The 114,006-nt window shown below is 61.2% G+C and carries 109 protein-coding genes, 1 tRNA gene and 1 pseudogene (1 of these 111 only partly in view); 74 read left to right on the top strand and 37 right to left on the bottom strand.

The window, feature by feature from the left end:
- The 8 genes in view from Q0603_RS08870 to Q0603_RS08835 are tightly spaced (at most 29 nt apart) and all read right to left on the bottom strand, a layout consistent with a single transcriptional unit that may run on beyond the window.
- Positions 1-353, bottom strand: partial view of an ABC transporter ATP-binding protein gene (locus Q0603_RS08870; protein WP_298724736.1) — the 5' portion only. It extends 1,537 nt beyond the left edge of the window; 353 of the gene's 1,890 nt are visible here — the first part of the coding sequence; it begins with the start codon at positions 351-353; its stop codon lies off the left edge, out of view.
- Positions 350-862, bottom strand: coding sequence for a hypothetical protein (locus Q0603_RS08865; RefSeq protein WP_298724734.1), 513 nt, complete (start codon positions 860-862; stop codon positions 350-352). The genes Q0603_RS08870 and Q0603_RS08865 overlap by 4 nt, the downstream gene beginning before the upstream one ends.
- Positions 859-1,683, bottom strand: a complete 825-nt coding sequence (locus tag Q0603_RS08860) for a polysaccharide deacetylase family protein (protein WP_298724731.1) — start codon at positions 1,681-1,683, stop codon at positions 859-861. The genes Q0603_RS08865 and Q0603_RS08860 overlap by 4 nt, the downstream gene beginning before the upstream one ends.
- Positions 1,680-2,837, bottom strand: coding sequence for a glycosyltransferase (locus tag Q0603_RS08855; RefSeq protein ID WP_298724730.1), 1,158 nt, complete (start codon positions 2,835-2,837; stop codon positions 1,680-1,682). Before Q0603_RS08855 ends, Q0603_RS08860 begins: the two co-directional genes overlap by 4 nt.
- 4 nt (positions 2,838-2,841) lie before the next feature.
- Positions 2,842-3,423, bottom strand: a complete 582-nt coding sequence (locus tag Q0603_RS08850; RefSeq protein WP_298724728.1) for a histidine phosphatase family protein — start codon at positions 3,421-3,423, stop codon at positions 2,842-2,844.
- Positions 3,420-4,559 carry a glycosyltransferase family 4 protein gene (locus tag Q0603_RS08845; RefSeq protein ID WP_298724726.1) on the bottom strand — a complete coding sequence of 380 codons (1,140 nt, stop codon included), beginning with the start codon at positions 4,557-4,559 and terminating at the stop codon, positions 3,420-3,422. The genes Q0603_RS08850 and Q0603_RS08845 overlap by 4 nt, the downstream gene beginning before the upstream one ends.
- A 4-nt stretch (positions 4,560-4,563) precedes the next feature.
- On the bottom strand, positions 4,564-5,802 hold the full coding sequence (locus tag Q0603_RS08840) for a glycosyltransferase family 4 protein (RefSeq protein ID WP_298724723.1): 1,239 nt from the start codon (positions 5,800-5,802) through the stop codon (positions 4,564-4,566).
- A 29-nt stretch (positions 5,803-5,831) separates the two neighbouring features.
- Entirely contained in the window at positions 5,832-7,055 is a 1,224-nt protein-coding gene (locus tag Q0603_RS08835) for a glycosyltransferase (protein ID WP_298724721.1), read from the bottom strand.
- 95 nt (positions 7,056-7,150) lie between these two features.
- Here Q0603_RS08835 and Q0603_RS08830 point away from each other — a divergent pair, with 95 nt between their 5' ends.
- Genes Q0603_RS08830 through Q0603_RS08810 form a run of 5 tightly spaced genes read left to right on the top strand, consistent with a single transcriptional unit; the run spans position 7,151 to position 13,372 of the window.
- Positions 7,151-9,868: an ABC transporter ATP-binding protein gene (locus tag Q0603_RS08830; protein ID WP_298724720.1), complete on the top strand. Its 2,718-nt coding sequence runs from the start codon at positions 7,151-7,153 to the stop codon at positions 9,866-9,868.
- Positions 9,869-9,894: 26 nt separating this feature from the next.
- Positions 9,895-10,350: a cyclic nucleotide-binding domain-containing protein gene (locus Q0603_RS08825; RefSeq protein WP_298724718.1), complete on the top strand. Its 456-nt coding sequence runs from the start codon at positions 9,895-9,897 to the stop codon at positions 10,348-10,350.
- 7 nt (positions 10,351-10,357) lie between these two features.
- Positions 10,358-10,843, top strand: coding sequence for a class I SAM-dependent methyltransferase (locus Q0603_RS08820; RefSeq protein ID WP_298724716.1), 486 nt, complete (start codon positions 10,358-10,360; stop codon positions 10,841-10,843).
- A complete protein-coding gene (locus tag Q0603_RS08815) occupies positions 10,840-11,853 on the top strand; it encodes a P1 family peptidase (protein ID WP_298724714.1) in 1,014 nt (337 codons plus the stop codon). Before Q0603_RS08820 ends, Q0603_RS08815 begins: the two co-directional genes overlap by 4 nt.
- Positions 11,854-11,869: 16 nt before the next feature.
- The gene (locus Q0603_RS08810; RefSeq protein WP_298724712.1) at positions 11,870-13,372 is read left to right on the top strand and encodes an ABC transporter substrate-binding protein; all 1,503 of its coding nucleotides are present in this window, start codon (positions 11,870-11,872) and stop codon (positions 13,370-13,372) included.
- Positions 13,373-13,451: 79 nt separating this feature from the next.
- On the opposite strand, the gene Q0603_RS08805 is transcribed toward Q0603_RS08810, so the two are convergent.
- Positions 13,452-14,642, bottom strand: a complete 1,191-nt coding sequence (locus Q0603_RS08805; RefSeq protein WP_298724711.1) for a hypothetical protein — start codon at positions 14,640-14,642, stop codon at positions 13,452-13,454.
- Positions 14,643-14,901: 259 nt separating this feature from the next.
- Here Q0603_RS08805 and Q0603_RS08800 point away from each other — a divergent pair.
- Positions 14,902-14,978 (top strand) — tRNA-Arg (locus tag Q0603_RS08800).
- A gap of 166 nt (positions 14,979-15,144) precedes the next feature.
- Here Q0603_RS08800 and Q0603_RS08795 read toward each other — a convergent pair.
- From Q0603_RS08795 to coxB, 3 genes are read right to left on the bottom strand one after another with little or no spacing between them, the layout of a single operon-like run.
- On the bottom strand, positions 15,145-15,558 hold the full coding sequence (locus Q0603_RS08795) for a hypothetical protein (RefSeq protein ID WP_298724709.1): 414 nt from the start codon (positions 15,556-15,558) through the stop codon (positions 15,145-15,147).
- Complete coding sequence (ctaD, locus tag Q0603_RS08790) at positions 15,555-18,056, bottom strand: cytochrome c oxidase subunit I (RefSeq protein ID WP_298724707.1); 2,502 nt, start codon at positions 18,054-18,056, stop codon at positions 15,555-15,557. Before ctaD ends, Q0603_RS08795 begins: the two co-directional genes overlap by 4 nt.
- Complete coding sequence (gene coxB, locus Q0603_RS08785) at positions 18,056-18,721, bottom strand: cytochrome c oxidase subunit II (protein ID WP_298724705.1); 666 nt, start codon at positions 18,719-18,721, stop codon at positions 18,056-18,058. The genes ctaD and coxB overlap by 1 nt, the downstream gene beginning before the upstream one ends.
- Positions 18,722-18,784: 63 nt before the next feature.
- Here coxB and Q0603_RS08780 point away from each other — a divergent pair, with 63 nt between their 5' ends.
- Positions 18,785-19,267 (top strand): DUF2231 domain-containing protein, encoded by a 483-nt coding sequence (locus Q0603_RS08780; RefSeq protein WP_298724703.1) that lies wholly within the window; start codon positions 18,785-18,787, stop codon positions 19,265-19,267.
- Here Q0603_RS08780 and Q0603_RS08775 read toward each other — a convergent pair.
- The gene (locus tag Q0603_RS08775; RefSeq protein WP_298724701.1) at positions 19,231-19,728 is read right to left on the bottom strand and encodes a CopD family protein; all 498 of its coding nucleotides are present in this window, start codon (positions 19,726-19,728) and stop codon (positions 19,231-19,233) included. The genes Q0603_RS08780 and Q0603_RS08775 overlap by 37 nt on opposite strands.
- A complete protein-coding gene (locus Q0603_RS08770; RefSeq protein WP_298724699.1) occupies positions 19,725-20,513 on the bottom strand; it encodes a cytochrome c oxidase assembly protein in 789 nt (262 codons plus the stop codon). Before Q0603_RS08770 ends, Q0603_RS08775 begins: the two co-directional genes overlap by 4 nt.
- A gap of 270 nt (positions 20,514-20,783) precedes the next feature.
- Here Q0603_RS08770 and Q0603_RS08765 point away from each other — a divergent pair, with 270 nt between their 5' ends.
- The 23 genes from Q0603_RS08765 to Q0603_RS08655 all read left to right on the top strand — a co-directional run bounded on the left by Q0603_RS08765 (position 20,784) and on the right by Q0603_RS08655 (position 44,946).
- Positions 20,784-20,996: a hypothetical protein gene (locus Q0603_RS08765; protein WP_298724697.1), complete on the top strand. Its 213-nt coding sequence runs from the start codon at positions 20,784-20,786 to the stop codon at positions 20,994-20,996.
- 7 nt (positions 20,997-21,003) lie between these two features.
- Positions 21,004-23,949: a formate dehydrogenase subunit alpha gene (locus tag Q0603_RS08760; protein WP_298724695.1), complete on the top strand. Its 2,946-nt coding sequence runs from the start codon at positions 21,004-21,006 to the stop codon at positions 23,947-23,949.
- Between the two features lie 10 nt (positions 23,950-23,959).
- Positions 23,960-24,556: a formate dehydrogenase FDH3 subunit beta gene (fdh3B, locus tag Q0603_RS08755; RefSeq protein ID WP_298724693.1), complete on the top strand. Its 597-nt coding sequence runs from the start codon at positions 23,960-23,962 to the stop codon at positions 24,554-24,556.
- A 59-nt stretch (positions 24,557-24,615) separates the two neighbouring features.
- Positions 24,616-25,581: a formate dehydrogenase subunit gamma gene (locus tag Q0603_RS08750; protein ID WP_298724691.1), complete on the top strand. Its 966-nt coding sequence runs from the start codon at positions 24,616-24,618 to the stop codon at positions 25,579-25,581.
- A complete protein-coding gene (locus tag Q0603_RS08745; RefSeq protein ID WP_298724689.1) occupies positions 25,578-25,766 on the top strand; it encodes a hypothetical protein in 189 nt (62 codons plus the stop codon). Before Q0603_RS08750 ends, Q0603_RS08745 begins: the two co-directional genes overlap by 4 nt.
- Before the next feature lie 5 nt (positions 25,767-25,771).
- The gene (locus Q0603_RS08740) at positions 25,772-26,257 is read left to right on the top strand and encodes a DUF3305 domain-containing protein (RefSeq protein ID WP_298724687.1); all 486 of its coding nucleotides are present in this window, start codon (positions 25,772-25,774) and stop codon (positions 26,255-26,257) included.
- On the top strand, positions 26,254-26,625 hold the full coding sequence (locus tag Q0603_RS08735; protein WP_298724684.1) for a DUF3306 domain-containing protein: 372 nt from the start codon (positions 26,254-26,256) through the stop codon (positions 26,623-26,625). The genes Q0603_RS08740 and Q0603_RS08735 overlap by 4 nt, the downstream gene beginning before the upstream one ends.
- Positions 26,618-27,133: a hypothetical protein gene (locus tag Q0603_RS08730; RefSeq protein WP_298724682.1), complete on the top strand. Its 516-nt coding sequence runs from the start codon at positions 26,618-26,620 to the stop codon at positions 27,131-27,133. The genes Q0603_RS08735 and Q0603_RS08730 overlap by 8 nt, the downstream gene beginning before the upstream one ends.
- A 448-nt stretch (positions 27,134-27,581) precedes the next feature.
- Positions 27,582-28,604: a thiamine pyrophosphate-dependent dehydrogenase E1 component subunit alpha gene (locus Q0603_RS08725; protein ID WP_298724681.1), complete on the top strand. Its 1,023-nt coding sequence runs from the start codon at positions 27,582-27,584 to the stop codon at positions 28,602-28,604.
- Positions 28,595-29,554, top strand: a complete 960-nt coding sequence (locus Q0603_RS08720) for a transketolase C-terminal domain-containing protein (RefSeq protein WP_298724679.1) — start codon at positions 28,595-28,597, stop codon at positions 29,552-29,554. Before Q0603_RS08725 ends, Q0603_RS08720 begins: the two co-directional genes overlap by 10 nt.
- 110 nt (positions 29,555-29,664) lie before the next feature.
- Positions 29,665-30,714 carry a DctP family TRAP transporter solute-binding subunit gene (locus Q0603_RS08715; RefSeq protein ID WP_298724677.1) on the top strand — a complete coding sequence of 350 codons (1,050 nt, stop codon included), beginning with the start codon at positions 29,665-29,667 and terminating at the stop codon, positions 30,712-30,714.
- Positions 30,715-30,789: 75 nt separating this feature from the next.
- The gene (locus Q0603_RS08710) at positions 30,790-31,290 is read left to right on the top strand and encodes a TRAP transporter small permease (protein ID WP_298724676.1); all 501 of its coding nucleotides are present in this window, start codon (positions 30,790-30,792) and stop codon (positions 31,288-31,290) included.
- Positions 31,287-32,570 (top strand): TRAP transporter large permease, encoded by a 1,284-nt coding sequence (locus Q0603_RS08705; RefSeq protein ID WP_298724674.1) that lies wholly within the window; start codon positions 31,287-31,289, stop codon positions 32,568-32,570. The genes Q0603_RS08710 and Q0603_RS08705 overlap by 4 nt, the downstream gene beginning before the upstream one ends.
- Before the next feature lie 382 nt (positions 32,571-32,952).
- Entirely contained in the window at positions 32,953-34,098 is a 1,146-nt protein-coding gene (locus Q0603_RS08700) for an acyl-CoA dehydrogenase family protein (RefSeq protein ID WP_298724671.1), read from the top strand.
- An 8-nt stretch (positions 34,099-34,106) separates the two neighbouring features.
- Entirely contained in the window at positions 34,107-35,837 is a 1,731-nt protein-coding gene (locus Q0603_RS08695; RefSeq protein WP_366132468.1) for a thiamine pyrophosphate-binding protein, read from the top strand.
- A gap of 11 nt (positions 35,838-35,848) precedes the next feature.
- Complete coding sequence (lhgO, locus tag Q0603_RS08690; RefSeq protein WP_298724669.1) at positions 35,849-37,102, top strand: L-2-hydroxyglutarate oxidase; 1,254 nt, start codon at positions 35,849-35,851, stop codon at positions 37,100-37,102.
- Between the two features lie 70 nt (positions 37,103-37,172).
- Positions 37,173-38,174 carry a TAXI family TRAP transporter solute-binding subunit gene (locus Q0603_RS08685; RefSeq protein WP_298724667.1) on the top strand — a complete coding sequence of 334 codons (1,002 nt, stop codon included), beginning with the start codon at positions 37,173-37,175 and terminating at the stop codon, positions 38,172-38,174.
- A gap of 1 nt (position 38,175) precedes the next feature.
- Positions 38,176-40,104 carry a TRAP transporter permease gene (locus Q0603_RS08680; protein ID WP_298724664.1) on the top strand — a complete coding sequence of 643 codons (1,929 nt, stop codon included), beginning with the start codon at positions 38,176-38,178 and terminating at the stop codon, positions 40,102-40,104.
- On the top strand, positions 40,101-41,747 hold the full coding sequence (locus Q0603_RS08675; protein ID WP_298724662.1) for an FAD-binding protein: 1,647 nt from the start codon (positions 40,101-40,103) through the stop codon (positions 41,745-41,747). The genes Q0603_RS08680 and Q0603_RS08675 overlap by 4 nt, the downstream gene beginning before the upstream one ends.
- A 25-nt stretch (positions 41,748-41,772) precedes the next feature.
- A complete protein-coding gene (locus Q0603_RS08670; RefSeq protein ID WP_298724660.1) occupies positions 41,773-42,936 on the top strand; it encodes a CoA transferase in 1,164 nt (387 codons plus the stop codon).
- A 13-nt stretch (positions 42,937-42,949) separates the two neighbouring features.
- On the top strand, positions 42,950-43,366 hold the full coding sequence (locus tag Q0603_RS08665) for a MaoC family dehydratase (RefSeq protein WP_298724658.1): 417 nt from the start codon (positions 42,950-42,952) through the stop codon (positions 43,364-43,366).
- 1 nt (position 43,367) lies between these two features.
- Positions 43,368-44,156: an enoyl-CoA hydratase/isomerase family protein gene (locus tag Q0603_RS08660; RefSeq protein ID WP_298724656.1), complete on the top strand. Its 789-nt coding sequence runs from the start codon at positions 43,368-43,370 to the stop codon at positions 44,154-44,156.
- A gap of 85 nt (positions 44,157-44,241) precedes the next feature.
- Positions 44,242-44,946 (top strand): GntR family transcriptional regulator, encoded by a 705-nt coding sequence (locus Q0603_RS08655; RefSeq protein ID WP_298724654.1) that lies wholly within the window; start codon positions 44,242-44,244, stop codon positions 44,944-44,946.
- Positions 44,947-45,041: 95 nt separating this feature from the next.
- Here Q0603_RS08655 and Q0603_RS08650 read toward each other — a convergent pair whose 3' ends face one another.
- Entirely contained in the window at positions 45,042-48,341 is a 3,300-nt protein-coding gene (locus tag Q0603_RS08650) for an adenylate/guanylate cyclase domain-containing protein (protein WP_298724652.1), read from the bottom strand.
- Between the two features lie 56 nt (positions 48,342-48,397).
- The gene (locus Q0603_RS08645) at positions 48,398-48,934 is read right to left on the bottom strand and encodes a hypothetical protein (protein ID WP_298724650.1); all 537 of its coding nucleotides are present in this window, start codon (positions 48,932-48,934) and stop codon (positions 48,398-48,400) included.
- A gap of 576 nt (positions 48,935-49,510) precedes the next feature.
- On the opposite strand from Q0603_RS08645, the gene dinB reads away from it, so the two are divergent.
- Positions 49,511-50,629, top strand: coding sequence for a DNA polymerase IV (gene dinB / locus Q0603_RS08640; protein ID WP_298725157.1), 1,119 nt, complete (start codon positions 49,511-49,513; stop codon positions 50,627-50,629).
- A gap of 69 nt (positions 50,630-50,698) precedes the next feature.
- Here the strand turns inward: dinB and Q0603_RS08635 are convergent, their stop codons facing one another.
- The 5 genes from Q0603_RS08635 to Q0603_RS08615 form a co-directional block, all read right to left on the bottom strand.
- Positions 50,699-52,666 carry a nucleoside hydrolase-like domain-containing protein gene (locus Q0603_RS08635; RefSeq protein WP_298724646.1) on the bottom strand — a complete coding sequence of 656 codons (1,968 nt, stop codon included), beginning with the start codon at positions 52,664-52,666 and terminating at the stop codon, positions 50,699-50,701.
- A gap of 52 nt (positions 52,667-52,718) precedes the next feature.
- The gene (locus Q0603_RS08630) at positions 52,719-54,041 is read right to left on the bottom strand and encodes an HlyD family type I secretion periplasmic adaptor subunit (protein WP_298724645.1); all 1,323 of its coding nucleotides are present in this window, start codon (positions 54,039-54,041) and stop codon (positions 52,719-52,721) included.
- Positions 54,042-54,060: 19 nt separating this feature from the next.
- Positions 54,061-55,719, bottom strand: coding sequence for a type I secretion system permease/ATPase (locus Q0603_RS08625; protein WP_298724643.1), 1,659 nt, complete (start codon positions 55,717-55,719; stop codon positions 54,061-54,063).
- Between the two features lie 361 nt (positions 55,720-56,080).
- A complete protein-coding gene (locus Q0603_RS08620) occupies positions 56,081-56,827 on the bottom strand; it encodes a cyclic nucleotide-binding domain-containing protein (RefSeq protein WP_298724641.1) in 747 nt (248 codons plus the stop codon).
- A gap of 48 nt (positions 56,828-56,875) precedes the next feature.
- Positions 56,876-57,331 carry a hemerythrin domain-containing protein gene (locus Q0603_RS08615; protein ID WP_298724639.1) on the bottom strand — a complete coding sequence of 152 codons (456 nt, stop codon included), beginning with the start codon at positions 57,329-57,331 and terminating at the stop codon, positions 56,876-56,878.
- Positions 57,332-57,538: 207 nt separating this feature from the next.
- On the opposite strand from Q0603_RS08615, the gene Q0603_RS08610 reads away from it, so the two are divergent.
- The gene (locus Q0603_RS08610) at positions 57,539-58,303 is read left to right on the top strand and encodes a sulfite exporter TauE/SafE family protein (protein ID WP_298724637.1); all 765 of its coding nucleotides are present in this window, start codon (positions 57,539-57,541) and stop codon (positions 58,301-58,303) included.
- Here the strand turns inward: Q0603_RS08610 and Q0603_RS08605 are convergent.
- Complete coding sequence (locus tag Q0603_RS08605) at positions 58,300-59,070, bottom strand: DUF2189 domain-containing protein (RefSeq protein WP_298724635.1); 771 nt, start codon at positions 59,068-59,070, stop codon at positions 58,300-58,302. The genes Q0603_RS08610 and Q0603_RS08605 overlap by 4 nt on opposite strands.
- 182 nt (positions 59,071-59,252) lie before the next feature.
- On the opposite strand from Q0603_RS08605, the gene ccoN reads away from it, so the two are divergent.
- From ccoN to Q0603_RS08550, 11 genes are all read left to right on the top strand, one after another.
- Positions 59,253-60,728 carry a cytochrome-c oxidase, cbb3-type subunit I gene (ccoN, locus tag Q0603_RS08600; RefSeq protein ID WP_298724633.1) on the top strand — a complete coding sequence of 492 codons (1,476 nt, stop codon included), beginning with the start codon at positions 59,253-59,255 and terminating at the stop codon, positions 60,726-60,728.
- A 10-nt stretch (positions 60,729-60,738) separates the two neighbouring features.
- Positions 60,739-61,464, top strand: coding sequence for a cytochrome-c oxidase, cbb3-type subunit II (gene ccoO / locus Q0603_RS08595; RefSeq protein WP_298724631.1), 726 nt, complete (start codon positions 60,739-60,741; stop codon positions 61,462-61,464).
- Positions 61,465-61,479: 15 nt separating this feature from the next.
- Entirely contained in the window at positions 61,480-61,662 is a 183-nt protein-coding gene (locus tag Q0603_RS08590; protein ID WP_298724628.1) for a cbb3-type cytochrome c oxidase subunit 3, read from the top strand.
- Positions 61,663-61,665: 3 nt separating this feature from the next.
- Positions 61,666-62,526, top strand: coding sequence for a cytochrome-c oxidase, cbb3-type subunit III (gene ccoP, locus Q0603_RS08585; protein WP_298724626.1), 861 nt, complete (start codon positions 61,666-61,668; stop codon positions 62,524-62,526).
- 29 nt (positions 62,527-62,555) lie between these two features.
- Positions 62,556-64,040, top strand: a complete 1,485-nt coding sequence (gene ccoG, locus Q0603_RS08580; protein WP_366132466.1) for a cytochrome c oxidase accessory protein CcoG — start codon at positions 62,556-62,558, stop codon at positions 64,038-64,040.
- A 9-nt stretch (positions 64,041-64,049) separates the two neighbouring features.
- Positions 64,050-64,547 carry a FixH family protein gene (locus tag Q0603_RS08575; RefSeq protein WP_298724624.1) on the top strand — a complete coding sequence of 166 codons (498 nt, stop codon included), beginning with the start codon at positions 64,050-64,052 and terminating at the stop codon, positions 64,545-64,547.
- Positions 64,544-66,937, top strand: coding sequence for a heavy metal translocating P-type ATPase metal-binding domain-containing protein (locus Q0603_RS08570; protein WP_298724622.1), 2,394 nt, complete (start codon positions 64,544-64,546; stop codon positions 66,935-66,937). Before Q0603_RS08575 ends, Q0603_RS08570 begins: the two co-directional genes overlap by 4 nt.
- Entirely contained in the window at positions 66,934-67,110 is a 177-nt protein-coding gene (gene ccoS, locus Q0603_RS08565; protein WP_298724619.1) for a cbb3-type cytochrome oxidase assembly protein CcoS, read from the top strand. The genes Q0603_RS08570 and ccoS overlap by 4 nt, the downstream gene beginning before the upstream one ends.
- The gene (locus tag Q0603_RS08560; protein ID WP_298724617.1) at positions 67,107-67,301 is read left to right on the top strand and encodes a hypothetical protein; all 195 of its coding nucleotides are present in this window, start codon (positions 67,107-67,109) and stop codon (positions 67,299-67,301) included. The genes ccoS and Q0603_RS08560 overlap by 4 nt, the downstream gene beginning before the upstream one ends.
- 200 nt (positions 67,302-67,501) lie before the next feature.
- Complete coding sequence (locus tag Q0603_RS08555; protein ID WP_298724615.1) at positions 67,502-68,083, top strand: HPF/RaiA family ribosome-associated protein; 582 nt, start codon at positions 67,502-67,504, stop codon at positions 68,081-68,083.
- A 292-nt stretch (positions 68,084-68,375) separates the two neighbouring features.
- Positions 68,376-69,071, top strand: a complete 696-nt coding sequence (locus Q0603_RS08550) for a phosphoribosyltransferase (protein WP_298724613.1) — start codon at positions 68,376-68,378, stop codon at positions 69,069-69,071.
- A gap of 321 nt (positions 69,072-69,392) precedes the next feature.
- On the opposite strand, the gene Q0603_RS08545 is transcribed toward Q0603_RS08550, so the two are convergent.
- Complete coding sequence (locus Q0603_RS08545) at positions 69,393-70,709, bottom strand: phospholipase D-like domain-containing protein (protein ID WP_298724611.1); 1,317 nt, start codon at positions 70,707-70,709, stop codon at positions 69,393-69,395.
- A 265-nt stretch (positions 70,710-70,974) separates the two neighbouring features.
- Here Q0603_RS08545 and Q0603_RS08540 point away from each other — a divergent pair, with 265 nt between their 5' ends.
- Together Q0603_RS08540 and Q0603_RS08535 are read left to right on the top strand one after the other, a co-directional pair.
- Positions 70,975-71,949, top strand: a complete 975-nt coding sequence (locus Q0603_RS08540; protein ID WP_298724609.1) for a YbhN family protein — start codon at positions 70,975-70,977, stop codon at positions 71,947-71,949.
- Positions 71,950-71,955: 6 nt separating this feature from the next.
- Positions 71,956-72,714, top strand: coding sequence for an endonuclease/exonuclease/phosphatase family protein (locus Q0603_RS08535; RefSeq protein ID WP_298724607.1), 759 nt, complete (start codon positions 71,956-71,958; stop codon positions 72,712-72,714).
- A 3-nt stretch (positions 72,715-72,717) separates the two neighbouring features.
- Here the strand turns inward: Q0603_RS08535 and Q0603_RS08530 are convergent, their stop codons facing one another.
- Positions 72,718-72,972, bottom strand: a complete 255-nt coding sequence (locus Q0603_RS08530) for a hypothetical protein (protein WP_298724605.1) — start codon at positions 72,970-72,972, stop codon at positions 72,718-72,720.
- Between the two features lie 248 nt (positions 72,973-73,220).
- Between Q0603_RS08530 and Q0603_RS08525 the strand changes: the two genes are divergently transcribed.
- The gene (locus tag Q0603_RS08525) at positions 73,221-73,772 is read left to right on the top strand and encodes a PRC-barrel domain-containing protein (protein ID WP_298724603.1); all 552 of its coding nucleotides are present in this window, start codon (positions 73,221-73,223) and stop codon (positions 73,770-73,772) included.
- A gap of 72 nt (positions 73,773-73,844) precedes the next feature.
- On the opposite strand, the gene Q0603_RS08520 is transcribed toward Q0603_RS08525, so the two are convergent.
- From Q0603_RS08520 to Q0603_RS08510, 3 genes are all read right to left on the bottom strand, one after another.
- On the bottom strand, positions 73,845-74,312 hold the full coding sequence (locus tag Q0603_RS08520; RefSeq protein WP_298724601.1) for a hypothetical protein: 468 nt from the start codon (positions 74,310-74,312) through the stop codon (positions 73,845-73,847).
- Positions 74,313-74,389: 77 nt separating this feature from the next.
- Positions 74,390-74,725 (bottom strand): rod-binding protein, encoded by a 336-nt coding sequence (locus Q0603_RS08515; protein ID WP_298724599.1) that lies wholly within the window; start codon positions 74,723-74,725, stop codon positions 74,390-74,392.
- Positions 74,726-74,736: 11 nt separating this feature from the next.
- A complete protein-coding gene (locus Q0603_RS08510) occupies positions 74,737-76,008 on the bottom strand; it encodes a flagellar basal body P-ring protein FlgI (RefSeq protein ID WP_298725152.1) in 1,272 nt (423 codons plus the stop codon).
- 249 nt (positions 76,009-76,257) lie between these two features.
- Here Q0603_RS08510 and Q0603_RS08505 point away from each other — a divergent pair, with 249 nt between their 5' ends.
- Positions 76,258-76,689: a flagellar assembly protein FliX gene (locus Q0603_RS08505; protein WP_298724597.1), complete on the top strand. Its 432-nt coding sequence runs from the start codon at positions 76,258-76,260 to the stop codon at positions 76,687-76,689.
- Between the two features lie 144 nt (positions 76,690-76,833).
- Positions 76,834-77,253: an RNA polymerase-binding protein DksA gene (gene dksA / locus Q0603_RS08500; RefSeq protein ID WP_298724595.1), complete on the top strand. Its 420-nt coding sequence runs from the start codon at positions 76,834-76,836 to the stop codon at positions 77,251-77,253.
- Positions 77,254-77,408: 155 nt separating this feature from the next.
- Here dksA and flgH read toward each other — a convergent pair whose 3' ends face one another.
- From flgH to flgF, 4 genes are read right to left on the bottom strand one after another with little or no spacing between them, the layout of a single operon-like run.
- On the bottom strand, positions 77,409-78,164 hold the full coding sequence (gene flgH / locus Q0603_RS08495; RefSeq protein ID WP_298724593.1) for a flagellar basal body L-ring protein FlgH: 756 nt from the start codon (positions 78,162-78,164) through the stop codon (positions 77,409-77,411).
- 29 nt (positions 78,165-78,193) lie between these two features.
- A complete protein-coding gene (gene flgA, locus Q0603_RS08490) occupies positions 78,194-78,955 on the bottom strand; it encodes a flagellar basal body P-ring formation chaperone FlgA (protein ID WP_298724592.1) in 762 nt (253 codons plus the stop codon).
- Positions 78,956-78,983: 28 nt separating this feature from the next.
- Positions 78,984-79,769, bottom strand: coding sequence for a flagellar basal-body rod protein FlgG (flgG, locus tag Q0603_RS08485; protein WP_298724590.1), 786 nt, complete (start codon positions 79,767-79,769; stop codon positions 78,984-78,986).
- A gap of 31 nt (positions 79,770-79,800) precedes the next feature.
- Positions 79,801-80,523, bottom strand: a complete 723-nt coding sequence (flgF, locus tag Q0603_RS08480) for a flagellar basal-body rod protein FlgF (protein WP_298724588.1) — start codon at positions 80,521-80,523, stop codon at positions 79,801-79,803.
- A gap of 233 nt (positions 80,524-80,756) precedes the next feature.
- Between flgF and Q0603_RS08475 the strand changes: the two genes are divergently transcribed.
- The 7 genes from Q0603_RS08475 (at position 80,757) to Q0603_RS08445 (ending at position 89,328) form a co-directional block, all read left to right on the top strand.
- Positions 80,757-81,260 (top strand): flagellar basal body-associated FliL family protein, encoded by a 504-nt coding sequence (locus Q0603_RS08475; protein ID WP_298724586.1) that lies wholly within the window; start codon positions 80,757-80,759, stop codon positions 81,258-81,260.
- Positions 81,261-81,283: 23 nt separating this feature from the next.
- Positions 81,284-82,315 (top strand): flagellar motor switch protein FliM, encoded by a 1,032-nt coding sequence (fliM, locus tag Q0603_RS08470; RefSeq protein ID WP_298724584.1) that lies wholly within the window; start codon positions 81,284-81,286, stop codon positions 82,313-82,315.
- Positions 82,315-82,821: a DUF6468 domain-containing protein gene (locus tag Q0603_RS08465; protein WP_298724581.1), complete on the top strand. Its 507-nt coding sequence runs from the start codon at positions 82,315-82,317 to the stop codon at positions 82,819-82,821. The genes fliM and Q0603_RS08465 overlap by 1 nt, the downstream gene beginning before the upstream one ends.
- The gene (locus Q0603_RS08460) at positions 82,818-83,867 is read left to right on the top strand and encodes a hypothetical protein (RefSeq protein ID WP_298724579.1); all 1,050 of its coding nucleotides are present in this window, start codon (positions 82,818-82,820) and stop codon (positions 83,865-83,867) included. The genes Q0603_RS08465 and Q0603_RS08460 overlap by 4 nt, the downstream gene beginning before the upstream one ends.
- Before the next feature lie 136 nt (positions 83,868-84,003).
- On the top strand, positions 84,004-85,422 hold the full coding sequence (locus tag Q0603_RS08455; RefSeq protein ID WP_298724577.1) for a DUF1217 domain-containing protein: 1,419 nt from the start codon (positions 84,004-84,006) through the stop codon (positions 85,420-85,422).
- Positions 85,423-85,462: 40 nt separating this feature from the next.
- Positions 85,463-85,873 carry a response regulator gene (locus Q0603_RS08450; protein ID WP_298724575.1) on the top strand — a complete coding sequence of 137 codons (411 nt, stop codon included), beginning with the start codon at positions 85,463-85,465 and terminating at the stop codon, positions 85,871-85,873.
- Between the two features lie 113 nt (positions 85,874-85,986).
- Positions 85,987-89,328 carry a hypothetical protein gene (locus Q0603_RS08445; RefSeq protein WP_298724573.1) on the top strand — a complete coding sequence of 1,114 codons (3,342 nt, stop codon included), beginning with the start codon at positions 85,987-85,989 and terminating at the stop codon, positions 89,326-89,328.
- Between the two features lie 6 nt (positions 89,329-89,334).
- Here Q0603_RS08445 and fliP read toward each other — a convergent pair whose 3' ends face one another.
- From fliP to Q0603_RS08430, 3 genes are read right to left on the bottom strand one after another with little or no spacing between them, the layout of a single operon-like run.
- A complete protein-coding gene (fliP, locus tag Q0603_RS08440; protein WP_298724571.1) occupies positions 89,335-90,078 on the bottom strand; it encodes a flagellar type III secretion system pore protein FliP in 744 nt (247 codons plus the stop codon).
- Position 90,079: 1 nt separating this feature from the next.
- A complete protein-coding gene (locus tag Q0603_RS08435) occupies positions 90,080-90,421 on the bottom strand; it encodes a flagellar biosynthetic protein FliO (protein WP_298724569.1) in 342 nt (113 codons plus the stop codon).
- A gap of 48 nt (positions 90,422-90,469) precedes the next feature.
- Entirely contained in the window at positions 90,470-90,781 is a 312-nt protein-coding gene (locus tag Q0603_RS08430; protein ID WP_298724567.1) for an EscU/YscU/HrcU family type III secretion system export apparatus switch protein, read from the bottom strand.
- A 155-nt stretch (positions 90,782-90,936) separates the two neighbouring features.
- Here Q0603_RS08430 and flgB point away from each other — a divergent pair, with 155 nt between their 5' ends.
- From flgB to alaS, 9 genes are all read left to right on the top strand, one after another.
- Positions 90,937-91,359: a flagellar basal body rod protein FlgB gene (flgB, locus tag Q0603_RS08425; RefSeq protein ID WP_298724565.1), complete on the top strand. Its 423-nt coding sequence runs from the start codon at positions 90,937-90,939 to the stop codon at positions 91,357-91,359.
- Between the two features lie 28 nt (positions 91,360-91,387).
- On the top strand, positions 91,388-91,798 hold the full coding sequence (gene flgC / locus Q0603_RS08420; protein WP_298724563.1) for a flagellar basal body rod protein FlgC: 411 nt from the start codon (positions 91,388-91,390) through the stop codon (positions 91,796-91,798).
- Positions 91,799-91,815: 17 nt separating this feature from the next.
- Positions 91,816-92,112 carry a flagellar hook-basal body complex protein FliE gene (gene fliE, locus Q0603_RS08415; protein WP_298724561.1) on the top strand — a complete coding sequence of 99 codons (297 nt, stop codon included), beginning with the start codon at positions 91,816-91,818 and terminating at the stop codon, positions 92,110-92,112.
- A gap of 49 nt (positions 92,113-92,161) precedes the next feature.
- Positions 92,162-92,428 (top strand): flagellar biosynthesis protein FliQ, encoded by a 267-nt coding sequence (gene fliQ, locus Q0603_RS08410; RefSeq protein ID WP_298724559.1) that lies wholly within the window; start codon positions 92,162-92,164, stop codon positions 92,426-92,428.
- A gap of 12 nt (positions 92,429-92,440) precedes the next feature.
- Positions 92,441-93,205 (top strand): flagellar biosynthetic protein FliR, encoded by a 765-nt coding sequence (locus tag Q0603_RS08405; RefSeq protein WP_298724557.1) that lies wholly within the window; start codon positions 92,441-92,443, stop codon positions 93,203-93,205.
- Positions 93,206-93,213: 8 nt separating this feature from the next.
- Positions 93,214-94,317, top strand: a complete 1,104-nt coding sequence (gene flhB, locus Q0603_RS08400) for a flagellar biosynthesis protein FlhB (RefSeq protein WP_298724555.1) — start codon at positions 93,214-93,216, stop codon at positions 94,315-94,317.
- 4 nt (positions 94,318-94,321) lie between these two features.
- Positions 94,322-96,613 (top strand): ATP-binding protein, encoded by a 2,292-nt coding sequence (locus Q0603_RS08395; RefSeq protein WP_298724553.1) that lies wholly within the window; start codon positions 94,322-94,324, stop codon positions 96,611-96,613.
- A gap of 302 nt (positions 96,614-96,915) precedes the next feature.
- Entirely contained in the window at positions 96,916-97,989 is a 1,074-nt protein-coding gene (gene recA / locus Q0603_RS08390) for a recombinase RecA (RefSeq protein WP_298724551.1), read from the top strand.
- Positions 97,990-98,369: 380 nt separating this feature from the next.
- Positions 98,370-101,027, top strand: a complete 2,658-nt coding sequence (gene alaS, locus Q0603_RS08385; RefSeq protein ID WP_298724549.1) for an alanine--tRNA ligase — start codon at positions 98,370-98,372, stop codon at positions 101,025-101,027.
- A gap of 116 nt (positions 101,028-101,143) precedes the next feature.
- Here alaS and Q0603_RS08380 read toward each other — a convergent pair whose 3' ends face one another.
- Positions 101,144-102,355: an NADP-dependent isocitrate dehydrogenase gene (locus Q0603_RS08380; protein ID WP_298724547.1), complete on the bottom strand. Its 1,212-nt coding sequence runs from the start codon at positions 102,353-102,355 to the stop codon at positions 101,144-101,146.
- A gap of 128 nt (positions 102,356-102,483) precedes the next feature.
- Complete coding sequence (locus Q0603_RS08375) at positions 102,484-103,068, bottom strand: TIGR00730 family Rossman fold protein (protein ID WP_298724545.1); 585 nt, start codon at positions 103,066-103,068, stop codon at positions 102,484-102,486.
- Between the two features lie 226 nt (positions 103,069-103,294).
- Between Q0603_RS08375 and Q0603_RS08370 the strand changes: the two genes are divergently transcribed.
- Positions 103,295-103,744 (top strand): cytochrome c, encoded by a 450-nt coding sequence (locus Q0603_RS08370; protein ID WP_298724543.1) that lies wholly within the window; start codon positions 103,295-103,297, stop codon positions 103,742-103,744.
- A gap of 66 nt (positions 103,745-103,810) precedes the next feature.
- On the opposite strand, the gene Q0603_RS08365 is transcribed toward Q0603_RS08370, so the two are convergent.
- On the bottom strand, positions 103,811-104,794 hold the full coding sequence (locus Q0603_RS08365; RefSeq protein ID WP_298724541.1) for a cytochrome c: 984 nt from the start codon (positions 104,792-104,794) through the stop codon (positions 103,811-103,813).
- 109 nt (positions 104,795-104,903) lie between these two features.
- Between Q0603_RS08365 and Q0603_RS08360 the strand changes: the two genes are divergently transcribed.
- The 9 genes and pseudogenes from Q0603_RS08360 to Q0603_RS08320 form a co-directional block, all read left to right on the top strand.
- Positions 104,904-105,950, top strand: coding sequence for a LysM peptidoglycan-binding domain-containing protein (locus tag Q0603_RS08360; protein ID WP_298724539.1), 1,047 nt, complete (start codon positions 104,904-104,906; stop codon positions 105,948-105,950).
- 99 nt (positions 105,951-106,049) lie between these two features.
- Positions 106,050-107,078, top strand: a complete 1,029-nt coding sequence (locus Q0603_RS08355) for a Ppx/GppA phosphatase family protein (protein ID WP_298724537.1) — start codon at positions 106,050-106,052, stop codon at positions 107,076-107,078.
- 2 nt (positions 107,079-107,080) lie between these two features.
- Positions 107,081-107,761, top strand: a complete 681-nt coding sequence (locus Q0603_RS08350; protein ID WP_298724535.1) for an RlmE family RNA methyltransferase — start codon at positions 107,081-107,083, stop codon at positions 107,759-107,761.
- 89 nt (positions 107,762-107,850) lie between these two features.
- On the top strand, positions 107,851-108,570 hold the full coding sequence (locus Q0603_RS08345; RefSeq protein WP_298724533.1) for a transglutaminase family protein: 720 nt from the start codon (positions 107,851-107,853) through the stop codon (positions 108,568-108,570).
- A gap of 11 nt (positions 108,571-108,581) precedes the next feature.
- The gene (gene guaB / locus Q0603_RS08340) at positions 108,582-110,045 is read left to right on the top strand and encodes an IMP dehydrogenase (RefSeq protein WP_298724531.1); all 1,464 of its coding nucleotides are present in this window, start codon (positions 108,582-108,584) and stop codon (positions 110,043-110,045) included.
- A 6-nt stretch (positions 110,046-110,051) separates the two neighbouring features.
- Positions 110,052-111,332 carry an RsmB/NOP family class I SAM-dependent RNA methyltransferase gene (locus Q0603_RS08335; RefSeq protein ID WP_298724530.1) on the top strand — a complete coding sequence of 427 codons (1,281 nt, stop codon included), beginning with the start codon at positions 110,052-110,054 and terminating at the stop codon, positions 111,330-111,332.
- A gap of 71 nt (positions 111,333-111,403) precedes the next feature.
- Positions 111,404-111,892, top strand: coding sequence for a tetratricopeptide repeat protein (locus tag Q0603_RS08330; protein ID WP_298724527.1), 489 nt, complete (start codon positions 111,404-111,406; stop codon positions 111,890-111,892).
- A 64-nt stretch (positions 111,893-111,956) separates the two neighbouring features.
- Positions 111,957-113,516 carry a glutamine-hydrolyzing GMP synthase gene (gene guaA / locus Q0603_RS08325; RefSeq protein WP_298724525.1) on the top strand — a complete coding sequence of 520 codons (1,560 nt, stop codon included), beginning with the start codon at positions 111,957-111,959 and terminating at the stop codon, positions 113,514-113,516.
- 419 nt (positions 113,517-113,935) lie between these two features.
- Positions 113,936-114,006 (top strand): annotated as a pseudogene (locus Q0603_RS08320) (DUF4102 domain-containing protein); the annotation flags it as partial.

The following is a 114,006-nucleotide window of genomic DNA, read 5'->3' as shown; positions in this document are numbered from 1 at the left end:
GTGTGAAGAGGACTGAGTGAGGTCATCGGCTCCTGGAAGATGATCGATATCCGCCCGCCTTGCAGTTGCCGCATCTTCTCGCTCTGAGGCGCAAGACTGGCGATATTGATCGGCTGATCTGGAGCCATAGGATCACGGAACAGTATCTCGCCGCTGGCGATTCTGGCGATCCGCGGCAGGATGCCCATGATGCTCTGGCTGATGACGGATTTGCCTGAGCCAGACTCGCCGACCAGGGCAACGGTTCCGCCATAGGGAACGCGGAAGCTGACGCCGTTGACGGCTTTCACCAGTCCTTCGGGCAGGTCGAAATGTACATGCAGATCATTGATTTCCAGGAGATTGCCTATCATGGCATCCCCCTGCCAGCACCATCCATGACATCGATACGGGTGGCATTGGCGCGCGTGACATCGCTGAGCGGGATGCCATAACGGTCCGCCGCTGAAAGAGCTTCCCGAGCCAGCAGCGGGAAGCCGATCAAGTCGCTGTCGACACGCAAGCGTCCCCCGTGACCCTCAATCGTCAATTGCAGCCAACCCTCGCTCCGGTCGCGGCGGGTGGAGTAATACCGCAATGTCACCCCACTGGCCTCCGCCCATGGAATCACTCGCCGGCGCTGACCGAAATGCCACCGGCCATAAGATGCAACACCTGAGCTGTCGAGTTGGACCTCGATCTGCTGGCGCCACAAGGTTACCACGCCAAGGCAGGCAAAAAGCAGGCTTAGGCCGACGAGCAGGACAAAAATGACAGATTGAGGAGCGGCAAACAACAGTAGCCCCAGGCATATAAGCAGCCCAAGGCCGGATCTGAGGTAGTCAGGCCAGAGGCGGGAAAAGGGGTAGTACATGCGGCTCATGACGTCGCCATGACAGCGGCCTTTGGTCGCCCGATTTCGAGGGCAGTGTCGAAATCCAGCCATTCGGCGGCCGGATGAGCGGCAATGCGGGTCAGGAACTCGGTAACGAAATCCCACCCCGCCTCATCGTGGCGGAGATGGTGCGTGAGCAGGCCTAGAGGTTGTAGCGGCGCCTGGTGCAGACGCATCTGTTCAAGGAATTGTCGCGTCCGGATAAGGGCTTGGCGGCAGGCTGCGAGGGTGTCGCCGGTCCGCCAGCCAACCGGATCGATATGGGTATTCAGCTGAGGCAAGCCGGGGGCCGCCCAATACTGCTGGCGGAGCTGAAAAGTCGACACGGCGGCGTAGCCGCACCTGGCCAGGTGTTCGAAAAGATCGGCGCCCAAGCGATTCCAAGGTGGCACCAGCAGCGGGCGGCGCTTTGTCTCGGGGAAGAGCCGGGCCATCGCTTTTTGCCCTTCTTCCAGGTCACTCAGGCGGATTTCAAGCGGCCGGGAGGCAGGGAATTCGCTTTTCTTCTCATCAGAGGTGGCGTGATTTAGATGCTGAAAACCATGCTGCGCCGCAATAACTCCCCCGGTCTTTTCCAGCCGGATGGCCAAGGCGGGTTCGGCCAATGCCGGCACGACGGCAACAACAAGGGGAATTCGGGTGCCCGTCTGAAGTGCCAGCAGACGTTCCAGTGCTTCGTTCACCTTCGCCGCGTCATCGTCGCGCCACCAGAAACATGCCCTTTGCCGGGCGTTTCGCCAGCGGTCCAGTTCGGCTTCAAGCGCCGCCCAGATCGGTTCGAGAGAAGGGGCGATTAAGGGATGGCTCATCGGCGTTCCGCAAGGAAGCTGCGGACCAGCCGTACGGTTTCATCGGCGCCATCGAGGCGGATCCGCGCGGCCGGGCTGGGTGTTCTGTCGAGGGCACGGTCGACGGCCGCTGCCAGCGTCTCAGGAGACAAGTCGGTCTCGCGCACCATTTCCAGCAAGCCACGTTCGGCCAGCAAAGAGGCGCGAAGCGATTGCTCGGTTTCTTCGCCGCCGGCGAAGGGGATCACCACGGCACGGGCTCCGCTGGCCAAGGTTTCCATTACTGTATTATAGCCTGCTTTGCTGATGGACAGCAGGCAGTGGCGTAGCATGCCGGGGAAGTCGGGTCGCGCCGGCTCGATGATGACACCCTGGCCGGCCATCTTGCGAAGTTCTTCTATAGCCGCGGGGCTTTCGTGCCGGCTGACGAGCAGGCGCCAGGTCTTGTCTTTCGCGCGCGACATCTGACGGGCCGCCAGGGCCATGCGGAAAAGCGGCATGCCGACAGCGCCGCCGCCGGCTGAAACCAGAACCTCATCCCGGCCGGTTTCCGTCTGTGGGATCGCATGCTGCTCAACGATATAGCCGGTGTAATGCAGTTGATTGGCTATGCGGTCGGCCAGCGGGAAAGTTTTCTCGAACGGCACGAGCTCAGGATCGCCGTGGATAAGGGCTGCATCGTAATATTGCTGCAGCCAGCTGATCGTATCGAGATCGCGCTCCGGCTTTGTCCGGTCAACGAGGATGTCTCGCACCGAACAGAAGACCAGCGGTCGCGGTTGGCGCTTTCGGATACGCGCCAGCAGCGGCAGCAATTCAAACCGCATCGGTCGGCGTCCGAAGGGAAACAATTCGGTCAGCAAGGCGTCCGGCCTCGCATCGTCAAAAATCGCATTGAGCCGCTCCTGGCGCATCGCACGCCAGGCGTCGGTAACCTGAACGCCGTGTTCATCGAGCAGGACGCGGAAGCTGGCGTCCTGGGCACGTGCCGGCGGCAGCTGAACAAAGCGAACGCCGTCCAGGCCATGGAGCGTCGGGTCCGGCATGCCGCCGGAGACGAGAGTGGTTTCGCAACCGCCTCTCGCCATCGCGCGGGCGATGGCAGCCACGCGATGCAGGTGGCCGACACCAAGCAGGTGCTGGACGTAGATCATCACGCGCGGCGTAAGTGTCATGGCTTCACTCCAGGGGGATATTGAGGGCCACGGGAGAAGGGTGACCGTTGCTGCTGATTTCGAAATCCTGCAGGCAGGTCCATTTCAGTTTGACGGGGGGCTTGCCCAGCATGGGCCAATCATAGGCGAGCGCCAGAATGGCACGGATGACGCCCTTATGGGTCACTGCGCCGGCATCGATTCCTGCCGCGGCGATGTCCCGCAGCCAGTTTTGGACACGCTGTTGCACCTGGCGGGGGCTTTCGCCGCCAGGCGGCAGAAGATCAAGGCCGCGGGCTTCGTTTGCCGTGAACGCCTCGCCGTAGCGGTCGCGCAGTTCAGCAAGCGTATGGCCCTCATAGACACCCCAGTTCATTTCGATCACGGCAGGCGCCATTGTGGCATCCAGGCCTAGCAATTGGGCCGTTTCCCGGGCGCGCAGCAAAGGGCTGACATACCAGCGGCGGTGCCGGTAAGCGTCCGGCACGCGACAGCCGGAAAGAGTTGCGCGTCCTGCTTCGGACAGCGGAAGATCCCTGCGGCCTTGCAGCCGTCCTTCCGCATTCCACTCGGTTGGGCCATGGCGAAGCAGGGCGATCCGGGTCATGCCGCTAACACCAATCGATCCAGAATGGAGGCAAGCCGTTCCTGCGCTGCTTTCATCGACAGGTTCCCGGTGACGTGATCCCGCGCACGGCGCGCCATGGCTTCGCGCCTGGGGGTATCTTTTAGCAATGATAGCAGCGCTTGAGCCATGACCTGCGGATCATCGCTAGCAGTAAGCACCCCCGTCTCATCGTGGCGTACGATGTCAGGCACACCTCGTGTCGCGACGGACAGGACGGGTACACCGGCCGCCTGGGCTTCAAGCAGCGCCATGCCGTAGGCCTCGTTCACCGCAGGCCAAACGTAAATGTCGCTGGCGGCATAAACGGCATTCAGGCTCTCACTGCCGAGCTGGCCGAGGAAAGTCGTACAGTTTTGAATACCCGAGAAGGCTGCCTCGACGGTGCCACGTTCCGGACCGTTGCCGACAATGAGCATCTGCCACGGCGCGGTCCGCGCCAGCTTCAAGACCTCGGCCAGCCTCCGATAGGAAGCCAGCTTGTCACCATCGCGCATCATGCCGACCGCCAGAAGCCAAGGGCGATCTTGAGGCAAATTCCATTTCGCGGCCAAAGCCTGACGATGCGCCTGTCGTTGCGCTGCGGCCAGCGCGAGTGGCCCCGAATCAAGGAAGGGCGGAAATGTATGGACTTTGGTTTCGCCGACGAAATTCACCAGACAGGCTCGATCCAGTGTCGTGATTGCTAGAATGGCGTCAGCCGCCTGGATCGCCCCGGCGGCTTGTGCGTAACCAGCCGCCCAAGGACCGCTCTTGTGCTTGGGCGCAATCGAAGCCTCGGAAATCAGGTATGGAATGCCGAAACGCGCTTTGAGCGTGGGAGCGAGATAATCGGCTGCCTTATGATAGACGTGGTAGGTGAACAGCAAATCCGGCCGTTCTGCCGGGTTAGCCGTCCAGGTGTTACTCAAGCGAGCGATTTCAGCGCGGGCCGCCGCTGCCGTGGCATCCTCGGTGGCGGGATCTCCAGTCTTGTTGTAGCTGCGAAGCTCTGAAATGACGCTGACTTCATGCCCCAACCCCGCCATTGCGGCCATGAATAGCCGGGCCATCCGGCGATCTCCCGATGGTGCCGGATGGCTGGGTGGCTTGAGGGGGGCATAGAAGCCGATTTTCATGATCTCATGCAGGCAAGCCGAAACGGCGTGCCAGCTCGGTGATGCCACTGGTCATCTCGAAATGCTTGCGGACACGCGCCGCCCCGGCAAGGCCGATCCGCTGCCGTAATGCGGGGTCCAGGATCAAATGGCTGAGGGCGACGGCCAAAGCCTGCGGGTCTTCCGGAGGCACTAGCAGGCCCGACTCGGAATCCGTGATCAGTTCCGGAATGGCCGAAATTGTGCTGGCGACACAGGGCAGGCCCTGGCTCTGTGCTTCCAGCAGCACATTGGGCAGGCCATCCATGTCACCCTCCTTATCGCGGCGGCAGGCGATGGCGAAGGCATCGGCAGCGCGGTAGGCGGCGATGACAGCATCCTGGGCTTGCGGCCCCGCCCATTCTACCCGGTCCTGAAGTCCGAGGCGCTCAGCCTGCTGTTGCAGCTTAGGCAGCAGCGGCCCGCCGCCAATATGGGTGAGCCGCCAATGCAGGTCTTTGGGCAGCAGAGCCAGCGCCTCAAGCAGCGTATCGAAGCCCTTCTTCTCTACGGCGCGGCCAACGGTCAACAACCGCACCGGATCGGCGGCGTCGCGGCCGTCACGCGCTGGTCGCCAATGGGGCGGCTCGGGGAAGCGGGTGAAATCCACCCCGTGATAGACGAGGGCCACCTTGCTGGGATCGCCCAGCGCCGTCAGATGCGCGACATTATGGGCGGTGCAGGTCACGATCCACTGGCAATCGGCCAGCTTCTCCCGCTTTTCCCATTCTGGCGTGATCCAGATGTCGCGGGCATGCGCCGAGGCACTCCACGGCAGCCCTAGAATGCGGGCGGCGTAGCGCGTCACCGATCCAGGCGTGTGAATGAAATGAGCGTGCAGGTGGCGGATGCGTTCTGGCAGTTCGGCCGCCAGCACCAAGGCCTGTCCAAACCGGCGAATGCGGTTGGGGGTCAAATCACGCTTCAGATCGCGCCACCATAAGGCTCGCGCAGTTTTGTAGCCGGGCAAACGGCGAACGCGCCACCAGCTTTTCAAAACTCTGATCGGTTCCTGATAGAGATATTCCGGCAGATAAAGGACGGAAGCGCGGATGCGCTCATGCAGCGCATGGCGCTTGTGATCGGTCGGATGGCGGAGCGACACGATCAGGATGTCTAACCCGCGTTGTTCCAGCGCGGCGATCTCCTGGGCAATGAACGTTTCCGAAAGGCGTGGGTAACCCTTCAGAACAAAGGCAACAGGAACCTGTGTCTCGCGTGACATACTACTTTGACAGAAGAGGGGGAGGCGAATCAGCCCCGCAGTTCGACCACATTGGTCGCGGGCGTCTTGGCAGGACGCAGCCACGGCTGCACCAGCCGGTCGACGTTGTCGAGGCCTTCCAGAAGTCCGGGGATCACCACCTCCGAAGGCAGGGGCTGGCGCGGCAGGTTGCGAATGGCTGCTGCCATCACGGTCGGATCGTATTCTCCATTGTCTTCCAGCATCCGCACCAAGCCCAATTCCTGGGCGCGATGGGCACGGATATATTGCTCCATGCGAGGCCGCTTGCGCGGCACGATCACGGCCCGTTTATCGAGCGTGAGAATTTCGCAGAAGGTGTTGTAGCCGCCCATCGCGATCACGCCGACCGCGTTCTGGACTAGGTGCTCCATATGGGCGTCGAAAGTGATTGCCTCAACCCGCGGCAGCCGGGCGACCCGCGCGAGAAACTCGGCGCGGCGTTCCCGCTGCATGAACGGCCCGAGCACGAGAAGGGCCGGGTAGGGCAGGATTTCACTGCTCTCGTAGGCCCGGAGCACCCATTCGATGAGCCCCTCGCCATCGCCACCGCCGCCGGGGGTGACCAGCAGAAAGGGGCGCTGTGTGATCTCAGGCAATTGATGCTCCGGCGGGGGTTCCGTCGAGAAGCGCGGCAGATACCCGGTATAGACCACCTTCCGGCGCACCCGTTCCGGCAGGGCAATACCCTCCAGCGGGTCGCAGAATTGCGGCAGGCCATAAACCCAGATCTGGTCGAACAGAGCTTTCAGCGCCGGCATGACGTTCTTGCGTTCCCACTCCGGGGCCAGCAGGCTCGGCTCGTCCATCACGTCGCGCAGGCCGAGCACGATTCGCGCGCCTCGGGCCTTCAGCATCTTCATGGTCTCCAGGGCTTCGCCGCGCAGACCAAGAGGCTCCTTGTCCACCAGGAAAATATCGGGATCGAAAACCCGCGCGGTATGCTGGATGATTTCCGCCCGGATTTTCAGCGTCTCCTCAATGTCCATCGGCAGGTTGAGGGACGTATATTGCCCATCCCGGAGCTTGATGACGCCTGGAATGCGCACGAAATCAACGCGGCTGCGGAAGTCGAAGCTGCCTATGATCGGCGACCCTGAGAGGATCAGCACTGACATGTCTTTATGGCGCTCGACCAAGGCGTGGGCGAGCGTTCGGCATCGGCGCAGATGGCCAAGGCCGAATGTGTCGTGGCTGTAAATCAGCACACGGGTGCCGTCGCTGCGCGATACCATACGGAGACCCCCCTTGGGAGCTTTCGCGGGACTATGGCACAGCCGTTGGCCTCAGGCCAAGAGCCGATACTAAGAATGATTCCTAGATTGTTCCGGTGGAGAGGGAAGATTGGCTCCCATCGTGGGCTGAGTTAAGGTCTGGCGCCAGCCAGGGAAGTACCGTGGAGAAGAATCTTTACCGCTTCATAGTGAAACACAGCCTGAAGCAGCAGGTAATCATCGTCCTGCTCTCGGTGCTATCCTTCGTTCCTTATTACTATTACCTGAGCATGCCCAAGGCCATCGTGAACCAGGGCATCGAAGGCAAGGACATAGAATTTCCGGTCGACCTTTTCGGCCTGGGCTGGTTCAGGCTGGACCATACCGAGTACTTGATGGTCCTCTGCATCGGCTTCCTGGGACTGGTTCTGGTTCAGCAGGGCTTCAAATACGCCATCAACTTTTTCCAGGGCGTGGCCGGAGAGCGGATGCTGCGGCGGCTGCGCTATGATCTTTATGCCCAGATATTAAGGTTCCCGATCCCGACCTTCCGGCGGACCAGTCAGGGCGAAATCATCCCGATGGTGATCGCGGAGGTGGAGCCTATCGGGGGCTTCATCGGCGAAAGCTTCGCTCTGCCAATTTTCCAGGGCGGAATGCTGTTGGTGATCTTCACATTCCTTCTGATTCAGAACCCGCTGATGGCGCTGGCGGCGGTGGCGCTGTACCCGATCCAGTTCTACTTCGTGCCGCGCATGCAGGCGAAGGTGCGGGCGTTGGGACGTGAGCGGATCAAAAATCAGCGTCGTCTATCCGATAGGATCGGCGAAACCGTCAGCGGCATTGTCGAGCTGCATACCCATGACGCCTCGAACCGCCTGCTGGCCGAATTCACCCGCCGGTTGGGCGTAAGCTATCGAATTCGCGTTGAGATCTTCCAGCGCAAATTCATGATCAAATTTCTGAATAACTTTATTCAGCAACTTGGTCCGTTCTTTTTCTATTCGATCGGCGGCTATCTCGCGATCAAGGGCAGTCTTGATGTCGGTACCGTAGTTGCGGCCGTGAATGCCCACAAGGAAATGGCGGCGCCTTGGAAGGAGCTGCTCAATCACTACCAGACCCGCGAAGACGTTAAGCAGAAGTACGATCAGGTCATCAGCCAATTCGAGCCCCCGGGCATGCGCGCGCCTGACGATCAGCATATCGAGCCGGAGACGCCGGTGGATTTGGGTGGCGAAATCAAGCTGATTGGCGTGGCCCTGCACGACGATCAGGGGCAGACGGTTCTGGATAATCTCAATCTCACCTTACCCTGGCCCGCGCGCGTGGCGGTGATCGGCAGCGGCGGGGACGATCTGCTTCAGCTTCTGGCGCGTACGAATATGCCAAGCCGTGGCAAGATCACGATCAACGGAAAAAACATCGCAGACCTGCCGGAGACGGTAACCGGCCGGCGGCTGGCCTACGTCAGCTCCGCATCCTACATTTTTAACGCGACGCTAGGAGAGAACCTCTTCTTCGGCCTGCGGCACCGGCCGTTGAAGCCCTTGCAGCGCGATCCCCAAGCTCAGCAACGGTATGAGCGCGAGTACAGGGAAGCTCTGGCTGCGGGAAATTCGCCCCATGATCCCGATGCGGATTGGACCGATTATGCCGCCGCCGGCGCGGAGGATCAGAAAAGCATCCTGGGGGCGGCTATTGCTGCGCTTCAGGCTGCGAGCTTCGACGAGGACGTGTTCCAGCTTGGCATGCGCGGGACAATCGATCCCAACACAAATCCGGAGCTCGTCGAAAAGGTGCTGAGCGCAAGACGGGCTTTCCGCGATCGTCTGGCCGATGATGCGCTGGCCGATTTGGTGGAGAGCTGGGATCCAGAGCGCTACAACAACAATGCCACGGTGGCCGAGAACCTTATGTTCGGTACGGCCCGAAACGGCATATATCACGAAGACAACCTCGCGCACGACCCGCATATCCTGCAGGTGCTCGATGCGGTCGGTCTGCGGAAGCGGTTCCTTGAGATCGGTTATGATGTTGCGAGCACGATGGTCGAATTGTTTGCCGATCTGCCGCCGGATCATGAATTCTTCCAGCAGTTCAGCTTTATCTCATCGGACGATCTGCCCGACTACAAAGACCTGCTGATGCGGGCCAAGCCTGACGCGCTGGATCACTTGTCAGCGCAGGACAAGGCGCGTTTGATGTCCTTGCCGTTCAAGCTGGTTCTGGCACGGCATCGCTTGGGTCATTTCGATGAGGCGGAACGCCAGGCCATCCTGAAGGCCAGAAAGATATTTGCCGAAACCTTGCCTGAGGATCGGCGTGATGCGATTGCCTTCTTCGACCCTGAACATTTCACGGTTTCATCCAGCATCGTGGACAATATCCTGTTTGGCCGGATTTCCTATGGGCAGGCCCAGGCTCAGGAGAAGATCGGCCGGGTAATGGCTGACGTTGTTGAGCAGTTGAAGCTGCGTGAACCGATTATTGCGGTTGGCTTCCAGTACGAAGTTGGCATCGGCGGGGCACGCCTGAGTGCCGCTCAGAGGCAGAAGCTGGCAATTGCCCGGGCGCTGATGAAGCGGCCCGACTGGCTGATGCTTTCAGAGGCAACCGCGCCCATGGATCCGCGCAGTCATGCCGCTGTCCTGCATTCCATCGTGGAACAGTGCAAGGATCGTGGCTTGGTATGGTTGTTGCAGCGTCCCGTGGATTGTGAGCATTTCGACTTGGTCCTGGTCATCGAGAATGGGGTGGTCGTGCAATCGGGTCATTATGCCGATCTGTGCGAACGCGGTGGCCGGTTCAAGGAACTGTTGGCGCAGGCCTGATCCGGACTTGGCAGGGGAGGTGGATTATGAGTTTGAATGAAGAAGTTGAATTACTCCGGCGCATCCCACTTTTCGCCAAGATTGAGCCTTCCAAACTCAAGCTATTGGCCTTCACCAGTCAGCGCCTGACCTATAAGCCCGGCGACGTCCTGTTCCGGCAAGGCGATCCGGGCGATGCCGCCTTTGTGATCATCGGCGGCGAAGCCGATGTGACGGTTGATACACCGGGCGGCCCTCTGACCGTCGCACGCTTGAAGCAGAACGATTTCGTTGGTGAAATAGCCATCCTCTGTGATGTGCCTCGCACCGCAACGGTCGCGGCGGCCACAGAGGTAACCACGCTGCGGATCGAAAAAGATCTGTTCTTCCGCTTGATCACCGATTTCCCGCAGATTGCAATCGAGATCATGCGTGTACTAGCGCAGCGGCTGGAGAGGACCACGGCCGATCTGCGTGCGCTGTCGGCCCAGATCAAGGATTGAAACACTTATGAGCCGGCTAGACAGTTTTATCCGACGCCTGGAGGCGCAGCGCGCATTGCTCAATTGGGCAGCTACCAAGCTGCCGGATCAGGGCTTGGCTCTTGAGGTCGGCCTTGGCAATGGGCGCACATTCGATCATCTGAGAGAAAAGCTGCCTGGCTGGAGAATCGTTGCCTTCGATCGTCAGAACAACGCCAATCCCCGCTCGGTGCCGCCTGTTGGCGATTTGATACTTGGGGAGTTTGCGACAGCCCTGCCAGCTTTTGCGGCTGAGCATCCTCAGGCCGCCCGGCTGATTCACTGCGACGCCGGCCTGGGGGATCCAGAGGCGAATGCCAAGCAGGTTGCGATGATCAGCCACTGGGTGCCGCCGCTCGCGGCACCTGGCGCGCTGGTGCTGTCCGATCAGCAGCTCAGTCATCCTGAGCTGGAAGAACTGCCATTGCCGGTTGCCATCCCGCCAAACCGGTATTTCGTCTACAAAAGACGATGAGCAAACCTGGCCCGCTGAATTTGCTGACGGATGTCGGCGGCTTGGCTGTTGGCCATGCCGCGGACGCCAAACTGCGCAGCGGTGTAACCGTCATTCTTCCCGAAAAGCGGGCTGCCTGTTCCGTCGATGTCCGCGGCGGCGCTTCCGGCACGCGCGAGACGGATCTGTTGCGCCCAGAGGCGTCCATGCAGGCCGTCGACGCCATATGTCTGTCGGGAGGTTCTGCCTTTGGCCTCGATGCCGCATCCGGCGTGGTTCACTGGCTGGCCAAGCGCAAGCGGGGCTACAGCATTCACAATCTGACGGTGCCGATCGTGCCGGCGGCCATCCTGTTCGACTTGAATAACGGCGGCGACAAGAACTGGGGCGACGAGCCGCCCTACCGGCGGCTTGGTCAGCTGGCTTGTGACAATGCCAGTGATGGAGCGTTCCCGCTGGGCAATATCGGTGCTGGCTATGGGGCGGCGGCGGGCAAGCTCAAGGGCGGCCTGGGGAGTGCCTCCTGGGTTGAACCTGACGGTCTGGTGGTTGCGGCGCTTGTCGCCGTCAATTCGGTCGGCAGTGTGATGACGCCCGACAATCGCGGTTTCTGGGCCGCGCCCTTTGAGCAGGACGCGGAATTCGGCGGCCAGCCTATGGGCATTGATCCCGGGCAATTGTCCCTGGGGATTCCTGTAGAATCCCGTATTGCAGGCCATACCTGTATTGGCGTCGTGGCCACTAATGCCGATCTCGACAAAGCCGCGTTACGTCATGTGGCAACCATGGCGCATGACGGCCTTGCCCGGGCGGTGCGGCCAATTCATACGCCTTTTGATGGCGATACCATCTTTTCTCTGGCCACGGCGACGTGGCAGGATCGGGTCGATGCAACAGGGAAGCCGTGGTTGACGGCCCGGATAGGCAGCATTGCGGCGGATTGCGTCGCTCGAGCGGTTGCCCGAGGAGTATGGGCGGCCGAGCCGATGGGGGCTCTTGGCAGTGCCAGGGAGGCGATGCCGAGGTCCTAAGAAAGGGAGAATGGAGATGCTTATTTCGAAAACATGGGCGGTTTTGGGGATAGGTGTCGCCTGGGGATTAAGCCTGACGCTCGCCGCGCCTCATGCTTCGGCTCAGGCCAAGAAGGATGCGCTAATTCTGGGCATGTCGCTGGAGCCGCCGGGGCTCGATCCCACCATCGCGCCGGCAGCGGCCATTGGCGAAATCACGCATCTCAATATTTTCGAAGGCCTGACCCGTATCCAGGAGAATGGCGAGGTCGCGCCGCTGCTGGCGGAGAGCTGGACTGTCTCTCCGGATATGATGACCTTTACCTTCAAGCTGAAGCAGGGCGTCAAATTCCAAGACGGCACCGCATTTGATTCCGCCGATGTAAAATATTCTTTCGAGAAATACGCGGGCGAGAAGAGCACCAACAAGCGCAAGGCTGTTTTTGCCAATATGGCAAAGATCGAAACGCCGGATGCGTATACCGTTGCGATCAGTCTGAAAAAGCCAGATCCTACCCTGCTGTTTAGCTTGGGTGAGAATACCGCGGTGATCACGGCGCCCGAATCCAGCGACACCAATGCGACCAAACCGATCGGAACCGGCCCGTATAAGCTGCAGGACTGGGTGAAAGGCGATTCCGTGACCTTGGTCGCGGCGGAAACCTATCGCGATCCGGCTGCGATCAAGATCAAGACGGTGAAGTTCCGCTTCATCTCCGATCAGGGCGCCATGGTGGCGGCGATGCGGGCGGGCGATCTCGATGCCGTGCCAATTGGCATCAATGGCGAGAATGTGCGCGAATTCCAGAAGGACAAGCGCTTTACGGTGACAGTGGGCTCGACCGAAGGCGAGACCATGCTCATCATCAACAACAAGCGCAAACCGCTCGATGACGTCCGGGTCCGGCGCGCGTTAAGCCACGCCATCGACAAGCAGGCCGTTCTGGAGGCTGCGGCGGCAGGGCTTGGCAAGGTGATCGGAAGCCATTTCCCGCCGCATCATCCTGCCTATGTCGATCTGACCAGCATGTATCCTTACGATCCGGCCAAGGCGAAAGCACTGCTGAAGGAGGCTGGCGTTGGCAACCTTGAACTGACGCTTCGCTTGCCGCCGCCGCCTTATGCCCGTCCCATCGGCGAGGTCGTACAGGCGATGCTGGCTGACGTGGGAATTACGGCAAAGATCGAAAGCGTCGAGTGGGCACAGTGGCTGGACGGGACGTTCAAGAACAAGAATTTTGATCTGACCGTCGTCAGCCATGTCGAGCCCAACGACTTCGTCAAGTACGCCGAGCCGGATTACTACTGGCAATACGACAGCAAGGAGGCTCAGGCGCTGATCGCCAAGGCGACTTCGACGCTCGACAAGGCTGAGCGGACCAAGGCGTTGCAGGATTTGCAGCGGCGCCTTGCTGAGGATGCGGTGAATGTTTTCCTCTACAATCTGCCGCGTCCCACGGTTTATAAGACCGGCCTCAAGGGGCTATGGGTCAACGCGCCGATCTTTGTCAACGATCTGGCGGCGGTTTACTGGGAGTAGAGCAGGGGGCACATCAACAAACAAAAAGCCCGCCGGAATAATCCGGCGGGCTTTTTAATGACCGACGCCGATACTGGGATCAGCGAACGAAGACATGGACCTCGTTGGTAGCCGCTTGAGCGTTGCTGCCGGCAGTCACATTCACGCGGCTAGCCGGCAGGCCCATATCCGCCAGCGAACGCAGCACGCGGTCGGCATTGCGGCGGGCCTGGTTTTGGTTGCTGGCGGACTGCGCCTGAGTGCCGCCGGCGGCCACAGCAACCACGTCGAACACGGCATTCGGCTTCCGCTGCAGGGCCTGCGAGACAGCATTATAGAGCGCCTGCTGATACGGCACATCAGCGCGGTCAAAGCGGATCACCACCAGCGGTACGCGGCCATCGGTGCTGACCGGGGTGCCGATATCGGCAGCTGCAAACTGCTGCGTACCGGCGTAATAGGTGGCGCGGTTGCCCAAGGCCGGGCCCAGCAACTCACCCTGCTTGATCGCGGCCGACAGCGTGGTCAGGTTGGTCCGCTCGCTGCCGATGTAATTCGTCTGGCGTGCCACGTCCTGGCTCAGCTCGCCAAGCAGGCGGTCGATCAGCACCACCGTTTTGGCGGTCTCGTCTTCCAGAACGGCCAGCTGACGATGATCCTCGTCGATTGCGCCCGAAAGGCTGTAGGTCGATTTGATCGACTGCAGCAGATAGGTGGCCATGGCGGAATCGGCGGCGACCTGATTGCCCAGGCCGCTCAGCTGATTCACGTCAGCTGCCATCCGGTCCAGTTCCACCTGTGCCTGGTTCCACTGGCTCAGCAGGATCGGGTTGCCGGGCGTGGTGCCCATCTGCAACCGGGTGCTGACGGCCGCCACCAGGCCATGGTAGCGCTGTGAATTCTGGGTTGCCTGAGTGCGGATGCTTTGCAACGTCTGATTGCGCTGGGTCACTTGCTGCTGCAGCTGCGCCAATTCGCCGCGCATCTGCTGAACCTTCTGTCCGACGAAAGTACCGGTCGGCTGGCCCGGAGTGACGCCGGGAACAACGAAATTGGTCGAGCCCATCGTGGGGGGGCTCAAGGTCGGTTGCGGATTGGCCTCGGCCGCTGACGGCGGAATCTGCTGGACAGTGTCACTGCTGCCGCCGGCCGGATCCTCGCCGGTCAAAGACGGCCACAGCGCTTCCGACGTATAGGAGCAGCCGGACAGAAGAAGGGCTAAGGAAGTGACGGCACCCGCTGAAGCCAAACGACGGCGCTGCAGCGCCGGATTACGAACAGGATATGCCATGCCGCGCCGTCTCGCGTTGAAGTTATCGTGTCTTGTCATGCTGGCCTGAAGGCCCCCCGTTAGCACTCGGCGCAGCACCGTCCTGCGGCCGGTGCGCACCTTCTGCGAACACTGCTATTCTACGGGCGGGCGGTACTGCCCGCAAGCTCCATCTGCCAGTAGAATCCGTGGGTTGCGCTGAATCGAATAGGACCTTCGTGGCCCTTGCATCGTCTGGTCGAATTGAGTAGGTTCCGCCCCCACGCGGTTAGCCGCATGCGCGCTCGTAGCTCAGCTGGATAGAGCACCAGACTACGAATCTGGGGGTCAGGAGTTCGAATCTCTTCGAGCGCGCCATTTCTTTCAAATACTTAGGTATTCCCACCACGCCGGATGGCTCGTGTCTGGGACTTTTGAAAATCCCGGTCAAATCTTTCATCGCTTAGGGCTCAAAAGCCCTCTTCTTGGCGCGGGTATGGGATTCGGGGCCTCGATTCTCAGGTCCTCGATTCGCCCTCATTGATTAGTGCGGTGCCGACGACCCGCTCCGTTCGGGTTCTAATTGCTCGCCTTTCACCAGAGTTGGCGTCACACCGCAATTCGAAGCCAGCAGTAGGGGCGCACTGGTCCACAGCGTCGCCGCGAGCGCGAACGCCGCGGTAATGCCATGGAGCGTGAGCAGGAAACCCGGTGTGTGGCGCGCCCGCGCTATGCGCCAGGCGGAAAAAAGTATCGCCGTCAGTATGGCGATATGGAGCGGGAGCAGAAGGAATGGTGCCAGCTGCTGCAGCGTTATTACGCCAAGTGTGACACCCTGCCAGCCCATCGCGCAGCCAAGCGACACGGCTGCATAGATACTCGCGAAGGCTGACGCCCAGACGAGGAACCCTACTAAAAGCCCGAACGGGCTGCTGGAAACCTGGCGCCAATTGATCATGGCGCCACCGGAGAGATAAGCCGCAGAAGCGCGAGCCCGATCAGGCCAGCTAAGGCGACATAGGTATACCATAGCAGCAGAATGCGCGGCTCGGCAGAGCGCGTTGCTGAGATATATCCGCACCGACCGCGAGCGATTGTGAAGCCGGTCATAACGAGTGCAACCATGACATGGAGCGCCAGATACCAGAGCATCGCCGTGGATAGTGCGTGAACAGCATGTGCCTTGGCGTCTGGCGCGGCACGGATCAGATAGACGAGCAGCGCGGCGGCGAGCAGCTGCTGGACAAAGGCGATTCCGATAAGACGCTGCCGTGGGGCTGGCGTCGCTACTGCCCTGACAGTTCGCCGCATCGCAAAGACGGCGCCGGCGAGAAGGCCGATGATTACGATGTCGAGCCACATTGCAGCACCGGAAGCGATGGCTGGCTGGACTTCTCCCGGCGTCACGACCAGCAGGAATATGCCGCCGAAGAGCAGCGAGGCGAACATGGTACCGTCTGCTACAAGCGTGAAGGCCATCGCCCACCAGGCCGGTGGCCGCTCTGTTTCGGCATGCAGCGGCAGGGACAGGCCGAGACCGGCAGGCAGGGCGCCATAATCGCGCTGCAGCCCCGAGTGCCAAGCCCAGACCAGGAAGAGAGTCATCGCGGTTGCCAAGCCGGCGAGGGCGAGTCCGTAGATTTTGAAGAGCGCGCCCAGAAAGAAAACTGCTGTCGCGAGTGCGGCGAAAAACGGCAGATAAGTAGGCTTGGGCAGAAGAACGATCTGATCCGGCCGGCCCGAGACCATGTCGACGCTCAAGGTCTCCATCCAGCCGTGACGGACCTCCGGCAAATAGCCGTCGCCCGTAGCGAGTTTCAGAGCCAAACCGCTTTGCGCCTTGAGTGGATACCGGCTGCGTATGTGTGGCAAAGCAGCGAAATTATAAAGCGGCACCGGCCCGGGAACCGTCCATTCCAGCGTATCCGCCTGCCACGGATTTCGGCAGGACCGCGGCGCAAATCTGAGCTGCAGGATGATGTCGACGACGAAGAGCGCGAACCCTGCCGCCATGACGAAGGACCCCATCGAGGAGATCAGGTTCAGGACGTCCCAGTTCATTTCGACAGGATAAGTGAAGATTCGCCGCGGCATCCCTCTGAGGCCGGTGAGATGCATCAGGAAGAACGTGCCATGGAAGCCGAGAAAGATAAGCCAGAAGGCGACCAGCCCCAGCCGGTGTTGTGCCTGGCGACCAGTGAAACGCGGAAGCCAGTAATAAGCAGCGGCGAGCATCGGGAAAACGAAGCCGCCAACCAGTACATAATGCAGATGCGCCACCACAAAATGCGTGTCATGGGCTTGCCAGTCGAAGGGCACGACGCCGACCATCACGCCAGTCAGCCCCCCCATCACGAAGACGAAAAAGAAGCCAAGTATGTAGAGCATGGGCAGTTTTAGCTGGGGGCGTCCCATCACCAGCGTGGCGAGCCAGCTGAAAATCTGGACCGAGGTGGGAATCACCACCAGCAAGCTGGCGGCCGAGAAAAACGCCAGCGACAGGTGCGGCAGGCCAGTGGTGAACATGTGATGCACCCAGAGGCCGAAGCTGATGAATCCAAGTGCGATGATGCTGGCGACCAGCCAGCTGTAGCCGATCAGCCGTTGCCGGCTCAGCACCGGCAATATTGTCGAGATTGCGCCGGCCGCCGGCAGGAAGATGATGTAGACTTCGGGATGGCCGAACATCCAGAAGAGGTGCTGCCAGAGCAGCGGATCGCCGCCGCGCGTCGGATCGAAGAAAGGCCAGCCGAAAGCGCGTTCGACTTCCAGCAGGATTGAGCCGAGGATCAGCGGCGGAAATCCCACCAGTATCATGAAAGCCGTCACCAGCATATACCAGGCGAAAATCGGCAGACGCTGCAGCGACATGCCACCGGTCCTGATCCTGAGAATGCTGACCGCAATCTCGACGGCGGCCGAGATCGCGGAAATTTCAACGAAGGTGATGCCGATTAGCCAGACATCCGAATTGATTCCGGGCGTGTAAGGCTTCGAGCTGAGCGGCGTGTACATGAACCAGCCCGAATCCGGCGCGTAGCCAATGGCGAGCGCCACGACCAGGATCGAACCGCCAAGCACATAACACCAATAGCCGTACGCGCTCAGTCGCGGAAAGGCCATGTCGCGTGAACCCAGCATCTTGGGCAGCAGATACATCGCCAGTCCCTCGAATAACGGAATGGCAAAGAGAAACATCATCACCGTGCCATGCATGGTGAAGAACTGGTTGTAGATCTCTGGTCCGACGAAGGCGCTTCGGGAAGTTGCGAGCTGGGCGCGAAGCAACATGGCGAGCAGGCCGCCGATGGCGAAAAAGGCGAGCGCTGTGAGAATGAAGCGACGACCGATGATGCTGTGATTCACAGCAGCCAGCCGGCCCCAGCCCGGAGGATTGCACCAGGCGCGCTGTAAGTCCTTGTGACGCAAAAGCGCGCTTTTGCCGGACGCAGCCATCAGTTGCTCCGTGTTTCGTCCATGGCCTGGCGCAGGACCGTTTCAAACTCAGCCAGCGGAACCACCTCGACCGTGAAGTACATACCCGCATGGTTTAGGCCGCAGAATTCGGCGCAGGCACCAGCATATGTTCCCACCTGCTCCGAGATGATGCGCATCACATGAATGCGCCCGGGCAGCGCATCTATTTTTCCGCCGAGCCGTGGAATCCAGAAACTGTGGATGACATCCTGACTGCTGATTGCAATATCGACTGGCTGCCCCGCGGGCAGTACCAGCCGATCCGACATCTCTATCCCGCTGGCATAGCGGAAGGTCCATTGCCATTGCGCCGCCATGGCCTGCACGCGCAGCGCCGCCGGCCGCGCCGGATCCGCGAGAAGCCGCTCGCCGGTGAACAGCGCATAGGCCAGTAAGACCGAGAGCACGGTCGCAGGAAAGACCAGCCCGCCGCCAAGAATATAGATAGCGTGCGGGCGACGCAGATATCTTCGCGCTGAGGTGAAGGCAAGCGTCAGCAACGTCATCACCAGGAGGAAAACAAGGCCGCTCCCCACCAGCATGATCCACCACAGATCGGCCACCGCGCTCGCCTGGGGACTGGCAGGGTCAAGGCTGGACAGCGGTCCATCGCAGCCGGTGCCGAGTAGGGGCAGCATCAACATGGACCTTTCGCCGCGGCGAGACGTTATGAGGCAGTGAATTCTCCCGTGACCTTGCGAGGTGGAATGAAGGAGCCCGTCGCCGAGATTTTGGAACATGACGTCAGTTCCACTGTGGCCGTAGCGGGTCATCCGATCCATGCGATGTTGGTGGTCTTTCCGATCGCACTGGTCCTCGGCACACTTGCTTGCGACGTCTTTTACTGGTGGAGCGCCGATCCCTTCTGGGCGCGGGTGGCGCTCTGGGCTGCGGGATCTGGTTTCTGGCTGGGTCTCTTGGCCGCCTTGGCCGGCCTGGCAGAATTGTTGCTGGTGCGCGGCATCCGCATCCGCGTGGCAAGCTGGTCGCATGCCGTGGCGGCGATGATGCTGCTGTCGATCGCAGGGTTGAACTGGGGCTGGCGGCTGCATGATGCCGAGGCGGCAATCCTGCCGGTCGGTCTCGCGCTCTCGGCCCTTGGCAGCTTCTTCGTCGCATTGGCGGGCTGGCACGGGGGCAAGCTGGTTTTCGATCATGGGATTGGCACCATGGTGTCGACCAGCGACTGAAGGCTGCCGGGCACACGCAGCCATACCGGAAAGCTCTCAACTGCGATCCACGGCTTGTTGAGAACGCACCATAGTACAAGCAGGACTAAACCTGTCGTCGTGCCCGTAGCGAAGACAGCTCGCCACGGGTGATAAATGCCATCCGTCCGGAATAGGCGGACAACATGATGTCCGGCGCGCATATGCAACACCACAAGGCCACCGACGAAGACCAGCTTCACCGCCATCCAGGGCGTAAAAACTTCCGCGAGCAGGATCAAAGCAATGCCGGAGGCGATGGCGACAACGGCTGCGGGCGAGGCCAGATGGACATAACCAAAGCGCAGGATATGCTGCAGCCTGCGTGTCTCTGACTTCGACAGGCGGTGCGATTTGGCGAGAAGCAGGCTCGGCAGACCGAGCAGTGTAGCGCTCCAGATTGCGATCGCAGCAATATGCGCAACCTTCAACCAGGCGATCACTGTAGCTTGCCCTCCCGCAGAGGAGGTCGATAAGGCCGCGCCAGAACCAGAGCGACCGCAGCGATGAAATAGGGCAACGCACCAGGCACCCACATCAGCGCGCCGCCAAGCTGCTGGTCTTCCAGCGGTGACAGCCCCCAGAGCGGGGTGGTTGCGATATGCGGCAAGTAGAGTGCCGCCGGTGCGAATGTGAGCAGGGCGCCCAGCAACCCCATCTGGATTACGGTGGCAAGTAGTGCGAGCAGCACTGACAGCGGCGCAACGCGGGCGGCAACGCAGACGCTTGCCCAGAACAGCAGAGCAGCAGCCAGCAGGCTCGTTTGCATCGCCCAATAGACCCCCGGCAGGTCATAAGCGGCGATGTATAGCGGTGGGATGTGCCAAAGCCAGAACACGCCTGCTTTCAGGGTGGCAGCGACGCCGGGCGCGACGAGAACAGAAACGGGTGTAAACGGGCGAAGAAAACCGGCCAGCAGCGGCGCGGCAAGCGCGACCATCAGGATATGATGTGCCACGCGACCGGAGAAGAGCGCCGTGGTGAGTGCGCAGAACGGCGAAATGAACAGGAACAGCAGGATGGCGGTACCAACTATCCCTTTCTGGGCCATGGCGCGGGTGCGATCTTTGCGGCTTCGCCAAAGCCAAATCCCGACCAGCACTGCGCCACCTGTGACCGCAAGCAGAATTGGATCCAGGTTCCAGCGGCCAAGCCACGCTTCCGGTGATGGCGGCGGCCCGCAATAAGGGACGACGCCGGGAATGTCCTGCCGTACCAGTGTCAGCATCGAGGCTTGCCCCAGCGCTCAGCTCGCCAATCTCGATCATCTTTGTCGAATGACATTCGTGAGGTGATGCGCATCTCCGCCCCCGGTTCGTCGAAGTGCAACAGCGGGTGTCGCACTTGGTTCCGAAAAAGGCCGGACCGCCGCGGAATTCTCAATATGACGAAGTCGTGGGGGGTGGGCACGGCACAACAAATCGCCGCTGTGTCTCAATCGCGAGGAACACTCGCGACGCAAGCGGGTTGCGCAACAAAGCCACATCGGGGAGATGCCATGAAACAGGGTTTATCGCTCGGTCGCCGTGATCTGCTGCGCGGCCTGATCATGACTGGCGGGACGACAGCCACGGTATTTGCGGCCACCGCGGTACGCGATGCCCACGCCTATGATCCCGGCCAGCGCGAGCGCGTTGCAAGATACCAGCCAGATAGCGCCGATGTGCAGGCCTTCTACCGCACCAACGGCTATGAGACCCTTAAGAAATGAGGCGGCCATGTTGATCCGGCAGGGAGGCCGCACCCGCAGGTTCCTCGGCACTATTAATGCTGCCGCGACGCCTGACTCCACCGTAGACCGGCGCACTTTTCTGCGTCGCTCCGGCTTTGCCGCCGGCGGACTCGGCGCCTTCGCAGCACTTTCGATCGGTATGGTCACTCGCAGCGAAGCGGTGCCCGGTCCGGCGCCGGGCGAAGCGACGGAGCGGCGCAAGAATGTCTGCACGCATTGTTCGGTTGGGTGTACGGTGATTGCCGAGGTGCAGAACGGTGTCTGGACCGGACAGGAGCCGGCTTGGGACAGCCCAATCAACCGTGGCAGCCATTGTGCGAAAGGTGCCGCGATCCGCGAGATCGTTCAGGGCGAACGACGGCTGAAATACCCCATGAAGCTCGTCAACGGCCGGTGGCAGCGCATCGGTTGGGACCAAGCCATCGAAGAGATCGGTGACAAGCTGCAGACCTTGCGGGAGGAGAGCGGTGCCGATTCCGTCTTCTGGCTAGGCTCAGCGAAATTCACTAACGAGGCCGCTTATCTGATGCGGAAGCTGGCCGCATTCTGGGGCACCAACAGCATCGATCACCAGGCTCGCATCTGTCATTCCACTACTGTCGCTGGTGTCGCCAATACCTGGGGCTATGGTGCGCAGACAAATTCCTACAATGATCTGCGCAATTCCAAGACCATGATCATCATGGGTGGCAATCCGGCGGAAGCACACCCGATCTCGATGCAACACATTCTTGCAGGCAAAGAGATCAATCGCGCCAACGTGATCGTGATCGATCCGCGTTTCACGCGCACGGCCGCCCATGCGACCATGTATGTGCGGCTTCGCCCCGGTACCGATATCCCGGTTCTAATGGGTATCATGTGGCATGTTGTCAGGAATGGTTGGGAAGATACCGAATTTCTGAACCAGCGCGTTTATGGCATGGACCAGGTGCGCGAGGTTATTGAACGCTATCCTCCCGAAGAGGTTGAGCGGATCAGCGGCGTGAAGGGTGACCAGCTGCGTCGTGTGGCTGAACTGTTGGCGACGCAGAAGCCGGCAACCCTGATCTGGTGCATGGGGCAAACGCAGAAGACAGTCGGCACGGCCAATGTACGCGCCTCCTGCCTCGCCCTCCTGCTCACCGGCAATGTCGGGAAGCCGGGGACCGGCGCTAATATATTCCGCGGGCATACCAATGTGCAGGGCGCAACTGATCTCGGCCTCGATGTCACCAGCCTGCCGCTTTATTACGGCCTGACCGAGGTGGCCTGGAAACACTGGGCCCGGGTCTGGGAGGTCGATTATGAGTGGCTGGAAAGTCGCTTTGACGAAGTACCTGCCAAAGTCGGCCGAAAACCGCGCAGTCGCCGCGAAAATATGGAAACACCGGGCATCACGTCGACACGCTGGTTTGACGCTGTGACTATGCCGGAAGATGTGATCGACCAGGCTACGCGGATTCGTGGCATGGTGGTAATGGGCCATGGCGGCAATACTGTGCCCCGCATTCCCGATGCCGTGAGAGGCGTAGAGGCGCTCGACGTATTAGTGGTGGTAGATCCGCATCCGACATCCTTCGCCTCCATGTCGGCCCGCAAAGACAATTTCTATCTGCTACCGGCTTGCACTTCGTTGGAGATGCATGGTTCGCGCACGGCCTCAAACCGCTCGCTGCAATGGGGAGAGCAGATCGTTCAGCCAGCCTTTGAGTCAAAAAACGACTACGAGATCATGTATTTGCTGGCGCGCAAGCTCGGCTTCGCCGACCTGATGTTCAAGAATATCAAGGTCGAGAATAACGTGCCGGTGGCCGAGGATATCCTCCGCGAAATCAATCGTGGTGGCTGGTCCACGGGCTATTGCGGTCAGTCACCTGAGCGACTCAAGGCACATATGCGTAACCAGGACAAATTCGATATCGTCACGTTGCGCGCACCGAAGGACGATCCGGAGGTCGGCGGCGATTATTACGGCCTGCCCTGGCCCTGCTGGGGCAAGCCTGAACTTCGCCATCCAGGTTCGGCCATTCTCTACAATACCGATCTGCATGTGATGGATGGCGGCAGCCCGTTTCGAGCCCGCTTTGGTTTGGTGCGTGATGGCGAGACCCTGCTGGCGGAAGATTCTTTTACGGCCGGTTCGGAGTTGACCGACGGCTATCCCGAATTCACCGTGGGCGTGCTCAAGAAACTCGGATGGGATGCCGATCTGCGGCCCGAAGAGCTGGAGATCATCCAGCGCATCGGCGGCGATGAGATCGAACGAGTGTCTTGGGCTGTCGATCTGTCCGGCGGCATCCAGCGCGTTTGCCTGCAGCATGGCGTGATGCATTACGGCAACGGCAAGGCTCGCGCCGTGGCCTGGAATCTGCCCGACCCTATTCCCGTGCATCGGGAACCGATTTACTCACCCAGCGTGGAATTAGTCGGCAAATATCCTACGCGACCCGATGAGCGGCAGTTTCGCATGCCCAATAACGGCTTCTCGATACAGAAGGCGGCGATCGAGCGGAACACGGCGCGCCAGTTTCCCCTCATCCTGAGCAGTGGCCGGCTGGTCGAATATGAAGGCGGCGGTGAGGAAACGCGATCCAACAGGTGGCTCGCCGAACTGCAGCAGGAGATGTTCATCGAGATCAATCCTGCCGACGCAGGTGAGCGCGGCATCCGCGACGGTCAGTGGGTCTGGGTATACGGACCTGAAAGCCAGTCGAAGGCGCGGATGAGGGCCCTGGTGACCGACCGGGTCGGCCGCGGGGTCGCCTGGATGCCCTTTCACTTCGCTGGCTTCTACCAGGGCGCCGATCTGCGTGGGCGCTATCCGCAGGGCGCCGATCCCATTGTTCTGGGTGAGAGCGCCAATACGATCACCACGTATGGCTATGACCCCGTGACCAACATGCATGAAGGCAAGGTGACGCTGTGTCAGATCGAGGCCGCGACTTCATGAGGAACACTGCATGGCCCGCATGAAATTCCTCTGCGATGCCGACCGCTGCATCGAGTGCAATGCCTGCGTCACGGCCTGCAAGAACGAGCATGACGTGCCCTGGGGCATCAACCGCCGTCGCGTGATTACACTGAATGACGGCAAACTGGGTGAGCGCTCCATTTCCATGGCCTGCATGCATTGTGAAGATGCTCCCTGCGCTGCGGTCTGTCCGGTTGACTGCTTCTACCGGACCGAAGATGGCGTGGTGCTGCATTCCAAGGACATGTGCATCGGCTGTGGCTATTGCTTCTACGCCTGCCCCTTCGGCGCGCCGCAATATCCGCAGGTCGGCAATTTCGGTAGCCGCGGCAAGATGGACAAATGCACCTTCTGCGCCGGGGGTCCGGAAGAGGATTCCACGGCAGACGAATATCGCAAATACGGCCGCAACCGACTGGCCGAAGGCAAGCTGCCGCTTTGCGCCGAGATGTGTTCCACGAAGTCACTGCTGGCAGGTGACGGCGAGATGATCGCGCAGATCTATCGTGAGCGCGTACGTCAGCGCGGATACGGCTCCGGCGCTTGGGGCTGGCGGACGGCCTATCGCAGCGATATCGCAGTTTAGCGGGGTGAGGGACTATGATGCGAATTGCTCCCCGCGGCCGGCTCTTTCCGATCCTCGGCATGCTGATACTCCTTTTTCTGGCCTTGCCGGTGACGGCGCAGCCGTCAGGCCAGGTCAATCCTACTGCAGCCGCACAGCAAGAGCGGCAGTTGCTGCAGGAGATGCAGAAGCTGGAGGGCCGCATCACCCTGCCACAGCGCCAGGCTGCAGTTCTGGAGCAGCCGCAGGGCCGGCAATATCAGGACGTGCATGAACGACTTTTGCCTTGGTCGGGTGCAATCATTATCCTCAGCCTGATCGCGGTGCTGGCAGCCTTCTATCTCGTGAAAGGCCGCCTTGGCCGCGACGTGAAAGACTCCGGCCGCAAGATCGAGCGGTTCAATTTCCTGGAACGCGCCAATCACTGGATGACGGCTACCTGCTTCATCGTGTTGGCGCTGACAGGACTCAATTACATTTTTGGCAAGCGGCTGATCATGTCGTTGGTCGGACCCGATGGCTTCGCCACTTGGTCACAATGGGCGAAGTATGCGCATAATTTCTTTTCCTGGCCCTTCATGGTTGGGATTCTTGTGATGATCCTGCTCTGGCTGCGCGACAATCTGCCGAACCGCTACGACTGGGAATGGCTGAAGTCAGGCGGCGGCATTTTCGGCCGGGGGAATCCCGATGCGGCGCGTTTCAATGCCGGCCAGAAACTCTTTTTCTGGGCCGTAGTGCTGGGTGGGATCTGGCTGTCGGCCACCGGCCTGCTGCTGTTGTTTCCCTTTGTCTGGGTCGACATCAATGGCATGCAGGTCGCGCAATATATGCATGCCGGCATGGGCATTTTGCTAATCGCCGTGATCCTCAGCCATATCTATATCGGCACGATCGGCATGAAGGGTGCCTATGACGCAATGGGCGACGGCAAGGTGGATCTGGCCTGGGCGCAGCATCATCACCGCATCTGGGTGGATGAGCGGCGATCGCGCCAAACGGACAGCGAGCAACCGGCTCGTCCCGCTTCGCAGGCGGGTGAATGATGCGGGCGATCCTGACCGGCAGCGCAATTGCCATCCTGCTTGCCGTCGCCGTCGGCCTGACGTTGCCTTCGGCGCGGGAACCTGCTTATCGGGCGTTTTCCGCTTCCAGCGTCCGGGTGGACGAACCGGGTGAGAATCTCGTCGGTCATAGCTGGGAAACTTCGCGTCTGCGCAGGGAGTTTTAAGTCGCATGTCAGTATTTTGTATTGAGATTGGGCTTATAGTTGCACGACGGCGTGTGCACAGCGCCTGGACCGATCACGTTTGGCTGGTGCGCGCCGCATTGCCGGCGGTGCCAGTTACGCCGGTCGGCACGGTCGTCTTCGAGAATGACCAGGAGAGCTGCCATTTTGCCGGCAGCGCCCGCCTGATGCTGCATCCGGCGCTGACCGCGCACTATTGCGACAATCTCATGGCGTTGCAGCCTTCGGTCTGGGTGCAGCTTCGCACCGACGGCGATTCCTGCCGCGTTTGCGCTGCGACGGTCGATCCCTATGAAGGCGAGGCGATGGGGGACGGGTTTGCCACTTTGGTCGAGGCGGTGGCGATGCCGTTCGAGATTCAGCGGCAGCTGCAGGCTTTCATCGCAACCTTCCATGTCGAGCGTCCATTCGTCAAACGCCAGCGTCGTTCAAGCGTCGTACAGGTTAGAGCTGCAGAGGGAGGGGCCGCATGACTGGGTCGCAATTTGCCCGATGGGCCAGACGCAAGCGTGCCGCACAGGGAACGCCCGCCGCTGCCACCGTGCACCCCGACACACCGCCGCCGGCGCTGCCAGCCATTGAGGAAATTACCGCGCTGACGGATATTCGGGGGTTTCTGCATCCCGGCGTTTCAGCAGAACTGCGCAAGGCCGCCCTGCGTAGGGCCTGGCTTGTCGATCCGGCCGTTCGCGATTTCGCCGGTCCGGCCCGCGACTACGACTTCGACTGGACGCGTGCCGAAGGCCTGCCCGCCGGCGGGCCGATCACCCCGCCGCCGACTGTTGATGCCCACCAGGTAAGGGTGAGTGATGCGACCGAAAAGGAGGCTGGCGATGCGTAGCAGTTTTTTGTTGCTGTTTTTGCTGCTGCTCATGACCGCGGGCGGCGCGCAAGCCGGTGAAGCCAATATCTGTCGTGAGCTGGCCAGCTATGTCGATTCGGCCACGAAGCAGGCTGGTCAGGAGAAACCAAGTGAAGGAAATTCTGGCACGAGCCCAGGCGACGTACGGCGAGACGGCCAAGGTACAGGCACCCAGGGCGGCGGTTCCGTGAGTTCGGAGTCGTCCTCAAATGACAGACAGCAAGCGGATGCGCCGGCAAATGCACCCGCTTCAAGTTCGGCGGCCCCGGAGCCCGCCACCAGTCCGCATGCCTCGTCGGACGCGACCACACCGCTTGGCGGTGAAGAGAAATGGCGCCGGCCCGATCATCTTTATGCGGTGGCGCGTGGGGGCGATATCTCCGCCTGCCGTAAAGCCACGCAAGATCTTCGCCGTGGCGGCGTCGATCTTCCAGCATCGCTTATTGCGTTAGCGGCCTATACGGAGAGGAGGCAAGGCAGAGAATAGGACAGGCTAACGGCCTCAGCTTTTGAGCGCGCCGCTTGTCTGGGACTCTGCAGGCAATTCAGGGCTTTCCTGGCGCAAAGCAATCGGGAAAGTTTCATAATTCCAAATACTTATGGATTGGCCCCATAACTGCGAATCTGGGGCAGGAGTTCGAATCTCTTCGAGCGCGCCATTTTCTCCTTTTCCGACCAACCGGTAGTGTTGCCTAATTTTTCGGTTTGCTGGACCAAAGCACGGCTCCGTGCGGCTGGGTTCGGCATGCGCGCTGGTACGGACTGGTGCTTCGCCAGTGGCTCGCTAGCATTCGCGAGACCGGATTTTGACTTGTTCATTCAGTGAAAACAGGAAGGTTGACGCGCAGATTATGCCGTCTGGCCCTTCCGGAGCCGTTTCGACCTTTGCTAGGATCGATAGCATAAGAACGAAATAACACCCGAGAAGCCACTCCGTGAAACAATCGAATATTACCAGCCCCGGATTGCTGGAGCTGTATCGCGCCATGTGTCGCATCCGTGCTTTCGAGGATGCGGCAGAAGAGGCAAGCCGCGGCGGCGTCGCTGCTTTTGGCCAGACGGCTGGCAGTCAGGCCAATGTACGTGGGCCGCTGCACCTTTCCACCGGTCAGGAAGCCGTAGCGGCTGGTGTCTGCGCCCACCTCAAGCCCGCCGATTATCTCACCTCCACCCATCGCGGCCATGGGCATACGCTGGCCAAGGGGGCGGATCTTGAACGCATGATGCACGAGCTGTTCGGCAAGGCGAGCGGCTTTTGCGGCGGGCGCGGCGGCTCGATGCATATCGCTGATTTCTCCGTCGGCATGCTGGGCGCCAATGGCGTTGTTGCCGCTGGAGTTCCGATTGCAGTCGGCGCGGCACAATCCATCAAGATCAGGAAGGCCGATGCCATCGCCGTGACTTTCTTCGGTGATGGTGCAATCAATCGTGGCCCCTTCGCCGAGAGTCTGAACTGGGCTGCGGCTTTCCAGCTGCCGATTCTGTTCGTCTGTGAAGACAATCAATGGTCGGCAACGACGAAGACCGGCACGATGTCGGCCGGCGGCGGTGCTGCGGCGCGGGCGCGCGCCCATGGCATTGAAGCGGAAGAAGTGGACGGCAATGATGTCGTCGCCGTAAGCGAGACGGCACGGCAGCTGATCGCCGATATCCGTGCCGGGAAGGGGCCGCGACTTCTGCATGCCCGAACCTATCGTTTCAAAGGCCATGTCTCGGTCGATCCTGCCATCTATCGCGATCCGGCAGAACTCGAAGCTGCGCTGAAGAGCGATCCGCTGCTGATCGCTGCCGAGCAACTGCGCGCCCAGGGGATAGAGCAGACGCAGATCGATGCGGTGATGCAGCAAGCTCGCGATGAGGTTGCTGCCGCTGTGCGTTCGGCACTCGCGGCACCCTGGCCGGCTAAGGATGCAGCCTGGTCGGAAATTCAGGATACCGGAGCCGGACAATGGCAGTGATGAATTATGCCGCTGCCGCTGCGGCTTCGTTGAAAGCGGCCATGCAGGCGGATGCCAGTGTTGTGGCTTTGGGTGAGGATCTCGGCCGCGGCGGTATTTTTGGCCAGTATCGCGGGTTGCTGGAGGATTTCGGGCCCGAGCGGATAATCGACACGCCGATTTCGGAAGCCACGATTGTCGGCGCCGCAGTCGGTATGGCGCTGACCGGACTGAAGCCGGTCGTCGAGATGCGGGTGATTGATTTTGCCCTCTGCGCCATGGACGAAATCGTCAACCAGGCCGCCAAGAATCGGTTTATGTTCGGCGGCCAGGGGAGGGTGCCGGCCGTAATCCGTATGCCGATCGGCATCTGGAGCGCGTCCGCCGCGCAGCACTCTCAATCTCTGGAAAGCTGGTTTGCCCATGTGCCGGGCCTGGTGGTGCTGGCGCCATCCACGCCGCAGGACAATTACAGCCTGTTGCAGGCTGCGCTGCAGTGCGGCGATCCGGTCGCCTATTTCGAACATAAGGAACTCTGGGCAACGGAAGGCGAGGTCGATGCCACGCAGCGCGTCGATATCGGGCGAGCCCGTATTCTGCGCGAAGGTCGGGACCTCACTATCGTCAGCTGGAGCAAAGCTGCCATCTGGTCGGCGGAAGCAGCAGCGCAACTGGCCAATCACGGGATCGAGGCCGAAGTCATCGACTTGCGCACGCTCTGGCCGTGGGACCGGGAAACCGTCTTTACCTCTGCACGGAAAACCGGCTGCGTCCTGATTGTGCACGAAGCTGTGCAAGTTGCCGGTTTCGGTGCGGAAATCGCCGCGACGCTGGCAGAAGAGGGGATGGCAAAGGTGGCTCGTCTCGGCGGCCCGCGGGTGCCGGTTGGCTATGCGCCGCTGCTTGAGGCGGAAGTCCGCGTCACGCCGGACCGCATCGTGGCCAAGGCGAAGGCATTGCTCGGGCGCTGAGAACCGCTAGCATGAGGCATATTGGCTTTGCGCGGCCGATATTGTATTGCGTCACATAAGGTACATGAAATACCGCAGTCCAATGCGGAAATCGAAACGGAGGAAACAACATGGATCGTCGTACGCTGCTCAAGGCCGGTGTTGCCGGCGCGGCCTTCACTGCCGCCCCTTATTTCTTTACCCGCCCGTCGATGGCGCAGGGCAAATATAAGGATGAGTACAAGCTCTCCACGGTGGTTGGCTTGCCGTTCCCCTGGGGCCAAGGTGGCGATATCTGGGCCAAGCTGGTGCGTGAGCGCACCGAAGGCCGCATCAACATCAAGATGTATCCAGGCGTCTCGCTGGTGAACGGCGATCAGACTCGCGAGTTCACCGCGATTCGCCAGGGCGTCATCGATCTTGCCGTCGGTTCGACGATCAACTGGTCTCCGCAGATCAAGCAGCTCAACCTCTTCTCGCTGCCCTTCTTGGCGCAGGACCATGCCGGTCTCGATGCCTTGGTGCAGGGTGAGGTCGGCAAGGAGATCATGCAGCTTGTCGAGAAGAATGGTGTCGTTCCGCTGGCCTGGGGTGAAAACGGCTTCCGTGAGGTGACCAATTCCAAACGCGAGATCCGCACGCCGGCCGATATGAAGGGCCTGAAGTTCCGCGTCGTCGGTTCGCCGATCTTCAACGATACCTTTACGGCTCTGGGCGCCAACCCGACCCAGATGAGCTGGGCCGATGCGCAGCCGGCGCTGGCGTCCGGCGCTGTCGAAGGTCAAGAAAACCCGCTGCACATCTTCACTGCGGCGAAGCTGCACACGCTTGCGCAGAAGTATGTGACGCGCTGGGGCTATGTGGCTGATCCGCTGATCTTCGTTGCCAACAAGGACGTTTGGAATTCCTGGACGCCGAAGGATCGCGATATCGTGCGCCAGGCCGCGATCGATGCTGGGAAGCAGGAGATCGCCATTGCCCGCAAGGGTCTTACCCCTGACGATCAGTCGCTGGTCAAGGAGGTCGCGGCGCTGGGGGTCACCGTCACCGAACTGACCGAAGCCGAGAAGAATGCCTTCAAGCAGGCGGTGAAGCCGGCTTATGACAAGTGGGCGCAGCAGATCGGTATCGATCTGGTGAAGAAAGCCGAAGCCGCGGTCGCGGCACGCAAGAAGGCGTAAAATTCTTAGGTCTGAGTTGTGCAAAGGCCGGCACGCTCGCCGTTCCGGCCTTTGCCTTTTCCGCCGGAGCGACTCTTGTCCATACCCTCCGAAGCTGAACCTCTCAAAGAGGCCTCCCAGCCCGAGCGGCTGAAATGGGAAGACTGGGTTGGCGCAGCCTGCATGGTGGCGCTTGCCCTGATCACCTTCGCCAATGTCCTGGTGCGCTACTTCACCAGCCAGTCTTTTGCCTGGACAGAGGAAATTTCGATTTCGCTCATGGTGGTGGTGACATTGGTCGCTGCGTCTGCGGCGGTCTATCGCGACCGCCATATCCGCATCGAAGTCTTTTTCGACAGCGGTTCTCCGCAGCGCCGCCGTCTGCTGGCGTTGTTCTCCGCGGCGATGACTGTGCTCGCTTTTACGCTGCTGGCTGTGTTTGCCAGCCGCTTCGCCTATGACGATTACCAATATGAGGTAACCTCCCCCGGTATCGGTGTGCCGCAATGGTGGTACAGCGTCTGGCTGCCTGTGCTTTCCATTGTCATCGCGATCCGGGGTTTGCAGGTTTTCCTGCGGGTGTGGCGCCGCAAATGATCGGCCTCATCATCTTCCTTCTTTTCATCGTGCTGATGCTGGCTGGTGTGCCGATCGGCGTGGCGCTCATGCTGGCTGGCAGCCTTGGCATTGGCATGGCCGACCTCGGCCTCATGTCGATCCCGAACAACTTCTATGCCGGACTGGCAAAGTATCCGCTGCTGGCACTGCCAATGTTCGTGCTTGTAGGCGTTGTCTTCGACCGCTCAGGCGTGGCCGAAAGGCTGGTTAATTTTGCCATTGCGATCCTGGGGCGCCGCCCCGGCATGCTGCCGGTGGTGGCCATAGCCGTCGCTATGCTGCTGGGTGGCATTTCCGGCTCCGGTCCGGCCAATGCAGCGGCCGTTGGCGGCGTCATGCTGATGGCGATGAAGCGCGCCGGTTATCCGGGAGGCTATTCGGCAACGGTGATCGGCGCTGCAGCCGCGACCGATATTTTGATTCCGCCTTCGATTGCCTTCATCGTTTATTCCGTGCTGGTGCCGGGTGCCTCGGTGCCGGCGCTGTTTTCTGCCGGTCTGATCCCTGGTGTGCTGGCTGGTCTGGCCCTGATGATCCCCGCCGTCTGGCTGGCGCGTCGGCACGGTTTCGGTCTTGCAGAAGCCAACCTTCCGCGGCCGCCATTTTGGCCCTCCTTCGTCGGTGCGCTCTGGGGTCTGGCTGCGCCGGTACTGATTCTCGGCGGCATGCGCGCTGGATGGTTCACGCCGACTGAAGCCGCTGTGGTTGCCGTCGTCTATGGTCTTTTTGTTGGCATGGTGGTGCATCGCAAGATCAAGCCGCGCGATCTGCTCGCCATCTTCGTCGAAGCGGCAGAGACCTCTGGCATCATCATGGTGGTGCTGGCATTGGCCAGTATATTTGCCTATGCGGTTAGCACGCTGGGCATTGTCGACCCGCTGGCGCGGGCCATAGCGGCTAGTGGGCTTGGCTCCCATGCCACGATGGCGATCATCATGGTGCTGCTGCTCGGTATTGGGATGGTGCTGGACGGCATTTCGATCTTCCTGATCTTCTTGCCGCTGCTGCTGCCGATCATGCGTAATTTCGCCTGGGATCCCGTCTGGTTCGGCGTGCTGCTCACCTACATGGTTGCGATTGGCCAGTTCACGCCGCCGATGGCGGTGAACCTGATGGTGTCATCGAAGCTGGCCGGTGTGCCAATCGAGCAGACGGTACGCTGGGCGGTATGGTTCGTCGCAGCCATGCTGGTGCTGGTGGTGGCTTTCATCGCCTTCCCGCCGCTGGTCACTTGGCTGCCGGGTGTTCTGGGTTACTGATCGATTAGCTGTAGGCTCCGTTTGCAACCAACCGGATGGTCGCTGCGGGTGGGCTACAGGCTCCCCGCTTTGATAACTCCGCGGGGTCGCCTCGGTGTGATCAACTGTTCATTCTAGAAATCAACGCGGTTCTCTTAACGAAGGGCAGTGGTGTCTTAAGGGGATATTAGCCTTTAGCCCGCTGGATTTGAGCAGTTCCTGTATATCGTCTTATTTCTGTGTACAACTACAAGTAGCTTTTGCAGGCTGCCTTAAACTTAAAGCGCAAAATTGGGTACTTGACTATGATCATTCATCATTGATCATAGATAAATGATGTGGTACATGAACTTTGCGCGCCGCCGCTTAACCGCGGGGCGATTAGGGCAGGAAACGGATTAAAATGAACTTTGAGTTGTCCGACGAACAACGGATGGCCGTTGAAAACTGGCGCCGTTTTTTAGAGCGCGAAATTCGGCCCATCACCGATTTGCATCGCGATTCCTATTTCCCCAAGGACGTACTGAAACGGCTGCTCAAGGCCACCGGCGAGTATGGGGTCGGCAATGGCTGGGTGCCCGAAGAGGGGGGTGGACTCGGCCTCGACTTTGTGACCAGCGGGCTCCTCTACGAAGAGCTTGCCCGGGTTTCAGCTGACCTTGCTGGCGCGGCCTTCGTCAACGAGGGCGCGGCTATCAAAGTGTTTCATGCCGGCTCGCCGGAAATCAAGGAACGGTATCTTGGGCCGACGCTTGCCGGCGATCTCATCGGCTGCTCGGCAATCAGTGAGCCAAATGTTGGATCGCATGTGCGTGGCATGCGGACCAAGGCGGTGCGCCAGGGCGACTGCTATCGCATTACAGGTGAAAAGCTGTGGATATCGAACAGCTCGGTTGCGGACTACGTTGTGTTGGTTGCTGCAACGGGCGAGCAGGAATTCACGATGTTCCTCGTCGATCGAGAGGAGCATGGGTTTGAAACAAGAGAAGTCGAAAAACTGGGGCTGAACGGCTGGTCGCTCGGTCAGATCATTTTCAATGATGTAGTCGTCCCGGCTAGCAATATTCTTGGCAAGCTCGGCGGTGGTTTGCGCGAGACCATGCGCGGTTTCGAACGATCCCGCTGCTTCATCTCGCTGCTGGCGCTTGGTCTTGGGCGCGCCAGCCTCGATGCCGCCATCGAATATGCCAAACAGCGCGTGCAGTTCGACAAGCCCATCGGCGCACATCAGCTGGTACAGCAGCTGATCGCGGAAATGGCGATTGAGCTCGAAGCTTCTCGCCTGATGGTATTCCGCGCACTTGCGCTTCTGGATCGACAGGTGGGCTCAAATACTGAAGCGGCGATGGCCAAGGCTTTTACCACCGAGGCTGTGCAGCGCATCACCTCTAAGGCGATCCAGGTGCATGGCGCATTTGGTCTGTCGAGAGAATTCCCCGTGGAACGCTACTTCCGCTCGGCACGCATGCTGACCATTCCGGATGGCACCACGCAGATCAACTATCTCATCATCGGTCGTAAGCTGCTCGGCTTGGATGCTTTTGCGTGAGTGTTGCCATGTCCAATATGAACTCTGCTCTTCTGTCGATTGCAGGCCGCAAGCAGGAAGGCGACGCTCCGGTTGTTCGTACCGGCGCCCAGCTGCTGGTTGACACGCTGCAGATCAATGGTGTCGACCGCGCATTCTGCGTTCCCGGTGAGAGCTATCTGGCTGTCCTGGACGCATTGCATGATGCTCCGGATATCCAATTGGTCGTTTGCCGCCAGGAAGGCGGCGCTGCGATGATGGCGGAGGCCCATGGAAAACTGACTGGGCGGCCAGGAATTTGCTTTGTTACACGAGGGCCTGGTGCGACCAATGCAAGTGCCGGCCTTCATGTCGCGTTTCAGGACTCCACGCCGATGATCCTGTTCATTGGGCAGGTCGGACGCGACATGCGAGACCGGGAGGCATTCCAGGAATTGGATTACCGGCGCGTCTTCGGCCAGATGGCCAAGGATGTTTTGGAGGTTGATGCCGCCGAGCGCATGCCCGAAATCGTCAGCCGTGCCTTTCATACGGCAACGGCCGGCCGGCCGGGCCCCGTTGTGGTGGCCTTGCCAGAAGATATGCTGCGCGACAAAGTCGAGGCTATACCGGCTCGTCCCTGGCAGCCGGTGGAGACTGATGTCGGACAGCCGGAGTTGGAGCGGTTGCAGGCGTTGCTGGCTGCAGCCGAGCGGCCTTTCGTCATCGTTGGTGGCGGTGGGTGGACGGCGGAAGCGGCCGCCGATCTTCAGGCCTTTGCGGCGGCGCATAAGATCCCAGTTGGAGCTTCTTTCCGCTGCCAGGATTATTTCGACAACACAAATCCTTTCTATGCAGGCCATGTGGGCGTCGGGATTGATGCCAATCTTGCCCGCCGCGTACGCGACGCGGACCTGCTTGTGGTCATTGGTGCTCGCCTCGGCGAGATGACGACAAGCGGCTACACGCTGCTGCAGGTTCCATCGCCGCAACAGGTTCTGGTGCATGTGCATGCCGACGCGGAAGAGTTGGGCCGCGTCTATCGGCCTGATCTAGGCATCAATGCTTCCCCCCATAGATTTGTCAAAGCGTTGACGAGATTGCCGGGGGCTGAAAACTGCCGCTGGCTGGACTGGACCACAGCCGCGCGTCGGGAGTTCGAGGCCTTCATACAGCCGACCGCAGTGCCCGGCGGGGTCAATCTCGGAAAGATCGTCGCCTCTCTCCGCGACATGCTGCCGCCGGAGGCCATTGTGACCAATGGGGCGGGAAACTATGCGACTTGGGTGCATCGGTTCCACCTCTACTCGCGGTTCCGAAGTCAGCTTGCTCCGACTTCCGGTTCGATGGGATATGGTCTGCCAGCAGCCATTGCTGCGCAATTCGTCCATAGAGACCGGCCCGTTGTCTGCTTTGCCGGTGACGGTTGCTTCATGATGACCTGCCAGGAATTCTCCACGGCGGTGCGTTACGACCTGCCCGTCATCGTAGTCATCGCGAACAACGGCATGTACGGCACCATTCGCATGCACCAGGAGCGCGACTATCCTAGCCGCGTCTCTGGAACGGACCTGATGAACCCCGATTTTGCCCAGTTCGCAGAATCCTGTGGCGGTCATGGTGAAATAGTAGAGAAGACGGAGGATTTCGCCGCGGCCTTCCAGCGCGCCCGTGCATCCGGAAAACCATCCATTATCGAGCTGCGTATCGATCCGGAGGCGCTGACTCCGAATGCGTCACTATCGCAGATCCGCAATGGGCTCGGTCCTAAGAAGCGGTGAGTCCGACATCGATGCAGGTCGACTTTACCATCATCGGTGGCGGCATCGTCGGGATATCGACGGCTCTTCACTTGATTGAGCGTCAACCGGGCGCGTCGATCCTGGTTCTGGACAAAGAACAAGTCCTGGCAGCACACCAGACGGGACATAATAGCGGTGTCATCCATGCTGGTGTTTACTACGCGCCAGGCAGTCTGAAGGCCCGTTTCTGTCGGGAAGGGCTGGTGGCGACAAAAAACTTCTGCCAGCAGCACGGTTTGCCATTCGAGACCTGCGGCAAGCTTATTGTTGCGACCAATGAAATAGAGCTGGCCAGAATGGGGGCGTTGTACAAGCGTGCCCAGGAAAATGGTCTCTCGATAGAACGACTGGACGACACCGAACTGCGTCGGCGTGAACCGCGGATCGTCGGCAAAGGAGCGCTTTTCGTCTCTGAGACTGGGATTGTGGACTACACCGCGGTTACTCAGGCGATGGCGGAGGATTTCCGCGTAGCTGGCGGCGTAATTGAACTGGGCAACGCGGTCCTTAACATCCGGGAAGAGCCAGAAACAGTAATATTGGAAACAGAGACCGGCACGATACGCAGCCGCTACTTGATTGCCTGTGCGGGGCTGATGGCGGACCGGCTGGCTGCCATGTGTGGACTGGCAGATGACTTTCAGATCGTGCCGTTCCGTGGGGAGTACTTCCGCCTACCGCCGGCAAAGGACGATATCGTTCGCCACCTCATCTATCCGGTGCCGGATCCTGCCTTGCCGTTTCTTGGCGTCCATCTGACGCGAATGATCGGTGGCTTTGTCACAGTCGGGCCCAATGCCGTCCTGGCGATGAAGCGCGAAGGCTATCGCAAGAGTGACTTCAATCTCCGCGATGTGGCGCAGATGGTGTCCTATCGCGGTTTCTGGAATGTCTTGCGGCGTAATCTGCGCTCCGGAATTGACGAGATGCGCAATTCTTTATTCAAGCGCCAGTACCTTGCTCTCTGTCAGAAATACTGCCCTGAGCTGACCGAGGACGATCTGTTGCCATACCCGGCAGGCGTTCGCGCGCAGGCCGTTTTACCTGACGGCACATTGGTCCATGACTTTTTGATCAAGTCCACTGCGCGAACGATGCACGTCTGCAATGCGCCGTCGCCAGCTGCTACATCGGCCATGCCGATCGGCAAATATATCGTCGAAACAGCGATGAAGAACTTTCAACTGCCTAGCGACAGTTCGAAATCGCAGTCCGCTCTGCTCGCACATGGAGGAGTTGTCTAATTGGGGTGAGTAGAATCTAGCGATCTAGAGGGTTGGAAGAAAGCTTACTGGCAACCATTGGGAGGAAACAATGGAATTCTTATCCGTTATAAAGAAGACAACACTGGCGATGTCAGCCGCGGCTGTCATCGGCTTGATGGCCACGGGCTCTGCCCTGGCAGAAATGCCAAAACCCAAGAGTCAGTTCCTGTCTCTGGGTACGTCTAGTGTTGGTGGAACCTGGTTCTCGCTGGGCGGCGTAATGGCCAGCTTGATCAGCAAGACATATCCCGAGCTCAAGGTGACCGCTGAGATCACCGGCGGAACGGTCGATAATCTTAAGCTGATGGGCAACAACAAGCTTGAGCTGGCCTTTGCCACCAGTGCGGAAGCCTACTTGGCAGTCCATGGTCAGCCGCCCTTCAAGGAGAAGATGAGTGACTTCGCCGGGGTGATCGGTGGCCACGGCATCTTCTGGCATCTCTATACGCTCAAGAGCACGGGCATCAAATCGATCCGGGACCTGAAGGGTAAGCGTGTATCGCTGGGTGCTGCCGGCTCTATCGGCAACTCGATCGGCGAGATCGTGCTCAAGGCCCACGGTCTCGAAATGGGCAAGGATTGGCGTCCAGAATACCTGTCGCACGGCGACGGCCCTGGCGCTTTGCGTGACGGCACCATCGATGCGGCATTGGTTATCAGTTCCTTCCCAACTGCCGCAGTGATCGATCTGACCAGCGCCGAAGGCGAGAATGTCGTTTTCCTCAACCCCGAGCCGGAGATTCTGGACCAGCTCCTGAAAGAGCGTCCGTACTGGTCGAAGGTTTCCATTCCCGGTGGAATCTATAAAGGTCATCCGAATGACATCCCGAATTCCTTCGGTGTCTCGACGATCCTCTTGGCCAGCAAGAAGCTGAGCAAGGAAGCTGTGTACGCGATCACCAAGGCGCTTCTTGAGAACAATGAAGAGCTGAGCAAATCCCATTCCTTGGGACCGGACTGGAAAAAAGAGAATGCTACCCGCGGCATCAAAGGAGTGATCGAGTTCCATCCTGGCGCCGAAGCATATCTGAAGGAAAAAGGACTGCTTTGACATGGCCGATCCTTCTTCCGCCATGATGAAAACTCTGAATAACAAGGAGCCCTGGCCAGCCCTGCTGGCCGGGAATCTTGCTGCTCTGCTTTCTCTCTTTCATCTCTACACCAGTTTTCGAGGCACGTTGCCGACCTTACAGCAGGTATACGTGCATCTTAGCTTCGCACTGGTGCTGATTTTCCTGACCAGGCCAGTATTCGGTCCGGAATCTAAATTTCGTAGTCTTCGCTGGGTCGTAGATGCGCCGCTGGTAGTGGCCTCAGCCGCGGTTGGTATCTATGTCGTTTTGAATTTCATGGAAATCTCGCAGCGTGGTGCGGGCGATCCTTCCCAAGCCGTCATCGTGCTCGGGATTATCGCCACGCTGATAGTGCTGGAGGGAACGCGGCGCATCCTAGGCTGGGCGTTACCTGCACTGGCTGTTATTTTCATCATTTATGCTTTTGTCGGACCGTATTTGCCAGACTTGCTGGCTCATCGCGGATTCGACATAGAGCGGCTCGCGGCGACTTTTTATGTCTCTGCATCCGGGATGGCAGGTACTCCATTGCAGGTCTCTGCGACCTATGTCGCCATCTTCGTGATCTTCGCTGCCTTCCTCGAAGTATCCGGGGCTGGAAAGTTCTTCATTGACTGGAGCTATGCCGCTTTGGCTTGGTTCCGCGGCGGACCGGCAAAGGTTGCGATCCTGGCAAGCTCGTTGATGGGAACCGTCAGCGGTAGTGCAGTGGCGAATACGGTGGCCACCGGCACTTTCACCATTCCAGTAATGAAGCGGTCTGGCCTGCATTCCAATTTTGCAGGTGCAGTTGAGGCGGCGGCTTCGTCTGGCGGCCAGATCGTGCCGCCTGTCATGGGGGCTGCGGCCTTTATCATGGTGGAAATTCTTGGGCGCCCCTATTCGGAGGTTATGGTCGCTGCCGCCCTGCCGGCCTTGCTCTACTATGTGGCCCTCTTCTTCATGGTGGATTTTGAGGTAGCTCGCCAAGGTATCAAAGGCCTGCCTCGCAACGAACTGCCGAGCGCATGGAAGATTTTCTGCACCGGCTGGCATCTGGCAACGCCGCTGATCATCCTGATTCTGCTGCTGGTCGTGGCGCAATATACGCCTTTTAAGGCGGCATTCTATGCCGTGCTGGCAGTTGTTGCGGTTAGCTGGATATCCAGTTCGACACGCATGGGGCCCGCTAAGCTGTGGGATGCGTTGAAGCGCGGAGGCAACGGCATGCTTGAGGTTGCCGCGGCCTGTGCCTGCGCCGGGATTACCATCGGCGTGCTGATGCTAACCGGATTGGCTCTGAGACTTTCAGGGATACTGATCGATTTTTCAGGCGGCAATCTTTTTGTCTTGCTTGTTCTGACGATGGCGATCTCGATCGTCCTTGGAATGGGGCTGCCAACGTCGGCGGTGTATATCGTCCTTGCCGCGCTGGTTGTGCCGGCAATGACGACTCTTGGTGTCGATCCGCTGGCGGCGCATATGTTTGTCTTCTATTTCGGTGTAATGGCCAATGTGACGCCGCCAGTTGCAATTGCAGCCTATGCCGGCGCCGCAATCGCCAAGGGCGATGCCACGAAGACAGGTTTCATTGCCTTCCGGCTGGCATTATCCGGTTTCTTGCTGCCTTTCATCTGGGTTTACAACCCGTCATTGCTGCTTCAGGGCGACACCGTAGAAGTCATAACGACGATGGTGGGGGCGGTGGTTGGAGTGATTGCGCTCTCCGCTGCAGTGCAAGGCTATCTGTTCCGCGCTCATGCGACCTGGTACCAGCGTATCCTGCTCGGTGTTGGGGCCATAGCATTGATCAAGCCTGGCCTGACTTCAGATCTACTCGGGGCCGGACTGATTGCGGCTGCCATTCTGTCTCGTTTTGTCTTCGGCGCGCCTGCCGTGGCGCAGCGCCAGACCGAGGAGGGAGCGTGACGCCGAGAGATATCGAAGTTGCCGAGGTCGATATCCTCGTCCTCGGCGGCGGAATCGCAGGATATCGGGCAGCTATTGCCGCCCGGGAGGCCGGGGCCAGAGTTGGACAGGCTTATCTGGCGCGCGGAGCTTCGCCTTACATCATCGGCGCCAACGTGCCACTTGGTGCGGTAGATCCTCGTGACGCGCCCGAGCAGTATGCCACCGACATGCTGGAGGGAGGGTATCATCTAAACGATCGCAGGCTCGTGAAGGCGCTGGCTGAGAATGCTGTTGCGTCGTTCGAGGACCTCGTACGTTTGGGCATCCCCTTTGCACGCGATGAAAGGGGGTATCGGCAGCGTCATCTGTCTGGCAACAGATATCCGCGCTCGGTTTATATCCCCGAAGGCCTCGGCAAGGTAATGCTGGAACATCTTGTCCGGCATGCCGAAGCAATCGGAGTGTCCGCTTGGTCCGGCTATCGGGTGGTCGCGCTGCTGCGTGACAATAGCGCGGTGGTAGGGGCATTGCTGGCTGATCGTCGCACTGGCCAGCTGCTCGCTGTTCATGCCGGTTCGGTCTTGCTGGCAATGGGCGGCATCGGCCAGCTTTATCATGACAGCACCTATCCAGCCGACGTTGCTGCCGATGCTTACGCTTTGGCGCTTGAGGCTGGCGCGACTCTCATCGACATGGAGTTTGTCCAGTTCGAGCCCGTCGTGGTCGTAGAACCATCTGATTGTCGCGGCATGGAGATGCCTACGGCCATGCTTGGCGACGGCGCGCATCTGCTGAATGCGAAGGGGGAGCGGTTCATGTTCCGCTACAACCCAGAATATGGCGAAAGGCAGATCGAAAAGGCACGCATGTCTCTCTGCATTCAGCAGGAGATCGACGAAGGGCGTGCATTTCCTGACGGTACCGTGCTCTTCGACACCACGGTAGTGCCACCGGAGAAGCTGGAGAGCTACGTGTCTCACTGCAGGCGCTTGCGCAACGCAGGCCTGGAGCCGCGGACGCAGGGCGCGAGGGTTCGTCCGGCAGCTCATAGCGAGATGGGCGGCATATCGATCGATGCCGACGGCTGGACCGGCGTTCCGGGCCTCTATGCTGTCGGCGAGGCGAGTGGCGGAGTCCATGGCGCCAGCCGTCTGGCAGGGAATGGCGGCGGCGAAACTATCGCTATGGGCTGGCTGGTTGGACGCGCCATGGCCGCCCAGGGAAGAAATCCACAGGTATCGGATTGGAACAGGGTTCATGCCGAGGCACTCGACATGTTCCTCGCAGGGCAGAGCCGAAAAGGGGCAGGCGAGGTTGATCAGATCAAGCAGGCAATAAGGGCGATCATGAGTGCATCGGCGGGGCTTTTCCGCACCGCTGAAGGGTTGCGGAAAGGACTGGAGGAAATGACTCGCCTTAGTCGGGTGGCGGAAGAGTTACCGCGCGAAACGTTAGACGAGGCTTTAGGGGCGCGCTCCTGCCGCAACATGACTTTGGTTGCAGGCCTAATCCTGCAGGCTGCTTTAGCGCGTACAGAAAGTAGAGGTGCACACCAGCGTAGGGACTATCCCGACCGCGATGACTCGTCATGGCTGAAGCATATCGGTTTTAGGCGCGAGGAGACTGGCCGCGTCCGTATGGACCTGCTGGCCCTTCAATGAGATTGGAGTGATTGAGGAGAGTTTTATGCAAGACAAACCGCTCAAGGGTGTAAAGGTAGCGGATTTCACCAGACTCTTTGCCGGACCCTTTTGCACCATGCTGCTCGCCGATCTCGGCGCCGACGTGGTGAAGATCGAAGCACCTGAAGGCGATCCCATCCGCCATCAAGGCCCGCCTTTTTATGACGGAAAGAGCATGGGCTTCCTGGCTGTGAACCGGAACAAGCGTTCTGTGGTGCTGGACGCCAAAGATCCGAAACAACTGGCTCTCACTCGCCAGTTGGCTGAAAAGGCCGATATCGTGGTGGAGAATTTCCGCCCTGGTGTGATGGAGCGTATGGGGCTCGGCTACGCCGAATTGTCGGCGAAGAATCCGCGTCAGATTTATGCCTCCATCTCCGGCATGGGCGCGACTGGGCCCTTGCGGGATAAGGGTGCTTTCGATTTAACCATACAAGCTGAAGGTGGCTTTATGAGCTTGACCGGTGAGCCCGATGGCGCGCCGATTAAGCTGGGAACATCCGTTTTCGACCTGGTCTGCGGACAATATGCGCTCAGCGCTATCCTGACCGCCTTGTACCAGCGCGAACGGACAGGACGCGGCAGTTATGTCGAAACCAGCCTCTTCGAAGGCCTGGTGAGTTATCTGGTCGACGCTGGCCTGGAGTGGTTGTTGATGGGCAACCTGCGTCCCAAATGGGGCTCAGAACATGCCAGCAATGTACCCTACAAGGCATTCAAAGCAACTGATGGGTGGATCGTCATCGGCGCTGCCGTGCAACGGCTTTATGAAGCCTTGCTGAAGGTGCTGGGCCGTACGGATCTGCTTCAGGATGCACGTTTTACCACGATGAAAGACCGGGTTACCCACCGCAAGGAGCTTTACGCGATCCTTGATGCTGAGGTGGCTAAGTGGTCCGTGGCCGAACTTGCAGCGAAGCTTGATGCTGCCAACGTCCCTTGCGCCCCGGTCAATACGATGGAGGGCGTCTTCAAGCATCCGCAGACATTGGCTCGCAACATGCGCGTCGAGGCCCGCAAACAGGATGGCACAACGATGCCGATGATTGGGTCTGCCATCAAGTTCCGTGATTTCGACATTTCGTCAGAATGGACCGCTCCGCCTGCCTTGGGTGAGCACACGGAGGAGGTGTTGTCAGACTGGCTGGGTCTCGCCGGCGTAAAATAATAGGAGAATGAGCATGCAGGAAGCTGGCAAGCCGGATGTCAAGATTGGCAGTCGCGTAGTCTTCACCAAGACGATATCCGAAGCGGACGTTTATCTCTATGCAGGAATAACCGGGGACTTTTCGCCCAATCATATCGATGAAGTCTACATGAGCCGCGGCCGATACGGTCGCCGCATCGCACATGGCACGTTGCTGCTCGGCTTGATGTCTGCAGCTTCTGCCCGGCTCTATCTGGGGCGAACGGTATCACTCGGATATGATCGTATCCGGTTTACCGCTCCGGTTTTCTTCGGCGACACCATATCGACAACATATACATTGACCCGTATCGACGAGGAAAAGCGGCGCGCCTATGCGGATGTCGAATGTGTAAACCAGGACAATAAGACCGTGGCTGTTGCCACCAATGTCCGGGCATGGGTGGATTGAGATGAGTAATACGGACATTCTTCTGGTCGAAGAACGCGGTCAGATCGCAATCCTCACGCTTAATCGCCCGCAAGTGCAGAACGCTATTTCCAAGGCTTTGGCGGAGACACTCGAGGCCGCGATTCGCGCCATCGCCAAGCGACGGGATCTTCGCGTGGTGATCATCACCGGAGCAGGGGATCGTGCCTTTTCTGCAGGTACCGACCTGAAAGAGCGGCGAGAGTTGGATGCCGATGGCAAATGGGAGCAGGCTGGCGCGCTGCGCAAGGCCAATGATGCCATCTGGTCATTGCCGAAGCCTGTCATTGCCGCCATTCAAGGCTGGTGCCTGGGGGGCGGTTATGAGATCGCCCTGAACTGCGATATTCGAATTGCCTCGAAAACGGCAGTATTTTCCTGGCCGGAGATGCAGCTTGGGGCGTATCCGGGGGGGACAGCTGGCGTCATGTTCCCTCGGTTGGTGGGCCGTGCCCGGGCCAAGGAGTTGTTTTTCACGGCCCGCAAGGTCAAAGCGGAGGAGGCCTTAGAGCTTGGAATCATCGAACGGCTGACCGAGCCAGGCGAGCATCTCACCACTGCCTTGGCCATGGCACAGGAGATCATCTCCAACTCCAGCCCCCTGGGGGCAGCCGCAGTCAAGCAGATGGTCAATCTTGGCAGTGAGATGAGCGTGGCTGAGGCGCATGTGTTAAACGATCTGCTGCGCCGCCCGCTGGAGGGGACCAAGGACTACGAGGAAGGTATCCGCGCCTTTTTCGAGAAAAGGCAACCAGTCTGGCAAGGCGAATAATATTCTGCTATGTTATTTGGGTATTTAAAATTGTACCATCCGACGTATCTGCGTCTAATGTTCGCGGCGCCGACAGGGAGGTTGTTTGGTCGATATTGTTGAAACCGGTGGCATCCTGGAGAAGCTCGACACCACCCCTTTGCATGAGCGGGTATATCAACGGCTGCGGCGTGCCATCATGGCCGGCCTTTACCCACCTGGGCAGAGCTTCAATTTCAGCCAAGTCGCGAAGGAACTCGGTACCAGCATAATGCCCGTGCGCGAGGCATTGAGCAGGCTGGAGGCAGAGCAAGCGGTCGAAATAATGCCAAAGCGGGGCGTCACGATTCCAGTTATGACGCCCGAAAAATATGCCGAATTGGGACGCATCCGCCTCAAGCTGGAAGGCATGGCTGCGGAGATGGCGGCTCAGGCGATATCCGATGCGACACTGGACCTGCTTAGTTCGATCGTCCGCGATATGGCGATTATGCACCAGCAGGCCCATCGTTGGCAGGACTATGTCCTGATGAATTACGAATTCCATTTTGCGGTATACCGGGCCGGAACTCCTCAGGTTCTGCTGCCTTTGATCGAGAGCTTGTGGCTGCAATCAGGTCCTCTTCTCAACATCTATAAAGATGTAGGCATTATGGAGAATTCACGCCGTCACGATAACATCGTTGACGCATTGGCGCGGAAAGATGCTGATGGAGCGCGGCGAGCCGTCCAAACAGACCTCATTGCGGGCTTCCATTATATTTCCAAGGCGCATGGCTGGTCGATCGACTTCAAGCTCGATCCCCCTTGATGCCTCGTAAGTGGTTGTTGGCCATCTGGGGCGTGGAAATGGATAAGATCGGCTAGCTTACCCGCGTTGGATGTAGCTCCCAGCACTGTGACGTCTTACGGTTCGGCCATGGCCAGCAGTTCATCGGCGCTGCGCTTCGCCCGCTCGCTCCAGGACGCCATTTTCAGGCGACGAAAGCCGCGCAGCGCCTGTGAGAAATGCTGATGTGCCAATGCTGGCCGTCCGGCTTGGCGTTCTAGTACAGCAAGGTCTAGGGAGCATTTTGCCACTAAGGGCGCCATGCCAAGGCGTCTGGCGCGCATGCAGGCTTCGGTGATATCCGCCCTGGCCGCGTCGATGCCGCGCGAAGTGCGTTGCGCGATCAGTCCGCGCAGGCGCAACGCGTAGCAGGCATAACCCAGCTCGTGCAAGTCGTGTGCGATCTGCAGTGCCAGCTCCGTGTATTGCATCGCTTCGGCATAGTCGCCTGCCAGCAAGCAGGCCTCGGCCAGCCGCGCATACCAGCGCGACCGACCAGCCAGAATGCCGATATCTTCCGCTGTTCTGACCGCCCGTCGCGTCAACAGCAATGCTTCCTGCTGTTCGCCGAGATAGGCGAGAAGCAGGCCTAGCTGCGATGCCACGACAGGAATCATGAATGGCAAGTCGCGTTTATCGGCTAGTGCCAGGGCTTCGGCCGTTACCTCGCGGGCCCGTTCGAATTCCCCCCGGACCAGCAGGACAAAGCCCAGTGCCGATTGCGAATAGACCTGATCGAAGGGGCGGGGGTGATCGACGCCCACATCGCCTTGCTTGACATAGTCTTCGGCGGCATCGAAGGCACCCAGTTCCGCAAGGGACAGTGCTATCCAGCGTGCGGTCATGATCCGGGGCAGGCTGGGCAGCCCAAGGCTGATCTTGCGGTCGACATTGGGCAGAATGATAAAGTTGCGTTCCAGGGCAGCGATCGATTTGCGGAAACGGCCCAGCGCATGGAAGGCCTGGCCGAGATAAATGTTCGGCGCAACTTCAAGGCTTGGATCGTTCAATTCCTGGCTGAGACGGATCGCCTCAAGGCAGAGGTCCATTGATTTTCGCGGGCTTTGGGTGAGATAGGCATGGCCGGCCATGAAACCGGTGATCTGTGCCAGCCGCGCCCGGTCGCCGAGCCTGGATGCGGCGTCGCGGACCGTGTGAAGGATTTCGCCCACTTTCTCCATATGAAGGAGCGGGACATGGGCGGCGCGAAGTTCGAGTTGCAGATCGATGGATTCCGCCAGCCGCAGGCCATCAGGATCGGCTCGAGACAAGGCCAGCGCAGCATTTTCGAAATGACGGACGGCTTCGCGATTGGCAGACAGGTAGAGGGCGCGCCGTCCAGCCGAACGGCAATACTCGACGGCCTTTTCCCATAGACCGCCGCGGAAGGCATGATGGGCAAGCTGTTCAACAGGCGGAGCATCGCCATCGCCCTTGCTGCCGGCCAGCGCGGAGAAAACCCGGGCATGCAGCTCTCGCCGCCGTCGTTTGAGCAGGCTGGCGTAGCAGACCTCCTGAAACAGCGCATGCCGGAAAGCATATATCGGCGTCGGGGGATGCGTCACCGCCCGGATGAATTCCTGCGTCTCCAAAGCCTCCAGGGCGGCCTGCAATGACTCCGGCGGCATCGCGTTGAGCGCCCCCAGGATGTCGGAGCGGAATTGTTCGCCTAGCACACTGGCAATCTGCAACAGGGTTTTAAGATCAGGCGGCAGATGATCGACGCGCTCGGCAATCAGCGCACTCACTGAATCCGGCGTATCCAATTTGCCAGGCTCACGCATAACCTCCAGAGCGCCGATCTCTCCTGTGAGCGCACCGGACTCCATCAAGGCATGGATGCTTTCATTCAGGAAAAGCGGATTGCCCTGGCTGCGCGTCAGCAACAGATTCCGCAATGTTCGGCTGGCAGATTTGGCTACCAGCCGGTCAATTAACTCATCCGTTTCTGCGGCATCCAGCCGTTCCAGCCGAAGCGTGCGATAGGTCGGCTTTCCATTCCAGGGTGCTTCGAAATCCTGCCGGAACGAAACCAGCAGCAAGATACGGTGCAACGCGATAGCATCGGCGAGATTGCCGATCAGGTTAATCGTGGCTGAGTCTGCACGCTGCACATCCTCGATCACCAGAATGAGAGGACGCCGCTCGCTTTCCCGCAGCAGCAAGGAGCGTACGGCAGAAATCGTCATGTGATTGCGTACCTCCGGATTCAGAGACAGCCAGTCCGGCGGTGGAGCGACGGTTTCCAGAAGATCGGCCAGAGGAACCTCCAGTCCCAAGGAGTCCAGGCCAAGTTCTTGTAGCCGCCGCAGAAGGGCGGGGTGCTTCTCGGGACCTGAGAGATTTGCCAACCCCAAAATGGCAGTCAGCAGGTCTCGCACTGGATGGAAAGGCACGGTTCCCGAGTAGCGTTCCAAGGCGGTACGGAAGATCGATGCTGAGTCTGCATGGAGTTCAAGAAAGGTTTCGATCAGTTTGGATTTGCCGATACCGGCTTCGCCAGCAATGCCGATGAAGCGCCCTTTGCCCAAAAGGACGGAGCGAAGAGCGCCGCCGAGATCGACGAGTTCTGAAGCACGTCCGACAAAGACGGAATCTTTCGAAGAACCAGCCGATGGCCGCTCTCGCGCACCGCAGAGCTCGAACAGCTCGATCGGCTCGTCCAGTCCCTTGATGGCGACAAAGCCGCGGGAGCGGGTCAGCATGTCGCGGTCTACCAGCTTCTGTGTTGCTGCCGTAAGCAGGGCTCTTCCGGGTTGGGCGGCATGTTGCAGGCGAGAGGCAATGTGTACGGCAACGCCTGTGGCGTCATATTCGCTGTTCAAGTCGTTGGCCGATTGTCCTACCACAACCAGCCCAGAATGCAGACCGATGCGGACATTAAGCGGCTGTATATCAGCTGACATCTGTTGCACGGCCTCAATAATGCGTAATGCAGCGTGACAGGCTGCGACGGCATGATCTTCCCGGGCTGTCGGCGCGCCGAACAGCACCATCAATCCATCGCCCAGGGTCCGTGCAACGGTACCGCCGCAGGAATGCACCGCTGCCGTCATCACACCCAGGGCTTTGGACAGAAGCTCATGCGCCTCTTCCGGGTCGGAGTCCCTGATGGTCATCAGAGAGTCGATCATGTCGACGAACAGGATCGTGACTAATTTGCGCTCGGAGGGATGCAACAGAAAGCTAAGTCCGCCGGTCGCCATGCCTGCAGCCAGGATGGCAGCGCCGCAGAAGCCGCAAAAACGTGCCTGCGGCGCGCAAATCTGGCCGCATTCCGGGCATGCCGAAGGCGCAGACTGGCCGCAGCTGCCGCAGGTTCGTGCTGCTTTCGGCATAGCGGTGCCGCATTCGGAGCAGAAGCGCGGACGATGCATTTTACGATCCCGCGTTGCGGCGCGACGATCCAGCCCAGCTTAGTGGTCGGCCATCCTCAGCAGATGGCCTCGATCAGACACGCTGCAGCAACTGCGCATTGGAACGTGACCACGGCTTTGGGAGTTCCCGATGCCCGCTCCGGCGCGTGACGGGCGATACAGCGGCGGATGTCTTCTTCGACATGCGGTCCGCTGCGCCCGATCTCTATCGATTCCAGCAGGCAGGCATGGTTTGGGGCCAATTGGCGCTCGTCCGGGCCGACCACCGTCCAGTTCGCCGTCACCAGATCCCGGCCGCCCACCACCAGGCGGGTTTCGGCGGTTAGCGAAACCGAGCCGCGGTCCGTGGCGGCGCCCTGCACCGTGCCGCAGATGTGGAAATGGCCGAAAGGCGCATAGAATGCGCCTTTCCAGCCGTCCGGGCCAGCCTGCTCGGGAGCCAAGATCGTGAGATAGAACAGCCGATGATCGGGGCGGCTGGCGGCGCCTGTAAATTGCTGAAGCGGTAACCTCGTTTGCTCCCGGCCTTCAAGCAACTTGGTCATGACCTCCAAGCCGGTGCGGCTGAGAGAATCCAAGGCGTCGAGCGACAACGGTAGGTCTTCCAGTCCGCCATGGCCAGCGGGTGGGGCGATCATGCACGACATGCGTTCTCTCCTGGATCAGCGTTAGTCCACTGCGCGCGGTGGCGGAGGCATCCGCCTGATCAGCAGATTTCCCCCAAATCACCGCGTTATTGACAAACTGACTGGACGTTGCGGGCAGGTTCTGCAGGCAGCGAGGCAGGTTAGAGAACGGTCTCTCTGCAGCAGGCAAAGCGCTTATCGTTACAGCTATCGCAATGGATCGGATGGGGGGCGGCCACCCCACAACCGCGGACGGAATAGCAGTAAATCCGATTCTGCGCTGTGACTGTTCAGTGACCGTTCTGTTGCCGTGGTTTTTGCTGGATTTCCCTGGGGGAAGTTACCTTGGCCAAATTACAGACCGTTTACTGTGTGGACTGCTTCCCCTTGACCGGCAACGAAAGTATCGATTCGCAGCCCAGCATACTTGACGGCAGACTACGGCATGCCGAACATTCTTTATGGTGATACAACTCTAAAAAAGATTGCCGAGAAACGCTCCTAAAAAACCGGGCGATGCCAGACAAGTTTGCGCTTTCAGTGATCCGCCTGGATGACATAGAGCAAGAGGAGTTGCCGCCGCCCGGCGCAGATCGGCCGCGCAAGATCATTCATGTTGACATGGATGCCTTCTACGCCTCCGTGGAGCAGCGTGATAACCCGGAGTTGCGTGGCAAGCCGGTTGCTGTGGGTGGTTCGCAGCAGCGTGGTGTGGTGGCGGCGGCCAGCTATGAGGCCAGGAAGTTTGGCGTGCGTTCCGCCATGCCCTCGATAACCGCCAAGCGGAAATGTCCCAATCTGATCTTCGTCCGGCCGCGGTTCGACGTCTATAGGGCGATCTCCCAGCGCATCCGTGAAATATTCTCCGAATACACCTCTCTCATTGAGCCATTGTCGCTCGATGAGGCCTATCTGGATGTGACGGAGAATAAGAAAGGCATCGCGTCGGCGACGCAGATCGCCGAGGAGATTCGGGCGAAGATTCGGGCAGAGACGATGCTCACGGCGTCGGCGGGCGTGTCCTACAACAAATTCCTGGCAAAGCTGGCGTCCGATCATAACAAGCCGGACGGCTTATTTGTCATCACGCCGAAAATGGGTGCTCGCTTCGTCGAGACGCTGCCGGTTGAGAAGTTTCATGGCGTCGGCCCTGCGACTGCTGCCAAGATGCGGCGGCTTGGCATCGAAACCGGCCTTGATCTGCGCGGACGATCCATGGCCTTCCTGCAGCAGCATTTCGGAAAGTCAGGGCCGTATTTCTATTGGATTGCCCGCGGCGTGGACGACCGTCCGGTGCGGCCAGACCGGATCCGCAAATCGGTCGGAGCCGAGAATACCTTCTCCACCGATCTTCACCGCCTGGAGGACGCTCAGCAGGCGCTGACACCAATCATCGAGAAGGTCTGGCGCTATTGCGAAAGTCACAACATCCGCGGGCGCACGGTAACACTTAAGGTCAAATATACGGATTTTCAGCAGATCACGCGCAGCCGGACGGGTGAAAGGCCGGTTGCAACGCTGGTCGAACTGCAACAGATCAGCCACGTTTTGCTGGACCCTTTGTTTCCCGTTACCAAAGGCATCCGCTTGTTGGGAGTTACGCTTTCCTCGCTGGAGGAAGGAGCGCCCCAGTCTCTGCCGCAGCTTAGCCTGACTCTGTAATTGATCATCAAGCAAAAAAATGGCCGCCGGAGCAATCCGACGGCCATCATGTCGTTGCCTGCCGGCCGATTAGGCGAGCAGAACGTCGAAGTGAATGAGACCAGTATCGCTGCTGCCGTCGCGGTCGGCGATGGAATACTCCACCGAATCCCGTCCGACGAAGCCAGCCTTCGGCGTGTAGATCGCCGAACCGTTCGAGGCGTTCCACGTCACGGTGCCGCCCTTGGCCGTGGTGGTTTCGATATCGGTCACATGCAGGCCGCCATCGGGGCCTTTGTCGTTCAGCAGAAGATACTTGCTGTTGAAGTAGTGCTTCTGATTGGCGGTGGTCTTGTGGACATCGTCGCCAACGCTGACCGGATTGCCCGTGCCGGCGCTGGGTGCCGGAGCGGGGGCCGGTGTCGGCTCAGGGGCAGGAGCGGGCGCCGGCGTGTTGGTGCCGGTGCCCACCTGGACGAAGATGGTCCCAACATCCTTGCTGCCATCGGCATCGCTCAGGGTGTAGTCGAACGAGTCCTTACCCTGCCAGCCCTTGGGCGGGGTATACTTCACCGTGCCATCGCTGCCCCAGGTGATGGTGGCGCCGGCCGCGCTCTTGGTCTCGACGTTGACGACCTTCAGGCCGCCATCTGCGCCCTTGTCATTCCAGGTCAGATAACGGCTGTTGAAGTACAGCGTCTTGCCGGGATCGATGCTGTAATTGTCATCAACGGCCGTCACCGGGTTGCCAGTGCCGCTGGTCGGCGGCGTGGTCGGGGCGGGCTGAGTGGGGGTAGGCGTGGAAGTGCCATTGCCCACCTGCACGAAGACCGTACCGACATCCGTGCTGCCATCGGCATCGCTCAGGATATAGTCGAATGAGTCCTTGCCCTGCCAGCCCTTGGGCGGGGTGTACTTCACCGTGCCGTCGCTGCCCCAGGTGATGGTGGCGCCAGCCGCACTCTTGGTCGGCACATTGGTCACCTTCAGGCCGCCATCGGCACCCTTGTCATTCATCATGATGTGGCGGGTGTTGAAATACAGCGCCTGGTCGACACCGGTCTTGTAGTTGTCGTCAACCGCCGTCACCGGATTCCCCTTGCCGCCGGTCTGGGGGGGCGGGTTGCTCGGCTCAGGATTGCTGGGCGCCGGCGTAGTCGAGCCACCGGACTTAGCCGCCTTGGCGTGGTCGAGGCGCGTGGCGAAATCCTTGTAGAATTCGCTCTGATACTTCTGCACCGTTTCTGCGCCGTTATAGCTGCCATTCTTCAGATTGCTGGCAGGGTTATCGGTCCAATAGTTCGGGCCATGACCAGTCTTGACGAACGAGCCGCCCCAGCTGGAAGCCGTGGGGTTGTTGTCGTCGGCCTGGTCCAGCAGATAAAGCAGCGAGGGCGTATCGCCCATCTTCAGGCCCCAGGGCATCGCCTTGTAGAAGTAGTCGCCCAACGCGCCATGCCCCTGGGCGTCACCCATCTTCCAGTTATTGGTGGCTGCGCCGCTGTCGTTGACATACATGCCGCGGAAGGTCGAGTTGTTCTCGATCCACCACAGATCCTTGAAGTTGTTGTAGACATAGTCGCGCGCAGCGGGATCCTGCTGGGTGTTCCAGGAACCGATGCTGTAAAGCTTGATCTTGCTGGCGATCGACGGATCGTCATGCAGTGCCTGAGCGACGTCAGTCATTGAACCCCAAGCAAGAACCCAAAGTGGTTCCGACGAGGCCTTGGCTGCGGCAATGATCGCCTTCGACCCTTCGGTGGGCGTGGACCAGCCTTGCGACGGCGCAACCGAGATGCTGCCCTGCTTGACGATGGACTTCAGATAGTCCGGCGTCGGATATTCGGAAGACCACGTCTTCAGCTTCGAATAGTCCTGGGCATAGGCGTCGATCACCTTATTGATGTCCGAGGCGCGACCGCCATGTTTGCTCGGCGTGGAAACCAGGCCCACCAAGTTGACCTTGTCACTATACAGGAGGGCGTGAACCATCGACTGGATATCGTCCGGATCCGCACCGCCAATGTCGGTCGAAATCAATACGCGTGGCTTAGCCATAATAAGGTCCTTCTTAGCTCTAGGTGAACGGATAACGTGCGTAAGGTGCTGCTCAGCTCTCCCGCATGCTGCGGCGGAGAGAGTCCAGGAACGGCTGCGTCAGGTAGGACAGCGCGGTCCGATGGCCGGTCATCACCATCGCTTCTGCGGGCATGCCAGGCGTGAGTTCGACATCCGGCGCGACCTTGGCCAGATGTTCGCGATCCACCTCGATGCGGACGAGGTAGTAGGGTGTCGAGGTCTTCTCATCGACGATCCGGTCAGCCGATACGCTGCGGACACGGCCTTCCAGACGAGGCAGGTTCCGCTGCTTGTAGGCTGACAGAACCACCTGCGCCGGCAGGCCTTCACGCACGACGTCAATGTCGGTGGGCGCGATGCGCGCATCGATCAGCAGGTCTTCATCGCGCGGAACGATGTCCAGGATGGGCTGGCCCGATCCGACGACGCCGCCGACCGTATGAGCCTTCAGCTGCACGACAGTGCCGGCAATCGGTGCGGTGATGACAACGCGGCGCAGCACGTCGGCCGCAGCAACAAGGCGGTCCCGCGCAGCCGCCAATTCGCCGGTCACCTCGGCCAGACGTGTGCCGATCTCTTCCTGGCGCTCGGCATCCAGGGTCGTGATCTGCTGCTCGGCTTCGCCGATCGCCTGCAGGGCGCGGGCGATGGCTGCTTCGTTCGCGGCGCGGAGGCCAGCGATTTCCGCCTGGCTGCGCTGCAGGGCCAGCAGGCGAGGTTTGCGCTCCAGTCCCTTGTTAAGCAGATGGGTCACGCCCTTTACCTCTTCGGCGATCAGCGTGAGCTGGCGCGACTGGCTGGTGACCTGAGCCCGCAAGCCGGCAATTTCCTCATTAATCTGAGCGATCTTCTGCAGCAGCAGGGTGCGCTTGTGCGCCAGCGCATCCTGACGCTGCTGCATCAACTGGCGCTGGGCAACCAGGATGGCGGCAACGGCGGGATCGGCTGCATCGTTAAGCAGCTCCTCGGCAAAGCGCGGCTCGGTCTCGCCATCCCGCTCCGCCAGCAGCCGCCCCTCAATGGCCAGAAGCTGGCGATATTGCCCAAGCGCGACGTCATGTGCAGAACGGGCCGCCTTGTCTTCCAGAATCACAAGCGGGTCTCCCGCTTCCACGCGGCTGCCATCCTGTACCAGGAGCTTTTCGACGATGCCGCCTTCAAGATGCTGGATCGTACGGCGATTGCCGTCAGGACTGACGACACCCGGGCCGAGCGCTGCGCTGGATAATGGCGCCATGGCCGACCAGGCACCCAATCCGCCGAAGAAGGCCATGCAGATTGCAAAGCCGGTGATGAGGGGACGGCGGAGCGTTTGACGCAGCTCGGGCGTCCCGACCGTAAAGATCTGGGTCATGTCGTGTCTCCAGAAGGATTTAAGCGCTGCGGGCGGCGGCAGAACGTGCCGGGAATGGCTGGCCAGTCAGGCGCGGCCAAATATCGTCGATTGGGCCGAAGGCCTGAGCCATTCCGTCGCGCAGGAACAACAGCAAGTCGGAATGTTCCAGCATGCTTGGCCGATGGCTGACGATAATCGTCGTGCAGCCCTTTTGCCGGGCGGTGGCCAAGGCGGCCAGCAATGCTGCTTCGCCCTCGGCGTCAAGGCTGGAATTCGGCTCATCGAGAACCAGAAGCTTCGGGTTGCCATAGAGTGCGCGGGCAAGCCCGATACGCTGGCGCTGTCCACCAGAGAGCTGAACGCCGGTGCTGTCGATCCTAGTTTCGTAGCCTTGCGGCAGACGCAGAATCATCTCGTGAATGTTGGCTTGCCGCGCGGCGGCGACGATCAAGGCGGGATCGCCCTTGCTCATCCGTGCGATATTCTCCGCCACGGTGCCTGCGAACAGCGTAACGTCCTGCGGCAGGTAGCCGATATGCGGGCCGATCTGGGTGCGATCCCAGTCATTGATGTCGGCGTGATCCAGCCGCACATGGCCTGCATTCGGCGACAAGGCGCCGACCAGCAGACGGCAAAGAGTGCTCTTACCCGCAGCCGACGGCCCGATGACGCCAAGCGATTGTCCCGGCTCCAGCTCGAAAGAGACGTGGCGCAGCACGGGCTTGTCGCCATTAGGCGGAAGATAGGTGACACCTTCCACCGACAGCGCACCCTTCGGTGCGGGCAGCGGCATGCTTTCCGCCTTGGCGGGAAAGCGCTCGAGCAGAGCGATCACGCGGTGCCAGGCTTCACGCACCGAGATGAACTGCTTCCAGCTACCCAGCAGCTGGTCGACCGGCGCCAAGGCGCGGCCGAGCAGGATGGAGCCGGCGATCATTCCGCCGGAGGTCAATTCACCCTTGACGACCAGCCACGCGCCCAAGCCCAGGATGGCGGTCTGCACGAAAAGACGGATCGCCTTGGTCAGGCCATGGAGGCGAAGTACGCGATCGGTCGCGTTCTGCTGCGCCTGCAGGGCTGTCTCATGCGTTGTTCGCCAGCGGCCGAGCAAAGCCGGCAGCAAACCCATGGCCTGGACAAGCTCGCCCTGGCGGATGGTGGCGTCGGCGGCGGTGTAGGCCTGCATCTGATGACCTTCACCCTTGCTGACATGATGCCGCGTCAGGGCTTCACCAGCGGCCATGACACCGAGCAACACGATGGCCGTCGCGGTGGCAAAAGCACCAAGCCAGGGATGCATGAACCACAGAACGGCGAGAAAGACGGGAGCCCAGGGGGCGTCGAAGAGGGGGGCCATCGCCGGGCCGGAGAGAAAAGCGCGAAGCTGCGCGACATCGCGCAGCGGCTGCGAACCAGTCGGCTGACCGGCCAGACCGGCGTTAAGGCCGGCAACAATGAGGCGCTCGGACAAAGCCCGGTCAACCCAGGCGCCCAGGCGGGACAGCAGATTGCTGCGCACGGTTTCCAGCGCGCCGTAGGTGAGATAGGCGAGTGCGGCCAGAAGAGTAAGCCAGGCGAGCGTGTCTAGACTGCCGCTCGTCACAACCCGATCGAAGACCTGCATCATGTAAATCGGCGAGGTCAGAACCAGCAGATTGATCGCCAGGCTGAACAGGATCGCGACAATAAAGGCCACGCGAAAAGGACCAGCTACGGTGCGCAGGAATGATAGGGAAGAAGATTTTTGAAATGTTGATTTCATCGACAATGCCTCCTTCGGTGAAGCGGAGACATCACTTTTCAGTCGATGAAGTAACCCAAATTTCCGGAACGTTATTGGATTGTAACCAGTGGGCGGCGGAGGTTATTGGTTGTTTACGCCGATGGACACTCGACATCACAAGTATGTCTTGTTTATGCCCCGCCTTTGTCACGAGCATTTAAATTGAGGCAGGCGGTTGGACTTTGTTGAGGCGAATCAGATCGGACGCTTCAGATCAAACAATATCCAATACTGCATCCAATACTGCCGCGAATGACCGCAAGAAAAACGGCAATCAATCGCTCGCATCAGCCAGCGCAGAGAGAGCTTCCGGTGCATTTATGCAGACGCGATCGGCGCTAAGCAGGCTGATGACATTCGACTTCCGGAGCTTGGTGAAGCAGCGGCTCACCGTTTCGATGGTCAGTCCGAGATAATCGCCGACTTCGGCCCTGGTCATTGGCAAAATCAGTGGATTGGCGACGCCGCCCCGGGCCTTCGCCCGCTCAATCTGCATCAGCAGAAAAGTCGAGATGCGCTCCATCGCTGTCTTGCGGCCGAGCAGCAGGATCTGATCTTGCGCAGCTTCCAGCTCCGTCGTGGCAACGGTCAGCAACCGATGCTCAAGCGGAGGGATGCGGGCGAGCAGTTCGTGGAAGGCGCGACGCGGAAACCGGCACACATGCACATCGGTCAAAGTCTCCGCACTGACGGAATGAGAAGCGCGTGCGTTGAAGCCGAGGAAGTCGCCCGGCCCGAGGAAGCCGGTGATCTGACGGCGGCCGTCAGCCATGGATTTCGACAAGGCCACGCTGCCCGATGTGATGTTATAGACGAAGGCTGCTTCATCGCCTTCGTGGAATATGATTTGCCGTGGCTTGAAGACCAGCTCAGTCGCGACTGCAGCTACCTCTGCCTGCTCCTGCGGATTGAGCGAGGCGCAGATGGTGAGGCTTCGCGCAGTGCAGTTGACGCAGGTATCAGGAATGGACGGCGACTGTGGACGAGAAGGCAAAGAAACGAAGTTATGCACGCTTCCCATGGAAAGCATCCTTCTGATTTCTGCCGCGGCGCAACGGTCGCGACGACATCAGCTTACGGAGCGTTGACGCTTTCGCATAGCCTGCATCCACTGCGACAAATCGTCCGAGGTCAAGCGGTCCCGAGCGATCGGGAAGATGATGGCGTCTTCCCAGGCGAGGTGCCGGCGCTGCCTTTCGGCGAAGGCGCGCAGGCTGGCGAATGTGGCCGGGGCTTCGTCACTGCCAAGCCCGGTTGCAAGTTCCTCGCATTTGCCGGCGAGTACAACGGCCTCCTGGCGGTCGCGCCGGTGTTCATCCTGCATCTGACGGATTGCGTCATCGAGATCGTCGCCGATCAGCAGACGGGGGCGCAGCCGGGCAAGAAGCCCTTCTTCTTCCTCGATGATGATCCCGTGGTAATCGGTTCTGAGGAAGGCGGCTATTCCCGCTGCCGCATCGCGGATGACGACCTTTCCTGCGTTGGGCAGTGCATCCATCGCCGCGCAGACGAGCAGCAGACCCATTCTGCGGGCGGCAAGGACATCCAGTGGCGAGCTGTCGCAGTTCCGGCCTTCCAATGCTGCGCAAAGACGCAGCAGCGCAGGCGATACGGCCTGTCGTAACTCGATGATGGTGGCCTTACTGTCCATGCATGCACGCTATGCCTGACAGTCGATTCCGACATTGATCAAGATCAACAGCTTGCAGGGGTTATGTGTTAGGTTAGCGCCATGGATTGGCATTCATTTCTGACCGCCTGCGCGGCACTGGCCCAGGGCGATACCGCGGGCATTTTGGCGGCCTACGGCCAACCCGTGGCGTTGTTCCTGCTGGGGCTGGTCGGCGGCGTGACGCATTGCGCCGGCATGTGCGGGCCGTTTGTCATGGCCCAGGTTGGCAGCCGTCTGGCCGCGACGCCGCTTGAGCGCGCCACGCGTCTCGTCAGGCTGCGGGGCGCTGCGCTGCTGCCTTATCATCTTGGCCGGATGACCACCTATGCCGCGCTAGGCGGCGTTGCCGCTGCAGCGCTCAGCGGTGTTGAGTCGATACTCATTGCCGGCCGGGTGCCGGCAATCGCCATGAGCCTCGTCGCGGTCGTCTTCGCGGGTTTCGCATTGTTTCAGTTGATGCCGCGGCAGGCCCTGGCTAGTGGTTTTGGCGCCATCTCGTCCAGCTGGCAGCGACTGCTCGCGCCGTTTTTCCGGCAGCCGACAGGGCTGTCAGGATATATCCTCGGGCTTGGCCTGGGTTTCCTGCCCTGCGGCTTGATCTACACGGCCTTGCTGATCGTCGGCACCAGCGGCGATTGGCGTCAGGGCGCGTTTGGGATGGCGGCTTTCGCATTGGGAACCATGCCAGCGTTGTTCGCCGTCGGCGGTCTCGGCGCAACGTTGGGGCAGGCATTACGGCCTCAATCGCTGCGCCGCTGGCTGGTTGCGGTGCTGCTCTTCAATGCCGCCATCGCCGGTTTCATGGCCTGGCGCTGGCTGGGTTAGCGGACCAGATCCCGATAGGCGTGCCAGCTGGCATGCGCAACGAGCGGGAACAGCACCCCAAGCCCGACAAAGAACGTCACTAGCCCCACCGCCGTGCACAGTACGATCAAGCCGGCCCAGAGCGCCATGGCCCGCGGGTTCTGCTGCACGCTGCGCACGCTGGTGATGATGGCCGAAATGACATCGACATCGCGGTCCAGCAGCATCGGCAGCGACACGGCAGACACTGCGAAGACCAGCACGGCGAATGCGCCCCCCAGCAGAGTGCCGATCACTAAGAAGGGCAGGTTCTGCGCCTCCAGCAGGTAAAAGGGCATTGCCTCCAGCGGCGGCGTCCCGCCGTGGAAATACAGGGCGAACCACAAGAGGGCGACACGGGTCCAGGCGAAGTGCAGCAACAGCAGGACGACCCCGAAGGCGGCGATCTGCACCGGCCGCCGCCAGGCTGTCAGGGCGGTCAGCAGGCCGGTTGGCTCACGCTGCTCCAGGCGGCGGCTGGTATCGTATAGACCGACCGCGATCAGGGGCGCGATCAGGAAGAAGCCGGCCGCCATGGGAAGAACGAGGTAGGGCAGGTCAGCCTGCCACAGCCCCAGCACAAGAAGATAACTTACGAGCACCAAACCCGCCCCGTAGACGAGACTGATTACCGGTGCGTTCATCATGTCGCGCCAGCCAAGCGCCAGCCAATGCCAGGGCCGGTCATGCGCGATGTGACGGACGTAATGCGGGTGATTCGCCGAAGCCGGCGGACTGATGCTGACCACTATGTTCCCTCCCCACGGCTGTTCTGCCGCTCTGCGTCATTGCGCCGCAGATCATAACCGATTCTGCATGGGTAGCGGCAGGGGCAATTGACATGGGTCAATGCCGAAAACGGGGGGGCTGGGTAAGTATCACGGCGCCGGATGGCGGTTTTCCGCCGATCCCGTCGCAATAAGAGGATTGCATGACCGCCTTAACAGCCGCTGCCCCAACACGGGTGTCAGAACCTTATGTCGAAGACGTCGTCCGGGCCTTTGTGATCGCTACCGCCTTCTGGGGCGTGGCGGCATTCGCGGCCGGCGTTTTCATCGCCCTGCAGCTCGCATTCCCGCAGCTCAATTTCGGGTTGGAATGGACCACCTTCGGCCGGTTGCGGCCGTTGCACACATCTGCTGCGATCTTCGCCTTCGGCGGTAACGCGCTGCTCGGCTCATCGATCTACGTGGTGCAGCGCACCTGCCGCGCACGCCTGTTCGGCGGTGCCGCAGTTGGCTGGTTTTTGTTCTTCGGCTACCAGCTGTTCATCCTGCTGGCGGCGCTGGGCTACATCTTCGGCATCACCCAGAGCAAGGAATATGCTGAGCCGGAGTGGTTCGTCGATCTGTGGCTGACGCTGGTGTGGGTTGTCTACCTGATCGCTTTCGTCGGCACGCTGTTCAAGCGCGAGGAGCCGCATATCTATGTGGCAAACTGGTTCTACCTCGCCTTCATCATCACCATCGCGATGCTGCACATCGTCAACAATCTGGCGGTGCCGGTTTCGCTGTTCAGCAGCAAGAGCTATTCGCTCTTCCCGGGCGTGCAGGATGCACTGATCCAGTGGTGGTACGGTCACAACGCGGTCGGCTTCTTCCTGACCGCCGGCTTCCTGGCGATGATGTACTACTTCATCCCTAAGCAGGCTGATCGCCCGGTCTATTCCTACCGTCTGTCGATCGTGCACTTCTGGTCGCTGATCTTCCTCTACATCTGGGCCGGTCCGCACCATCTGCACTACACGGCGCTGCCTGACTGGGCTTCCACGCTTGGCATGGTCTTCTCGATCATGCTGTGGATGCCGTCCTGGGGCGGCATGATCAATGGCCTGATGACGTTGTCCGGCGCCTGGGACAAGCTGCGCACCGATCCGGCTCTGCGCTTCTCGGTGACCGCGGTTGCCTTCTACGGCATGTCCACCTTCGAAGGTCCGGTGATGTCGATCCGTCAGGTCAATGCCCTGAGCCATTACACTGACTGGACCATCGGTCACGTGCATTCTGGCGCGCTGGGCTGGAATGCCCTGGTGACCTTCGGCATGCTGTATTACATCTTCCCGGTCCTGTGGAAGCGCGAGCGCCTCTACTCGATCAAGCTGGTGTCCTACCACTTCTGGATCGCCACTATCGGCATCCTTCTCTACATCACCGCGATGTGGGTGTCGGGCATCATGCAGGGCTTGATGTGGCGCGCCTACGACAATCTCGGCTTCCTGCAGTACTCGTTCGTCGAGACCGTGCAGGCGATGTATCCCTTCTATCTGATCCGCGCCCTCGGCGGCACCCTGTTCCTCATCGGTGCTCTGCTGATGGTCTACAACCTGTGGCGCACCGCCCGTGGCGACATCCGCGAGGAGTCGCCCATCGGCGGCCGTGTCGGATTGCAGGCCGCCGCCGCCAAGTGAGAGAAACGCCATGTTTATCAAGCATTCGACTATCGAACGTAACGTTATCCTCCTGGCGGTCTTGACCCTGATCACGGTGGTGATCGGCGGCTTGGTTGAGATCGTGCCTCTGTTCACGATCGAAACCACCATCGAGAAGGTCCAGGGCATGCGGCCTTACTCTCCGCTCGAGCTCGCGGGCCGCAACATCTACATCCGCGAGGGATGCTATGTCTGCCACAGCCAGCAGATCCGTCCTCTGCGCGATGAGGTGGAGCGCTACGGCCACTACAGCCTTGCGGCTGAGAGCATGTATGACCATCCGTTCCAGTGGGGCTCCAAGCGCACGGGGCCGGATCTGGCTCGCGTCGGTGGGAAATACTCCAACGAGTGGCATGCGGCGCACTTGATCGATCCGCGGTCGGTGGTGCCGGAGTCGATCATGCCGAGCTATCCCTTCCTGGCGGAGCGCACTCTCAGCTATCGCGACATCAGCGATCACCTGAAGGCTCTGCGGACGGTCGGCGTGCCCTATAGTGACGAGATGATCGCCCAGGCCGTCGCCGATCTGGAGGCCCAGGCTACTGTCGATGCCGATACGGATGGTGTGCTGGCACGTTATCCGAAGGCCGCGGTGGGCGACTTCGACGGCGATCCTGCGCGGATCACCGAGCTGGATGCGCTCATTGCCTATCTGCAGATGCTCGGGCGTCTTGTCGAGTTCGACAAGACCCAGCCCGGCAGCCTGCGGCAGTAACGGGGAGGGGACATCATGATCTCCCTGATCGAACATTATCCTTGGGTGAAGTCTCTCTGGACTTTGTGGTTCTTCCTGCTCTTCGTCTGCATCGTTACCTGGGTGATGTGGCCGTCGCGGCGCGAGGAATGGCGCGAACTTGGGAGAATTCCGTTGCAAGACCACGGCGAACGCCGTCCCCGCTCGAAGAGGAACTGAGCGATGCCAAGTAAGATTGAAAAAGACGCCATCAGCGGCGAACACACCACGGGTCATGAGTGGGACGGCATCAAGGAGCTGAACACCCCTCTGCCGAAATGGTGGCTCTACGTCTTCTACGCCACCATCATCTTCTCGATCGTCTGGATGATCCTGTATCCGTCGGTGCCAAGCCTGAGCACCTATTTTGGCGGTACGTTGGGCTACAGCCAGCGCGCGGAAGTGGAGGCGAATCTGCAGAAGGCTGCTGCAGCCCAGGCCAGCTTCCGCGACCGCATCCGCAGCCTCGATATCACTGAGATGAAGGCTGATCCCGAGCTGAACCGCTTCGCACTCGCCGGCGGCCGCGTGCTGTTTGCCGAGAATTGCGCTGGCTGCCATCAGTCTGGTGGCGTGGGCGCCAAGGGATATCCGAACCTTGCCGATGACGATTGGCTGTGGGGCGGCTCGCTCGAAGCGATCGAGTACACGATCCGTCACGGCGTCCGCTCAACTTCCGACGAAACTCGGACGTCGCAGATGCCGCGCTTCCTGGCCGACGGCATGCTGACCGCGCCGCAGATCAATGCGGTTGCCGATCATGTCCTGTCGCTGTCCGGCTTGGCGAAGCCCAATGCCGAAGGCGCGGCGATCTTTGCCGAGCAGTGCGCGTCGTGCCATGGCGAGAAAGGCGAAGGTAATCGCGATCTTGGAGCGCCGAACCTGGCGGACAAGATTTGGCTCTATGGCAGCGACCGGGCCTCAGTGGTGCAAACCATCTCTTACTCCAGAAACGGCGTCATGCCGACCTGGAGCGGACGGCTCGATGACGCCACCATCAAGATGCTTGCGTTGTATGTCCATGCGTTAGGTGGCGGCGAGTAGACGCCGCAAAGGGGTGGGTGGTGGACGGCATGAATCAATTGGTGCCAAGTAAGAAGGTCCAAAGCGACATCGCCTCGGGTCAGCCCGAGGCGATGATCGGCGTTTTTGGGTCTTCGCTTTATGCCGACCGCGTGAAGGTCTACCCGCGAGCAGTATCGGGCCATTTTCGTACAATCAAATGGGCCGTGCTCATTGCCTGTCTGGCGATCTATTACATCACCCCATGGCTGCGCTGGGATCGTGGTCCGAATGCGCCTGACCAGGCGCTGCTGCTCGATATGGTCGGCCGCCGTGGTTACTTTTTCTGGATCGAGATCTGGCCTCAGGAAGTCTATTACATTACCGGATTATTGATCCTGGGCGCGATTGCCTTGTTTTTGGCCACCGCGCTGTTCGGCCGCGTCTGGTGCGGTTACGCCTGCCCGCAGACGGTCTGGACTGATCTGTTCATGCTGGTGGAGCGTTGGATCGAGGGCGACCGCAACGCGCGCATGCGCCTCGACCAGAAGCCGATGTCTTTCGACAAGCTGTGGCGCAAGATCGCCAAGCATTGCGCATGGCTGCTGATCGCCGCGGCGACGGGCGGCGCCTGGATCATGTATTTCCAGGATGCCCCGACCGTGACCCGTGAGATTTTCACCGGCGAGGCATCCGGCGGCACTTATTTCTTCTTTGGTTTGTTTACGGCCACCACCTACACCTTGGCCGGCTGGGCTCGCGAGCAGGTCTGCACCTATATGTGCCCGTGGCCCCGTATTCAGTCGGCCATGCTCGATGAGCATACGCTGAATGTAACCTATCAGGCGTGGCGTGGAGAAAAGCGCGGCAAGCATAAGGCGGGCGAATCCTGGGAAGGCCGGGGCGATTGCGTCGACTGCCGTGCCTGCGTGAATGTCTGTCCGACCGGAATCGATATTCGTGACGGCTGGCAGATGGAATGCATCGGTTGTGGCCTGTGCATCGATGCCTGCGATGAAATCATGTCGAAGGTCGGTCGACCGCAGAGGCTGATCGATTTCGTGTCTTTGGCGAATCTCGATCGCCGCGCCAAGAAGCAGCCATCGATACTCAAGCTGGTGCGGACCCGTACGATGATCTACGCCACGCTGCTGGTCGTGGTGGCGGCGATCATGATCGCCGCCCTGACCTTGCGCCATTCCTTCGAGCTCAACGTGCTGCATGATCGCAGCCCGCTCTATGTCACCCTTTCGGATGGCAGCCTGCGCAACGGCTATACGGTAAAGGTTCTGAACAAGACGCGCGAACCGGCCTTTCTGAAGCTTGTCGTCGATGGCCTGCCTGGCGCGGAAATGTTCCTCGCAGGTACCGCGGAAGAGGCGGCGAGCAGCCTGAATCTTCCCGTTGATGCCGATACAGTGGCGGAATTCCGCCTTTTTCTGAAGGCCTCTCGGAATAGCCTCAAGGCGGGCGTCACCCCGATAGATTTGCGATTAATCAATGCGGATGGCCGGGTCGTGGCGCAATATCGTGCTCAGTTTAACGGTCCGAATTGAGGCTTTATCATGCCGTTCGCTGTCCAGGCGGGCTCCAGCCGCTCAGGTCGTTGGATACCTTGGCTCTTCGTCGCCGGCTTCCTTGTGGTGATTGCGGTCAACGCGGTGCTGATCGTCACCGCCACGAGCAGCTTCAGCGGCCTTGTGGTCTCGCAGCCCTATAAGAAGGGTGTCGAATACAACCAGACCCGCGCCCAGATCGAGGCGCAGGAGCAGCTTGGCTGGCGTTACAGCTTCGGGACCGCCACGGACGCGCAGGGCGGCGCGTTGCTGACCATGCAGTGGATGGATCGGGCGGGTTCGGCGCTTGACCGCCTGACCATCGAGGCCGAGCTGCAGCGCCCAGTCGAGAATCTTCCTTCCCTGCCGGTTACCTTCCAGTCCGCTGGCAATGGCCGCTACGTGGCCTCGGTTAAGGTGCCGAAGACCGGCGTTTGGGATCTGCATCTCGAAGCCCGTCAGGATGGCGCTCAGTTCGTGGCGGCGGAACGCGTCATCCTGCCATGACCGCCGCGCTGGAAAGCGTCCCTGTCGCATTCAGCGACGCGCAGCGCGCCAGCGCCTGTGCCCATTGCGGTTCGCCGCTGACCGATGCGTCCGGCGACAGCGACTTCTGCTGTACCGGCTGCGCTGGCGCCCATGCAATCATCAAAGGCTTGGGCCTGGAGCGCTATTACGCCCTGCGTGAGAAAGCCGCGCCAGCCCAGGTGGCGCCAGAGGATGCGGTCGACTGGGTGGAGTTCGTGCAGGCCGATGTCCAAGGCACCTGCCGGGCGGAACTTCTCGTGGATGGCTTGCATTGCGCTGCCTGTCTATGGCTGATCGAACGCGCGCTGCGGGCGCAGCCGGGCGTGACGCAGGCGCGGCTTTCTGCGACCACGCGCCGATTGACGCTGGCCTGGTCAGGACCTGCCGAGAAGATCAACGACTTCGCCGTGCTGATTTCCCGACTGGGCTATAAGTGCCTGCCGATGACGGCTGACGGCGCGGAGCGCGCCGGCAATACCGAAGAGCGCGAGCTGTTGCGCGCGATGGGCGTGGCCGGTTTTGCCGCAGCTAACATCATGCTGCTGTCAGTGTCGGTATGGTCGGGTCATGTGGGCGAAATGGGTGCGGCGACCCGCGATCTGTTCCACGCAATCTCGGCTCTGATCGCCGTTCCCGCCATTGCCTATGCCGGCCGCCCGTTCTTCCGCTCTGCCTGGGCGGCGCTGCGGCGGGGGCGCAGCAACATGGATGTGCCGATTTCCATCGGCGTCTTTCTCGCTTTGGTGGTCAGCCTGGCAGAGGTCGCAAGGTCTGGCCCGCATGCTTATTTCGATGCGGCCGTCACTCTGCTGTTCTTCCTGCTGATCGGCCGCTATCTCGATCTGCGTGCCCGGGGCTTTGCCCGGCGCACCGCTCAGCGCCTTGTCGCCTGGACGCTGCGGCCGGTTATCGTGCTGACCGATCAGGGAACCTGCCAACGTCCCGCGCATCGTGTGGCGGTGGGTGACCGGATCATCGTTGCTGCCGGCGAACGAGTTCCGGTTGATGGCGTGATTCTCGATGGTCAATCCTCCCTCGATGTCAGCCTCATCAACGGCGAAACGCTACCGCAAGCGGCCGGTGCCGGCAGTACGGTTTTTGCTGGAACGATCAATCTCGACGCGCCGCTGACATTGCGTGCCACCGCGGTAGGCAGCTCCACTTTACTGGGCGAAATCGCGCGCCTGATGGAAGCGGCCGAGCAGGGGCGCGATCGTTACGTTCGTCTGGCGGAGCGTGTGGCACGTTGGTACGCCCCCGTGGTACATCTGACGGCGTTCTTGAGCTTCCTTGGCTGGGTGTTCATCGGTGATGCAGATTGGCGTAGTGCGTTGCTCATCGCCGCGGCCGTGCTGATTATTACATGCCCCTGTGCACTGGCGCTGGCGGTGCCGGTCGTGCAGGTTGTTGCCAGCAGCCGTCTCATGCGGCGTGGCATCCTGCTGAAATCGGCAACCGCGCTGGAGCGGGCGGCTGACATCGACACTGTCGTATTTGACAAGACCGGCACGCTTACGCTCGGCCAGCCACGCCTGCTGCCTGAGGATGCTGCCGATGTCGAAGCTCTGGAACTTGCCGCCCGCATGGCGGCGCGCAGCCGTCACCCGCTTTGCAAGGCGTTGCATGCTGTTCGTCCGCAGGTGATGCCCTTGGATGGGGTGGAGGAGCGGCCCGGTCAGGGCATGCTGCTAAAGACTCCTGAAGGTGAAATTCGTCTGGGTCATGCCCGGTTTGCCGGCGCAACGGCGACCTCAAAGAGCGAGCATTCCGAACTTTGGCTCGCTCGGCCCGGCCATGCGCCGCTATGCTTCCGCTTCAGCGATACTCTGCGGCCCGATGCGGTAGAGGTGATTGCCCGCCTGCGCGACAAGGGCCTGCGGCTGATTATCCTCTCGGGCGATCATTCCACGGCTGTCTCTGCCATCGCGGGCGCGCTCAATATTTTCGAGTGGCATGCTGAAGCCGATCCCCGCGCTAAAGCCGAAATGATCGCGGCATTGAAGCGGGAAGGGCGGAAGGTCCTGATGGTCGGCGACGGCTTGAACGACGCCGTGGCGCTGGCGGCAGCGGATGCCTCCTTGTCGCCGTCTTCGGGCCTGGATATCGCGCAGAACGCTGCCGACGCAGTTTTTCAGGGCGGTAAGCTGTCTGCGGTCGAGGAATTCCTGCGGGTGTCTCGCCGCAGCCGGGCACTGGCCAAAGGCAATTTGACGCTGGCCTTGATCTACAATCTCTTCGCCGTGCCACTGGCCATTGCGGGCTTCGTGACGCCGCTGGTGGCGGCTATTGCGATGTCCAGCTCTTCCATCCTGGTTGTTCTGAATGCTTTGCGTTTGGGAGCCGGCGGGCGGAAAGGAGCCACGTTATGACGATTTTGCTGTACCTGATCCCTGCCGCCCTGGCCTTGGGCTTTCTTGGGATGGTGGGTTTTCTCTGGGCGCTGAAATCTGGCCAGTTCGAGGATCTCGAAGGGGCAGGACAGCGCATTTTGTTTGACGATGCAGACGCCGAGTTGCGTGAGAAGAGGAGTGGGATGTCATGAACAAGATTGCTAACACGCTGAGCTACTGGGTCATGGCGGCTTTAGTCACGGTTCTCGGCTTGCTCGGCATTGTGCTTGCCGCGGGCGCCCAAGACGCCGGCATGCAGGCCTTCGGCTTGGCGCTGGCGGCGTTTGCGGTGATTTACGATTTCTTCGCCATCCATCGCACTCACGAGGAAAGCGCGGACTGATCGTTCAGCCGGTAAGACGTTTCATTGGTACGGCGTACCGCTTAGCCCTGAGGAAAAAGCGGTCGGCTGCGGTTTGACTGCCGCATGGGGACGGCGAAATTGTCGTGAAATTTCGCCTGACCACTTGAAACATGGCGTTTGAACCGCACCTGAATCATAGTGAGTGTGTTTCTTGTTTGGGCTGTGCGCGGAGGTAAGGAATGGATAAGCCACTGCAGATCGCTTTCAAGGATATGGACAGTTCCGAGTTCATCGAGAACTTGATCCGCGAACGGGTGGACCGCCTGGAGCGCTTTCATAGCCACATCATCGGCTGCCGTGTGGTAGTGGAGATTCCTCACCGTAGCCCCAGCAGCGCCAAGCAGCCGATCGGCATCACCGTCGAGGTAGAAGTCCCGGGCCGCAGCAAGATCGTGGCCAAGGGTACGGAAAATCGTCACGACATGAAGTCCGATCAGACGGTGATTATCAACAAAGTGTTCGACTCCGTTCAGCGCCAGCTTGAAGAAGCCGCGGATGTTCGGCGCGGTGACGTTAAGCAGCACGAGGGCACGTTCGATACCGGCGTCGTGGTCCGGCTGTTCCCCGAGCAGGATTACGGCTTCATCGAGGTGAAGGATTCGGCCGATCTGTACTTCACCCGCAACGTCGTGACCGGCGGCGACTTTGATGAAATCCAGGTCGGAACCGTAGTTCAGGTCATCCGATCGGCGGCCGAAGGCCCGATGGGCCCGCAGGCCAGTTCTGTCCGTCTGCTGAACGCGCGGCGCAGCGTGGGGTGACCCCTCACACAGGCGGGTATACGTTGCCCGACAGTAATTCATCGTTTGTTGATGGCCGGAAAGAACGCTTTCCGGCCATTATTTTTGCGCCGCGATGGTCGAATAGGCGGCCGACGTTCATCGCCTAATAATAGCCAAGTTTCGGATATCATTTCGGTCCCGGACCTTGCTCTGATCGGTGAACAGGAAGGGACCGGGCAGTCCGAATGAACAGAATGCCCTTTTCCCGACTGTATCAGGGAGGACAGATTGCCGTTCCGGCAAGCCTTCTGCAGTAAAAGGAAAGCCGACCATGGAAGAAGCCGACCATCGCTTCGGTAACCGGCGTGATGCCGGCCGCCAACTCTCCGCCTTGCTCTCCCGTTATCTCGATCAAAAGCCTGTTGTTCTAGCGCTGCCGCGAGGCGGTGTGCCTGTCGGCTATGAGGTTTCGAAGGCGCTGGAGGCGCCGCTGGATGTTTTGCTGGTGCGCAAGATCGGCGCGCCCGCCCATCCGGAACTTGCCATTGGCGCCGTCGTTGATGGTGCCAACCCGCAGGTGGTGTTGAACGAACAGATCGTGCAAAAGCTTGGGATCGGAGAGGAATATATCAAATCAGAGGAAAAGAGGCAGTTCGCCGAGATCGAGCGCAGGCGTCTTCTTTATCACGGAGGACGTATGGCTCTGGATATCAGCGGCCGTACCATCATTGTCGTGGATGACGGCATTGCCACAGGCGCCACGGTAAGAGCGGCGCTGCTGGCGCTTGCTCGCAGTACCCCGGCCCGTCTGGTCTTGGCGGTGCCGGTCGCCGCGCCGGCCTGTCTGGAAGAACTCAAGACAGCAGCCGACGATATCGTCTGCATCTCAACCCCAGATGGCTTCCGGGCTGTGGGTGACGCTTATGAGGATTTCACCCAGACCAGCGACGAGGAAGTGATCGATATACTGGCGAACACCCGCTACAACGCCTTGCAGGCTCCGCAGGATTTGGAGGTAAAGGCCTAGAGCGGTCCTTTTGGGGTGGAACGCGTATTCGGTTGAAGGGTTGGGTCGCGAGTCCTGTTGAGTCCAATGAGGCCCAGATGACCGAACATACCCCAGCTAAAACCGGATGGCCGCAGCGAGCGTCCCGCTCCGGAGCGCCACGTCCGCCTCCCGACAATCTGATGCATCCTGGCGATGTCGCGCCGCCCGGTACGCCGGCGACCGGGGAGAATATTTGCCCGCAATGCCGCGGCATCGGAAAACTCGGCGCGACAGCCTGCCCGAATTGCGGTGGTACCGGTAAGGTTATCGAAGGTATTAGCGGCGGCTGATGCTGGTGTCTCAATCGGATGAGGTCAGCCACCGCCATACATAGCGCCAGCTTAATGGCCTTCGAGGATCGAGCAATTCGGTGCCAGGCATCGGAGTAGCTTCTTTCACGCCCTCTAATTGAGGGGTCGCCAGCTGGCGCGGGGCCGTGCCATTGAGCTCGTCGATCGCGAGGACGAGGGAGCGATGTTTCAATTGCATCGCCGTAACCTCTTCTCGTGTGGTGCCGAGATGCTCCGCCAGCAGCATATCGCGCAGTACCGCGATCGCCTCGCTGGCCCCGTCATGTTCGGCCTCGAGTGCGATATCGCATTCCGTATCAAGGCCTAGGGATCGTGCATTCAGGTTGGACGATCCGATCCGAAGAATGCGATCATCGACGATGATGAGCTTGCTGTGCACCTTGATCCGGTAGGGCGGCTTCCGGTTCCAGATCGGATAGAAAGCCCGCAGGCGGCCGAAGCGGTCGGAACGACGCAACAGAGTCAGCATGCGGTCGCGGTTCTCTGCCATGACATAGCGCTCGAACATGCCTTGCGGCCCGCCGCTCATGACAATGATGACTTCCGGACCTTGTGGTACCTGCAGCCCCTGCGCAAGCACCTCCGCTACATCGGGCAGGGCGAAGTATTGCGCCTCGATGTAAATCGATTTACTGGCGGCCGCCAGCATGTCCATGTTCAGCGCAGCAACCTCTCGTATGGCTGGCTGATCGTTGTGGGGGGGCTGGGTTCGTGCAATCGCCACCGGATGGTCGCGCACTGCCGGCTCTAGATCGGCCGGCCAGACGTCTTTCGTCGGGCCGATAGCGCCCAGCTCTTCGCCGGTCGCATATTTCCAGCGCTCCATGGCGATCTCGGTTATTGCGCCGGCAGCAGGGCCATCGAAAGCCACCTGGACGTCGTGTGTAGCATCGTGCTGTTTGCCGGAGGACGTGCGGCGGTACGGATTCTCTGGCGCATGCCGCATGTCATCCCAGCGTCCCTCAGTCAGGTCCATGCCTCCGACAAAGGCGAGCCGGTCATCCACCGTGACGATTTTCTGATGGTGACTGGCCCCGGCCGGATGATGGCTATCCAGTCTGAATTTGATGCGCGGATGGCACCACCAGATGCGGCCCAGCGGAAGTAGTGCCTCTCCACTGCGGCCATAGAACAACGATGAGCTCCAGATCAGGACATAGATTTCAAGTCCGGGGCGGGCCTCCACCAGATTGCGCAGGAAGGTCCCAAGCTGCAGCTTCGCTGCTCCCTCGCGGTCTGGCCGCAGCATGATCCGGCTATCGAAGTCCCAGCCAACGATGATGATCCGGCGTTCTGCCTTCTCCATCGCTGCCACCACAGCGTCGAAGTAGGCCTTGGCATCGATCAGAAAGGAAAGACGGGATGAGGCCGGAATCCGCCAGCAGTTGCGGCCGGCGGATAATGTCTGCTTCCAGCGGGCTGGCGGCGTTGCGCCTCCGGACTTCGACCTGCCGGAATCGCGGCGATGGTATGTCATTGCGGGTGAATGGCCTGATCAGAACAGAGAGTAAACCCCAAAACCCGGTTTCTGTTCCGATGGAACCCGGAAATGGCTGCGGCGTTAGACTTTTATGAATCGGCGCACGCTCTTCACGGCGCTCGGTCTTGCAGCAGTCGGCATCGGCATTTTCCTGCTCTACCGGGTCTTCCAGAAAAACGATTTCGGCGAGGTTGTCGCCGTCCTGTCTTCGGTAAAGGCCAGCGATATCGGTCTCGCACTGCTTTTTACGGCCATCAGCTATGGTTGCGTGGCGGTGCTGGAATTCTTTGCTGTTCTGTATGTTCGCAAACCGGTTCCGATCCGCCGCGTCGTCATGACGGCGCTGGCGGCCATCGGGATCGGCCGCACCATTGGTCTTGCAGCTTTGAGCAGCGGCGCCGTCCGCTACCGCATGTACAGCCGTGCCGGCCTTTCCTTGGTCAACGTCGGCACGATCATTCTCTTCTCTGGCCTGAGCGTTGCCGCCGGGTTCGCGGCCATTGGAGGAACGGCTTTGCTTTGGCGTGGCGATTTCCTCGCCCCTTTGTTAGGCGTGTCGCCAACGATGGTTCGTGGCATCGGTGCTGGCGCGCTTGTTTATCTGGCGGTCTATATTGCGCTTTGTGCCATCCTGCGGCGGCCGTTGAAGTTCCGCAGCCACCGGCTTCGCTTGCCATCGCTGCGTCTTGCTCTGGGCCAGGTGGTCGTGAGCAGTCTGAATCTGCTTTGCATCGTCGGCGTCCTCTACATTGCGCTGCGCAATTTCACCGACCAGGATTACCCGGTGGTCGCGATGTTGTATCTGGGAGGTGACCTATCTGCGGTGATTGGCCATGTACCGGGAGGCTGGGGGGTGCTGGAGTATATCGTCACCACCGCACTCACCGACGGTAAGGTGCTCTCCGGGGTCGTATTGTTCCGGGCGATCTACTATTTCGTCCCATTAGGTGCCGGCCTGCTGATATTCCTCGCCGATGAAGTCCAGCATCGGGTGACGAGCCAGCCGGAACGCTCATTGTCCCGTCTGCAGGGCAAGCACATGATCTCGGACGCGAAAGCAAGGTGACCCAAGATGCAGACGCTGCGCGTGGCCACCTACAACATTCATTCCTGCGTTGGCGGCGATCGTAAATACGATCCAGTCCGCGTTTTGCGTGTGTTGGAGGAAATCGACGCCGATATCATCGCCCTGCAGGAAGTCGGCGGCTACATGGTGGAGGAGGGCGAGCAAGTCCAGTACTTCGAGCGCAAGCTCGGGATGCATGCCGTTACCGGTCTGAACCTGCGCCGGCGCCGGGTTCAGTTTGGCAACGCCCTGCTGGCGAAAGGCGGAATCCGCGAAGCCGAGCCCATCAATCTGACGGTCAGCCGCCTGGAGCCGCGCAGCGCCATAGACGCAGTGGTGGATACGCCCTACGGGGAGCTTCGCGTGATCTGCACCCATCTGGGTCTGCTGCCGCGCGACCGACGTCAACAGATCGGCATCATCTCGTCGCTGCTCGATGAACGGCCTATGCCGCTGACCGTGCTGATGGGCGATTTCAACGTCTTCGGACCGGAACGTTCGGTGCTCCATCAGATCGGAGCGCCGCGGCCGCTGCCTAAGCTGCGCAGCTTCCCCGCGCGCCGCCCGCTGATGTCGCTGGACCGGCTATGGACCATCCCCAACCAGAATCTGATCGAGTTGCGGGTACATCGCACACCGCTGGCCATCATGGCGTCCGATCATCTGCCGTTGGTGGGCGAGATCGACATGACCGGCGTGTCCGTTGCGGCCACGAAGCCTGAGCGGCCATTCGAGGTCGTGAGCGACCCAGCAGCGGAGATCTAGCGCTCAAGGGCGCATGAATTCGTAATCGCGATCTTCCAGATTATCGATGACGAAATTCAGCTCCGAGCGGATATCGTCCAGCCTGCGATGCTGTTTCAGAATGCGGACGGCCTCGCCGATCAGATTGCTGGCAATCGTCTCTGGCGGAATCGCATGCGAAGCGGCTTCCTCAAGGGCGGCTGCGACATGCCGGCTGACAAGTTCATAGGGGCTGACCATGGTGCCTTCCAGTGATTGTGTCCGCAGATAATTGACCACGGCTTGGTCCAACGCAGGTTGACTTCGATCAATTCTGCATGGCTTCAGGCAGCACCACCTCCAGGTGAGCCCCTGCAAAAAATCACAAAAACGTCGCCCTTTGATCAGGCCGTGCCTGCGGCGGGAAAAAGTACCCGCCCCATATCATGAAGACGATCCGTATACCTGGCTGTGGACATGGAAGCCGCTGCCGCATGGATCGTCCTCGACAGACTAACGAAGGAACAGACTAACGAAGGAGAAGAGCCATGAAGCGCACTCTCGCTATCGTTTTCGCTCTCGGTTTACTTGCCTTGCCATCACTTGCAGACAGGGCCATCGCTCAAGGTGCCGGAACCACCACTGGGCAAGATCGAATGCCGGCCGCGCGATCCGATACCATGACATCGGTGCCCGGCACCGGCACAGCCGAGGTGAAGGGCAATAAACTTATTGGCGCCGACGTGAAGGGGCCGGGCAACGAGAAGATCGGCGATGTGTCGGAAGTGCTGGTCAGCACCGAGGGCAAGGTCAACGCCATTATCGTCTCTGTAGGCGGTTTCTTGGGTGTAGGCGACCGTAAAGTGGCTCTGCCCTGGGAACAGCTTCGCTTCAGCAGTGAAGGCAGCGATCTCGTGGTGGTGTCGTCGGTAACCAAGGATGCACTCAAATCCATGCCGCCTTGGGAAGACCCGGCCGAGGCGACACCGAACCGCGCCAGTCCAGGGACCGCTCCGGGTGCCGGTCAGAGCAATGGCGGCCTCCCGGGTAGCGGTACACGCGACACCTCGCGGCCGATGCGTCCGGTTCCGTCGGAATAGAGCTCGCCGAACTGGGGCAGAAAGCAATGAAGCGGCCTGTCCAGCCGCCTCTTTCACATTTGTCTACTTAACTCAGCAACGCTCGTTGTTGAAAAGAGAGACCGGCTGCCTTGCGGCGTAATTTGCGGTCAGCGCCGTCATCGCCCCCGTGCGGCCATAACCGGTGCCCAGTTGGCTTTGCTTGGTCGCCCCGCGGATGACGGCGTCCAGCAGGATCTGGTTGGAATCGCGCGCCGTCCGCACCACGAGTTCATTACGCTTGCCAACGCTCTGCATCTCGCCGAGCAGGGCCTCGAATGCTTTGCGCTCCGCCTCAGGCGCGTCCTTCAAGGCATCTGGATGTTCCTTCAGCACCATCTGGCGTTCGCGCAGCAGGCCAGCGATAATCCGCTTCTTCTCGGTCAGTTGCGGCAGCTTGTTGTAATCGTAACGCTCCAGCGTTTCGATTTCGTCCTGCATCAGGTCTTTCAGCTGCATGACCAGATCGGTCAGCTCGGCGATGGTGGGCGGAACCGCACCCACCCCATGATTGTCAACCATTCGCGGTCCGGTCGGAATCCCGAGCCGCTGCGCCGCGCGCGGCGAGAGAGGTTGGCGTTTCAGTTGAGCGTTGGCCATTACGACATCGCCTCCTGCAGCTTGAGAATCTGGGTGTAGACCATGTCGGCGATACCGATGCCGCGTCCCTTACCCATCTCACGGCCATATTGGTCGTTGAGGAAGGAGCGCCAGGTCGCTTCGGCATGGCCGCCACTGAAGGGGCCATCGGTTTTCAAGCCGGCCGACATGAATTCCAACATCTGGGTCAGGAAGAAGCTTTCGAAATCGACGGCGGTCTTGCGGGCCTTGTCGTCCGTCATGCCGGCATGATCGATGCGGGCGCGCTGGGCCTGCGCCTGGCTGATCGCATAGCTGTTGACGGCGGGCGTAGTGAGGAGAGCAGCAGCAGTCATGACAGAGCTCCTTACATCACCTGGATTTCGGCCTGCAGCGCACCGGCGGCCTTGATCGCCTGCAGGATGGTGATCATGTCGCGCGGACCGACGCCCAGCGCGTTGAGACCATCCACCAGTTCCTGCAGCGACACGCCACGCGGCAGGATGCCCATGCGACGCTCGGCCTGATCGTCGACCTGGATGTCGGTGCGCGGCACCACCACCGTCTGGGCGCCGCCCACGGCGCCGCCAGGAATGGTCGGCGTGCCGGTGCCGGGCACCGCCTGGGTAATGGTGTCGAAGACGAAATTGCCCTGGGCATCGCGCACCGGCTGGCCGTCAGGGCCGATCCGCGGCACCTGCACCTGGCCGGTGGCGGCCGAAGTGCCTGCGATGCCCGGCACGGCGGTCGCGCCCGGCGAGAAGGGCAGCGGCTGCGAGACCTGCGGCATCTCGGTGATGCGGACGGTCAGTTGACCCTGGGCTATGGCAACGGTGTCGATGCGCACATTCGGGCCCATCACGATGGTGCCGGAACGCTCGTCGATGACGACGCGGGCCATCTGGTCGGCTTCGATCTGCAACTGCTCGATGCCGGTCATGAAGCCGATGATGTCGTTGCGCCAGCGCTCGGGGATATCGATATGCACGGTGCTGGGATCGAGCGCACGCGCAGTGGGCACGCCCGCGAAGGTGGAGATTGCCTGGCTGATGCGGCGCGCCGTGGTGAGGTCAGGATTGCGCAAAGCCAGCCGCAGCACCGGCAGTGACGCCAGCTCGAAGCCGACCTCGCGCTCGACGATGGCGCCATTGGCAATGCGGCCCGAGGTGGGCACGCCGCGGGTGATCTGGGCGGCGGCGCCCTGGGCGCGGAAGCCACTGATGGCGACGGCGCCCTGGGCCACGCCATAGACTTCGCCGTCAGCACCAAGCAGCGGGGTGACCAGCAGGGTGCCGCCCTGCAGGCTCTTGGCGTCGCCCATGGTGGAGACGGTCACGTCGATGCGGCTGCCATGACGGGCAAAGGGCGGCAGAACGGCGGTGACCATCACGGCGGCAATATTGTTCGTGCGGAAAGTGCCGGCATCGCGGATGTTGACGCCGAAGCGCTCCAGCATCGCTTGCAGGCTCTGGCGGGTGAAAGGTGCATTGGTGAGGCTGTCGCCGGTGCCGTCCAGACCCACCACCAGGCCGTAGCCAACCAGGAGGTTGTCGCGAATACCTTCGAAATCAGCCACATCCTTGATGCGCGACGCGGCCTGAGCTGCAGCGGAGACGCCGAGGATCAGGATCAGTGCCATGGCCGCGATCAGGCGGCGGATCGGCAGGGCTTGTGCGAAGCAAGTATTCATCGCGGTTTCCTTCAACTCCTGGGGCGGCAAAGCTGCCCGCCCTCGCAGGGAAGGATGCGAGTTCCGTGCCAGCAATCACTTTATTGATTTTATTGGGTAATTTTAAAATCTGCCTGCGGCGATACGGCAAAATTTGCCGGCTTTACCCGGCGCCCCATATCGGGCACCATACGCGCGAGACAAGGTCGCCCAAATTCCATGAGCATCAACAAGATCGGCGGTCCCGGCAGCATTAAGCCCGGGGTTGCGAAACGCACGTCCGACTCTGCCGCCACCGGCGGTCCGAGCTTTTCCAGCCTATTGAAAGGTGCGGAGAAGCCGACGGGGCAGGTCAGTCAGGCGGCGCCGACAACGGCCCTGGACACAATTTTGGCGGTGCAGGCGGCCGATGATTGGACAGGAGCCAAGAAGAACCGCCAGCGGGCCTTCCAGCGCGGTTCCACCCTGCTCGACCGGTTGGACGAAATCCGCCACGGCCTGCTGGAGGGACGGATCCCGGCCGACCGGCTCCGTATGCTGGCGCAGCAGCTGCGAAACGAGAAAATGACGGTGGAAGATCCCCAGCAGGCCGAACTGCTGGCCGAAATCGAGCTGCGTTGCGAAGTAGAATTGGCCAAACTCGGCCTGTAGAATAGCGGCTGTTTCACATTTTTTTCAATAAATCAAAGGCTTCCGGGCGATTCTCCAGCCTTGCCCCGAGCCGGGCCGATTCATATACTCCGCGCGCCGCGGCCGGGGGTTCCGGAGTCGTCGCGGCACCCCGGAGGGTCATACATGGGAATCCAATTGAAGGCGAATTATCGGCCGACTGAGAATGAACCCTTCATGAATCCGCGCATGAAGGAATATTTCCGCCGCAAGCTGCTGGCTTGGAAAGAAGAAATTTTGAGGGAATCCAATCAGACCCTGCAGCACCTGCAGGAGGATACCACTCAGGAACCGGATATCGCAGACCGCGCATCCACCGAGACAGATCGCGCGCTTGAATTGCGGACCCGGGATCGTCAGCGCAAATTGATCGCCAAGATTGATGCCGCGCTGAAGCGGATCGAGGACGGCTCCTACGGCTATTGCGAAGAGACCGGCGAGCCGATCTCGCTCAAGCGCCTGGAAGCCCGTCCGATCGCGACGCTCTCGATCGAAGCGCAGGAGCGCCACGAGCGCCGCGAGCGTACCCATCGCGACGATCTTTGATCCGAATACGACGTCTAAACGACGAAAAGGCCGGTCTTCTGACCGGCCTTTTGCGTTAAGTGCCCCTGGCTTTCTTGCCGCGGTCCGTCTTCTACGGTCCTGACGCGCTTTCTGGCGTGCCCAGACTTGGGCGAGGGCGACGTTTCCCTGGTTGCTCAGAACGGGAAGATGATGTCGTAGATCTGCTGCCCCCAGCGCGCCTGCTGCACGTCGGTCAGCTGACCGCGGCCGCCGTAGGCGATCCGCGCCTCGGCCATCTGGGTGTGGTTGATCGTGTTGGTCGCCGTGATGTCCTCGGGCCGTACCAGACCCTGGATGATCAGCTCGCGGATTTCGTTGTTCACGCGGATCTCCTGTCGGCCTTGGACGACGAGATTGCCGTTCGGCAGGACCTGCGTGACCAGCGCGGCAACGCTGACGTTGATCTGTTCCTGACGGTTGATCTGGCCCTGGCCCTGAACCTGCGAGCCCGAATTCACGCCCACCAGGTTTTCGTTGTTGGAGCCGCGGAAGATGCGCGACAGGGCGCCGGTTTCGATGCCAAGGAAGTTCGGGATGCCCGCTTCTTCGCTGTTGCTGCGCGAGGTCGAGGTGTTGTTCTGCACCTGCGCGCGATCCTGGATGTCAATATTGACGGTCAGAATGTCGCCCACGCGGGTCGCACGCGGGTCCTTGAAGAACTGGCGCGCGCCGGGCCTCCACAGCGAATTGGCGTGGCGCGGGGTTACTTCCGGTGCCGGCATCGGCATGCTGACCGGGCGGTAATCGCGCATTTCGGTGGGATTGTCGATCTTGCTCATCTGCGGCGGCTGGCCGATGTCACCCAGCCGGCTGAGATTGCCGCAGGCGCCCAGCGACAAAGCCAATCCAGCCATGGCGATGAGGCGGAGAGAGGAAGAGAAGCGGATCATGGCGGTAATCCTTTTGCTTACGACGTCATTCAGTTGGCCGCCGCGATCACGCGGGGCGCGGTGACGACCTGCACCTGGTTGGGGCCGGTGATGGTCGCCTGGATAATTTTCTTGCTCTGCAGGTTCATCACCTGGATCACGTCGCCGACGCTGCCGCCTTCGAGGGCGCGGCCGGTGGTGGTGATCATCATGCCCGGCGCCTGCGCGATCATGGTGATCAGGTTATTCTTGCTGACGGCCTCGGGCTTGCTGATGTCGCTGACGCGGATCGGCATGCCAATCTGCAGGGTACGGCGCGGCGTCTGTCCGACCAGGTCGTTGATCTGATCGATATAACCGCTGCTGTAGCGGCCGGCCGGGACCTGCATCCATTCGATGTCGTTGCGCGAGATGGTCTCACCCGGCGCAACGCGGTTCTTCAGCACTGGAATGGCTTCGACCGACTGGGCGCGGCCGCTGACCTTCATGCTGCTGGCACCGGGCGCAGATACCGCGGCGTAAAAGCGGCCGCTGCGGGAATCGTAGGAGAAGCTTTCCACCTGCAGAACGGCGGGAGAGGTGGCGGGCACTTCGATCTCGTTGCCGCTGCCGTGGAAGCTGATCTCCACCGGCTTGCCGCCGTTGCGCTGCTGCACCAGCTCGGCCATGCGCTTCGCGATTTCGCGTTCGGTGATGATGCGGCCCGCGGCCACGCTCGCCACCTTTTCCTGCGCAAGCACAGGCACGGCGACGGGCTGGAGCAGGGTAGCGGCGGCGATACCGGCCAGAAGAAGAGCGCGAAGCGAAGTCATGACGAAATTCCCCAGTAAGATCAGAGCATCACCGCAGGCGCGTGGTCGCCTGCAACATTTCGTCGGAGGCGGTGATCACCTTCGAATTCATTTCATAGGCGCGCTGGGCGGTGATCAGGTTGGTGATCTCCTGCACCGGGTTGACGTTCGAGGTTTCGAGATAGCCCTGGCGCAGGGTGCCGAAGCCGGCGGCATTCGGATTGCCGACCGTCGGCTGGCCCGAAGCTGCCGTCTCGAGGAAAAGGTTGTCGCCCAGGGCTTCCAGGCCGGCCTCATTGATGAAGGTGGCAAGCTGGATCTGGCCCAGCTGCTGGGCCTGCACCTGGCCGGCGATGCGGGCTTCGACGATGCCGGTGGCGTCAATGCTGACCGACAGCGCGCCCTGCGGCACGGTGATACCAGGCTGCAGCTGATAGCCGTCGACGGTAACGATCTGGCCCTGATCGTCGAGCTGGAACGAACCGGCTCGGGTATAGGCCGTCTCGCCCGAGGGCAGGGTGATCTGGAAGAAGCCCTTGCCGTTGATGGCGAGATCGTAGGTGTTGCCGGTCGACATCATGTTGCCCTGCTCGTGGATGCGATAGACGCCCGCCGCCCGCACACCGACGCCGATCTGGATGCCCGAAGGCACGATCGTGTTGGCGTCCGAAGAGGTGGCACCCGGACGGCGCAGGTTCTGATAGAGCAGGTCCTGGAACTCGGCACGCTGGCGCTTGAACGCCGTCGTGCTCATGTTGGCGATGTTGTTCGAGATGACCTCGACATTGAGCTGCTGGGCCATCATGCCGGTGGCGCCGGTGCTGAGAGAACGCATGTTCAATCTCCTCGTCTAATCCGTCTGTCGGTTAGGCCTGCCGGCCCAGTCGCTGGATCGCGTTGCGCACGCGCTCGTGCTCGCTTTCCAGCATGGTTTGGGTGCTTTGATACTGACGCAGCAGCTCGATCATGTTGGTCATCTCCACGATCGGCTCGACATTCGAAGCCTCGAGCATGCCCTGCACCAGAGTGGAATTGGCCGGCGCGATCACCGGCTCCTGCGCGGTGGCGTAAAGGCCCTGGGCCGTCTTGCGCAGTTCCTGTTCATTGTCGAAGGTGACAAGGTCGATCTTGCCAAGCTGCTGCTCGCCTACGGTGATGGTGCCGTCGGCCGAGATGGAAGGCGCGCCGCCGTCTTCGGGAAAGACGATCTCGCGGCCGCGATTATCCAGCACCGGATGGCCGCCGGAGGTCACCAGGCGGCGGTCGGCGTCGAGTCGAAGATGGCCATCACGGGTGTAGCGACGGCCCTGGGGGGTGTCGACGGTGAGGTAGCCGGGGCCGTTGATGGCGAGGTCGAGGCTGTTGCCCGTCTGCTCCAGCTTGCCTGCGCGGAAATCGCGCAGAACACCGAAGTCATTGACAAAGCTCATCTTTTCGCGCTGGTTCGCGCCTTTAAGATACTCCTCGAACATCACCCGCTCGCCCTTGTAGGCGTTGGAGTTCATGTTCGCCAAATTGTTGGCGATCACGTCCATCTCGCGACGCATGGTCGAGAGGCGGGACAGGCCGATGTAGGTCGTATTCTCCATGGCTCCAAACTCGCGGTTAGCCGTTGCTGCCCGGACTGTTGCAGGCGGCGTGCCAACAGAAAATTTGGCGGAATTTCGGGGAAATTTTTTGGTTAATCGGCCGATGGGCAGAAGTTGACCGGATTTCTGCTCGTTGCACCCGGCAAAAACTGCCGGGCAGTGACAAAGTGTTAACTGTGGAGGCTTAGGAATGGCATCGATCAGCGGACCAGGGTCCCGGGGATGCGGCAGGCATGAGTGACGAAACCGAAGGCTTGGGCGACGAGCTCGAAGGCCAGGAAGGTACGACTAAGAAACGCGGCAAGCGGGCGATGATCTTCATCATCGTCGGTGTGGCCTTGCTGCTGCTCGTGGGCGGCGGCGGTGCCGCCTATTACTTCCTGTTCGCTTCGGAGCCGGAAGAGGCGGAAGTCGTCCCCGAGGCTCCGAAGGTCACGGTCTTCTACGATCTCCCCGATATTCTGGTGAATCTGAATTCTTCCGGGCGTCAGGCTTCTTATCTGAAGCTGAAGGTGGCGCTTGAGCATAACGACCCGCTGGCAACGCCGAAGCTGAACGAGCTGCTGCCGCGGGTCATCGACAATTTCCAGATCTATCTCCGTGAACTGCGTCCGGACGATCTGGTCGGGTCGGCCGGTCTGTACCGGCTGAAGGAAGAGCTGCTGATCCGTGTCAATCAGGCAGTCGCCCCGATCAAGATCAATGACGTATTGTTCAAAGAGATGTTGATTCAGTAGCAGAGTAGTGGAACGAGGCGGTCATGGCGGATAATCCGGAAGACAGCGCCGCGGAATGGGCAACCCCGGGTGGGGATGACGATAACGCGTCCACGCGCATCCTGAATCAGGATGAGATCGACAGTCTACTTGGCTTCGATGCCAGCGTCGAGGACGATGCCGATAAGGCTGGTATCCGTGCGATCATCAACAGCGCGCTCGTGTCTTACGAGCGTCTGCCGATGCTCGAGGTGGTGTTCGACCGCCTTGTGCGTCTGATGACGACCTCCCTGCGCAACTTCACGTCCGACAACGTCGAAGTCTCGCTCGACAACATCACTTCGATCCGCTTCGGCGATTACCTGAACTCGATTCCGCTGCCGGCGATCCTGAGCGTTTTCCGCGCCGTGGAATGGGATAACTACGGACTGCTGACTGTCGATAGTTCGCTGATCTACTCCATCGTCGACGTGCTGCTGGGCGGCCGCCGCGGCACCGCGGCGATGCGTATCGAAGGCCGTCCCTACACGACCATCGAGCGCAATCTGGTCGAGCGCATGGTCAACGTGGTGCTCGACGACATGCGCGCCGCCTTTGAGCCGCTGGCGCCGGTCAATTTCTCTTACGACCGTATTGAGACCAACCCGCGCTTCGCCACCATTGCACGCCCGGCCAACGCGGCAATTCTTGCCCGCCTGCGCGTCGACATGGAGGATCGCGGTGGCCGTCTGGAACTGCTGCTGCCCTATGCGACTTTGGAGCCGGTTCGCGAACTGCTGCTCCAGATGTTCATGGGCGAGAAATTCGGCCGTGACTCGATCTGGGAAAACCACTTGGCTACCGAGCTGTGGTCGACGGATGTCGAAATCGAAGCCGTTCTGGACGAACAGGTGATGACACTCGGCCAGGTCATGAACCTGGAAGTCGGCAAGACGGTGATGTTTAACGCCACGCCGGAATCGACGGTGCTGATGCGCTGCGGCGGTGTGCCGATGGTCGAAGGCCGTATGGGCCGCATGGGCAACAATATCGCCGTGAAGGTTGACCGGACCCTCAAGCACCTTGGAGGTGTGTGATGACTTTGACCCTGGTTGTCGAAATCGTCGTCGCGGTCCTGCTGCTGATCACGCTCAGCATCTCGCTGGTGCTGAACCGCCGCTTGGGCAATCTGCGCGCCAATCAGGACGAGATGCGGCGCCTGATCGCCGATTTCGACCGGGCGCTCGCCAAGGCGCGCCAGGGAATGAACGAACTCAAGACCGCCTCGGCCGCTGCCGATACCGCCCATGAGGAGCGGATGAAGCAGGCCAAGGCGTTGCGCGACGAACTTGGCTTCATGATCGAAACTGCCGATCGTCTGGCGGACCGTCTGGCTAGCGAAGCCTCCAGCTCGCGTGCGACTGCACCGCGGCCGCAATCTGCTGCAGCGTCGGAGCAGCGCGCAGCCGAGCCGCCGAAAGCGCCGGTGATGCCGTTCACCGCCCGCAAGCCGGCGGCGGAGCAGCGTGGCCGCGACTTCAAGCTGGAGCCCCGTTCGGAAGCGGAGCGTGAATTGCTGATGGCATTGAGGCAGGCGCGATGACACCGGCGCCCGCTGCTCCTCAACAGACTGCCGCCCAGACGACAGCCAGGAAGACTGCCTCTTCGAAAAAAATACGCGGTCGCGTCGGCGGCCGTGTTCGCATTCTGCCGCTGACCATTCTGGCCGTCGCCTTGCTGCTGGGCCTGAAGATCGGCGCCTTCTGGCAGGGGCGGCTGGAACTGTTTGTCACGCCCGCCGGCGCGCAGCAGCAGCAAGGCCCGCAGGCCACCGGCCAGCCGACCCAGTTAACGCCGCCGACACCCGCAGCAGCCACGCCGGCCGCTGCACCTCAAGCCGCTCAAGCCCCGGCGCAAATCACGCCCCCGGCTCAGGCAACGGCGCCCGCAGCTTCGCCTACGCAGGCCAGTCAGCCAAGTGCCGCGCCCGCCGCGCCGTCCTCGTCGGTTCAGTCGCTCGCCAACCGCGATCCCACCACCTTTACCCGCGCCGAGATCGAGCTGCTGGCCAATCTGGCGCAGCGCCGCGAGCAGCTGGAGCAGCGCGCCCGCGAGATCGATCTGCGTGAAAGCCTGCTTGCCGCAGCGGAAAAGCGGCTGGACGACCGCATTGCTGAACTGAAGAAGCTCGAAGCCAGCATCAAGCAGATCGTGCAGCAATACGATCAGCAGGAGGAGAAGAACCTGCAAGGGCTGGTGAAGGTCTATGAGAATATGAAGCCGAAGGATGCCGCGCGCATCTTCGAAAGCCTGGAACCGAATGTCCTGCTTGGCGTCGCCGAGCGGATGAAGGAGGCCAAGCTCGCCGCAGTGCTGGCGGATATGAGCCCGCAGGCAGCGCAGGACATTACCGTGCGCCTGGCTACCCGCAAGCAGATTCCGCCCAATCTGCGCGCTGGCACCGAGGCGGAATTGCAGCGCCAGGCTCCAGCCGCGAAGGCTCTCGGCCCTGCCGCGCCGGCTTCAGCCATGCAGGCGCCGGCCATGCAGGGGAATGCCGCGCAAGCCGGCAATGGCGGCACTGCGGCTGCCGCAGCAGCTCCAGCGACGGCCACCGGAACGCCCGCACGCCCGCAGCAGGGCGGTTAATACCTGTTAACCACTTGATCTGATTAGACTCCTATTGCAGTCGTAGCGCCTCATGGTAGTATAAGGCGCTTTCGACGTCGCCCGGAGAAGCCGGGATGTCGGGCTCCGTCAGTGCCGCAGGAGGCGGGCAAAGAGGATGTCCATCGATCTCAGCATTCTGCTCAGCAGCAACGGTGCGTCCAGCACGGGGACCATCTCCCCGATGGCGATGTACAAGAAGTTGCAGAGAGTCGCTGAAGAAAACAGGCAGAAGCAGGAGGCCGCCGCAAGCGAGGACCGCGCGAAGGAAGCGCTGCGCGAGTTCAATAACGCCACCGTCCGTCTGCGCAACAAACAATACATGATGGAGAATGCCCGGATCGAAAGCGAGGCGATCTATTTCCAGAATCGCGCTGCGACCGCCACCACCGTTGAAGAGCTTATCAACGACGATCGTTTCCTGCGCGTCCTGGCCTATGCCAACGGGTTTGGCGATGTCTACGAATACAATCGTCAGCATCTGCGCGACGTGCTGATGAGTGATCTGAGCGATCCGAATTCCGCCGCCATGAAGGGCAGTCCGCAGGAGCTGGAGCTCGCCATGCGGTACAATTTCGCCGCATCCGGACCGCTGCTGGACGTCAACGGCAATGTCGTCGGCGTGGACGGCGAGGGCAATCTTGTCAACGATGGCAGCCATGTGGCTGCGCTGCCGGCCGGTCTGGCCAAGCTGCGCGGCGTGGTGCTCGATGCGTCTGGCAATGCGGCTCTTGATGGCAACGGCAAGGTCGTCGCGACAGCCCGCATTGCTACCCAGGACGCCAGCCAATACACCAAGACGCAGCAGAAGACGCTGTTGAAGGAGGAAGCGGCGCCGCCGCCCAAAAGCTACTACGAATACGATAGCGACGAGTTCCAGCGCTTTCGCCAGAGCAGGAAGGTGCAGGCCGAGATCGAGTATTTCCGCGACAACATCAAGGACATCACGTCGCTGGACGATCTGTTCAAGAATTACCGGCTTTTCAAGTTCATTCTGTCGGCTTTCGACCTTGAAAGCGAAGCGCAGTATCCAGGCAAGATTCGCAAGATCATCGAAAGCGATATGAGCGACCCGGACTCGCTCGCCAACCGCTTCCAGGATCCCCGCTTCCAGGAGCTTGCGAACGCCATCGCCTACAAGCATGTCGGCGTGGAGAAGCTTAAGACGCCGGTCATGCTGGAAGAGCTGGCCACGCGATTTGAGCGGCTGTCTTACGAGCGTTATCTGGACGAGCAGGCGCCCGGTGTGCGCGCCGCGCTGGAATTTGAGCGCCGCCTGCCGAAAGCCAGCAAGACGGTGCAGGTGCTGGCCGATTCCGTGCTGCGCGAGGTGATTACCGTCGCCAATCAGCTGCCCAAGCAGATCGCTTATCAGGATGTCGACGCGCAGGTAACTGCGGTCGAAAAGCGGTTTGACCTCCAGTCGGTCAAGAATGACCAGGCCGCGATCGAAAAGCTGGTCGTCCGTTATCTGACCTTCAAGAGCAGCGAAAGTACGGGCGGTCCGCAAAGCTATTTGCTGAATCTTTTCGGCTAGCCTGCGGCAGCCATTGCTCGCGTGTCGTTTCTAACCGGGCATGGCATCACCGATCACAAACGCTGGGCGGGTATTGGTCGTCGACGATCATCGCACCATGCAGATGATCATCGCCAAGCAATTGCGGCAGATCGGCTTTCACGACGTCGATACGGTCGGCGATCCGGTCCCCGCATTCACCCTGCTACGGCGCCGGCGCTATGCCGTGATCCTTTCCGGTTGGAACATGGAGCCGATGGACGGATTGGCATTCCTGCGGGCCGTCCGCAGCGATCCGGCCAATGCCAGAACGCCCTTCATCATGATCACCGCCGAGGCGCGGCCAGACGACGTCATTGCGGCCAAGCGCCTGGGCGTGGACGGCTATCTGGTGAAGCCTTTCGACGCCGGGCGGCTGCAAAGCCTGCTGACGTCGGTCCAGGCGGACGCTTTGGCGCAGCGAAAAGGCTAATTCGGCCCGAAAAACAGTCTTTTAACCATATCGCGTTATCCTGCCACACTCCTATAATCGTGCCTGAGGATGTACTGTGGCGGCGCGATTCCGACAGTTGAGCAGCAGGGAGTATGACAGACAGCCGCACACCGCCTAGGACGGCAGCCACAAGGCGCCTCCGCCGCACCGGCCTGAGTACCGGCCTGGCCGGCCTGGCTTTGGCCGGAATGCTGGGGCTGTCGCCGCCGCTTGGCCATGCCCAGCCGGTGCCGCAGGCCAATACGCCGCCGCTCGGTGCTGGTAGCGACGGTGCGCCCACTCCGCAAACGCCGCTGCTGCAAACGCCTGCGCCGCAGCCATCGGCCTCTCAATCACCGGCACCTGCCGCTGCCCAGCCAGCCCGTCCCGTTCTGAATCCGGCTGCCGATCCGGCGGCGCCGGTTCGTCTGCGCGCGGGTGAACATCCGACCTATACCCGGCTGGTATTCGACTGGCCGGAACGCATCGACTTCAACGTCGTCACCGAGGCCAAAAGCGCCACGGTACGCTTCGAGCGGGCAACACCGGTGGATTTGGGTCGGCTGCCAAAATTCCCGCCGCGCGGCATCGCCAATCTGGCCACCCGTATCGAGAACGGCTCCAGCGTTGTCAGCTTCGACATTCCTGAAGGCGCGACGGTGAAGTCGTGGCGCGATGGCGCCAAGATTGTGCTCGACGTCTCGCAGCCGGCCGAAGCCACGACGGCGGAGAAGAAGCCGGCCGCGCCGCCAGCCAATCAGACTGCGGCCAATCAACCCGCACCGGCACCAGCCAAGACCGCTGAAGCCCCCAAGCCGCAGCCCAGCGCCCAGCCCCCGGCAAAGCCTGAGGCGCCAAAGTCAGAGACTGCCAAGCCAGAGGCGGCAAAGCAGCCCACGCCGCAACCATCGCAACAGACCGTAACCCTGCCGCCAACAATTGCGCGGACGCCGCAGGCCGGCGTTCCCGCTGCCGCACCGACCACGCCGGTGGAAACCGCGCCGCTGGGAACCTTCATGCCCGCGCCGCCGACCGGGCCGATCACGGGCGAGCCGCTGGTGCCGGGCGTCGATTCCAGCCGCACCGGACCTTTGCTGAATTTCCCCTGGACCCGGCCCGTGGCCGCCGCAGCCTTCATGCGCAACGGCGCTCTATGGCTGGTCTTTGACCGGGCCGCGAGTGTCGATCTGCGTCCCATCACCACGCGGGACTGGAGTGGCGCGATCAACGGCATCGAACAACTGCCGGTGCCGGGGGTAACGGTTCTGCGCTTGGCTGTTCCGAGCGGCACGACGGCGACCTTCACGCGCCGCAATACCGGATGGCAGATCGGCATCAACACCATCCAGCCCGACCAGCTATTGCCTAAGGACGGCGCCGCGGACGAGGCGGAGCCGATGCAGCGCAGCGGGCCGCCGGAAGTCGATGTTCGCCGGCAACTCGATGCCGATGGCGGCGCCAAACTGTTCTTCGCGGCTAACGATCCGGCGCCGCATCTGCAGATTCCCGATCCCGATACCGGCGACCTGATCACGGTGGTTCCTTTTGCCGGGGCCAATGGTGGCGTCCCGGGACGGCGTGATTTCATCGAACTCAGCGTGCTGCCAAGCTTCCAGGGCTTCGCCATTGAGCCGCATGCCGACAATCTGGATGTCCGTCGCTTCCCGCGCGGGGTGGAGATCGGCACGCCCAACGGTCTGTCGCTGTCGGCGCCACGCGGCGCCGATCCGCGCAGCGGCGTGACCGAGATTCTGCAATTCGACGAGTGGCGCAAAGTCGAGGGCGAGAACTATCGCGAGCAGGAGGAAAACCTGCTGCGGCGCGTCGCCCAGGCCTCACCGGGCCAGCGTCAGGCGGCACGATTGGCGCTGGCGCAGTTCTATGCCGCCAATGACATGCAGCCTGAGACGTTGGGCACGCTGGCCAAGGCGCGGGCCGAGCAGCCTGATCTGGAGCGTGACAAGCTTTATCGAGCGCTCCGCGGCATCGCCAATCTGCGCATGGGTCGCCTGGCGGAAGCCGCCACTGATCTCGATTCCAAGGTCTTTGACGATGACCCCGACATCCTCGCGTATCGCGGCATGCTGGCTGCCGAACGCGACGATTGGCCGGCGGCGCGGCGCGCTTTCTCCTTGGCTGGAGCGGCGGTTGCCAAGTTCCCTCCGGATTTGCGAGCGCCCATCCGCTTGACCATGGCACGCGCCTGGCTGGCCGGTGGCGATATTGCCGCGGCGACGGAAGAGCTGCGCGCCCTGAGCGGAGACACACTGACGCGGGCGCAGGCGGCCGAGGGTAACTATGTCCGTGGCGTTCTGGCCAACGCAACCAACCGGCCAGAGGATGCCATCCGTTATTTTGATCTGGCATCGGCCAGCGGCGATCGCCGCGCTCGTGCCCTGGCTGAGTTCGCCAAGACCGAACTTCTGCTCTCGCGCAAGCTGATCAACAACGAGCAGGCGATTGAGCGACTGGAGCAGTTGCGCTTTGCCTGGCGCGGCGGGCCATATGAATTCAATCTGCTGCGCCGCCTGGGCGAGCTGCAATTCTCCATCGGCGATCTGCGCGGCGGCATCACCACCTTCCGGCAGATCGTCAAATACTTCCCGAAATCGCCGGAAGTGCCGCTGCTGACCAAGCAGATGAGCGACGAATTCGCCAAACTCTTCCTCGATGGCGGCGCTCAGGCGCTGCCGCCGCTGTCGGCACTGGCACTTTATTACGATTATCGCGAATTGACGCCGCCGGGACCGGAGGGCGACGAGATCATCGGCAAGCTGGCCGACCGGCTGGTTTCGGTCGATCTGCTCAATCGCGCAGCCGAGCTGCTGGAGCATCAGATCACCTACCGCCTGCGCGGCGAAGAGCGGGCGAGAGCCGGCGCGCGTCTTGCTGTCGTCTATCTGCTGGACCGCAATCCGGATGCGGCGCTGAAATCCTTGCAGAACACGCAAGCGGCCAACCTAAGCCCCGGCATTGCGCTGGAGCGCCGGCTGCTGGAAGCGCGTGCGCTTGGCGATCTCGACCGTTTTGCCGAGGCGCAGAACCTGCTTGGCCAGATGCAGGGCAGGGAAGCGCAAAGATTGCGCGCGGATCTGCATTGGCGCGCCAAGGACTGGGTTGCTTTCGCACGTACGGTGGGGCAGCTGATCGGCGACCGCCATGCTGATCCGGCGCCTTTGAGCGCAGATGAACGCAAGCTGATCCTGCAGCTCGCGGTGGCTTACTCGCTCAGCAACGATGCTGCGGCGCTCACCGATCTGCGGCGCAAATACGAGGCGGCCTTCCGCGATACGCCAGATGCGGCGACTTTTACTGCTGTCGCCAGCACGGTTGAGCGTGGTGCGGGCGATCCGCGCGAAATGGCGGCGGCCATCGCGCAGATCGGGCAGTACGAAGCCTTCATGAGCCAGTATCGCGAGCGTGTGGCCCGCGGCGGCCTGAGTGCGATCAACTAGGCGGTATCAGCGGGCGCCGAGGAAGCTCTCGACGAGCGCGGCGCAGACGAGATTCCAGCCGTCCACCAGCACGAAGAAGATCAGCTTGAACGGCAGTGAGATGATCACGGGCGGCAGCATCATCATGCCCATCGACATCAGCACCGACGCCACCACCATGTCGACAACGATGAAAGGCAGAAACAGCAGGAAGCCGATCTCGAAGGCGCGCTTCAGTTCGCTGATCATGAAGGCGGGCACCAGGATGCGCAGCGGGATCGCTTCCGGCGTCTCCGGCGGCGGCACATTGGCAAAGCCGGCAAACAGCGCCAGGTCCTTGTCGCGCACCTGACCGCGCATGAATTCGTGGAACGGCGCCATGGCGCGGTCGAAGGCCGTGCTTTCGTCGATGCTTTCCTGGATCAGCGGCTGGATGCCGTCGTTATAGGCCCGCTCCAGCGCGGGTTGCATGATGAAGAATGTCAGAAACAGGGCGAGGCTGATCAGCACGCTGTTCGGCGGCGTGGTCTGCGTACCCATGGCGCTGCGCAGGATCGACAGCACGACCACGATGCGCACGAAGCTGGTGATGACGATCAGGATCGAGGGTGCCAGCGCCAGGACAGTGGTGAGTGCGATGAGCTGGATGACGCGGCCGGTCAGCGTGCCGCCGCCTTCGCCCAGATCGATGGTGACCGATTGCGCAAAGGCTTCAGGCGCCGCCAGCAGCAGAAGGCCGAGCGCGGCGGCGGCGAAATAGCGAACCATCATATTACCCGTCACGATCGCGCCCCGGTATACGAAAGCTGGGCCAGCTGCCGCCGGATTCTGGCTCCAATGCCTCGCGCCGCTCGACGGGAATGCCGCTCTCGATCACCAGATCGCCCTCGCCGCTGAGCAGCAGCAGATGCTCGGTATCGTCGCGCCGCACCAGCACCAGGCGGCGCGATCCGTCGACCGGCGCCATTTCGACGACGCCGATCCGCTGGCCCTGCCGCCATTTGCCGAAGCGGCCCGAGCCGCTCAGCACCCGCATGGCGTAATAGAACAGGCCGAGCAGAACCAGGAGGCCGCCAAAGGCCAAGGCGATCTGGGAATAATCGATGTCGTTCATGCTCAATGCCTATGGATGCGCCACTTTGGTGGCCGTCTCCGAGTCGGGTCAAGCTGGATTGGATTTCTCCAGCCCGGCCGGCGCATCGCCTTGCGTGCGATAGATGTAGCTGAGGATTTCGGCAACCGCGGCAAAGGCTTCCAGCGGGATGAGGGCATCGATCTCGAGCTTGTCCAGAATCTCGATCAGGTCAGCGTCCTGGCGGATGGTGATGCCATGATCCAGGGCGATGCGGATGATCTGCTCGGCAATGAAACCCTCGCCGCCGGCGACGATGCGGGGCGCTTCCTCCCGCTCGGGGTCGTAGCGTAGGGCCACGGCCTTCTGGCGCGGCGGTTTGGGGGCGGTCGGTCGGGTCATGGCGGGCTTAAAATCCGGTTCGGGGCATCCTACCACGCTCCCGGGTTAACCGAATCTTTACGGCTGGGGGCCAATCTGCGAGCCACTGGTAAAGGCCCGCGATGGCAAGGCTCCAAAGGTCTGGAGCCTTGGAGGCAGGCGGGCAGGGCATGGGCATGGATCTCAACCGTATCGGCTTGCTGAAGGCAATCACCCAGCGCATGGACTGGCTGGGCGAGCGGCAGCGCGTGCTGGCCGAGAACATCGCCAATGCCGATACCCCGGGCTATAAGCCCAAGGATCTCAAGCAGGTAAGCTTTGGCGAACTGGTCCGGGGCTCTGGCAGCCAGCTTGGCCTGACCGCCCGGGTGACCGAGCCAGGGCATCTGCGTGGCCTTGGTGGTCGCCAGAACGATCATTGGAAGGTCGTACGCAGCGCCGAGGCCTACGAGACGGCGCCGAACGGCAACGCCGTCAACCTCGAACAGCAGATGATGAATGTCGCCGAAACCCAGGGCGATCACAGTTTGATGACCAATCTTTACCGTAAGCAGGTGACCATGCTCCGCAAGGCGCTGGGCAGCCGGCAGGGCGGTTAAGGTTGCAGGTGGGTAACGGAGGCAGGTTATGGAATTGAAGAACGCGATGAAGATTTCGGCCGCGGGCATGCGTGCCCAGGGCGACCGTCTTCGCGTCATCTCCGAAAATCTCGCCAATGCCGACTCGCTGGCGAAAACCCCCGGCGGCGACCCGTATCGCCGCAAGGTGGTCAGCTTCAAGTCCGAGCTGGACCGCGCCACCGGCGCCAATCTGGTGCGGGCGCAGAAGCCAACCTACGACCGGTCCGATTTCGAGCTGAAATACGATCCGGGCCATCCTGCGGCCAATGCCGACGGCTATGTGAAGATGCCGAACGTGAAGTCGGTCATCGAGATGGCCGACATGCGGGAAGCGCAGCGGACCTACGAAGCCAACCTGAACGTGGTGGATACGGCGAAGCAGATGATCACCCGTACGATCGACCTGCTGCGGAACTGACGGCAAGAGGATAGGTTATGGCCGATTTGCGCATTGGAAATCCGCTTCAGGGCATGGCCGGCATGCCCGGCGCCGAGGCCGCCAAGCCGAAGGCGGCCGAGGGATTTGGCACCATGCTGCAGGAAGCCCTGCAGAATACGGTGGATGCGGCTCGCCAGTCGGAAGCGGTTTCCGCCGCGGCAGTAGCTGGGAAGGCCGATGTCACCGACGTGGTCACTGCGGTGACCAATGCCGAAATGGCACTTGATACCGTCGTTACGATCCGTGACCGGGTGATCTCCGCGTATCAGGAAATTATGCGCATGCCCATCTGATTGGGCATGGCCGGTCAATACGCTATTATCGACGGCGGAGAGCGAATCGATGACAGCCGTCGAAGTCACAGATGTTATGCGGGATGGCATTTGGGTTCTGCTGAAGATAGCGGGCCCGGCGATGCTGGTCAGCCTCGCGGTCGGCCTCGCGATCTCGCTCATCCAGGCGCTCACGCAATTGCAGGAGCCGACGCTCACCTTCGTGCCGAAGATCCTTGCCATCTTCGGAACCCTGATTGTGGCCATGCCGTTCATGATCACCACGATGATCGCCTTCATGGAACAGTTGGCCCAGCGCATCGCCGGTTTGCAGTAGCGGGGCAGGGCGGTGCTCCAGGACATCGTCGCCGGCAATGTCTACGCCTTTATCCTGATCTTTTGCCGGCTTGGCGCCGCCATAATGATCCTGCCCGGCATCGGCGAAAGCTCGGTATCGTCGCGTGCGCGGCTTGCCATCGCCTTGCTGACTTCCGGCTTGACCGTGCCGGTCCTCGGACCCTCCCTGCCGCCGATGCCGGCCGAGCCCTTCCATATGGCGTTTCTGGTCGTCACCGAGGTCGGTTTCGGACTGGCGCTTGGCCTGATGGCGCGCCTGGCGATTTCCGCCCTGCATGTTGCTGGCACCGTGATTGCGATGCAGGCGGGCTTGGCTTCCGCCATCTTCTTCGACCCGAACCAGGGATCGCAAAGCGCGCTGATATCCAGCGCCCTGGTTTCGATGGGGATGGCACTGATTTTTGTAACGGACCTGCATATGCTGGGCCTGCAGGCGGCTTACGACAGCTACCGGCTGTTTCCCCCGGCTCAGGCGCCATCCTTCGGCGATTTCGCCCAGCTTGCCACCCAGATGGTGGCTGGAAGCTTTGCGTTGGGGCTCAAGCTGGCGGCACCGTTCATCGTCTATGGCATCGTTTTCAACGTCGCGCTCGGATTGCTCAATCGTCTGATGCCGACATTGCAGATCTTCTTCGTCATGCAGGCGCCGACGATCGCTTTCGCGTTGGTGATGCTGGGATTGTCGCTGGGCGCCATAGGCGTGTTGTTTACCGGTCGGTACGAGGAGCAGATGTCGCAGTTCCTCGTGCCGCGTTGAGGTGAGGCATGGCCGAAGACGCCGATCCGGATTCCAAAACAGAAGAGCCGACACACAAAAGGCTCAAGGATGCCGAGGAAAAAGGCAACATTGCCAAGTCCCAGGAAATCGGCCATTGGTTCGCTTTCCTCGCGGCGGCGATCGCCATGTGGATGCTGTCGGGCACGCTGTCCAGCAACTTCATCAGCTCCACCCGCGTTTTCCTTGAGCAGCCGCATCTGATTCCGATCGACGCCAGCCACCTGTCTCAGGTCGCCATCGACCTGTTCTTCGGCGTCGGCAGGGGCCTGTTGCCGGTGCTCGGCCTGTTCCTGCTCTTCGGTCTGGCTTCCAGCGTCATTCAGAATCCGCCGCGTTTCACGGTCGAGCGCATCAAGCCGAAATTCTCCAAGCTGTCGCCGATTGCCGGCCTGAAGCGCATGTTCTCGGTGCAGAGCGCCGTCGAGTTCGTCAAGAACATCATCAAGATCAGTGCCATCGGCGCGATCCTCGCCGCCATCCTGCTGCCCGAGCTGGATTCGCTCGAAACCATCGTCGCGCTGGACGTTTCCGTGCTGCTTTCGCTGGTGGCGCAGATGCTGGTGAAGCTGATCGGCGTTCTGGTCGGCATCATGTTCGTCGTCGCAGTGGTCGACTACCTGTACCAGCGTTTCACCTACATGAAGAATCTCCGCATGACCCGGCAGGAGGTCAAAGAGGAGTTCAAGGAACAGGAAGGCGATCCGATCATCAAGGCACGCCTGCGCCAGATCCGCATGCAGCGTGTCCGCCGCCGCATGATGGCCTCGGTGCCCGAGGCCAGCGTGGTCATCACCAACCCGACCCACTACGCCGTGGCGCTGAAATACGATCCCGACAAGATGCAGGCTCCGGTCGTCGTCGCCAAAGGCGTCGATGTGCTGGCGCTGCGCATCCGCGAGATTGCCAAGGAACATGAGGTTCCGATTGTCGAAAACCCGCCACTGGCGCGTGCGCTTTATAAGGTCGATCTGGATGAATCCATTCCGGTCGAGCATTATCGCGCCGTGGCAGGGGTGATTTCTTATGTGATGCGGCTCAAGGACGGCATGGATGCCCGTTACGAGCCCGAGGCAGAGACGGAAGGCGGCTAGGGTGATGGCACGTCCCTTCGGCGGATTGTTCGGCGGATTTCTGAAATGGCCGGCCAAGCTGGTGGCCGAGGCCAGCCCGTTTGCGCGCGTGGTGATGAACGGCCCGGCTGTTGCTGCCGCCAATGCCGGCTACCGCAACCTTGCCGCCCGGCTGCAGATCGAGGGCGCGCCGACCATCGACCGCCTGGTGGTGTCGCGTCTGGGCAATATCGAAACTATTGCGCGCATGCGCGGCCTAGCGGCGGCGGGGGAGACCGTGCAGGAGGATCTGGAGGTCGCCGCCGGCGATCAGATCCTGACCTTGCGGATCTCCGCCATGGCGCGGCCGGACTGGCGTCACTGGATGGTCTGGGATGTGCAATGCCTGTCTGATCAAGATGACTCGCTCATCGCCATGCGGCGCCAGCGCGACGAGCTGGCTGCCTTCATCGACAATGCGCCGGTCGGGCTCTATTCCGTGGGGCTGGATGGACGTTTTCTGTTTGCCAACCGCACCTTCGCCGCCTGGCTGAACACGGTGCCTGAGCAGCTCGTTGGCCGCAACGTCACCCTGGCCGATGTGCTGCAGCATGCCGAGGCGCGCGAAGGCGAGGTGATGACGCCGAACTGGGAAGGCGGTGAAGCCAAGCTCAAGCCGCTGGACGCCGACACGAATGCCGAGTCCGGTTTCCGCCTTGTCGGCGTCAGCCAGAGCGCGGTCACGGATGGCGATGGCCGCCCGGTCCGCTACAGCGCCGTCGTGCACGACTTAAGTCTGGAGCTGCGCCATCGCGGCACCCTGCGTCCGGTGGAAGCGGAGTTCCGCCGCTTCTTCGATCAGGCGCCGATCGGCATCCTGGTGCTCGATTCCACCGGCGTGATCCGCGACGCCAACGCTGCCTTCGCCGCACTCACCGGCCGCGAGGATGGGCTGGGCCAGCGTCTGGCCGATCTGGTGCGCGAGGAAGATGCCCTGGTGCTGACCCGTCATCTGATGGCCCTGCGCCGAGGCGAGACCTTTGGCCGGCCATTGGAAATTCATCTCGCCGGGCCTCGTGCCCGTGTGGTCGAGGTCTTCGCTGCCTCTTCGGCGGAACGCGACGATGGCCAGTCGGCGCAGCTCGTCTATCTGGTCGACACCACCGAGCAGCGCAATCTGCAGACCCAGTTCCATCAAAGCCAGAAGATGCAGGCGGTGGGTCAGCTCGCTGGCGGCATCGCACACGATTTCAACAATCTTCTCACCGCGATGATCGGCTTCTGCGATCTGTTGCTGCAGCGCCATCAGCCCGGCGACCAATCCTTCGCCGATGTCATGCAGATCAAGCAGAATGCCAGCCGAGCCGCCAATCTGGTGCGCCAGTTGCTGGCCTTCTCGCGCCAGCAGACCCTGGTGCCGAAGATCCTCGACATCACTGATGTTCTGGCCGATCTGCGCAACCTGATCAGCCGCCTGATCGGCGAGACGATTACCCTGAAGATGACCCATGGCCGCGATCTTGGCCTTGTGCGCGTCGACCAGGGCCAGCTGGAGCAGGTCATCATCAACCTCGCCGTCAATGCGCGCGACGCCATGACGGAAGGCGGCGAATTGCGCATCCGTACCAGCAACTGGCAGGCCGAGCGGCCGACCGAAATCGGCGCCGAAACCATTCCGCCGGGCGAATACGTGCTGATCGAAGTGGCCGATAACGGCCATGGCATCGCGCCCGAAAATCTCAGCAAGATCTTCGACCCGTTCTTCACGACCAAGGCGGTCGGCGCCGGCACCGGGCTTGGATTGTCCACCGTCTACGGCATCATCAAGCAGACCGGCGGCTTCATTCAGGTCGAAAGCGCCGAAGGCGAGGGGGCCTGCTTCCGCATCTATCTGCCGCGTTATCGTCCCACCCCGGAAGAACTCGCCGCGGTCCGCGACGATGTGCGGCATGACAGCCGCGATCTCACCGGCCGCGGTCTGGTGCTGCTGGTCGAAGACGAGGATGCGGTGCGCAGCTTTGCTGCGCGGGCGCTGCGCAACAAGGGCTACACCGTTATCGAGGCGGCTTCGGGCGAGCAGGCTTTAGCCTTGCCGGCCGAGCAGCTTGAGCGCGTGGAGCTGCTGATCTCCGATGTGGTCATGCCTAATCTCGATGGCCCGAGCCTCGCCGCAGAGCTGCGTCTGCGCCGCCCGAACCTGCGCGTGCTGTTCATCTCCGGCTATGCCGAAGACAGCCTGCGCACCAGCCTGGCGAAGTCGCCGCATGTGAACTTCCTGCCCAAGCCTTTCTCGCTCAGCCAGCTTGCGGGAAAGGTAAAGGAAGTGATGGGGCCTTAATTTCCCTCTCCTTTGGGAGAAGGGAGGGCATACATCTTAAGCGGGAAAATTTCCCGGCATACCCGCATTTACACATCCAGTAATTGCGCGCTCCGTCCCCGGATTCGGGCTGTTTCCGGATGAGCCGGAAAAGCGGAACATTGCTGCGTTCTTAACAAAACCTTACTGGAACAATGCGGAAATATCCTGAGAATACGCGGGTTTGTCGATTTCGCTGGACAAAGGCAACAAGATAGGAACATATAGGGGCAGAACCGCGTATCGTTGCAATTCCCCCGGCCCCATGAAAGGATGCAGCCGCAATGTCGACCGCCAATCTTCGCCTCGTGGACAAGGACAACATGGACAAGGGTAAGGCGCTGGAGAGCGCGCTCTCGCAGATCGAGCGTACCTTCGGCAAGGGTTCAATCATGAAGCTCGGGCAGCGCCAGAGCATCGAGATCGAGGCGATCTCGACTGGTTCGCTCGGCCTGGACATCGCGCTGGGCATCGGCGGTCTGCCGCGTGGCCGCATCATCGAGATCTACGGTCCGGAAAGCTCGGGTAAGACCACCATCGCGCTGCATTGCGTGGCCGAGGCCCAGAAGAAGGGCGGTACCTGCGCCTTCATCGATGCCGAGCATGCGCTGGACCCGTCCTACGCCCGCAAGCTGGGCGTCAATGTCGCCGACCTTCTGATCTCGCAGCCGGATACGGGTGAGCAGGCGCTGGAAATCGCCGACACCCTGGTGCGTTCGGGCGCCATCGACGTGCTGGTCATCGACAGCGTCGCGGCCCTGGTGCCGAAGGCTGAATTGGAAGGCGAGATGGGCGATGCCCTGCCGGGCCTGCAGGCGCGTCTGATGAGCCAGGCGCTGCGCAAGCTCACCGCGTCGATCTCCAAGTCGAACACGATGGTGATCTTCATCAACCAGATCCGCATGAAGATCGGCGTGATGTTCGGCAACCCGGAAACCACCACCGGCGGCAACGCGCTGAAGTTCTATGCCTCTGTCCGCCTGGACATCCGCCGCGTCGGCTCGATCAAGGCGCGCGACGAGGTGATCGGCAACCAGACCCGCGTGAAGGTGGTCAAGAACAAGGTCGCTCCGCCGTTCAAGGTGGTCGATTTCGACATCATGTATGGCGAAGGCATCTCCAAGACCGGCGAATTGATCGACCTGGGCGTGAAGGCCAATGTGGTCGAGAAATCCGGCTCCTGGTTCTCCTTCGACAGCCAGCGGATCGGCCAAGGCCGTGAGTCTGCAAAGCAATTCCTCAAGGAAAATCCGGAGGTTGCCGAAAAGATTGAAGCCGCGATCAAGGCTAATGCCGGGATCGTCGCGGCGGCGATCGATGCCGGCGCCGATGCCGATATTGATGAGGATGCCGATTGATCTTTCCCCTCTGGCCGCTATTTGGCGGCCTATGAGTTCTCTCCTCCATGGGAACCCCGGTACCGGAGCTCGGTACCGGGGTATTTTTTTGCCAGAACAATGCTTTAGGGCGGAATCGGTGACCTAAAGCATCGGATCAGCCGCCTTTGATCCTGGCTCCAGTGCCTCCAATTGGAAACCTGGCGCGTGCTAGCCCATGAGGATCAACGACTTAAGTCTGAAAGCGCGGGCAGGGCGCTGCTGGACAGCGAAAATGCGGGGCGTTAAGTAAAGTCTTCTGCCGGCTCCGGCCGGCTCACCGCAATCGAACCGACGCATTATCGGCGCCCCGGAGCCAGGTCCGGCACCCCGGCGCGCCGCCGACCAGAGGTGTGAAGCCCATGTCCTCCGCCAGCGAAATCCGGCAGGCCTTTCTCGACTATTTCGCCAAGGCCGGTCACCAGGTGGTGGAATCCTCGCCGCTCGTGCCGCGCAACGACCCGACCCTGATGTTCACCAATGCCGGCATGGTGCAGTTCAAGAACGTCTTCACCGGCCAGGAGAAGCGCCCCTATACCCGCGCGGCCACCGCGCAGAAATGCGTGCGCGCCGGCGGCAAGCATAACGACCTCGACAATGTCGGCTATACCGCCCGGCATCACACCTTCTTCGAGATGCTCGGCAACTTCTCCTTCGGCGATTACTTCAAGGAAGAAGCGATCCCGCTGGCCTGGAACCTGATCACCAAGGAATACGGCCTGCCCAAGGACAGGCTCTGGGTCACCGTCTATCACACCGATGACGAGGCCTTTAACATCTGGAAGAAGGTCGCGGGCCTGCCGGACGAGCGCATCGTGCGCATTCCGACCTCGGACAATTTCTGGGCCATGGGCGATACCGGCCCCTGCGGCCCCTGCTCGGAAATCTTCTACGACCATGGTGACAAGGTCTGGGGCGGCCCGCCGGGCAGCCCCGAGGCCGATGGCGACCGCTATATCGAGATCTGGAACCTGGTCTTCATGCAGTATGAGCAGGTCTCCAAGGATGAGCGGATCAGCCTGCCCAAGCCCTCCATCGATACCGGCATGGGCCTGGAGCGCATCACCGCCGTGTTGCAGGGCAAGCACGACAATTACGACATTGACATCATGCGCACGCTGATCGAGGCGTCGGCGGATTTCTCGTCCACCGATCCCGATGGCGACCATAAGATCAGCCACCGCGTCATCGCCGATCACCTGCGCTCGTCCTGCTTCCTGATCGCCGACGGCGTGCTGCCCTCCAACGAAGGCCGCGGCTATGTGCTGCGCCGCATCATGCGCCGCGCCATGCGCCATGCGCAGCTCATGGGCTGCAAGGAGCCGCTGATGTGGCGTCTGGTGCCCGCGCTGGTCAGCGTGATGGGCCGCGCTTATCCGGAGCTTGGCCGCGCTGAGAACCTGATCGCCGAGACCCTGAAACTGGAGGAAACCCGCTTCAAGCAGACGCTGGATCGCGGCCTGAAGCTGCTCGATGAAGCCACCACCGGCATGTCGAAGGGCGACATGCTGCCTGGCGAAGTGGCGTTCAAGCTTTACGACACCTACGGCTTCCCGCTCGATCTGACCCAGGATGCCCTGCGCAACCGCGGCATCGGCGTCGATCTCGACGGCTTCCAGGCCGCCATGCAGGCGCAGCGCGAAGAAGCCCGCAAGGCCTGGGCCGGCTCGGGCGAGGCGGCGACCGAGAAGGTCTGGTTCGACATCAAGGAAGAGAAGGGCGCCACCGAATTCCTCGGCTACGACACCCACACGGCGGAAGGCCGCATCGACGCCATCGTCGTGAACGGCCAGCCGGTGAACGAGGCCAAGGCCGACACCGAGGTGTCTGTCGTGCTCAACCAGACGCCGTTCTACGGTGAGTCCGGCGGCCAGATCGGCGATACCGGCGTGATCGTCACGGCCTCAGGCGCCAAGGTTCAGGTCACCGATACGCAGAAGAAGCTCGGCCTCTTGCATGTCCATATCGGCAAGGTGGTGGAAGGCACTATCAAGGTTGGCGACATGACCACGCTGTCGGTGGATGTCGCGCGCCGCGCGGCAATTGCGTCCAACCATTCGGCGACCCATCTGCTGCATGCCGCTTTGCGCCGCAAGCTGGGCGATCACGTCACGCAGAAGGGCTCGCTGGTCGCGCCGGATCGCTTCCGCTTCGACATCAGCCATCCGAAGCCGCTGAGCCATGAAGAGATCGCGGCGGTGGAGGCGGAAGTCAACGAGATGATCCGCCAGAACGATGCCGTCACCACGCGCCTGATGACGCCGAGCGAGGCGATCGCTGCCGGCGCCATGGCGCTGTTCGGCGAGAAATATGGCGACGAGGTGCGCGTGCTCTCGATGGGCAAGCTACCCGACGGCAAGGATTACTCGACCGAGCTTTGCGGCGGTACGCATGTGAAGCGTACCGGCGATATCGCGCTGTTCAAGATCGTCAATGAAGGTGCTGTCGCGGCTGGTGTCCGCCGCATCGAGGCGCTGACCGGCGAGGCGGCCCGGGCCTATTTCGCCGAGCAGGAAGAGACGCTGAAGGCGGCCGCCGATGCGCTCAAGGCGCAGCCTCGCGAGGTGCCGCAGCGTCTGGCCGCCCTGCTGGAAGAGCGCCGCAAGCTGGAGCGTGAGCTGTCCGAACTGCGCAAGCAGCTTGCCACCGGCGGCGGTGCCGGCGGTCCGCAGGTGAAGGACGTCAACGGCGTGAAATTCGCCGCGCGCAAGCTGGACGGCGTGCCCGCCAAGGATCTGCGCGGCATGGTTGACGCGATGAAGAAGGAGATCGGCTCCGGCGTCGTCGCGCTGACGTCGGTGGCGGATGGCAAGGTGGCGGTCGTCGTCGGTGTCAGCCCCGATCTGACCGCCAAGCTGAATGCGGCCGAGCTGGTCAAGATCGCGACCCCGCTGATCGGCGGCCAGGGCGGCGGCGGCCGGCCTGATTTCGCCCAGGGCGGCGGCGCTGATCCTGCCGGGGCTGAGAAGGCGTTGGATGCCATTGCCGAGCAGATCGCCAAGGCCAAAGTCGCGGCGTAAGTTTCGCCCATGAGATGCCCGGGCTCGAGCCGGGCGTCTCAGGGGCAAAAGTCATTGGACAATAAAAAAGGGCCGCATCGCTGCGGCCCTTTCTGTTTGACGTGAAGGGGCGGCGATTACGCCAGCGCCTTCTTCAGGTTCTCGTCGATCTTGTCGAGGAACTTCTGGGTGGTCAGCCAGGGCTGGTCCTTCGAGATCAGGATCGCCAGGTCCTTGGTCATGAAGCCGGCTTCCACCGTCTCGATGCAGACCCGCTCCAGCGTGTTGGCGAACTTGTCCAGCGCCGGGTTGTCGTCCAGCTTGGCGCGATGCATCAGGCCGCGCGTCCAGGCAAAGATCGAGGCGATCGGGTTGGTCGAGGTCTCGCGGCCCGCCTGGTGCTCACGATAGTGACGCGTCACCGTGCCATGGGCAGCTTCCGCCTCAACCACCTTGCCGTCCGGCGTCATCAGCACGCTGGTCATCAGGCCGAGCGAGCCGAAGCCCTGGGCCACGGTGTCGGACTGCACGTCGCCGTCGTAGTTCTTACAGGCCCAGACGAACTTGCCCGACCACTTCAGCGCCGAGGCGACCATGTCGTCGATCAGGCGGTGCTCGTAGGTGATGCCGGCAGCCTTGAACTTGTCGGCAAACTCCTTGTCAAAGACTTCCTGGAAGATGTCCTTGAAGCGGCCGTCATAGGCCTTCAGGATCGTGTTCTTCGTCGACATGTAAAGCGGCCAGCCGCGGGCCAGCGAGTAGTTCATGCTGGCGCGGGCGAAGTCGCGGATCGAGTCATCCAGGTTGTACATCGCCATGGCGACGCCGGCGCCCGGGGCCTTGAAGACTTCCTTCTCGATCACCTGGCCGTCCTCGCCGACGAACTTGATGGTCAGCGTGCCCTTGCCAGGGAACTTGAAGTCGGTGGCACGATACTGGTCGCCGAAGGCGTGACGGCCGACCACGATCGGATCGTTCCAGTGCGGCACGAGGCGCGGCACGTTCTTGCAGATGATCGGCTCGCGGAAGATGGTGCCGCCGAGGATGTTGCGGATGGTGCCGTTCGGCGACTTCCACATTTCCTTCAGATTGAATTCCTTCACGCGGGCTTCGTCCGGCGTGATGGTGGCGCATTTGACGCCGACGCCATGCTTCAGGATGGCATGGGCGCAGTCGATGGTGACCTGATCGTTGGTCTTGTCACGGTTCTCGATGCCGAGATCGTAGTAGAGGAGATCGACGTCGAGATAGGGAAGGATCAGCTTCTCTTTGATGAACTTCCAGATGATGCGGGTCATCTCGTCGCCGTCGAGTTCGACGACCGGGTTCTTGACCTTGATCTTCTCCATAAAGACCCCTCCACAGTCACGGGTTGCGTTGATTTTGGTGGCCGGGACCCTAGCAAAGCCTGCCCGGCCGGAGAAGCCTTGGGCCGCGCCGGCGGGTGGATTTAAACTCTAGGCCCGTCGAGAAAAGGTCAAATTCGGCTGGTCGCGGCGGGGCGTTCCGGTGCCGGTTCGGCGCGCAGCACCGGCAGGATTTTCGCCGCGTCGTCAACAATGGTGAACAGGCTGGTCGCAGTGCGGCGCGCGAAGCCCCGCTCGATCACCGTGTCGATCAGCGCCAGCAGCGGGTGCCAGTAATCCTCGACATTGAGGATGATCACCGGCTTGTCGTGCAGCTTCAGTTGCCGCCAGGTGATCACCTCGAAGAATTCGTCCAGGGTGCCAAGGCCGCCCGGCAGCGCGATGAAGGCATCCGACATTTCCACCATCATGCGCTTGCGCGTATGCATGCTGTCGACCACGTGCAGCTCGGTCAGGCCGGTATGGCCGACTTCCCAGTCGTGCAGATGATGGGGGATGATGCCGACCACCTCGCCGCCGGCCGCCAGGGCAGCTTCGGCCACCACGCCCATCAGGCCGATCCGGCCGCCGCCATAGACCAGACGGATCCCGTTCTCGCCGAGCAGCCGGCCGAGGATCTGGGCTTGGGCGGTGTAGACTTGGCTCTCGCCGAGGCTCGAGCCGCAATAGACGCAGACGGAGCGGATAACGGTCATTGGGACTGGGCGGCTGATGATGTTATGGCTAACGCAGGGTGGCGATGGGTACCCCATTCCGGCCGGGGATGCCAGCGGTAAAAGCCCCAGCGTTACCTCAAGGTAACCACCAGTCTAAAATTTTCGTGAACCTATAAGGACTTGTCGTCCTCCGCAGGCGAATCCGGTTATATGAGGAGTCGTCCGGACCCGCAGCCGGCTCGCTATAAGCAGGGGAGAATACCGCATGTTTCAAAAGGCGTTTTTCGCAGTTGCAGTCGGCTTGGCCGTTGCGACGGCGGGTGGCATGGCCATCGCCCAGGCGGATGTCATCAAGGCGCGTCAGGAAGGCATGAAGGCGCAAGGCGCCGCCATGGCCGCCATCAAGAAGGTGATCGACGCGAATGGCCCTGCCGCCGATGCGATCAAGCCGGCCGAGACGATCGTCGCGACTGCCGAGAAAATGCCGTCGCTTTTCCCGGCCGGTTCGGACAAGGGCGCCGAGACCTGGGCCAAGCCTGAAATCTGGGCCAACAAGGCGGATTTCGACAAGCAGGCGGCAGCCAGCAAGGCGGCGGCCGAGAAGCTGCTGGCCTCGGCCAAGGCGGGCAACATGGACGCCTTGAAGGCCGATTTCGGGGCTCTGGGCGCCACCTGCGGCGCCTGCCACCGGCCCTACCGCACCCCGAAGAACTGACAGAAGAAGATCTTACCGGAATGACTTGCGGGCCGGCTTTGCCGGCCCGTTTTTTGTGCGCCGCGTTTATTTCTGCTGTTTCCGGGGCGGAGTGTAGTCGATGGCAGGCGCGGATTTCAGATAGGCCGCCATGGCCATCCGGTCCTCTTGGGTCAGGTATTTGGTGCTGTACTCGATCACATCACCCATCAGGCCGCCGGCGAAATCGCCGTCCGGCGTCATGCCGCTGCCAAGATAATCGGCGATATCCTTTTCGCTCCAGCCGCCAATCCCGGCTTTTGCGTGCGGGGTGATATTGGGCACCCGTTCGCCCTCGGCGTTGTCGGCAGAACCGGCAAAGCGCATGTCGGCCTTCATGGCGCCAAGGAAATTCCGCGGCGTGTGGCACTCGCCGCAATGGCCCAGCGCAGTGACCAGATAGGCGCCCCGGTTCCAGGCTGCCGATTGCGCGGCATCGGCTTGGTAGACGCCCGGCTCAAAGAACAGCAGGCGCCAGCCCCACATCGCCATGCGCAGATTGTAGGGGAAGCCAAGGTCATGCGGCTTGTTGGCCTGCTTTACCGGCGGCTGCGCCATCAGGTAGGCCCACAATGCCCGCAGATCGGCATCGGTGATCTTGGTGAAAGACGTGTAGGGAAAAGCCGGATAGTAGGGCATGCCATCCGGCGCCAGGCCATGCCGCATGGCAGTAATGAATTGCGCTTCGGTCCAGCTGCCGATGCCGGTTTCGCGATCCGGCGTGATGTTGGGCGAGTAGAACGTGCCGTAAGGTGTCGGCAACGCGCGTCCGCCCGCCAGTGGAGCCCCCTTGTTCTTGGTGTCGGTATGGCACTCGTAGCAGCCGCCGGCGCGGAAAATATATGCGCCCTGTTCGACGAGCTCGGTGTTACTGCCAGTGTCATTGCTGGTGTTGCTGGCTTGCGTCCAGCCTGTGACGGGCCATGCCGCGGCCAAAGCCGGCAAGGCGAGAGCAGCGAACCAGACAAGCAGCCGGGGGCAGCGGCGAAGATGACGGGAAACAGTGGCGTGGCGTGAATGCGACATCGACATGTGGAGACGGTTTATTATTGCAATACCGCGACCTTAGAGGAGTTGCGACGGGCATTGCGAGGTCTTAATCTCTCCCGTCGTTCACAATTTTGCCAGCCGGGATAATCGGGTGCGGGGCAGTCGCTTTTTCTTCATTCTACTGGGCGTCGCTGTTCTGGGTATCCTGGCAGTGATCTTTTTCGGTGCCGATCCGAACAAGCGCGGCCTGCCCCAGCAGTCGGGCGAGGACGCGCCGCCGGTTCCTGCGCCAGTCGCACCGCCGCCGCCGGAAAGCGTGGTCAAGGTCCCGCCGAGCTTCGACGTCGTTCGCATCAGCCGCAATTGCACGGCCGTATTCGCTGGGCGCGCGACCCCCGGCTCGGTGGTGGTAATTAAGACCGGCACGCGCGAAATCGGCCGTGTCACCGCCGATAACCGTGGCGAATGGGTGCTGGTCCCCGACCTGCCGCTGGAAAAGGGCAATCAGGAATTCGTCCTCGAGTCCCAGTTGCAGGGGCAGGAAGTCGTCAAGGCCGACGCCTCGGTTGTCGCCGTCGTGCCTGAATGCCAGCCGGGCGAGGGCGGCGAACAGGCTATCGCCGTGTTGACCCCGTTCCAGGGCGCCAGCCGCCTGCTGCAGCGCCCCAGCGAAGCCCCGCTCGATCCCGCCCGGCGCGGTCTGGCGCTGGATGCCGTCGAATATGACGACAAGGGCAACCTGATCCTCTCAGGCCGTGCCCAGCCTGGTTCGACCGTGCAGATCTATCTGAACAACGAGCCGATCGGCGTTGCTTCGGCCGACCCGAAGGGCCGCTGGACGCTCCAGCCCGAGAAAACGGTCGATCCTGGCATCTATTCCTTGCGGGTCGATCAGGTCGAGCAGGCCGGCGGCAAGGTCGCCTCCCGCGTCGAAATGCCATTCAGCCGCGCGCGGCCCGAAGACATCCAGTTCGGGGCCGATGGCCGCAGCGTGGTGGTGCAGCCTGGCAACAGCCTGTGGCGCATTGCCCGCCACGTCTATGGCGAGGGAATGCGGTATACGGAGATTTATCGCGCCAATCAGGGCCAGATCATTGATCCGGACCTGATCTATCCGGGCCAGATCTTCGCGGTTCCGCAGACCGGCAACGGTGCGGTGAATCCACCGAGAAACGGCGCCACCAAAGCCCCGAACTGAGCGTCCGGCAAATCCATGCCTTACCGCGCGGCGTAAGCCGCGCTACACTCCGGTTATGCGAATTACAGCTTTTGCGTGTCGAGAGACGGTTCCGCGGGCATGAATGCACCTGTCGCCAGCGGCTCGTCGCCGATGGGACGGGATCGAAGCATTCCGCCTGTCTATGCTGCCCTCGATCTCGGCACCAATAATTGTCGGTTGCTGATTGCCCGGCCGCAGCGCGACGGCTTCCGGGTCATTGAGGCTTTTTCCCGCATCGTCCGCCTGGGCGAGGGACTTAGCGGTTCCGGACGGCTGTCGGAAGCGGCGATGGGGCGTACCATCGAAGCGCTCAAGATCTGTTCGGAAAAGATGGCGCGCCGCGGTGTGGAAGTGGCACGCGCCGTGGCCACCGAGGCCTGCCGCCGTGCGGCCAACGGCGCTGAATTCCTGCATGATGTGAAGGTCGCGACCGGCATTTCGCTCGACATCATCACCACCGCCGAAGAAGCGCGGCTGGCGCTGACCGGCTGCGCGCCGCTGCTTGAGCCGCCGCACAGCCATGCCATCGTTTTTGATATCGGCGGCGGCTCGACGGAAATCCTCTGGGCCAAGCTTCGTCCGCAGAGCGGCGCGGAAGTGATCGACTGGATCTCGCTGCCGTTCGGCGTGGTCAATCTCACCGAACGTTTTGGCCCGGGCGACCGGCAAAGCGGCTCTTACGAGCGCATGATCGAAGAGGTGGCAGCCGTGCTGCGGCCTTTCGAGGAGAAACACCGCCTGGCCGATCATCTGCAAACGGGCCAGGTGCAGGTGCTGGGCACCTCAGGCACGGTGACCACGCTGGCCGGCGTTCTGCTCGGCCTGCCGCGCTACGAACGCCGCCAGGTCGATGGCTGCTGGCTTGAATTCCCCGCCGTTATCGCGCAATCGCATCAGCTGGCCGCGCAAAGCATCCCGGAGCGGGCCTTGCATCCCTGCATCGGCGAAGAACGCGCCGATCTGGTGGTAGCGGGTTGCGCCATTCTGGAAGCGCTGTATCGCTTCTGGCCGGCTGCGCGGCTGCGGGTCGCCGACCGCGGCGTGCGCGAAGGCGTGCTGGTCGAGCTGATCCGCAAGAATTCCAGGAATACCCAGAGACGACGATAAGCATGAATAAGCCCGGTCCAAGCCATCGCGCCAAGGTCAAGGTAAAGACGGCGCGCGGTCGCACTGTCGCGCAGGCGCGCTGGCTGCAGCGTCAGTTGAACGACCCCTATGTGATTGCCGCCAAGAGCCAGGGCTATCGCAGCCGTGCTGCCTACAAGCTCATCGAGCTGGACGAGAAGTTCAAACTGCTGAAACCGGGCATGCGGGTGGTCGATCTCGGCGCCGCGCCGGGCGGCTGGACGCAGGTCGCCGTGCAGCGGGTCAAAGCAGGCGAGAAGTCCGGCGGCTTCGTGCTGGGCGTCGATATCAATCCGGTGGAGCCCATTCCCGGCGCCATCCTCATGCAGCAGGACTTCCTGGCGGAAGGCGCGGATACCAGGGTGATCGAGGCGCTGGGCGGCAAGGCCGATCTGGTGCTGTCCGATATGGCCGCGCCCGCCACCGGGCATCGCCAGACCGACCATATCCGCATCATGGCGCTGTGCGAGGCGGCACTGGATTTTGCCCTGCATGTGCTCAATCCCGGCGGCGCGTTCGTCGCCAAGGTGCTGCGGGGCGGCACGGAAAACGAGCTGCTGAACACCATGAAGCGGGATTTCCGCACGGTGAAGCATGTAAAACCCCCGGCGAGTCGGGCGGATTCGGCCGAATCCTATGTGATTGCCCTCGGATTCCGGGGCTGACCGGCCCTGTTGAGGCTGGACCGGGCGGGCAAGAGCAGCTATATCCTCCGCGGCAAGGAACCATACCACCCCACGGGAGTCGCCTTGCCATGGCCGCGTCGGCTGAGACCGAGTACGCGGTGGATCCGGCTTATCTCGCCGCCACCCCCTTCATCGAGAAAGACCATCCCTTGGTGCGCGCTCTGGCGCGCGAGGCGGTAGGGGATGAGCGCGATCCGAAGGCCAAGGCAATCAAGCTCTACTACGCGGTACGCGACCGCTTCTACTACGATCCTTACGCCGTCGAGCTGACCCAGGCGGGCATGTGCGCCTCGGGCGTTATTGCCCGCGGACGCGGCTTCTGCGTCAACAAGGCGGTGCTGATGGCGGCAGTGGCCCGCGCCGAAGGCATTCCGGCCCGCCTTGGATTTGCCGATGTGAAGAATCATCTGGCGACCGCGCGCCTGCGTGCCCTGATGGGCACTGATGTCTTCTATTACCACGGTTATGCCGAGTTGTTCCTGGACGGCAAATGGGTGAAGGCGACACCGGCCTTCAATCTGGAGCTCTGCCAGAAATTCCGTGTCCTGCCGCTGGAATTCGACGGCGAGACGGACTCGATCTTCCATCCCTTCGATGCCGACAATCGCAGGCATATGGAATATATCGCCGACCGCGGCACCTTTGCCGATTTGCCGTTCGAGCAATGGCGCGCGGCGATGCTGCAGCATTACCCCTATATGAACCAGAGCGGGCAGGGCGGCGATTTCGCCGCCGAAGCCGCCGCCGAAAACCAGAACCAATCCCCCTCAGATCCTAGTCTCGCGTAAGGAGCCCGCCGATGCAGTTCCGTGAAGCCTATACTTTCGATGACGTCTTGCTGGAACCGGCGGCTTCCAGCGTTCTGCCCACCGAGGTGGATACCCGTACCCGTCTGACCAAGACCATCGAACTCGGCATTCCGCTGATTTCGGCGGCGATGGACACCGTTACCGAAGCCAAGATGGCGATTGCCATGGCGCAGGCCGGCGGCATCGGTGTCATTCACAAAAACCTCAGCATCGCCGAGCAGGCGCTCGAAGTGGCCACCGTCAAGAAGTTCGAATCCGGCATGGTGGTCAATCCGCTCACCATCCGGCCGAACGAGACTTTGGCCGATGCGCTGGCGCTGATGGAGCGCCATGGCATTCACGGCATCCCGGTGACCGAGAAGCAGGGTGGCAAGCTGGTCGGCATCCTGACCAACCGCGATGTGCGCTTTGCCACCGACATGAACCAGCCGGTGCATGAGCTGATGACCAAGCATCCGCTGATCACCGTGCGTGAAGGCGTCTCGATGGACGAAGCCAAGCGGCTGCTGCACCAGCATCGCATCGAGAAGCTGCTGGTGGTCGACGAGAATTATGCCTGCGTCGGCCTGATCACCGTGAAGGATATCGAAAAGGCGCGGCAATATCCGAATGCCTGCAAGGACGAGCAGGGCCGCCTGCGCTGTGCCGCGGCGGTTTCGACCGGCGCCGATGGCATCGAGCGCGCCCAGGAACTGATGAATGCCGGCGTCGACGTGCTCATCGTCGACACCGCCCATGGCCATTCCAGCCGCGTGCTGGAAACCATTCGTGCAATCAAGAAGATTTCCAACCGCACTCAGGTGATCGGCGGTAACGTTGCCACCGCGGAAGGCACCAAGGCGCTGATCGATGCTGGCGTCGATGCCGTGAAAGTTGGTATCGGCCCGGGTTCGATCTGCACCACGCGCATCGTCGCCGGCGTCGGCGTTCCGCAGCTCACCGCTGTGGCGGATGCGGTATCGGTCGCCGATAAGGCTGGCATTCCGGTGATCGCCGATGGCGGTATCAAGTATTCCGGCGATCTGGCCAAGGCGATCGCAGCCGGCGCCAGCGCCTGCATGGTCGGTTCGCTGCTGGCCGGCACCGATGAAGCGCCGGGCGAGGTCTTCCTCTATCAGGGCCGCTCGTACAAATCCTATCGCGGCATGGGTTCGCTGGGCGCGATGGGCCGCGGCTCGGCGGATCGTTACTTCCAGCAGGAAGTCGGCGACAAGCTGAAGCTGGTGCCGGAAGGCATCGAAGGCCGCGTCGCATACAAGGGCCCGGCCGGCACCATTCTGCATCAGCTTGTCGGCGGCCTGCGCGCCGCGATGGGCTATACCGGCAATGCGACGCTGGAAGAGATGCGCAAGAATTGCCGCTTCATCCGCATCACCTCTGCGGGTCTGCGCGAGAGCCATGTGCATGACGTGGCGATCACCCGCGAAGCGCCGAATTACCGGCAGGAGTCGTAACGCCCGATGACGCCTGCGGCGCGGCTCGCCGCGACCATCGCTATCGTCTCCGACATTCTCGGCCGTGCCGCCGCTGCCGATCGCGTGCTCAGCGATTGGCAGCGGCGCAACCGTTATGCCGGCGCAAAAGACCGCCGCGCCATCGGCGAAGCCGTCTATGCCGTGCTGCGCGAGCAGGGGATGCGGCGCTGGCGTCTGGAAGAAGCAGGCGCAGCCATCACGCCGCGTCTGCTGGTTTTTGCTGATGCCGCGACGCCGCTGCAGGAATGGCAAAAGCTCTGCACGGGTGAGAAATACGCGCCGCCGCCATTGAGCGAGGACGAAGCGGCGATCCTGTCGCACCTGCCCTCTGATGAAGCCGCCCCACTCTGGGCGCGGGTCAATCTGCCGCCGCCGGTGGCCGAGATGGTGCAGGCGGCTTTCGGTCCGCATACCGAGATGGAACTGTCGGCCCTGAATGGCCGCGCGCCGCTCGATTTACGGGTCAACACCCTGAAAACCTCACGCGAGGACGTGTTGCAGCAGCTACGTGCCGAGAGCATCGGCGCTGCGCCGACGCCGTTCTCGCCGTTGGGCATCCGCATCGCCGAGCGCGTGCGGCTGGAAACCTCGCCGCTTTACACCGATGGCCTGATCGAGCCGCAGGACGAAGCCGCCCAGCTTGGCGGTCTTCTGATGGACGCGAAACCTGGCGAAGTCGTAGTGGACCTTTGCGCTGGTGCCGGCGGCAAGACCTTGCTGCTGGCCGCTTTGATGCGCAACCGCGGCGAGCTTCATGCCGCCGATAACGATCCGCGCCGTCTGGCGCGGCTAGGCCCGCGGCTGCAGCGCGCCGGCGTGCGCAATGTCATCGTGCATCCGGCCGACCGGATGCCGGATCTGCTGCAAAAGCTGGAAGGCAAGGCGGACCGGGTTCTGCTCGATGTGCCCTGCTCGGGCAGCGGCACTTGGCGACGCAACCCCGAAGCGCGTTGGCGCTACGATCCTGCCAGCCTGGAAGAGGTGGTGCGGCGCCAGCGCGGTCTGCTTTCCGATGGTGCCCGTCTGGTCCGGCCGGGCGGCAGGCTCGTCTATGCCACCTGTTCTATCCTGCCGACGGAGAATGACCAGCAGGCCGACTGGTTCCTGTCTCATCACGCCGAGTTTACAGAGCTGCCGCTGGCGCAAGCCTTTGGCGGGATTATAACCGAGCAGCGTATACAGTCCGGGACACGGCTCGCCCTGACGCCTTACCGGCACGGTACCGATGGCTTTTTCGCCGTCGCATTCCAGCGGGCCCGGCAATGAGGGGCGGGCGTGAGGGTGGCCGGCCGATGCCCCGGGCGGGTATACTCCCCACTGCATCCAGGAGATGCCAGATGTATGCTCGTGTGATCCCCGCTTTTGCAGCCTTTGCCATCCTGCTTGCCGCCGGACTCAGCCCGGCGTCGCTTCATGCCGCGGGTGGTGGCAGTTCCGGCGATCTGGCTGCCCGTCCGGCCGACCCGAATTTCACCGAAGGCCGCAAGGCCATCGACAACAAGGACTGGGCTGCCGCCATCCCGCTGTTCCAGGCGGTGGTGGCCAAGGACCCGCAGAATGCCGATGCCTATAACTGGCTCGGTTATGCCTATCGCAACCAAGGCAATTACGAGCAGTCCTTTGTCCACTATGAGAAGGCGCTGGCCATCGATCCCCGCCATCGCGGCGCGCATGAATATATCGGCGAGGCCTATCTGAAGACGGGAAACCTGGCGAAAGCCGAAGAGCATCTCAGCCGGCTGGACAGCCTTTGCGTGTTCGGCTGCGCCGAGTATACGGAGCTTAAGAAGAAGATCGCCGACTACAAGGCCGGCAAGGCGAGCTGACGGACCGCCGCGCAAGCGGCCCTGCGCTCCGCCTCCAACCACAAAGAGGAGTTCAAGGACGCCTATGGCGGAGCGCATTCTTATTATCGATTTCGGATCGCAGGTCACACAATTGATCGCCCGCCGGGTCCGCGAGGCCGGTGTCTATTGCGAGATCGTTCCTTTCCAGAAAGCCGATCAGGCCCTGAAAGCCGACAGCCCGCATGGCGTGCTGAAAGGCGTGATCCTCTCCGGCGGCCCGGCCTCCACCACGGAGGAATACTCGCCGCGTGCGCCGCAGGATCTGTTCAACATGGGCCTGCCGGTTTTTGGCATCTGCTATGGCGAACAGACCATCTGCGCCCAGCTTGGCGGTCAGGTCGAAGCGGGCCATCACCGCGAATTCGGCCGCTCCTTCCTTGAGATCAAGGAGGACTGCGCGCTGTTCGATGGCGTGTGGGAGAAGGGCCAGAAGCATCAGGTCTGGATGAGCCACGGCGACCGCGTGACCAAGCTGCCCGATGGCTTCCGCGTCGTCGGCGTCAGCGAGGGCGCGCCGTTTGCCGCCATCGCCGACGACAAGCGTAGGATCTACGCCGTGCAGTTCCATCCGGAAGTCGTGCACACGCCCGATGGCGCCAAGCTGCTGCGCAACTTCGTGCGCAAGGTGGCGGGCTGCCAGGGCGAATGGACGATGAAGGCCTATCGCGAGGAAGCCATCGAGAAGATCCGCGCCCAGGTCGGCAAGGGCAAGGTGATCTGCGGCCTGTCCGGTGGTGTCGATTCCTCGGTGGCTGCCGTGCTGATCCACGAAGCCATTGGCGATCAGCTCACCTGCGTGTTTGTCGATCACGGCCTGCTGCGCAAGGGCGAGGGCGAGGAGGTGGTGAGGCTGTTCCGCGAGCATTACAACATCCCGCTGGTGCATCGCGATGCCTCCGAGCTGTTCCTCGCCAAGCTGACGGGCGTCTCCGACCCGGAGAAGAAGCGCAAGACCATCGGCGCGCTGTTCATCGATGTGTTCGAGGAAGAGGCCAGAAAGATTGGCGGCGCCGAGTTTCTTGCGCAGGGCACGCTCTATCCGGATGTCATCGAAAGCATCAGCTTCCATGGCGGCCCGAGCGTGACAATCAAGTCGCACCACAATGTCGGCGGCCTGCCCGAACGCATGAACATGAAGCTGGTCGAGCCGCTGCGCGAGCTGTTCAAGGACGAGGTGCGCGACCTAGGACGTGAACTTGGTCTGCCGGAAAGCCTGGTCGGCCGCCATCCTTTCCCGGGGCCGGGCCTTGCCATCCGCATCCCCGGCGAGATCACCAGGGAAAAGCTCGATCTGCTGCGCGAGATCGACGCCGTCTATCTCGACGAGATCCGCAAGGCCGGCCTTTACGACGCAATCTGGCAAGCTTTTGCCGTGCTGCTGCCGGTGCGCACGGTCGGTGTGATGGGCGATGGCCGCACCTATGATCAGGCCTGCGCGCTGCGTGCCGTGACCTCCACCGATGGCATGACGGCGGATTACTATCCGTTCCCGCATGATTTCCTGGGGCGCGTCGCCACCCGCATCATCAACGAGGTACGCGGTGTGAATCGCGTGGTCTACGACATCACGTCTAAGCCACCGGGCACAATCGAGTGGGAATGATTCCACGTCCGGCAGCCACCGGCAGGATCAGGCACCAGGCACACCTAAGCCCGCGTCACAGTGGGCTTTTTTGTGCTTTTAACCTGGCACGGACTGGCAGCCTGGGGTATGGCCAAGCACGAATTTTTCATGGCATAGTCGATGGCACGAAGCCGGCCCTGTGCCATGCCTCGCCGCCGATGCCATGCGCCTCGTTCCCGGGTGGTCATGGTATCGGAATCGTGTAAGTAGTTGCTGTAAAACGAATTTTTTCCGTTCCGCGTGGGGTTTTCCAGGCATGGTATTGATGGCCGGTGAAGCGTGTGCGTCACGATGGCTGTGCCATGGGTTCACCTCTGTAAGTTGTTGACTTATAAGGGGATTCCCTCTCGTTCAAGCAGGGCGCACGACGCATGGTGTTGCAAGGGAGCGTTTGTGCCATGTTGACCGATACCAAGCTGCGGAACCTCAAGCCGACGGGCAAGCTGTACAAGGTGGCGGACAGGGACGG

The sequence above is a fragment of the uncultured Ferrovibrio sp. genome, assembly GCF_937960835.1.
Classification (GTDB): domain Bacteria; phylum Pseudomonadota; class Alphaproteobacteria; order Ferrovibrionales; family Ferrovibrionaceae; genus Ferrovibrio.
Note: the sequence above shows the minus strand (reverse complement) of the source record. Positions and strands in the feature narration are given on the sequence as shown.

Coding starts and splice junctions, on each gene's coding strand:
- Q0603_RS08865 (WP_298724734.1), bottom strand. CDS start 862: ATGAGCCGCATGTACTACCCCTTTTCCCGCCTCTGGCCTGACTACCTC.
- Q0603_RS08860 (WP_298724731.1), bottom strand. CDS start 1,683: ATGAGCCATCCCTTAATCGCCCCTTCTCTCGAACCGATCTGGGCGGCG.
- Q0603_RS08855 (WP_298724730.1), bottom strand. CDS start 2,837: ATGACACTTACGCCGCGCGTGATGATCTACGTCCAGCACCTGCTTGGT.
- Q0603_RS08850 (WP_298724728.1), bottom strand. CDS start 3,423: ATGACCCGGATCGCCCTGCTTCGCCATGGCCCAACCGAGTGGAATGCG.
- Q0603_RS08845 (WP_298724726.1), bottom strand. CDS start 4,559: ATGAAAATCGGCTTCTATGCCCCCCTCAAGCCACCCAGCCATCCGGCA.
- Q0603_RS08840 (WP_298724723.1), bottom strand. CDS start 5,802: ATGTCACGCGAGACACAGGTTCCTGTTGCCTTTGTTCTGAAGGGTTAC.
- Q0603_RS08835 (WP_298724721.1), bottom strand. CDS start 7,055: ATGGTATCGCGCAGCGACGGCACCCGTGTGCTGATTTACAGCCACGAC.
- Q0603_RS08825 (WP_298724718.1), top strand. CDS start 9,895: ATGAGTTTGAATGAAGAAGTTGAATTACTCCGGCGCATCCCACTTTTC.
- Q0603_RS08820 (WP_298724716.1), top strand. CDS start 10,358: ATGAGCCGGCTAGACAGTTTTATCCGACGCCTGGAGGCGCAGCGCGCA.
- Q0603_RS08815 (WP_298724714.1), top strand. CDS start 10,840: ATGAGCAAACCTGGCCCGCTGAATTTGCTGACGGATGTCGGCGGCTTG.
- Q0603_RS08810 (WP_298724712.1), top strand. CDS start 11,870: ATGCTTATTTCGAAAACATGGGCGGTTTTGGGGATAGGTGTCGCCTGG.
- Q0603_RS08805 (WP_298724711.1), bottom strand. CDS start 14,642: ATGGCATATCCTGTTCGTAATCCGGCGCTGCAGCGCCGTCGTTTGGCT.
- Q0603_RS08795 (WP_298724709.1), bottom strand. CDS start 15,558: ATGATCAATTGGCGCCAGGTTTCCAGCAGCCCGTTCGGGCTTTTAGTA.
- ctaD (WP_298724707.1), bottom strand. CDS start 18,056: ATGGCTGCGTCCGGCAAAAGCGCGCTTTTGCGTCACAAGGACTTACAG.
- coxB (WP_298724705.1), bottom strand. CDS start 18,721: ATGTTGATGCTGCCCCTACTCGGCACCGGCTGCGATGGACCGCTGTCC.
- Q0603_RS08780 (WP_298724703.1), top strand. CDS start 18,785: ATGAAGGAGCCCGTCGCCGAGATTTTGGAACATGACGTCAGTTCCACT.
- Q0603_RS08770 (WP_298724699.1), bottom strand. CDS start 20,513: ATGCTGACACTGGTACGGCAGGACATTCCCGGCGTCGTCCCTTATTGC.
- Q0603_RS08765 (WP_298724697.1), top strand. CDS start 20,784: ATGAAACAGGGTTTATCGCTCGGTCGCCGTGATCTGCTGCGCGGCCTG.
- Q0603_RS08760 (WP_298724695.1), top strand. CDS start 21,004: ATGTTGATCCGGCAGGGAGGCCGCACCCGCAGGTTCCTCGGCACTATT.
- fdh3B (WP_298724693.1), top strand. CDS start 23,960: ATGGCCCGCATGAAATTCCTCTGCGATGCCGACCGCTGCATCGAGTGC.
- Q0603_RS08750 (WP_298724691.1), top strand. CDS start 24,616: ATGCTGATACTCCTTTTTCTGGCCTTGCCGGTGACGGCGCAGCCGTCA.
- Q0603_RS08745 (WP_298724689.1), top strand. CDS start 25,578: ATGATGCGGGCGATCCTGACCGGCAGCGCAATTGCCATCCTGCTTGCC.
- Q0603_RS08740 (WP_298724687.1), top strand. CDS start 25,772: ATGTCAGTATTTTGTATTGAGATTGGGCTTATAGTTGCACGACGGCGT.
- Q0603_RS08735 (WP_298724684.1), top strand. CDS start 26,254: ATGACTGGGTCGCAATTTGCCCGATGGGCCAGACGCAAGCGTGCCGCA.
- Q0603_RS08730 (WP_298724682.1), top strand. CDS start 26,618: ATGCGTAGCAGTTTTTTGTTGCTGTTTTTGCTGCTGCTCATGACCGCG.
- Q0603_RS08720 (WP_298724679.1), top strand. CDS start 28,595: ATGGCAGTGATGAATTATGCCGCTGCCGCTGCGGCTTCGTTGAAAGCG.
- Q0603_RS08715 (WP_298724677.1), top strand. CDS start 29,665: ATGGATCGTCGTACGCTGCTCAAGGCCGGTGTTGCCGGCGCGGCCTTC.
- Q0603_RS08705 (WP_298724674.1), top strand. CDS start 31,287: ATGATCGGCCTCATCATCTTCCTTCTTTTCATCGTGCTGATGCTGGCT.
- Q0603_RS08700 (WP_298724671.1), top strand. CDS start 32,953: ATGAACTTTGAGTTGTCCGACGAACAACGGATGGCCGTTGAAAACTGG.
- Q0603_RS08695 (WP_366132468.1), top strand. CDS start 34,107: ATGTCCAATATGAACTCTGCTCTTCTGTCGATTGCAGGCCGCAAGCAG.
- lhgO (WP_298724669.1), top strand. CDS start 35,849: ATGCAGGTCGACTTTACCATCATCGGTGGCGGCATCGTCGGGATATCG.
- Q0603_RS08685 (WP_298724667.1), top strand. CDS start 37,173: ATGGAATTCTTATCCGTTATAAAGAAGACAACACTGGCGATGTCAGCC.
- Q0603_RS08680 (WP_298724664.1), top strand. CDS start 38,176: ATGGCCGATCCTTCTTCCGCCATGATGAAAACTCTGAATAACAAGGAG.
- Q0603_RS08670 (WP_298724660.1), top strand. CDS start 41,773: ATGCAAGACAAACCGCTCAAGGGTGTAAAGGTAGCGGATTTCACCAGA.
- Q0603_RS08665 (WP_298724658.1), top strand. CDS start 42,950: ATGCAGGAAGCTGGCAAGCCGGATGTCAAGATTGGCAGTCGCGTAGTC.
- Q0603_RS08660 (WP_298724656.1), top strand. CDS start 43,368: ATGAGTAATACGGACATTCTTCTGGTCGAAGAACGCGGTCAGATCGCA.
- Q0603_RS08650 (WP_298724652.1), bottom strand. CDS start 48,341: ATGCATCGTCCGCGCTTCTGCTCCGAATGCGGCACCGCTATGCCGAAA.
- Q0603_RS08635 (WP_298724646.1), bottom strand. CDS start 52,666: ATGGCTAAGCCACGCGTATTGATTTCGACCGACATTGGCGGTGCGGAT.
- Q0603_RS08630 (WP_298724645.1), bottom strand. CDS start 54,041: ATGACCCAGATCTTTACGGTCGGGACGCCCGAGCTGCGTCAAACGCTC.
- Q0603_RS08620 (WP_298724641.1), bottom strand. CDS start 56,827: ATGGGAAGCGTGCATAACTTCGTTTCTTTGCCTTCTCGTCCACAGTCG.
- Q0603_RS08615 (WP_298724639.1), bottom strand. CDS start 57,331: ATGGGTCTGCTGCTCGTCTGCGCGGCGATGGATGCACTGCCCAACGCA.
- Q0603_RS08610 (WP_298724637.1), top strand. CDS start 57,539: ATGGATTGGCATTCATTTCTGACCGCCTGCGCGGCACTGGCCCAGGGC.
- ccoN (WP_298724633.1), top strand. CDS start 59,253: ATGACCGCCTTAACAGCCGCTGCCCCAACACGGGTGTCAGAACCTTAT.
- ccoO (WP_298724631.1), top strand. CDS start 60,739: ATGTTTATCAAGCATTCGACTATCGAACGTAACGTTATCCTCCTGGCG.
- Q0603_RS08590 (WP_298724628.1), top strand. CDS start 61,480: ATGATCTCCCTGATCGAACATTATCCTTGGGTGAAGTCTCTCTGGACT.
- ccoP (WP_298724626.1), top strand. CDS start 61,666: ATGCCAAGTAAGATTGAAAAAGACGCCATCAGCGGCGAACACACCACG.
- ccoG (WP_366132466.1), top strand. CDS start 62,556: ATGAATCAATTGGTGCCAAGTAAGAAGGTCCAAAGCGACATCGCCTCG.
- Q0603_RS08575 (WP_298724624.1), top strand. CDS start 64,050: ATGCCGTTCGCTGTCCAGGCGGGCTCCAGCCGCTCAGGTCGTTGGATA.
- Q0603_RS08570 (WP_298724622.1), top strand. CDS start 64,544: ATGACCGCCGCGCTGGAAAGCGTCCCTGTCGCATTCAGCGACGCGCAG.
- ccoS (WP_298724619.1), top strand. CDS start 66,934: ATGACGATTTTGCTGTACCTGATCCCTGCCGCCCTGGCCTTGGGCTTT.
- Q0603_RS08560 (WP_298724617.1), top strand. CDS start 67,107: ATGAACAAGATTGCTAACACGCTGAGCTACTGGGTCATGGCGGCTTTA.
- Q0603_RS08555 (WP_298724615.1), top strand. CDS start 67,502: ATGGATAAGCCACTGCAGATCGCTTTCAAGGATATGGACAGTTCCGAG.
- Q0603_RS08550 (WP_298724613.1), top strand. CDS start 68,376: ATGGAAGAAGCCGACCATCGCTTCGGTAACCGGCGTGATGCCGGCCGC.
- Q0603_RS08545 (WP_298724611.1), bottom strand. CDS start 70,709: ATGGAGAAGGCAGAACGCCGGATCATCATCGTTGGCTGGGACTTCGAT.
- Q0603_RS08540 (WP_298724609.1), top strand. CDS start 70,975: ATGAATCGGCGCACGCTCTTCACGGCGCTCGGTCTTGCAGCAGTCGGC.
- Q0603_RS08535 (WP_298724607.1), top strand. CDS start 71,956: ATGCAGACGCTGCGCGTGGCCACCTACAACATTCATTCCTGCGTTGGC.
- Q0603_RS08525 (WP_298724603.1), top strand. CDS start 73,221: ATGAAGCGCACTCTCGCTATCGTTTTCGCTCTCGGTTTACTTGCCTTG.
- Q0603_RS08520 (WP_298724601.1), bottom strand. CDS start 74,312: ATGGTTGACAATCATGGGGTGGGTGCGGTTCCGCCCACCATCGCCGAG.
- Q0603_RS08515 (WP_298724599.1), bottom strand. CDS start 74,725: ATGACTGCTGCTGCTCTCCTCACTACGCCCGCCGTCAACAGCTATGCG.
- Q0603_RS08510 (WP_298725152.1), bottom strand. CDS start 76,008: ATGGCACTGATCCTGATCCTCGGCGTCTCCGCTGCAGCTCAGGCCGCG.
- Q0603_RS08505 (WP_298724597.1), top strand. CDS start 76,258: ATGAGCATCAACAAGATCGGCGGTCCCGGCAGCATTAAGCCCGGGGTT.
- dksA (WP_298724595.1), top strand. CDS start 76,834: ATGGGAATCCAATTGAAGGCGAATTATCGGCCGACTGAGAATGAACCC.
- flgH (WP_298724593.1), bottom strand. CDS start 78,164: ATGATCCGCTTCTCTTCCTCTCTCCGCCTCATCGCCATGGCTGGATTG.
- flgA (WP_298724592.1), bottom strand. CDS start 78,955: ATGACTTCGCTTCGCGCTCTTCTTCTGGCCGGTATCGCCGCCGCTACC.
- flgG (WP_298724590.1), bottom strand. CDS start 79,769: ATGCGTTCTCTCAGCACCGGCGCCACCGGCATGATGGCCCAGCAGCTC.
- flgF (WP_298724588.1), bottom strand. CDS start 80,523: ATGGAGAATACGACCTACATCGGCCTGTCCCGCCTCTCGACCATGCGT.
- Q0603_RS08475 (WP_298724586.1), top strand. CDS start 80,757: ATGAGTGACGAAACCGAAGGCTTGGGCGACGAGCTCGAAGGCCAGGAA.
- fliM (WP_298724584.1), top strand. CDS start 81,284: ATGGCGGATAATCCGGAAGACAGCGCCGCGGAATGGGCAACCCCGGGT.
- Q0603_RS08465 (WP_298724581.1), top strand. CDS start 82,315: ATGACTTTGACCCTGGTTGTCGAAATCGTCGTCGCGGTCCTGCTGCTG.
- Q0603_RS08460 (WP_298724579.1), top strand. CDS start 82,818: ATGACACCGGCGCCCGCTGCTCCTCAACAGACTGCCGCCCAGACGACA.
- Q0603_RS08455 (WP_298724577.1), top strand. CDS start 84,004: ATGTCCATCGATCTCAGCATTCTGCTCAGCAGCAACGGTGCGTCCAGC.
- Q0603_RS08450 (WP_298724575.1), top strand. CDS start 85,463: ATGGCATCACCGATCACAAACGCTGGGCGGGTATTGGTCGTCGACGAT.
- Q0603_RS08445 (WP_298724573.1), top strand. CDS start 85,987: ATGACAGACAGCCGCACACCGCCTAGGACGGCAGCCACAAGGCGCCTC.
- fliP (WP_298724571.1), bottom strand. CDS start 90,078: ATGATGGTTCGCTATTTCGCCGCCGCCGCGCTCGGCCTTCTGCTGCTG.
- Q0603_RS08435 (WP_298724569.1), bottom strand. CDS start 90,421: ATGAACGACATCGATTATTCCCAGATCGCCTTGGCCTTTGGCGGCCTC.
- Q0603_RS08430 (WP_298724567.1), bottom strand. CDS start 90,781: ATGACCCGACCGACCGCCCCCAAACCGCCGCGCCAGAAGGCCGTGGCC.
- flgB (WP_298724565.1), top strand. CDS start 90,937: ATGGATCTCAACCGTATCGGCTTGCTGAAGGCAATCACCCAGCGCATG.
- flgC (WP_298724563.1), top strand. CDS start 91,388: ATGGAATTGAAGAACGCGATGAAGATTTCGGCCGCGGGCATGCGTGCC.
- fliE (WP_298724561.1), top strand. CDS start 91,816: ATGGCCGATTTGCGCATTGGAAATCCGCTTCAGGGCATGGCCGGCATG.
- fliQ (WP_298724559.1), top strand. CDS start 92,162: ATGACAGCCGTCGAAGTCACAGATGTTATGCGGGATGGCATTTGGGTT.
- flhB (WP_298724555.1), top strand. CDS start 93,214: ATGGCCGAAGACGCCGATCCGGATTCCAAAACAGAAGAGCCGACACAC.
- Q0603_RS08395 (WP_298724553.1), top strand. CDS start 94,322: ATGGCACGTCCCTTCGGCGGATTGTTCGGCGGATTTCTGAAATGGCCG.
- recA (WP_298724551.1), top strand. CDS start 96,916: ATGTCGACCGCCAATCTTCGCCTCGTGGACAAGGACAACATGGACAAG.
- alaS (WP_298724549.1), top strand. CDS start 98,370: ATGTCCTCCGCCAGCGAAATCCGGCAGGCCTTTCTCGACTATTTCGCC.
- Q0603_RS08380 (WP_298724547.1), bottom strand. CDS start 102,355: ATGGAGAAGATCAAGGTCAAGAACCCGGTCGTCGAACTCGACGGCGAC.
- Q0603_RS08375 (WP_298724545.1), bottom strand. CDS start 103,068: ATGACCGTTATCCGCTCCGTCTGCGTCTATTGCGGCTCGAGCCTCGGC.
- Q0603_RS08370 (WP_298724543.1), top strand. CDS start 103,295: ATGTTTCAAAAGGCGTTTTTCGCAGTTGCAGTCGGCTTGGCCGTTGCG.
- Q0603_RS08365 (WP_298724541.1), bottom strand. CDS start 104,794: ATGTCGATGTCGCATTCACGCCACGCCACTGTTTCCCGTCATCTTCGC.
- Q0603_RS08355 (WP_298724537.1), top strand. CDS start 106,050: ATGAATGCACCTGTCGCCAGCGGCTCGTCGCCGATGGGACGGGATCGA.
- Q0603_RS08350 (WP_298724535.1), top strand. CDS start 107,081: ATGAATAAGCCCGGTCCAAGCCATCGCGCCAAGGTCAAGGTAAAGACG.
- Q0603_RS08345 (WP_298724533.1), top strand. CDS start 107,851: ATGGCCGCGTCGGCTGAGACCGAGTACGCGGTGGATCCGGCTTATCTC.
- guaB (WP_298724531.1), top strand. CDS start 108,582: ATGCAGTTCCGTGAAGCCTATACTTTCGATGACGTCTTGCTGGAACCG.
- Q0603_RS08335 (WP_298724530.1), top strand. CDS start 110,052: ATGACGCCTGCGGCGCGGCTCGCCGCGACCATCGCTATCGTCTCCGAC.
- Q0603_RS08330 (WP_298724527.1), top strand. CDS start 111,404: ATGTATGCTCGTGTGATCCCCGCTTTTGCAGCCTTTGCCATCCTGCTT.
- guaA (WP_298724525.1), top strand. CDS start 111,957: ATGGCGGAGCGCATTCTTATTATCGATTTCGGATCGCAGGTCACACAA.